The organism is Streptomyces sp. NPDC054794 (assembly GCF_053611585.1).
In genome coordinates, this window is sequence record NZ_JBSHAQ010000013.1 from 111780 (window position 1) to 204260 (window position 92481).

A 92481-nucleotide genomic window follows, 5' to 3' on the forward strand; every position below is an offset into this window, starting at 1 on the left:
TCCGGCCCAGACCGGTCGGCACTCCCTCGCCCACGATCGGGGTCGGCTCGACGAACAGCCAGTTGTCCGAGTCGATCTGCCGGACGGCGTGGGCAATCCGGTTGTACATGGGAGTGAGCTGTTGGGCTTCGATTCGCCCCGCGGCCGTCGGCAGATCCTCGCCCGCGTTGATGCGGCCCATCGGCTCGTTGATGAGGTCGTAGCCGAGAACGGCGGGGTGCCGGCCGAACCGTGCCGCAAGCAGTCGCCACATGCGCGCCTGCGCCCTTCGCAGGTCGGCGTCCTGGTAGAGGTGCTGGAACGCGGCCTGCACCGCCGGCTCGAAGTACTCGGAGAACCAGTCGTCCGGGTGAGGTGTGAACGGCAGCCCGTCCGTGCGCGTTGCCCACTCGGGGATTCCACGGTGTCCGAACCGGGGTCCGAATACGTCCTGGTGAGCATCGATCACCACATGGATGCGGTAGCGATGGGCCCAGTCCAGGATCCGCTCGATCTTGCCCAGATATCGTCGGCTGTAGTGGCCGGGTTGCGGTTCCAGGTCGTCCCAGAAGACCAGGAGCCGGGCGAAGTCGAAACCCTGGGCCGACATGTCACGGAAGTGCCGCTCCGTGATCGCGGACAGCGCGTCGGCACCGCGGTGCGCCTTGTCTCCCACGTTCCAGCCGCGCAGGGTGAGTGCCCGGCCCCGGTCATCGGTCACACGGTGCCCGGCAGCGGTCGGCGCGACGGCACCCGCGTACGCGGGACCGGGATGCAGTACGGCCGCGAGGATCGCCAAAGCGGCCATGGCGGCGACCGCGCACCTGCGCATCAACACCTCCGGGTCATGGCGCGAACTCGCGCCGAGTTCGCAACCACTCGACTGCGCAGCGAGCTAACCGGGTCGGTCGGTTCTCCACAAAGGCGAGAACCGGACGACGTCAGGTACGGGTCGGCGTCGGTCGGCTTCGGGCGGGCGCGTGCTCTGCGTACCCACCTGGGTCGACAGCTGGGCGGGCCGACGTCCTACGAGGGGCCGACCCGGGTGGTGCACGTGAACGGCTGGTCGATCCAGTAGGCGGCGTGCCGCTCGCCCCAAGTTCAGCGGTGGCTCAGAACGTTGACCACGCGGCCGTTGGGGTCGCGGACGAAGAACCGGCGTACGCCCCACTCCTCGTCCTGCAGGGGGTGAACGATCTCCGCGCCGCTGTCCCGCATGACCGCGTAAGCCGCATCCACGTCGTCGACTTCGATGCTCATGTCGGGGGTGATCGGAGCGGTTTTGTCGCTGGTCATCACACTCACCTGGGCCGACGGACTGGACGGTGAAGCAAGCGTCGTGATCCAGCCGAGGTTCATGACTTCTTCAAAGCCCAGCAGGCCGTAGAACTCCCGGCTCTCCTTCGCGGCCTCTGACTGGACGACGGGCATGACACGGCGAACGGCCATCGATGACTCCTCAAGAACACGAACGGATCCAGGACCGTCCAGGGGTACCACGGTCCGTCCGCCGCCACGGGCTGACGGCGTCCAGACTCAGTCCGCGCGCCTCACGGACAAACTCTCCATCCGACCCCTACTTTGGTCACTACGCGCAAATTGTCCGTATGTTCGAGCTCCATCTGTGTGTGCGTCCGGAGCTGCTACCCCTCCTCCACCGTTCCCCCTGGGAGTCGCCATGCCTCTGCTGCTGGTCCAAGGCACATTCCATCTGAAGAACACTCAGCCGGACGGCGATACCGTTCACTTCGTCGCGGACAACGCGAGTGACTGGAAGCTGGTCAAGGGCAGGAACCCGGTGCAACTCACCGGCACGGGTGAAGCCAAACTCCGGCTGGAGGGCATCGACGCGCTGGAGACGCACTACCACGACGAACACCAGCCGCTGCAGTTCGGCCATGCCGCTGCCGCTGAACTCCTGACCTGGCTCGGCTTCAACGACGTACAGCGACAACCGGACGAGACCGTCACCGCCTCGACCCCCGAGAGCACGCCCGGGTACGTCCTCACCGGAGGCGCCGACCTGTACGGCCGCGTCGTTTCCCTCGTCGGCCGGGGCACTCCGCCCGCGGCCAGCGGCGCGGCCGTCACCGTCGACGTGCCGTTGCTGCGGCAGACCGCCAACCATCACCTGGCCGCGCAGGGACTGGTCTATCCGACCTTCTACGCCAGCCTCTTCCGCGACCTGCGGGAGGAACTCACCACCGTCGCGCAGAGCGCCCGGGCGGAGGGTCAGGGGCTGTGGCCCCAGGACGTGACCACCACCGGATTCAAGGTCACCGGGCCGTCCACCATCACCGACGACGTCGTGATCCTGCCCAAGGTGTTCCGGCGGCTGATGGACCACTTCCATGCCGGCATGTCGATCTCCTGCTTCCCCGCCTACCTCGCGGGCAAGGAGGACAAGTTCACGGTCCTGTCCACCAACGAGCGCTTCGCGGGTCTGCAACACGTCGTCACCGTCACCAACAGCGGCACCGTCCGTGTAACCCACCCGGTCGACGATCTGATCTTCGACGAGGAGTGAGAAGCCGGCCCGCTTGTGCGTACTCCGTCCGCTCTATTTGATGATCCGTGCCGACCGGGTGGCCGTGTGGAGGAGTTGTTCCAGGGGGCCTCGCCGAAACAGTCGGGTCCAGACAGTCGCCAAGAGCATGGCTCCCGCGATGAAGGCGAGCAGCACCGGTAGAGCGGAGAGGCCGTCCCCGTCGACCGCGGCCACGTACCGGACATCGCTGAAGAACCACAGCGCCACGATGTGCAGGACGTACACGGTCAGCGCGGTCATGCCGACCGCGGCGACGGGTGTGGCCAGGCGCGTGAGGCGCGGCATCCGTTCGGCAACGGTCAGGCATGCGGCGACCACGGCAAGGGCAACTCCGGTGTTGCCGACGATCGAAAAGGTCGTCTGGCTGTGCGGTGCCGCCACCAGCAACCAGGCGAGCGGGGTTCGGTCCTCCGGCGTGCCGACGGTGTCGGACCACCAGGCGGACGATGCCGAGCCGGCGTCCGTGGCGGAGGCGACGGCGGACAGGGCGTGGGGGACCAGGTGCAGGGCCAGCCAGGAGCCGCCGTAGCCCAGCAGGGCGAGCCCCCCGCCGATGAGCGCGAGCCGGGATCTGACGCCTGGCCGAGTGAGGTCAAGCCGGGCCACTGCCATGCCCGCGATCAGGAAGGGGATCCAGGTGAGCACGGGATACTCGCCGGTGAACAAGAGTTCGATGATGCCGTCCGTGCCACTGATCAGCGCCAAAGGGTCATGGCTGGTGAGGGCGTCTGCCCAGCTCCCGTCCTCGATGGATCTTCTGATCACGTACAGGACCTGAGGCAGGACCAGTGCATTCGCCGCAGCAATGAGGGCGAGCGTCCCCGCCCGCAATCGGCGCAGTGGGAGGACGGTCAGGAAGAGCAGCCCGTAGAAGCTGAGGATCACGTCGACGTCGGTGTCCAGGGCGGTCAACGCGTAACCGAGCGCCAGCAGGACGACGGCACGGATCACTATCCTGACCGTCGCCTGACGGCCCGCGCGCCCGGTATGGGGGTACGGGCGCCCGGTGATGATCACCAGCGAGAAGCCGGCGAGCAGGGCGAAGAGGGCGGAGGAGCGACCACGCGCCGTCTCCAGCAGGAATCCCACCGGGCCGCCGACCGTCACATCGGGCCCGACGTGGGCGGAGTACATGCCGAGGACCGCGAGTCCGCGAGCCAGGTCGATACCGATCAGCCGCCCCGTCGAGCGCCGTTCGGCGGCGATGGGGGAACGGTCGCCCAAGAGCGAGGGTGACACGTCTGCCGACTCGATCGAGGCCGCATTGTGGGTCATACCTCAAGGATTCACCACCCAAGCGCCCGAGACACCCCGGCAGCCTTCCGGAAACACCCCGCCGACCGGCCGACGTCACGCCTCCGATCGGCGGGTGCTCCGTGCCCGTCGCCGGGAGGACGGCCTACCTCATCCGGTCACCGGCACCGGCACCGGTACGGGCGCGAGGTGCCCGGTGCGGTGCAGACGTGCCACCAGCCCGGCGCACAGGAGCCCGGTGGCGGCCAGCACCGCCCAGGGCAGCCAGCGCACGCCCGTGTCGAACAGCGCCCCGACCGCGAGGTTCCCGAGCGAGATCGTGATGCCGGAGACGGTGTTGTAGGCGCCGTAGTAGGTCGCGATGAGCCGGTCGCTGGAGAGGCGGACCACGGTGTCCATCTCGAAGGGGTAGAGCAGGGCCCCGCCCCAGGCCAGCAGCGCGGCGCAGAGCAGGAGCGCGAGGACGCCGGCCGCGAGGCCGACGGCTCCGTCGTAGGGGCCGGGCAGGGCCGGCAGGAAAGCGGCCCCCATCATCGCCAGCCCGTAGGCGATGGCCCGAGGTCCGGCCAGAGTCCGCTTCGCCCAGGCGGTCAGCTTCAGCTGTCCCGACAGTGCGGCGAGCGCGGAGACGGCGAAGACCGCCCCGGTCACCAGCCCTGTCCGGTCACCGAAGAGTTCCCGGGCGCGCAGGGGGAGGGCGAGATAGACCTGGAAACCCAGGACGTACGAGCCCGTCATGGCGGCGGTGAACAGCAGGAAGGGCCGGTTCGCGGCGACGGTGCGCCAGTCGGCGGCCACGGCGCGCCAAGCCGGTTCCGCGCTCCGGTCGGCCGGGGGGCGGGCCGGCAGGGCGCGGGTCTGGAGGACGGCAAGGACGGCGAAGATGAGTGCCGCGACGGTACACACCGCGCCGAAGTCCCAGGTCAGCAGGGCCAGTCCGGCCAGTGGCCCGATCAGGATTCCGGCCTGGTAGAAGACGTTGAAGGCGGCGAAGGCCTCGACGCGGCGTTCCTCGCCCGCGTCGGCGGCCAGATACGCCCGCACGGCCGGGTTGAACAGCGCACCCGCCAGCCCGGTCAGGGCAGAGGCCATCAGCAGCGCGGGCAGGGTGTCCGCCAGTGCGAGCAGTCCGAAGGCGATCGTCCGCAGCGTGCATCCGATGAGAATCATCGGCTTGCAGCCGTAGCGGTCGGCGAGGGTGCCGCCGACGAGGAACATGCCCTGCTGGGAGAGGTTGCGCACGCCGAGAACCAGGCCGACCGTCCAAGCCGCGAGGCCGAGACCGTGGGCGAGGTGATCGGCCAGGTAGGGCATGAGCATGTAGAAGCCGAGGTTGATGGCGAACTGGTTGACCATCAGCAGCCGCGCCGGCTGGTCGAAGGAGGCCACCTGGGCCCGCAGCCCCCTCATCGGGCGCCCGCCTCGGCGCGCTGCGCGGTCGTGCGGCCGAGCGGATCGCGGACCTTGCCGCACCTGGTCCAGCCGGTCACCTCACACTCGTCGGGCTCGGCGATCTCTTCGGGTTCCGGCGGCGGTTCCTGCACCAGCAGCTGCTGGTCGCGGCACCATGCGTCGTTGTAGACGGTGTCCAGGTAGCGGTGCGGGCCGTCGGGGAAGACCGCCGCGATGCGCGTGCCGGGGGGATACGTCCGGGCGACCCATCCCGCGACGAGCGCGACAGCCCCGACGCTCCAGCCACCTGTCGCGTAGTGGCGCCGGCCCAGCTGGCGGCAGGCCCAGACGGCCTCGGCCGGCGCCACCCAGTGCACCTCGGCGAAGGCCGCGTAGTCGACGTTGCCCGGGTGGATGCTGGAGCCCAGGCCGCGCATCAGTCTCGGCCGGACGGGCTGCCCGAAGATCGTGGAGCCGACCGAGTCCACGCCGATCGTGGTCAGCGTGGGGAAGGACTCGCGCAGTACGCGGGAGATGCCGGCGGAGTGACCTCCGGTGCCCACCGACACCACGAGGACGTCAATACGGCCGAGTTGCGAGATCAGCTCCATGGCCAACGGCCCATAGGCGGCCACGCTGTCGGGATTGTGGTACTGGTCAGGGCAGTACGCGCCCGGCGTGCGCGCCAGCAGTTCCGCGACGCGCTCGCGGCGGGCCCGCTGCCAGCCGCCGTCCGCATACGGGGCGGCGACCTGGTTGACGTGCGCGCCGAGTGTGGTCAACAGCCGCAGCACCGACGGCTCCATACCGGGGTCGGTCACGACGGTGACCGGATGCTCGAAGGTCAGCCCGGCCAGCGCGAGCCCCAGGGCGAAGGTGCCGCTGGAGGACTCGACGATGGGAGTACCCGGCGCGAGATCCCCGCGCCGACGGGCCTCATGGATCATGTGGAGACCGGGACGGTCCTTGATGCCGCCGGGGTTCGCGCCTTCGAGCTTGGCGTAGAAGCCGCGGCCGGGTGGGGCGAAGGGTTCGTCGATCCACAGGACCGGGGTGCTGCCGACCAGTTGCGAGGGGCGGCGGGCAACCAGGGGGAGCGGTGCGTGGGCTCCGAGGGCTTGAGGGAGGGGGAAGTTCATGCGCGTACGGCTCCTTGGCACCGCGCATGGCGGGGCGCGGTGCGGTCGTCATGGGTGATGGGCGCGCGGGCACGCCCCTGCCGCGGAATGCGGGCGGGGTCGGGGCGTGCGGGCGGCGCTCAAAGACGCCAGACGCAATGGAGCGCGAGGAGCCGGGGGCTGTCGGGGGTGGGAGCGGCGGTGTCGGACCGCCGGCACCGGACGGCGAGCAGGAGCGCGCCGCCGGCCGATCCGGACGAGCCGGCCGCCGGTTCGGCTTGGTCGGACTCGGTGACCGCTTCGTCCGCCGTGGTCCTGGGGCGGTCGGCCGCGTGATCGATGTGGCCCCCGGAACTGTGCCGGTGTTCGGGGGCAGGCTCGTGATCGTGCCCGGTCTCGGCCGGTGGGCGAGGAGCTGCGGCTGTCTCTACGGCCACATGCGGTCCGGTGAAGGAGGAGGCATGGACGGCACCGGCGAGGTGGGCGGCGATCAGGAGGACGAGGCCCAGGAAGAACCCCACGCGACCGGGCCGCATCGAGGCCCGCCGCATCATCCACACTCTGCTCACACACACAGCGTATTCGGCAGATTACGGACGGGGCGGGAAGTGGGGTGCCGGGGCGAGCCGCAGTGCCGGACAGGTCAGGGGAGGGGAATGGACTCGCCGGCCGCATGGGACCGTACGAGAACGGCGGCCCCTTCCGTGGGCTGTACGACATGGGCGCGCCCGAGCCCGGAGACCCGGGCGTGCCCGTCGTCCCCCAGCTCCACGAGGGTGTTCTCGTCGATGGCGATGCCGTACGGGACGTACCCGCGGGCGACGGCCGCGGCGAGCCGCGGGAGCGTGCCCCACTGCGCGGCGTGCACGTCCACCCCGAAGGGAACGAGCCCGAGCCCGGGCCGTACGTCGATCTCCGCCAGGTCCTCCGCGCTGTCCTGTGGACACACCGGGACGCCGTCCAGGAGCCATCCGCCGACCACGGCGTGCCGTGCGGCCACGGCGGCGCCCGCGGAGAACCCGGCATACGGGATCCCGCGTTCGGCGAGCAGACGCGGCAGCTCTTCGAGGCACTCCGTGAACGCCTCCTGGTACGCGGGCGTCAGCCCGCCGCACACCAGCACCCCGTCGACGTCCGCCGCCCGCTCCGCCTCGAACCGCGTGCCGAGCGGCACGAGCAGGGGTACGGGCACGCAGTCCCCGGCCTTGCGCAACGCCCTTTCGTACCGGGCGAATTGTTCCTCGCCGTCGCCCTCGTCCGCGATCACACATCCGATGCGCGGAGCGTCCCCGGCCGCCCTCAGAAACGGCTCGTAGACCTCGGCGGTGTCCCATCCTCCGCCGATCAGAAACGTACGGCTGCCCATCCTGGTCCCTCCCGTGCTGTGAAGGGCGAATGTAGGGGGTGGGCAGGGGAACCGTCGACTGGATTACCGTGCGGGCCCCGGCCCGGAGGCGACTCGACACGACGCCCGCCGTGGGCAGGCGCGCCGGCGGCGGCCTGCCCAGGGCGGGCGTGCTCTGGCTGTGCCAGGGGGAGATCAGTCGGGCAGGCGGTCCAGCAGCCAGCTGCCCAGTTCCTCCGTGATGGCGGTGTGCCCCGTCGTGGTGGAGGAGCAGACGAAGTCGTCGACGTCGCTCTCGGACGGGTCGAGTTCGTCGATGTTCACGTACAGGTCCTTCTGCGCGTCGATGTCGCGGATCGAGACGGCGCTGATCGAGGGGACGAAGCAGACCTCCTCGTGCCGCAAGTCGACCTGGGCGCCGAACTTCTTGAGCATGTCGGCGAGGATCCCGTAGGAGCGGAGGGTGCCGCCGGGGGCGCCGTCCAACTCCGGGAAGCCGGAGGTCTTGATGATCTTCTCGGCCTTGGGGAACCGGCGCTTCAGCTCGGCGACGATGACGTCCTTGCCCTGGGCCTGGGTGTAGAAGGTGGTGCCGGGGTAGATCCGGTCGACCTTCAGCGCGGTCTCGCCCGGCGTGATGGGCAGGCCGGTGCCGTCGCCGCGGCCGTTGGCGAGTGCGAGGATGCGGGGGATGCGCGGCCAGTTGCCGACGTCCGCCAGCCTCTGCAGGAACTCGGTGCGCTCCGGTGCGATCCCGATCTCGCCGCTCTTGGGGTCGTAGTGCCGCCAGAGCATCTGCCGGGCGGCCGGGCTGTTCATCTGCCGGGCGAAGTCGTTGGCGACCGGGATGAAGTGGGAGAACGCCTGCAGGCCGACGGGGATGACGGCGCCGCGGTGCGGGCTGTCGTAGGAGAAGTACAGGCGGGTGCGGTGGTCCATCCGCTGCGTCTCCATCTGGGCGAGGGCATAGCGGGTGACCATGCCGCCCATGCTGAAGCCGCCCACCGTCATCCCGGCGTCGCCGAGCTGCTCGGACAGCGTCCGCATGATGCACGCGTACGCCGCCTGGGCGTTGTCCAGGATGGAGGCGCTGCGCTCCTCGAACCCGAGCAGGATGACGTCACGGCCGCGGCGGCGCAGCTCGCTCAGGAAGGGGTAGTCACGGTCGAGGCCGGCGTAGAGCCACTTCAGGTCGCTCCTGCCGAGGTTGAAGCCGTCGGCCATGATCACCGGCCGGACGATGCCCTGGTTGCGTTCGCCGTAGTAGACGTGGGCGTAGCCGTTCGGCAGCTGCCACTGCTCGTCCGGCTCCGGCACGGGGTAGGGCAGTTGGACCGGGGGCGTGGAGCTCAACGGGGTGGGGAGAGTGAATTCTCCGACGCTCTGCTCGGCCTTCTCGTCCTGCTGTTCGGACACAGCCGGTCTCCTTCCGGATCCGCGCAGGGCGCAGCAGCCCGGTGGACCCGGGCTGGACGGCTACGGACGGCGCGAAGATCACGACCATCTTCAGCACACGCTTCCGTCGGCATCCTGGATGCCGCTCGCTGTGTCCTTCGTATTAATGCAAGGCGTGGAGCCTGTGTTTGAAGCGGACGTCTCACCCGTACGGCACAGGATCCTCATGGAGGCGGAGCAGAGCAGCCGGCTCACGCGAGAGCGGCGGCCGCTCGCTCTGCCTGCGTGCGGGGGTCTCTGACGCCGCGTTGGGATATCGGTGCTCGGTAGGTGCCGCTGGCGGGCGTCGCTGAGGGCAACGGGGCGAGCGGCTCCTCGGCCGTGAACCGACGCAGGCGTAAGCCGTCGGCGGTGAAGTCGTACAGCGCCTGAAGTGGGGGCGTGCGGACGGCGGGATGGTACGGCCGCCGCGGCCCGCGGAGCGGCGTCGACTTCACCGTGCGCGTCGTAACGGGACCACGCGCTCGCCCCTGCGCGGACACCACGGCCGTGATCGAGCGAAGCCAACGGGCGGAAGACCTGTGTTCGAGACGCCGCTCCGTACGCCGGCCGGTGTCACCGACCGCTGATCAATGCGATGCTGTCCAACCTCTTCCACCCCGACTTCCATCCCGACGCGCTTCGAAGGTGGAAGGCGACGATGTCGCGCCCCGGACCGTCCCCGAACCCCGACGTGGGCACCGAGTTTTGAGACACGCTTTACACGACACGTGCAACTGCGGCCCACGCCCCGACTGTCTGACAGGGAGTCGGGCCCGTCGGGGGGCCGAAGAGCGAGAGATCGGGGCACGTCGTGGGACGGCGCAAGGGCAGCATAGGGATCGCACTCGTCACGGGTGCCGTGCTGGTGGGTGTCAGTGCCTGCGGCGGGGGCGGCAGTGACAAGGCGAGCGGGGACGACGGAAAGGCGTCGGGCAAGCCGAATGCGAGCGCCTCGCCGTCGCCGACGAAGCCCGCGGGCCCGCCGATGCTGCTGGAGACGATCACCCCGCAGACGGGAACCACGGTCGGCGTGGCCATGCCGGTCTCGGTCGTCTTCACGAACCCGGTGGCGAAAAAGGCGCGGGCCGCGGTGGAGAAGCACATGAAGGTGAGCGCCTCGCAGCCGGTGGCCGGCGCCTGGCACTGGCTCACCGACAAGCGCGCCGACTGGCGACCGAAGGAGTACTGGCCCTCCGGTACGACGGTGAAGATCGACGCTGACATGAAGGGCATCAGCAACGGCAACGGACGTTACGGCGTGCGCAACTACACGCACACCTTCAAGATCGGCGACGACGTGCGCGCCGATGTCTCGGTGACCGGCCACACCATGAAGGTGACCCGGAACGGCAAGGCGGTGCGCACCCTGTCGATCAACGCCGGCAGCCCTCAGTATCCGACGTGGAACGGCACGCTGGCCGTCATCGACAAGCAGGAGAAGGTTCACATGAACTCCTGCACCGTCGGCATCAGCTGCGACAAGGGCAGCCCCAACTACTACGACCTGACGCTGCCGTGGGACGTCCACCTGACCCAGTCCGGCACGTACGTGCACTACTCGACCGGTGACCCGAATCCGGGCAGCGGCAGCGCCCGTGGCTCGCACGGCTGCGTCCATCTGTCCATGTCGGACGCCAAGTGGTTCTACAGCCAGGTCAAGCAGGGTGACCCCGTCACCATCACCGGTTCTACCCGTGCCAAGGCCTCGCCCGAGAACGGCTACGCCGACTTCAACGTGGGATGGGACGAATGGCTCGCGGGCAGTGCGTCCGGGGAGGGGACGACCACGACGCTGTGATGCACGGCGGTGGCGGCGCGAGTCAGCGCATCGATGACGCTGACCGCGAGGCCACCGCCCTACTCGCTCTCCGGGCTGACTGGAAACAGGCGGCCGGCACACGCCAAGTCCCAGCCGAGCGGCGGATGATGGCAGGCCACCACCACGATCAGGCGCCGGCCCCGACCCGGGCCAGCACGCGGTCGGCAAGCTCGCGCGGGGGCAACTCGCCGTCCAGGAAAACCGTGTCGCCAGGCAGGGCATCGGCCGCGGCCACGGACGCTTCGATCCTGTCCCTGCACCAGCGCCGCACACGGTCGTCCTGCTCGGGGTCGTCCGGTGTGAAGCTTCGCCCGTCGATCCGCTCCTCCAGGACCTCTCGGGAGACCTTGAGGAAGAAGTGGTGCACGTCGATGCCCGCGTCCTTCAACACGCCGAAGATCTCACCGACATACCTGGCGTTGACCAAGGTCATGGGGACCAGGACCGGGCGGCCGTACTCCTCGACCAGCCCCACCGCCAGGTCGGCGACCTGGCGACGCCACAGGCGAAGGTCCTGGAAGTCGCCGGTCGGCACCTCCACGATCTCCCGCAGCACATGGCCGACCATCTCCGGGTCATAGACCAGCTCCTCGGGCCAGCGCGGACGCAACTCGTCCACGAGCGTGCTCTTCCCGCTGCCGAACGCACCGTTCACCCAGACGACCAACGCATTCCTCTCCGGTCGCTGTCATGCCCGAGCATCGGGCGGGATCAGCATGTCACTGCGTGCGTACGCCCTCCTGATCGGCGCAAGTGCCGCGCGTTTCGCGCTCTCCGGCCCGCGCAGTGGCCAAATGGCGCCCAGGGTTGTCATGCTCAACGGGCCCTGTCGGCAGGAGTCTTGAGGCCGTGATGCAAGATCGCCCCATGAACAACACCAGCAGACGCACCGTCCTGGCCTCCGTCGCCGCCGTTGCCGCCGGCCTGCCCACCCTCAATGCCGTGATGGGTAACGGCGCCACACCGGCCGCGGCAGCAGACCAGTACGCATCCAACACCGAGCTGTACACCCGTACCGCCGCCAAAGAGGGCACCGACTGGATGCGCCGCTTCCGCATCGGCGCGCCGGCACAGGTCACGGACAACGCCCGCAGCACGAGCAGCCCCGTCAGCAGTACGGCGGTGATCGCGCCGCACGGCGGCGGGATCGAGGCGGGTACGAGCGAACTGTGCATGGCCGTCGCCGGTTACACGCCCTTCGACGCCAACACCGACCCGGCGACCGCGGCGGTGCCGGGAGAGCCGCAGCGGGACTACTGGATGTTCGAGGCTCTGGCCAACTCGGCCGCACAGCACGTCACTTCCACCCACTGCGACGACCCGGCCGCCCTCGCCGCCTGCGGCAACAACCTGTACGCCGTCTCCCTGCACGGCTTCGACGACACGTCCGTGAAGAAGATCATCATCGGCGGTCGGGACCAGCGGCTCAAGCGCAACCTCCTGGCGGCCTTCAGGAGGTACGATCTGACCTCCCCCGCGAGCAAGGCCGAATGGAACGTGACCGTGGTCCTCGCGGGCGCCGACGACCCCATCAACGGCGACGACCCGGCCAACATCGTCAACCGCACCCGCACCGGTGGCGGCGCCCAGATGGAGCTGTCCACGGCGCTGCGCGCGGCGATGTTCGGTGACTTCTCCGGCGCGGCCAAGCGCAGGACGACGGCCGGTGTGCCGAGCACCAGTAGCCCCGACGCCGACCACTTCTGGAACGGTTTCGTCAGCGCCGTCCGCGAGGCGATCAAGAACCAAGAACTCGGTCTCGACTCCCTTTAGGTCTGCTGCCGGGGTACGTCGGTGACAGCACTGTGCTCTCACCGTGCTCTGGCATGGGTGAGGGCCTTCTGGATCCGGTGGGGATTGCGATCTCTACCACCGGCCTCAGGAGGTCCTCATCCGACAGCCCGCACCCGCCGTCCAGGCCGTCGCCCGCACCCGCGATCTCGCCCCGACGCCGGCTTCAGGGGTGCAGTGCGCGGTGCAGTGCCTCGATGGCGAGTGTGCGGGCGACTGTTGTCGCCTTGGAGTCGCGGAGGCTGTCGAGCATCAGGAAGTCGTGGACCATTCCCAGGACTCGGACCGCGGTGACGTCCACTCCTGCCTCGCGGAGCTTGGAGGTGGTCGGACGGACTGTACGGCGGCCTGGAGCCCTGCCCGGACCCGAAGCTCCTCACCGGCTGACCTCCGCCCATGATCAGCCGGACAGGCCTTAGGCCTGCCCGGCGCGGGGATGCCTTCACGTCTCGGCGCGGCGGAACTTACGGTTTGTGGGTTACCCAGAGCAGTTCCGCCGGCCAGCGGTGTGCCCAGTCGGGTGGGTCGGTTTCGTTGTATCCGTTGGGTGTTCCGAGTTCGGGCCGCGGCTCGATGAGGTCGTCGATGATGAGACCCGCGCCGCGCAGGACCTTGACCCAGTCGCCGTAGGTGAGCTGATAGCTGGTCGCGCCGTCGTCTTCGGCGATGGTGTTCAGCCCGAAGTAGTCCTGCTGCAGCGTCCTGGTCACGCGGCTGGCGGCTTCGTCGTAGCAAGCTTCGAACCATGGGCTGGCGACGTTGAACACCAGGCGCCCGCCTCGGGCCAAGACGCGTGCGGCCTGCGGGACGGCCAGGTGCGGGGGTGCCCAGCTGAGCCCACCGAAGTCGCAGAACACCAGGTCGAAGCTGTCGGCGGCGAAGGGGAGTTGTTCGGCGGCGCCTTGCACCAGCGGGTAGCGGGCCGCTCCCATCGCGCGGTCCGCTGCGGCGAGTTGGGCTTCGGACAGGTCGAGCCCGACCACGTTGGCGCCCTCGGCGGCGAGCGCCCTGGACCACTGGCCGGCGCCGCAGCCGAGTTCGAGGACGCGCTTGCCGGTGACGTCGCCCAGGGCGTGCAGGTGCGCGTCGGGGATGGAGTACATGCCCCACAGCCGGGGTGTGGCGCCGATTTGCGGGTCGTGCTCGTGCTGGTAGGCGCTGCTGATCTGGTTCCAGAGCCGCCGGTTGGCGGGGATGCTGTCCACGTGCCGACTCCAGCACTGCCTGCCGGGGGCGGTCAACACGATTAGGACACTGTCCGGCCCTCGCCTCGGTCCGGCCCTGGCTCGGCCCGTGATCCGCCGGACGAGTCGGCTGGAGTGTCCGCTGCGGGAAGCGCGGGCCGTGGGGGCAGGCACCGCGGGACGGAACGTTGGGTGCCGCCACGCATCACGCGGTGGCCGCTCCACCATCGGCCAGATCACGGGTGCGGTGCGGTTAGGGCCGTCCTCGAACGGGCCGCTCGACAACAGCACCGCGGTGTGGTCGGGGAGTGGGTACATCTCGGGGAGAGGTTGACCACCCACCCGAAGCCGGAGGCACGCCGGGACGTGAAGGCTCCCTCCGGAGCGTTCAGCCAGGCCAGCGCGCCGTCGCCGAGGCCGGGGCGCTTGTGGCGCAGGCGCAGGAACCGAGGCGCCGTGGTGGTGCCCTCCGGGCCGGCAGGTCGAGTCAGCAGACCGCGGCTCTGACTTCGACAGGGCAGAAGTCAACACTGGGCCGCGCCGCAGTCCTCGGCGCCTCACCATGTCCGGAGTGGGTGGGCCGTCTCGTCGGCAAGGCTCTCATTACCTGGGCGGTAATCGCGCGGCTGGGCAGGGCGCGGCATGGTGAGGTCATCGGGTTTCGGGCCGGCGCGGTCCGACTCGGAGCCCGTACCAACTGACCTGAACAGCAGGCCACTTCACTGGATGGAGAGTCCGTCATGTCGATCTACGTTGCTGCTGTTGCCCGTTACTTCGAGGCGTGGAACGCCACCAGCGCCGACGCGCTCGCCAAGGCGGTTGCCGCGGCGTGGTCCGAGGACGGTACCTACACCGACCCGTTGGCCGACGTGCGTGGCCACGAGCAGATCGCCTCGGTCATCGCGGCCGCGCACGAGCAGTTCCCCGGCTTCGAGTTCAAGCTGGCTGGTGACGTGGATGGCAACCATCACATCGCCCGCTTCAGCTGGGAGCTGGTGTCCACCGCCGATGGCTCCGCGCCGGTCGCCGGCTCGGACGTGGTCACCCTTGCCGAGGACGGCCGGATCACCTCCGTCCTCGGCTTCCTCGACCGGCTCCCTGAGGCGTGAATCTTCGCCCAGGAGAAGATCGACAAGGGACCGCCCTCCGGTCGCCCAGGGCAGTCCCGGGACCGGGAGGACCGGCGCCTGATTGGCCAACAGCCACACATCGCGTAGGGCGGGCAACCGACCACCCGGCTGCCCGCCCCATGGCGTCTGGTCACGCTGCCCACTCCAACCCGAGGTCGGTGAGCTGCTGAAGCTTGTCGGCGGCGAACTCGCCACGGCTCTTGGCTTTCGGCAGGAACACCGGGGACCGCCTTCGCGGGCTCCGGCGGCCTTCACGGAAACTGTGCCGGACCCTGTGCACCGAGAGCTGTGCAGTCCAGGGGCGCCCGATTACGGTCTGTCGAAGGTGAGGCAGTTCAAGTGTTGCGCGGGTCGTCCAGGCAGATGTACAGGAAGTCCGCTCCGCCGACGACGTCTGCGGGGACGGCCACGGAGATGGCAATCGACTTGCCGCACACGGGCTTGGTAGTACGTTCGCTCAGCCGGGTGGTGTTGGGGCCGCCGTCGGATCGGTAGGCCACGGCATAGGTCAGGCGGCAGCTTGATGCACTGACCGACTTGTGTTCCTCGGTGAGCTGAACCGACCTGTTGTACCAGGTCAGGGTCCCCTTGGTGTAGGTCTGGCCGAAGGGAACGGCGTACTCACTCGTCGGGTAGGTGGCGGCATTCGAGTGCCCGACGGGCAACAAGGACAGGACCACGGTTGCCAGTCCCAGAGAGGCGACGCGTCTTGTGGCAGAAAAGGCCACGAGGACTCCGTGAGTCGAGAATGAGCCCGGCCGGGCTCGGACCCAGTGTTCCTGTTGCCGGACCTGTGTTGCGGGCGTCTGAGGGAAGACTTGCCACTCGTCGATGAACTCCTCATGCAGGGCGGGTAGTTCACTGGAGTGGAAGACCTGGCCGTGCGCCGGCGCCGCCGGTGCGGGTGCAAGGCGGCGGTCGGCGGCGGCCGACGGCGGTGTGGTGACCGCGCTGTGCCGTGCAGCGATCACCTTTGTCACCACGTCATACGCTGGAAGTACTCCGACTTCAGGTCGATGACGGGGGTCCCCGAGACGGCGTCGAGGCCCATCACCGTTTCAGTTCGCGGCCGTGGACGGATTCGATGGCGCAGGACGTCACCCCGATGCGGTTCGGCCTACGGGGGCCGCGGATTGCGAAGACGCCAACGGGCGGGAGGTCGGAGCGGCCGCGGTAGGGGCGGGGTTCGCGGTAGTCGTCGTGTTCCGGGAACTGGTCGAAGATGAAGAGGACCTCTACGTGGGAGAAGCCTTCCAGACCCTGGAGGCAGGCCTCGCCGAAGCGCTCGTCGATGGTGATCGTGTTGCGGACGGCACCCCAGTTATCGGTGCGATCTCGAACCTCGGCATGGCCAGAGGTTGTCCCCGCCGCACCCGTGTCGGCATCGAGACGATCGGCACCGCCGTGGACCAGGCCCTGACTCATGAGCGGGCCCGCGTCCAACAAGGGTGGTGTACCGGCGATCGCAGCCAAGGCTGATGGCGATGGCGATGGCGGCGACGATGAAGGCGAGGAAGCGCTCGCCCTTGCGCCCAAAGCGGCGGTGCAGTCGGCGGCAGCCGTTCAGTCTGGACATCATGCCCTCGACCACCCAGCGGTGTCGGCCCAGGCGGCCCGAGTTCTCCACGCCGCGCCCAGCGATGCGCGCAATGATCCGTCGTCGGCCTAGTCAGCCGGGCAGACAGTCGAAGCCGCAGCCCTTGCCCGCGTGCGGCTTGGACCGAGGGCGGTGGCCCGCTGCGGTCATGGAAGACGTGGATGTGGCCTCGGGCGTGGCGTGATCGGTCGGATTCGGGGCCCTCGGCCAGCCGGTGAAGCGCCGGTGCACCCTCTGCCAGGAGGCACCGAAGACCGGTGACAGCTGCCGCCAGGCACAGCCCGACGTGGCCACTAAGGTGATCGCTGCCGGCACAGCGCGGCCATCACACCGCGACCGGCCGCCACCGCCATCGCCACCTCGTGCTCGCCCCCTCGGGCGGCTTCGGCGCCGGTGCCACGTTCTGGAAGATCTCCCGCAACCCCTCCGGCACCAACCGCTCAACCAGTGCCGCATCGGATACGGCAACCATGGCCATCCACCTCGCGTGCTGTGCGGCCGCCGATACCGGCGGTCGAAACCCCGCCGAGATCCGCCGGCAGCCGTGCCGCGAGCTCGTCCGGGACGCTTCCGCACCGTCGGCCGTGAGAACTACCTCCCCGGTCCCTCGACGGACCCTTGGCCCGTGACGCATAGCTCGTTCCATGGCAGCCCTGGCTCCACGCATAGCGTGATCTGATGCGCGAGCCGTCGGGCGAGCTGCCCACCGACGCGGGCCGCCGATCCGGGCCGCCGATCCGGAGGGTTCGGAGGCGCGCACTCGACCCCACTTCGCACAGCGCCAGGAGCACGGCGTAGTCGTCCGGTCACACAATGAACCCTCCCTTAGTTGACACGTCAATCTCCTTAGCGTAACTATTTGACGCGTCAATCAAAATCCGGGCACGGTACCGGACGTCCCGGGTGCCAGAGGAGGAGTCCATGACGGCCACAACGTTCGAATTGGGGCTGAACTCGTTCGGAGAAGTCGCCACCGACGGCGGCCGGACGCTGAGCGATGCCGAGACCGTCCGTCTGTTGATAGAGGAAGCCAAGCTCGCCGAAGCCGTGGGGCTCGACACGTTCAGCGTCGGCGAGCACTACCGTGCGGGCCACAACGACAGCGCCACCCCCGTCCTGCTCGCCGCGATCGCCACCGCGACGGAACGCATCCGGCTCGGCACCTCGGTGACCGTACTGAGCACCAATGACCCCGTGCGGCTCTACCACGAGTTCTCCACGCTGGACGCCATCTCGAACGGCCGCGCCCAGCTCGTACTGGGGCGGGCATCGGCCACCGAGTCGTTCCCGCTGTTCGGCTATGAACTCGCCGACTACGACGAGCTGTTCGAGGAGAAGCTCGACCTGTTCATGCGCCTCCAGCGCGAGGAGACGGTGACCTGGTCCGGGCGCTTCCGGCCGCCGCTCGTCGAACAGCGGCTGCGTCCCCGGATGCCGGTCGGCGGCATACCCACCTGGATCGGCGTGGGCGGCAGCCCGAACTCCGTGGTCCGTGCGGCCCGCTACGGCCTGCCGCTCATGCTGGCCATCATCGGTGGACGCCCCCAGCGCTTCGCCGGCCACGTCGAGCTCTACCACCGGACGCTCGAACAGTTCGGGCATGCGCGGCAACCCGTCGCCCAGCACTCGCTGGGGCTCATCGCCGAAAGCGACGAGGAAGCGATCGAGACCTGGTGGCGGTACTGGCAACCGGTCGTCGCCGCTCTCGCGGAGGAGCGCGGGTTCTACAAGCCGAAGCGCGAGCGCTACCTGTCGGAAGTGGGCAAGGGCGCGCTGTTCGTCGGCTCCCCAGAGACCGTAGCGCGCAAGATCGCGACGATGGCCCGCGATCTGCGCCTCACTCGCTTCGACCTCAAGTACGACGTCATGAACCTCCCCCGCGACGCCCGGGCCCGCACGATCGAGCTGCTGGGCCGCGAAGTCGCCCCGCGGGTGCGGGAACTGCTCGCGAAGGAGCCGGCCCATGTCTGATCTCGTCTTCGGTCTGGACACGTTCGGTGATGTGCCGCAGGACGACGCGGGCAACCTGGTCTCCGACGCGCGGGCCATCCGGCAGGTGCTCGACGAGGCCGTTCTCGCGGAGCAGATCGGCGTCGACGTCCTTGCCCTCGGTGAACACCACCGCCCGGAGTTCGCGATCTCCAGTCCGGAGACCGTGCTCGCCGGCATCGCCACACGTACCAGCCGCATCCGGCTCTCGTCCGGTGTGACCGTGCTGAGCTCGGACGATCCGGTCCGCGTGTTCCAGCGGTTCTCGACCGTGGACGCGCTCTCGAACGGCCGGGCCGAGGTCATCCTCGGGCGCGGGTCCTTCACCGAGTCGTTCCCGCTCTTCGGATACGACCTGGCCGACTACGACGTGCTGTTCGAGGAGAAGATCGCGCTCTTCGCCAAGCTGCTGGCGGAGAAGCCCGTCACCTGGAGCGGCAGCAAGCGGGCGCCGCTCGACGACGCCGACGTCTTCCCCAAGACCGAGTCCGGGCACCTGAGCACCTGGGTCGGTGTGGGCGGCTCACCCCAGTCGGTCATCCGCACCGCGCACTACGGGTTCCCTCTCATGATCGCCATCATCGGCGGCAGCCCGGAGCGCTTCGCGCCCTACATCGACCTCTACCAGCGAGCCACCGACAAGTTCGGCACGACCGCCCACCCGGTCGGAATGCACTCGCCCGGCTTCATCGCCCCCACGGACGAGGAGGCCCGGGAACTGCACTGGCCGCACTACAAGGTCATCCGGGACCGCATCGGCGCGCTGCGGGGCTGGCCGCCGGTCAGTAAGGACGAGTATGTGGCCGAGATCGAGCACGGCTCGCTCTACATCGGCTCGCCCGAGACGGTCGCCCGCAAGATGGCCCGCGCCATCAAGGCGCTCGGAGTCGGCCGTTTCGACCTCATCTACACCGCGGGGGCACAGTCGATCAGCGCCCGCCTGCGCGCTGTCGAGCTGTACGGCACCAAGGTGCTCCCGATGGTCCGCGACATCCTCGCAGGCTGACGCCATGAACGGAGCAGAAATGGACATCACCGCCGCCGCTACCGTACGCACGGTCGGCATCCTGGGTGCGGGGAAGGTCGGCACCGTGCTGGCGCGTCTGGCCCTGGCGGCCGGCTATCGCGTGGTCATCGCCGGATCGGGCGACCCCGCCAAGATCGCACTCACCATCGAAGTCCTCACGCCCGGCGCCGTCCCGGTGACCGCGGCGGAGGCTGCGGAGGCCGATGTCGTCGTCCTGGCGCTTCCGCTCGGCAAGTACCGCACGATTCCGGCCGAGGCGCTACGGGGCAAGCTCGTCATCGACGCCATGAACTACTGGTGGGAGGTCGACGGCATCCGCGATGACCTGACCGACCCACTCACCTCTTCGAGCGAGGTCGTGCAGGCGTATCTGCCCGGAGCGCGGGTAGTCAAGGCGTTCAACCACATGGGCTACCACGATCTTGAGGACGGCGCCGAGGCCGCGGGGGCGTCGGGACGCAAGGCGATCGCGATCGCCGGTGACGACCCGGACGGCCGCGCCACCGTCGCGCGCCTCGTCAACGCGTTCGGCTTCGATCCCGTCATGGCGGGTCCCCTCGCCGAAGGAGTACGACTCGAACCGGGCACCGAGCCTTTCGGCGCCAACGTCAGCGCCGGGGAACTGCGCGCGATGCTCATCCGTTTCCCGGAATCGGAGCGTGGACGCGCCGTAATCAGCGCGAGGGCCGCCGCCTCGGGGCCTGGCGAGCAAGCAGCCTGACCGGCCAACCCTGCGTTTGGCTGTCGGTGTCTCCCCGCATCGCAGGGCTGTCGGCAGGCGGCCGAAGGCCCGCGGTCTCAGCCCGGCGAACGAGGCTGTCCAGCAAGCTTCGGCGCCGTGACCACACCAGCCATGAGCTGGATCAGGATCGTCCCACTACAAGTGACAACCGGAGGATGGGAGTTCAGGCGACCGATGCTCGGAAGGGATCGGTGGGGAGGATCTCCGCCTCACCGAAGAGCGGCTCCAGCGCCTCGTGTCAGTCGACGACGTCCATGGCATACCCCGTGAAGCATGCCCGAACGTGTGACTCAACGGCCTCTGCGGCCAGCAGCCTTGCATCACTAACCGCGCGATCATCCCAGACCGCGATCGTCCACCCCTACCGGGAAAGTGCGACGTCGCCGATGTGCAAGGCTCTTCGTCACCGTTGGGTCGAGATGGGGCCGCGGTGTGGCCTGCGAGCGGTCCTCGCGGGGGCTGGCCGCGCGCGAGCCGTGGTTGATCAGCAGTACACCGCTGATGATGACCGCGCCGCCCGTCACTTCGAGCAGATGGGGAACCTCGGACAGGCACACGAACGAGACGACGAGTGCGACCGGCGGCACCAGGTACAGCGCGGCGGTGGAGACGGGGAGCGGCAGCCGGGCCACGGCATAGCCCCAGATCACGAATCCCACGGCGGAGGGCAGCAGGCCGAGGTACGCCACTGAAACGAGCGCTTCCGACGGGGCACCGGCGACCGCCTCCAGCGCCGCCGGAAGCAGCGGCAGCCCGAAGACCATCCCTGCCACCATCGCGTACGTCGCGACCTCGACGCCGCTGTAACGGCGCAGGAGGGGCTTGGACACGCTGTGGTACACGCCCTGCACCACAGCGGCCGCCAGGACCACGAGCGCGCCGGGTGAGAATCCCGTGGAGCCGCCTCCGAGTGCGACGACCACACACCCTCCGAGGGCGACACCGCTGCCGATGATCACGGGGCGCGTCAGCGCTTCGGACAGGAACGCCCTGCCCAGCAGAAGGCTGAAGACGGGGGCGATGGCGATGAGCATGCTGGCGGTGCCGGCGGACACATGCACCTCGCCCCAGTTGAGCAGGACCTGGTAGGCGGTCATGCCGGTGGCCCCGGCGAGGGCGATCAACGGCAGGTCCCCGCGCCGCGGACGCCGGACGCCGAGGAAGGGCGCGACCGCTGTCAGAGCCACGGCGGCGATGCCCAACCTGAGGAAGGACAACCCGGCCACGCCCAGGCCCTCGTCCGCGACACGGATGGCCGGAAAGGCCGAGGCCCAGAGGACGACGACCCCTGCCAGGGCGAGGAAGCTGCGCGTGCCGGTGCCTGAGCTCATGACAATCACGATGCTCCGCAAGATGACAAAGGTCTAGTTAATTGTTCTTGCGAGAGGAGCAAGGAGTGCTTATGTATTCGGGAGGCAGTTCACCCTCCATCGACACGGGCTGACCGTCGAAGAGTGTTCGTCGGAGAGTGCCTATGCTTGAACTGTCCAGGGGAAATGCGTAAGGAATGTTCATGCTTGACGTGAGACGACTGCGAGTACTGCAGTACCTGGCCACCCACGGAACCGTCGCGGCCGCAGCGGAGGCGCTGTTTCTGACCGCACCCGCCATTTCCCAGCAGCTGGCTGCGCTGGAACGGGAAGTAGGGCTGCCCGTCGTGGAGCGGCGCGGGCGCACTCTGCATCTGACGCCTGTCGGTGAGTTGCTGGTGTCCCATGCCGAGATCGTGCTGAGCAACCTGGCAGCCGCGGAATCGGATCTGGAGGCCATTCGCGGGGGCGGCCGCGGCCTGGTACGCGTCACCGCCTTCGCTTCCGCGGCCCGTGCTCTGATCGCTCCGGTGTGGAAGCAGATCCTGGATGACGAGGGGGCGACCGGAAGCTCGTTGACGCTGGAATTCGTCGAGCAGGAGCCCGAGGCCGCCTTGGAGTCCCTGCGCCGGCGAGACGTCGATCTGGCCGTCGTCCACGGGTACACGGTCTTGCCGCGGGACTTTCCGGGTGGATGTGAGCAGACCAAGCTCCTTGAGGAACCTGTCCTGCTCGCGCTGCATCCCGAACACGCCTCGCGCATGGGGTTGAAGCCGGGCGAATCCGTGGACCTGGCGCGCCTTTTTGACAGTGTCTGGCTCACGCCCGGACCGGAGACGTCCTGCTACGAGATGATCCAGCGCGCTTGCGGCGCGGCCGGTTTCGTGCCGACCGTCCGCTCCCGCAGCAGCGACTTCTCCGTGCTGGCGTCGCTGGTTGCCGCGGGCGCCGGAGCGGCCCTCCTGCCCCGGATGACCCTCCCGGACACGCTGCCCGGGCCGATCAGCCTGCACCGCCTCCTTCACCCGGTGACCCGCACGGTCTACTCGGTCACCCCGAGCGGTACGTCCCGGCGACCCGACATCCGTCACCTCCTGGAGCTGCTGCACCAGGCTGCCGAGACGGCCGTACTGCGGAAGCAGCCGATCTGAGGGCGCCCGGCGAAGGACTCCACGCCGTAACGTGCGGCTCGGTCTCAGCAAGCCTTCGCGATGTTCCGCAGCGCGGCGGTGAGTTGGGTGAGGTCATGACCGGCGAGGTCGTCGAGCATGCGTCGCCGCACGCTGGCCAGGTGGGCGGGCCAGGCCTCGCGGAGGCGGGCGAGCCCGCTGTCGGTGAGGACCGCGTTCCAGCCGCGCAGATCCTCGGTGCACCGGACGCGCTCGACGTATCCCTGCTTCTCAAGGCGGATGACGACTCGAGTCATCCCGCTGAGCGTGAGGGTGCAGGCCTCGGCGAGTTCACTCATCCGCATCTGACGGTCCGGCGCCTCTGACAGGAACATCAGGGGGGTGTACTCGGAGAGCCGCAACCCTCCGTCACGGATCATGTCCGCGTCGACCGCGCGCGGCAGCGCCATCATGACTTCGCCCAGCGCACGCACGAGCGCCTCTTCGGTGGCGTCCAAGGGGCGTAGGCCCTGCTCTGGAGGGTGCATGCCTCACACTCTATCTCCTTGATGCGTCAATCAAATAGTCGTCCTCTTGAGGAGCGTTTGCGTCGACAAGGCGAGTCAGTGGGGGTGGCCGCTCCGGCCGAGGGTCTCCACTGGGGTCGCGCCAGGGCGGGTCCACTGCGGTACGGGGCGGCTGGTCGGGCCCCAGGTGGCGTTCCCGTCCGCGTCCGAGCGCCAGGACCAGCACGCGTTGCGGCCCTCGGGCCAGTCCTCGGGGCTGTCCTGCCACGTCTCGCCGCGGCCGTACGGCGTCATGTCGAGCAGGCCGAGGGATCCGTTGACTCGCTCATTGCCACGCCCTGTCGTGGAGTAGGTGAGGAACGCGCGGTCCCCGTCGCGCAGGAAGCAGGTGATGTGACCCATGTGCCCGCCGACCGGCGCGTCCACGTCGCGCACCGAGTACCAGGGCTGGGTGTAGCCCATGAACTCGACATGGGAGGCCACCTCGTCCCAAGGACCCGTGGTCAGGACGGCGAACGAGACGCCGCGGGCGTTGAGGTAGACCGCGTCCTTCAGGTGCCAGGCCGTGGTGGTGCAGCCCTCGCACTGCCCCTGGTGCGGCGCGGAGTCGTACCACATGTGCTTGTAGACCACGAGCTCGTCGCTGCCCTGGAACAGGTCCAGGAACGGGACCGGGCCGTCGGGCCCGACGACCTCGACCGTCCCGTCGAACTCCACCATCGGCAGCCGGCGGCGGGCCGCGGCGAGGGCGTCGCCCTCGCGGGTGTGCGCCTTCTCGCGGACCAGAAGCTCGTCACGGGCCGCCTGCCAGGTGGCCAGGTCGACGACGGGCGGGCGGCCGGGCAGCGCGGTGGTCGGATCGTGCGGCGTGGTCGTCATGGTGTCCTCCGTGATGTCTCGTGCCGGGCAGCGTCCTACGCCGTCTTACGGCGGTCACCAGAACAGACTCGCGACCCGCCCGGAACTCATCGCGGCACGGGGCGCTCCCGGCTGAGCCCGCACGGATCATGTCGGGCTGACGAGCTCACAGACGGCGCCCCGGCACTGGGGGGCACGACAAGTTCGGCGCGGTCCTGGTCTCCGTGGACCACCGGCTCGCACCGGAGGCCACCGGCACCACCCTCGTCGACGACTGCTACCAAGGTCTGCTCTGGACCGCCGAACACGCCGCCGAGCTGGGCATCGACCCCGCCCGGATCATCGTCGCCGGCGCCAGCGCGGGCGGCGGACTCGCCGCCGGCCTCACGCTGCTGGCACGCGAACTCGGCACCCCGGCGATCGCCGCGCAGGTGCTGATCTGTCCCATGCTCGACCACCGCAACACCAGCACCTCCAGCCGCCAGTACGCCGACGCGCCCGGCGTCTGGACCGGCGAGATGAACACGTTCGGATGGCGCGCCGTCCTCGGCGACCTCACCGACGAGCAGATACCCCCGTACGTCTCACCCGCACTGGCCGCCGACCTCTCGGGCCTGCCGACCACCTACATCGACACCGGCTCCGCCGAAGTCTTCCGCGACGAGGACACCGACTACGCCACCCGCATCTGGGCGGCCGGCGGCCAGGCCGAACTCCACGTCTGGGCAGGCGGCTTCCACGGCTTCGACGCCCTGTTCCCACAGGCGCCCATCTCAGCAACGGCCCGCCGAACCCGCACCGACTGGCTGGCCCGAGTTCTGTCGCCGAACCGCTTCGCGTAATGCGGGCGACTGCGCAGGCGGCGAGCACACTGACTCGCCGCCTTGCCGGCGACCGGAGACCTGGTGGCAGCGTCAGCGCAGCGGGGGCGGCCCGTCCTCGGCCCCTGTTCCCCATCCAGACGGATCGGTGCCCACCGTGAACGCGAGGGACCGCATGTGCCGCAGCGCATCCGTCGTCAGATACGTTCGGCCGGACGGCGCGTTGTCGACCCGCGCCGACTGGATGTAGCGGCGGGCGTCCGAGGTGCCGGGTGCCGTCACCGTGAGCGCCCCGCGGGGATAGTAGCGGCGGTCCAGCCGCAGGTCGACGCGTTCGAAGACGGGCGTGGACAGGCCCCAGGTGTCATAGCCGGGCTGCACCGGGAAGATGCCGATCGAGGACAGCACGTTCCAGGCGGACATGGTGCCCAGGTCGTCGTTGCCGGTCATGCCGGTCGGGGCGTCCGTGAAGAGGGTCAGCGCGGCGTGCACGACATCGGTGGTCTTCCACGGCTGGCCGGTCGAGAGGTAGGTGTACGGGGCGATGAGGTCGGGCTCGTTCTGCGGGTTGTACTTGTCCGCGTTGTAGTAGTCGTACGGGCCGTTCACCCACACCTCGCGAGCCGTCTTCGCGGGGTCCCGCACCAACTGGTCATAGGCGAAGAAGGAGTCCAGCCGGTCGTTGGCCGCCTGCTTGCCGCCGATCAAACCGACCATCCCCGGCAGGTCCTGCGGTACGAGCCACTGATACTGCCAGGCCGTGCCCTCATGGAATCCCTCGCTGCGCGCCGGGTCCGCCGGGCCCGTGAAGGCGCCGGAGGCGTCGCGGGCGCGGAAGAAGCCGGTCGAGGTGTCAAAGATCTTCCGGTAGTTGTGGGCCCGGGCGGCGTAGCGTGCGGCGTCGGCGTCGTGGCCGAGGTTGCGGGCCATCTGGGCGAGCATTGCGTCCGACAGCGCATACTCCAGCGTCGCGGACGCACCGTGGTCGTAGTCGGAGTCACCGGGCTTCACGTGCGGACGGCCCTTGATGTAGGGCGCGAAGCCTCCCGCGATGTATTCGTCGTTGGCCTCGCGGCCCACGGCCGGCGAGTCGGCGGGCGGCACTCCGTCGGCGTTCTTCTTCAGCGCGCGGTAGGCCCGTTCCTCGTAGCCCTTGAGCAGACCCTGCTGGTAGGCGTTGGTGAGGAACGGGGTCACCGGGTCGCCGGTCATGATGTTCGTCTCGACCGTGCCGTAGCCCCACTTCGGCAGCCAGCCGCTCTCCTCGTCGATCTTGATGACGGAGATCGCCATGTCCCGCGCCTCGCGCGGCGCGAGCAGGGACAGGAGCTGGGACTGGGTGCGGTAGGTGTCCCACAGGGACCAGTTCTGGTAGTACGTGAAGCCCCGGGCGCGGTGGATCCTCTGGTCCCAGCCGGTGTATCGGCCGTCGGCGTCGCTCCCGATGTTGGGTGCCAGGAACGACCGGTACAGGGACGAGTAGAAGGTGCGACGGAGCGTGTCGCTGCCGCCCTTCGCACGTGCGGTTTCGAGTCGGTCCTCCCAGGCGAGCCGCGCGGCGTCGCGAACCTGGTCGAAGGAACGGCCGCCCTCGGCGCGGAGGTTGACGGTCGCGCCGTGCGCGTCGACGTACGAGAGGGCCGTCGTCGCCTCGACGGTCCGGTCCTTGGTCGTGTCGAAGCGGACGTAGGCGCCGTCCCGGCCAGTGTCCGAGCCGTCGGTGACCGTGGAGCCGTTCCAGGTGCCGTGGGCGGTGAACGGACGGTCGAAGCGGGTGATGGTGTAGACGGTGTACGGCTTGGTGTCCTGGCAGAAGCCGCTGCCGGTGATCGTGGTGCGCACGGTCCGGTTGTCGAGCACCTCGACCTTGGTGGAGACGTTGCGATGCAGTGACTGGCCGGCGTTCAGCAGGACGTTGGCCTTGTCGGTGGCCGGGAAGGTGTAGCGCTGCACGCCGGTGCGCGCGGTGGCGGTCAGTTCCGCGTCGATGCCGGTCTTCAACCCGACCTTGTAGTAGCCGGGGCTTGCCTTCTCCGCGTCGTGACTGAACTCGGCCTGGTACTTGGCGTCATCCGTCTGCGTGACCTCGCCGGTGGTCGGCAGCACCGGCAGGTCGCCGCCCAGGCCGCAGCCGACACCGGAGAGATGGACGAGGGAGAAGCCGCGGATGTGGTTCTGGGAGTAGTCGTAGCCGGTGTTGTGTCCGGTGTCCGGCGAGAACTGCACCATCCCGAAGGGCACCGCCGCGCCGGGGTAGGTGTTCCCTTCGTTCTCGGTGCCGATGAACGGGTTGACGAGATCGGTGAGTTCACTGTCCTCGGCGGCAGCCGCCTGGGACGCCACGGGCGCGATGAGTGCGGCGCCGAGGACCGCGAATGTCGCGAGCGTACTGCGTATGCGCCGAGTCCATCTCATGAGCGTCAACTCCCTGTCCTGGACAACGTTGTCATGACGGTCGCTCATCCTTCAGGTCACATGAGTGGCCGTCAAGAGCGTCATTGCCGAGGGAAGTTGGCGGAGTCTCGTGGTCGCTGGGGCTCAGTCGGCCGAGGCCGTCTCCGCTTCGGCTGCCGGCGAAGTCGATTCAGAGGCACGGCCAGGGTTCTGCCCGATGGTGCGAGGAGTGGTGGGCGACTCGGGAGTCTGGCCGCGCGGCCGCCTGAATGCCCCGACGGCCACCAGTCCGAAGCCAAGGAGCGCCGCGATCAGGTGGCCGATCGTGGTGAAGTCCGGCAGGGGCCCGGGCCACTCGGTACCGCCGAGGGGCCAGGCGAGCGCGAAGGCCGCCCAGGGGAGGCGGGCCCACCGGGGCAGGGCGAGTGTGCCGACCGCCATCACGGCCTGGGCGCCGTAACTGATCCCGTAGTCCGAAGCCTGCCGGACGGCCGCCGGATACCAGCCGTGCTGAAGTGCGACGGTCACGACGACAGAGGTGAGCAGGGTGGCTGCGACATGCCCGCCGAGGAACACGGCCACGGCGCGCGGCTTGCCCCACCGGCTCTCCACCCAGGCCAGGAAGCAGCAGACGCCGAGGCCCAGGGTGATGAAGGTCCCTACGAATTCGATTGAGGCGACATCCGTGAGCGTACCGTCGAAGAACAGCACGCTGCCGAGCAGTGAGGCCACTGGATGGTCATGCAGGTTGTCCAGGTCGGTGCTGACGTAGTTCAAGAGGGTGGCCGCCCGTTCGGCCGACAGCCCGTAGCTGACCCAGGCGTGGCTGACGAGGAGTAGGCAGACATAGACGAGGGTCAGCGGCGCACGGCGCGGGTACGCGCGGGCGGTACGGAGCAGGCGGCCCAAGTGGTCCCGCGGGGAGTGAGAGTTCATGCTGTGAGATTGTCCCGGTCGACCGACGCTGAGGAGTGGCAGGGTGCCGGTGGTCCGGCGTGTCGGAGTCCGAGTCCAGCCCTCCCCGGTCCTGCGTTTGCGGGCGTATGCACACCTCGAAGCCCGAGGCGCCTCAGGACAGGTGATGTCTGGATCGTAGATTGTGACCATGATCGAGGAAACCTCGCACGAACGGTTAGCGCGGTCCAGGCGGAGGCACGCCGCCCCGAAGAGGGCGAAAGGCGGGGGGCTGCTGCGGTCGTCCGCGCTGATGGCGGCGGGCACCGTGGTCTCACGTGCCACCGGGCTGATACGGCAAGTGCTGCAGGCGGCCGCACTGGGCACCGGGCTGCTGGCCACCACCTACAACCAGGCCAACACGGTGCCGACCAGTTTGTACTTCCTGCTGATCGGCGGCGCACTGAACTCTGTCCTGGTTCCCCAACTGGTCCGGGCCCGCGCCGAAGATCCCGATGGCGGCGCCGCCTTTGAACAACGCCTGGTGACCCTGGTGTTGTGTGTCCTCGGCGTGGGTTCCGTGCTGGCCACGTGGGCCGCCCCCGAGATCATCAGCGTCTACCAGCGTGACACGCCCGCCACACACGACGCGTTCGAACTGACCGTGGTCTTCGCCCGCTTCCTGCTCCCGCAGATCTTCTTCTACGGCGTGTTCAGCATCTTCGGTCAAGTCCTCAATGCCCGGAACCGGTTCGGCGCGATGATGTGGACGCCGGTCCTCAACAACATCGTCCTGATCACCATGTTCGGCCTGTATCTCGGCCTGATGACCGCACCGGAACAGGTCTCGGACATCACTGACGCCCAGGTCAGGCTGCTTGGGATCGGGACCACACTCGCTCTGGCGCTGCAGGCACTCGCCTTGATTCCCTACGCCCGCGAGGCCGGTTTCCGGTTCCGGCCGCGCTTCGACTGGCGAGGAACCGGACTGCGCAAGAGTGTGAGCGCCGCACGTTGGACCCTGCTCTTCGTACTGGCCAACCTCGTGGCGAGCACGGTGGTCACCCGCCTCGCATCCGCCGCGGACGCAACCCTGCCTCGCGACGGAGTCGGCTACACCGCTTACAGCTACGCCCAGCAGATATGGATGCTGCCCCAGTCGATCGTCACCGTCTCCCTCGTGACAGCCCTGCTGCCGCGCATGAGCCGCGCGGTGGCCGAGCACCGTCTCGACGACCTGCGTGCCGACCTGTCCCGCGCGCTGCGGGTCAGCGGCGTCGTCATCGTCCCGGCCGCCGTCTTCTTCCTCGCGTTCGGCCCGCAGATCGCCCAGCTGCTGTTCGCGCACGGCGCCCCCGACGCCGCCGCCACCGTGCCCCTGGGCCACATGCTGCAAGCCTTCGGCCTGGGACTGATCCCGTTCTCCGCCCAGTACCTCCTGCTGCGCGGTTTCTACGCCTTCGACGACACCCGCACGCCGTTCCGAATGGCTCTGTGGATCAGCGGCATCAACATCGCCCTCGCCGCGGCCTGCCATCTCCTGCTCTCCCCGCGCTGGGCGGTCACGGGGATGGCCGCCGCCTACGCCCTGTCCTACGCGATCGGCCTGCTGCTGACCGCCCTGCGGCTGCGACGACGCACGGAGGGGCTGCTGGACGGCCGACGGATCTGTCGCACCTACGCCAAGTTGACCGCGGCCGCCACTGCTGCCGGAGCCGTCGGGTGGCTCATCACCCACTCCTGGGTCCAGAGCCTCGCATCAGCCTCTTGGGCGCCGGCGCTTTCGCTGGCTGCGGGCGGCATCGTCATGGTCTTTCTGTTCCTCCTCTTCGCACGGATCTTGCGGATCGGGGAACTGCGTAGCCTGCCAGGGATGGGTTGAACCCGGCGCCAGTGGTCACACTGGTGACCTGAGGCAGAGATGTGTTGTACGGGCGATCGCCCGTCGCTCAGCTCTACTGATGCATCAGTGGATCGATCACGTGGGTTTTGTGCATTGGACGGATTGGTTCCGGGGTTCGTACGTTCGGCCGCAAGCCGTCAACACCGCCCTGGAGGTCCGCCGTGAGCACCGACACCTCGCACCCTCATGGTCGCCCGCCGGAAGCCATGTCGGCCGCGGCGGCACCTGCTCCGCCCGTGCCGCTCCTCGCCTACGTCCCCCTTGGCGAGCGTCCGCTCAGACGCCTTCCCCAACTGATCGCCGGCCTCGCCCTCTACGGATTCAGTCTCTCGGTCATGGTTCGGGCCTCGTTGGGCGTCAACCCCTGGAGCGTCCTCAACGAGGGGGTGGAGAACCACACGCCCCTCAGCTTCGGCATGGTCAGCGCCGTCGTCGGAGTCTGCGTGCTTCTGCTGTGGATCCCACTTCGGCAGAGACCGACACTCGGCACCGTCGCCAACGTGATCGTTCTGGCCTGCGCGTCGGATCTCGGCCTCGCACTGATCCCTCAGCATCTCGGGCTCCCGGTCCGGGCGTGTCTTCTGGCCGGAGGCATTCTCCTCAACGGATTCTCCATCGCCGTCTACGTCGGCGCACGCTTCGGACCGGGCCCCCGCGACGGACTGATGACCGGAATGTCCAGCGTCACCAAGGGCTCCATACGTGTCATCCGCACCTTGATCGAGATCACCGTGCTCGTGGTGGGCTGGCTGCTCGGCGGAAGCGTGGGCGTGGGCACAGTGGTGTACGCACTGAGCGTCGGTGCCATCACCCAGTTCTTCCTGCCCCGGTTCGCCTACCGCGGCGACACCGACCCCCGGGCGCCCGGGGCGCGCCGCGCTCCGCGCACGGATCCCGCCCAGGGTCTGCTGTGAATGTGGATCGCGCTCGCCGGTTCTACGCGGCCTTCTCCGCGGCGAGAGCGAGCCGGCGGTGGGTGCGGGCCATCATGGCGCGGGCCATGAACGGGTGGATCCTTTTCACGACGCCCCAATAGAGCCTGGAGCGCAACGCGTTCGTCTGCACCGAGCTGCACAGGGTGACGTATTCGTCATCGACGACGATCGAGGCCCAGGCGTCGAGGCCGGCCGTGCTCACCTCCATGAGCGCCTCGCCGTCCTGCTGCGCCGCGATGGGAAAGGCGTCACGCAGGATGCCCGTCCAGGCCGCCGGATTGCGTGGCATTCCGGGCCGCAGCTTCATCGCGTACGCGTCCTGGTAGTCGGGCCGGTCCACGGCTGTCCTGATCAGCCGGGCGCCCTCGGGAAACCCCACTGCTACGGGCCAGTTCTTGCCCATCGCGCACCTCCATACGCTGGCGTATGGAAACCGTACGGTAGCGTATGGTCATGGCGCAACGGCAGCAGAACAAGAAGGCGAGGCTCAGTGCCCGCGACTGGGCGGACGCCGCGCTCGCCGCCATCCGCGAAGGAGGCCTCGCGGCGGTGGCGGTCGAGCCGCTCGCTGCCCGCCTCGGCACCACGAAGGGCAGCTTCTACTGGCACTTCGGCAACCGCGAAGCACTGATCGAGGCCGCGCTCGCCCGCTGGATCGAGGCGGACACCGAAGAGATCATCGCTGCCGTGGAGACCGAGCCGGACCCGCAGCAGCGACTGCGCAGACTGTTCACCAAGGTCACCAAGCCCGCGGTCGCCGATCCGACCGAGCTCTCGCTGCTGGCCAGCATCGACCATCCCCAGGTCGCCGCCGCGCTGCGACAGGTCACCGAACGCCGGATCGGCTACCTGGCCGGGCTGTTCACGGAACTCGGCTTCGCCGAGGACGAGGCACGGCGGCGCGGACTGATGGCGTACAGCTTCTATCTGGGACACACCCAGCTCGGCCACGCCGTTCCGTCCGTACTGCCGTCGACCGAGGGCTTCCTTACGTACCTGGAGGCGACGATGGACGCGCTGCTCCGCCCGAAGTCCTGAGCTGCCGGTGGGGGAGTGGTCCGTGCCGGAGGCGCACGCGGCGCGGACCACCCCCGGCACATCGTTCGGGCCGTCAGGGCGTCAGCGAGTTGGACGGCGGTCCCGACGGGATCCCGTCGTCCGGGGGCGGGGTGTACTGCCACATGTCCGTCGGTGTGCTCAGCGGCGCGGGAGTCGGATCTGTGGGGTGGGCGAACGGCCCGGCATGGTTGTACATGAGCAGGAGCATGACTCCGACGAAGACGATGGTGATGATGATCAGGGCGAATCCGATGGGGTTTTGCGGGTTGTACTGGTAGCGGTTCGTCCCCCACTTGCTTCGCTTGAATATCGGTTCGTTGTCATCGAAGCGCACACGCAGGACCCTATGTGCCGGCACGCGTGGTGCGAAGCGGTCGTCACCACCACCGCCCGCGGCCGTTCTCCGGGGTGCCGAAAACCGGCCGGCATCTCACCACGTTCGCGACGTACTCAGGTGTGCGGGCAGTCCCGCCAGTGCCGTGAGTACGGTGTCGTTGGCATTCCGGTTGCCGACGGTGAGGCGGAGTCCCTCGCCGGGGTAGTGGCGTGCCTGGACACCGGCGTTGGTGAGTGCGGCGGCGGCCTCGTCGATCGGATCGGGTGCGGCGAGCCAGACGGAATTGGCGTGGCCGGGGCGTACGTGCCAACCGAGGGACACGAGTTCACGCCGGAGGCGCTCGCGTTCGGCGACGACGGTGTCCACGCGTAGGCGCAGCTCCCTTTCGGCCTGTAGTGAGGCCTTCACCGCCGCTGTTGCCACGGTGTTGATCCCGAAGGGCAACTGTTGCCGACGGATCCGCTCCACCAGGTCGGGAGCGCCGAGTCCGTAGCCGACGCGCAGGGCGGCGAGGCCGTATGCCTTGGAGAAGGTACGCAGGACCAGCAGGTTGGGGTGTGCGTCCAGGAGCGCGGATGTATTTGGTAGGCGCGTGTCGCGGGCGAACTCCACGTACGCCTCGTCGAGGAGCACGGTGACGCGTCGGGGGACGTGACGCAGGAATAGCGACAGCGCGTCGGCGGTGACGAGGCTTCCGGTGGGGTTGTGCGGATTGCACAGCACCACGACGCGGGTGCGCTGGTCGAGCGCAGCGAGCAGGGCGTCCAGATCCTGGTGTCCGTCCGGCGACAGCGGGATGGGGACAGGTTGAGCGCCGACCATCGCGGCCAGGAGTGGGTACGCGTCGAAGGTGCGCCAGGCGTAGGCCACCGTGTCGCCGGGCTGGACCACCGCCCGGAGCAACTGCAGGGCCACGCCGACCGATCCGCTGCCGACCGCGACGCGGTCGGAGGTCACCCGGCACCACGCGGCGATCTGCTCGGTGAGGTCGTCGGGGTGGAACGGCGGGTACCGGTGGGCCTGTGCGACGGCCCGTTGCATCGCCTCGCGTACCGAGGGCAGTGGGGGATACGGGCTCTCGTTCAGGGCAAGTCGGTGCAGCACCGGGATGTCCATGACTCAGTCCCGTCCGCCGTGCCAGCGAACGGCCACGGCACCGGCGAAGTCGCCCGCGTGGGCGAAGCCCCCGAGGACCATGAGGTCGCCGTCCTCCACCTGCCGGGAGCCGATCGCGCGGTCCAAGGTGATCGGGATGGCGGCGCCGAACAGATTCCCGTACTCGTCGAAGGTGTTCAGGTGCCGTTCGGCCGGCAGTTGCAGCGCCTCGCGCCAGTTCCGCAGGAACGTACGGTTGGGCTGGTTGGTGATGAGGACGTCGATGTCGGTGCTCGCCACGCCGAGCCGCCGGCACAGGTCCATGACCACCTCGGGGACGAGGCGGTTCCCGCGTGCCAGGACCTTGGCGACGCTTGCGTCGGTGAACCCGATCCGCAGCTGGGACTCTCCCGGCTCCCAGTACTTGCGACCGTCCTCGACCGCCACGGTCATGTCGCCGGCGTACGCGCCGATGTGCCGGGTCTCCACGTCGAGGACCGGCGACTGTGCCGACGTCGTCACGAACGCCACACCGCACCCGTCGCCCGGGATCGCTGCCTGGGCGAGTTTGCGCACCTCGGACTGGGTGAAGCATTGCCCAGCGGCGCTTTGCGCGTTGCAGATCAGCGCGGTCTTCGCGTCAGTGGTGGTGAGGATCTGCCGGGCCATCTTCAACATGTACACAAAGGACGCGCAGCCCGCGTTGGCCACGTCGACGAGCCACTCCGGGTTCAGTCCCAACCGACGCGCCACCTCGGTTCCGGCGCCCACGAACGGCAGGTCCGGCAACTGGCTGTGCACCAACAGCACGTCGACGGCTTGGATCTCCGCCGCGCCGTGCCGTTCGATCAGGGGTTGTACGGCCCGTTCGATCATGTCCGCGTTCGTCTCGTCCGCGGCCACATGGTGCCGTGACGGTGGGACCTTGAACATGGGGTGGTTGCGGAGCTTGTCCTCGGCTCCGGGGTACTCGGTGTAGAACTCCGCGGGGACCGGCTTGCCGGGAAGATAGCTCGCCACGTCGGTGAGGCTGACCGTCGTCACCGGGCCACCGCCTTGGCCGGAGCCACGCTGACGGGCAGGCCGCCCCGGTGCCGGTGTTCCAGGATCGCCTTGAGATTGTTCATCTCCAAGGTGTGCCCCGCGTAGAAGAGGTCCCAGTAGTCGCCCACCCAGGGCCGGTCCGGGCGGGGCGCCTTCTCGGGATGCGGGTTGGTGTCGTAGTAGGGGTGCCGGCAGTTGGTCCAGGTGATCACCGAACCGGGCTTGTCGAGCACCAGGCGGGCCGGGACGACACGCATCAGGTAGATCATCCACAGCTTCTCGCCCTGGTCCCACGAGCAGTGGTAGTCCACGGTCATGGCCTCCGGGTTGGCGACCACCTCGCAGTAGATCCTGGTGTCGTCCTCCAGCCGGTCGTGACCGACCCACAACCCCGGGGTGCCGCTGGGCGTGAAGTCCCGCAGGCTGCAGGTCCACTCCTCCAGATGGTGCCCCTGGCGCAGGTAGTCGTAGGCCTGCTCAGGGGGGCAGTCGACGTACTCGTGGATGGTGCAGTACTGCCCGTAGACCTGGTGGTGGGGGTAGACCGCGTGGGTGAGCTCCATGCAGTGGGCGGTCAGTTCCTGCTTGTCGGCGTTCTCGATCCGGATCAGACCGGGGATGTCAGCCAACGTGGACGACTCCTCGCTCATCTGAACCCTCCTTGCTCTTGGTGGCTTCGGTGAAGGACTGGAAGGGAAGGAACGGGGGGATCTCCCGTGGGTCGCAGGCCACCGCGACGAACGCCGGGCCGCCGGCCGCGTTGCCGCGCAGCAGGGCCGTGCGCAACTGTGCCGCGTCGTCGGCTCCCGTGGCCCCCAACGACGGGAAAGCGGCGGCCACTCCGGCGGCGATGTCGGTCGGGGCGAACAGGTCGTCGCTGCGGACGCCGCCCTGGAGGAACTCCTCGCGCAGCGCGCACATGGCGTGGGCGTTGTTGTTGAAGATCACGAACGTGACGGGTGCGTCGTACTCCACGGCGGTGTGCACCTCCATCCCGTGCATGAAGAAAGCCCCGTCGCCGGCGAGGACGTAGGTGCGTCGGCCGGTGGCGAGCGCGGCGCCGATGCCGGCACCGAAGGTGTAGCCCATGCCGCCCATACCGAGCGCCACCACGAAGCGGCCGTGGCGCGGTGCCGGGAGGAGATGGATCGCGCTGGCGCCCGTGTTGCCGGCGTCCACGAAGACGTGGGCGTCCTGAGGGAGTGCCGCCTCCACCGCGGCGACCGCCTGGTCATGGGGGACGGTTCGTTCCCGGTCCCGAAAGAGCGGACCTGGCACGGGCGCGGGAAGGGGGCCGGCGTGCGGCGGGCAAGGACGTGGGTGCGGTGGCAGCCGTACGGTCACCGCGCGCAGCGCGTCGCGCAGATTGCCACCCAGTGCGATGCCTGCCACGAACGGTGGTTCGGGGCCGAGGCAGACGACGTCGGTGGCGGCCAGGGCCCGGTCGAGCCCTCCGCGTGCCAGGAGCGGCAGTCGGGTACCGACCAGCAGGCACAGGTCGGCCCGCCGCAGACAGTCTTCGACGTTGGCGTGGCCCATCACCCCGGCTACGCCGGCGAATCGGGGATCACGGTTGTCGAAGACGTCCTTGGCGTCCGGGGTGACCGCCACCCATGCCCCGAGGCACTGGGCCAGTTCGGCCAGTTCCCCACGCGCGTCGTCGGCGGCAACGCCCTCACCGGCGATGACGAGGACGCGACCGGCCCCGTGAAGGGCGTCCGACACGGCGCCTAGGGCAGCTGTGTCGAGCCGCGCCGCGGATGCCGTCGCGGGGCCGCCCGGTGTCGGGGCCGTGTCGTGGGCGGGCACCTGGATGCGCGCCTGCTGCACGTCCTTGGGCAGCAACAGCACGGCCGGCCCGCGCGGTTCGGCCTGCGCCGCCGCCACTGCCAGGGGCAGCAACTCCGTGAGCGAGGACGCGTCGTCGACCCGGGCGCAGAACCGGGAGACGGGTGCGAAGACCTCCCGTGCGTCGAAGGAGCCCGCCTTGCCGCTGGAGTCCTGGAACGCCCCGTGCCCTTCCTGGCCGGTCGGCGGCTGACCCACCAGGGCCAGCACGGGCACCCGGGAGGCGTACGCCTCCGCCAGCCCCGGAACGAGATTCATCGCCCCGCCCCCCGAGGTGGCGGCAACAACGCCGAGGCGCCCGGTGACACGTGCGTATCCGTCGGCCATGGTGACGGCGGAGAACTCGTGTTTGGCGACGACGCCGCGGACGGCCCCGCCGCGGTGCACCGCGTCATACAGGTCCTCGATGTTCGCGCCGCCCACGCCGAACATGTGGGTGACGCCGACCCTGGCGAGTTCCCCGGCCAGATAGTCGACCGCCCGTACCGTTCCTGCCTCGCGTAATTCCGAGGTCGCGCTGGTCATACGGGGCTCCCCTCCCTCTCGTGGTGCCGGTCGATGAGGCCGGACGGCGAGATGACCTGAAAGCGGTGCCGGTATTCCTTGGGGGTGAGTCCCAGGGTTCGTCCGAAGGAGCGGAAGAACGTCTCGGTGGCGGCGAAGCCGCAGCGGCCGGCTATCTGGCCGATCGTCAGGTCTGTCGTCTCCAGCAGCTCGCGAGCGCGGGCGATACGCGTCCGCTCGACGTACTGGCCGGGTGTCGTGCCCACCTCGCGCCGGAAGACCCGGGCGAAGTTGCGCTGACTCATGTTGGCCTGCCGCGCGATCTCGGCCACGGGCAAAGGGTTGTCCAGGTTGTCGAGAATCCACTCCTGTGCCGCCCGGATCGGCGGGTGGTCGGCCAACTGGGCGTCGAGGACTGCGCTGTACTGGGACTGCCCTCCGTGCCGCTTGAGGAACAGCACCAGAAAGCGTGCCGTCTCCAGCGCGAGCGCCGATCCGTGATCCGCCTCCACGAGGGCCAGCGCCATGTCGATGCCCGTCGACACGCCCGCCGAGGTCACGAAGGGACCGTCCCAGACGAAGATCGGCTCGGCGTCCACCGTCACATCCGGATAGCGGCACGCCAGCGCCTCGCTGTAAGCCCAGTGAGTGGTGGCGCGCCTGCCGTCCAGGAGGCCCGCCTCGGCCAGCAAGAAGGATCCGCCGCATACGGAGGCGACTCTGCGCGACCGGGCCGCTGCCTCGCCGATCCAGGATACGAGCGCCTGGTCCTGGAGCGCGTTGCCGACACTCCAGCCGCCCGGCACGAGAAGCGTATCGATCGGACCCTGCCCCGCTTCCAGCGGCGAGGCCCCGACCACCACCCCCGAACTCATGCGCACCAGCGGTGCGTCGGCGGACACGAAGTCGGTCCGGTAGGGCGTGCCCGAGGGCCCCAGGAGCCGGTTCGCGGTATCGAACACTTCAATCGGTCCGGTGACGTCCAGGGCCATCGCGCCCGTGTACACCACCACAACAACACGTCGCTCCAACACAGTCACAGCCTGTATCGAACGCCGCACTGGCTGCAATGACAGATTACTGACGTATCCGGCCAACAAGCGGCGCGGAACGCGTACGACCTGCGCTGGCAAGGCAGTTCGTACCCCGAGCAGGCAGCGCCGGGTGAGACAGTTCACAGGACGTCGGCGCGGGTGCGCGCCGCATCGGATCGGGCCGGAGCGTGCGTGAGGCTTGCGCGCCCATGAAGCCGGACGCCTGTGAGCCGGTCGGCACGAGGGGTGAGTGGCCCTGGGCGACCGAGGTCCTGGATTCCCCTGCGGCGTCGGACCGCATAGGTTTCGGGCATGCCCGAGACATACACGGATGCGCTGATCGGTCGTCAGGACGAGATACGGCGGCTCGACGCCCTGCTCCAAGCGGCGCGGGAGAGCCGGGGCGGCGCCCTGGTCCTGCGTGGTGAGCCGGGCATCGGCAAGAGCGCGCTGCTGCGGCACGTGGACGAGGCCGCCGCCGGATTCTTCGTCATACGGGCGTCCGGCGCGGAGTTCGAGATGGAGCTGCCGTTCGCCGCGCTGCACCAACTGCTCGCGCCCGTCACCGGCCGGCTCACGGCGTTGCCCGCGCCGCACCGCAAGGCGCTGGAGATCGCTTTCGGCCTCGACACCGGCACACCCGATCCGTTCCTGGTCGGTGCCGCGTCGCTGGGCCTGTTGGCGGAGACCGTGCAAGAACGCCCGCTCCTGTGCGTCGTCGACGACGCACAGTGGCTGGACCAGGCGTCGGCCAAGGCGCTGGCCTTCCTGGCCCGTCGCATCTCGGCCGAGTCGGTCGCCCTCGTGTTCGCGGCGCGCGAGCCGAGCCGCCTGCCCGAGCTGGACGAGCTGCCCGGCCTTCGGCTCCAGGGGCTCGGCGCGTCGGATGCTCGCGCACTGCTGGATGTGGCGAGCCGCGCCCCGCTGGACGAGCGGGTGCGCGATCGCATCCTGGCCGAGTCGCGCGGCAATCCCCTCGCGCTGGTGGAGCTTCCCAGGACCGCCGGACTCGCCGGAATGGCGGGCGGGTTCGCCCAGCCCGACTCGGTACCCGGCGTGATCGAGCGGAGCTTCAGGTCCCGGCTGGAGCTCCTGGCGCCGGAGGCCCGGCTGCTGGTGACCGTCGCCGCCGCCGACCCGACCGGCGACCCCGGCCTGCTGTGGCGTGCGGCCGAACTGCTGGGCATCGACGCGAGTGCCGCCGCCCAGTGTGCCCCGTTGGTCGAGTTCGGCACCCGGATCCGGTTCAGCCACCCCCTTGCCCGCTCGGCCGCCTATCGCGCGGCGACACCGCAGGAGCGGGCGAGGGCGCACGAGGCGCTGGCCGCGGTGACCGACCCGGTCGCCGACCCCGACCGGCGCGCCTGGCACCGGGCCCAGGCCAGTGCCGGCCCGGACGAGGAGGTCGCCGCCGAGCTCGAAGCCTCGGCCACGCGCGCCCGGGAACGTGGCGGTGTCGCGGCGGCGGCAGCCTTCCTCGAACGCTCGGCCGCGCTCACGATCAGCCCGGTCCGGCGCGCCGAGCGGGTTCTCGCCGCCGTCCGGGCCAAGCTCTCGGTGGGCGACTTCGACACGGCGGCCGAGCTGCTCACCACGGTCCCGGCCGACGATCCGGGCCAGGCCGCCAGGGCCGACCTGCTGCGCGGCAAGCTGTCGTTCGTCCGCCGCCGGGGAGACGAGGGCCCCACGGCGTATCTCCTGCGTGCCGCCGCCCGGCTGGCGGCCACCGACCCCGCCTGGTCGCGGGAGTGCTATCTGGACGCCGTCGAGATGGGCCTTCTGCTCGGCGGCCTCGACCACGTGGTGGAGGCCGCGAGGAAGGCCCCGCCGGCGGGCGAGCCGGTGTCCGGCGCCGCGGCGGTCCTGACCGGCCTGATCAACCTGGTCGGCGACGGGCATCCGGCGGCGGGGGAGATCCTCGGGCCGATCGTCGCCGACGCCGACGCCGAGGTGTGGGCCAGGCGGCCGTCACTGGGCTTCATGCTGGCCACAGAGCTGTGGAACATCGACGCCATGCACGGCATCGCCACCCGTGCCGTCGCGGCCGGCCGCGAGTCGGGCTCCTTCCACGCGCTGCCCATCGGGCTGGCCATGCAGGCCGCCGTGACCGCGCACACCGGCGACTTCGGTGCCGCGATGGAGCTGATCTCCGAGGAGGAGGCGATCGCCGATGCCACCGGCGCGGCGCCGCTCGTCTATCCGCGCCTCCACCTGGCCGCGCTGCGCGGGCGGCGCAAGGAGGCCGCCGAGTTGTTCGCATCGGTGGACCACCGGATGAGCCTGAGCGCCCAGTGGGCGACGGCCGTGCTCAGCAACGGCCTGGCCGACTACCCGGCGGCGCTGAAGGCGGCGAAGCAAGCGGTCGAGTACGGCGCCGTCGGCACGGCCGGCCTTGCCCTGCCCGAGCTGGTCGAGGCGGCCATGCGGTGCGGCGAGACCGAGGTCGCCGCAGCGGCACTCGCGTCCCTCCAAGAGCGCACCCAGGTGGTCCGACAGCCGTGGGGGCTTGGCGTCGAAGCCTACGCGCGGGCCCTGGTGACCGAGGACGAGTCCGCCTATCAGGAGGCGATCGCCCTGCTCGACGACAGCGCAGTGGTCGTCTACCGCGCCCGGGCACAACTGCTGTACGGAGAGTGGCTGCGCCGCCAGGGCCGACGCCGTGACGCGCGCTCCGCGCTGCGCCTGGCGCACGAGCCGCTGTCCGATCTCGGTGTGGAGGCGTTCGCCGAACGTGCCGCGGGCGAGTTGCGTGCCACCGGCGAACAGGCCCGCAGCCGCACGTCGAAGGCATCGGACCAGCTGACGATGCAGGAGGTGCACATCGCACGCCTGGTCGCCGACGGCGCCACCTCCAAGGAAGTGGCGGCGAAGCTGTTCCTCAGCCCGCGGACGGTCGACGCGCATCTGCGCAACATCTTCCGCAAACTCGGCCTCACTTCACGCAGACAACTGCGTGACCTGCCCGACGTCCGTTAGCCGCATGGTGGTGGCCGCGGCCTCGGGACCGTTCATCGACTCCACGGGGCCGGGCCAGTTCAACCCGTACTTGGCCCGGTAGGCACCGGAGACACGCTGGACCAGCTCGGGGTCCTCCACCGGCCGCAGAGCGACGGACAACCGGACCCCGGGCACCTCCACCTCCACCTCCGTGTCCGTATGCCGTAGAACCCGGCGGTACCAGGCACTGCGCCGGCCGAAGGCCGAGCGCACGTACGCCTCCCCGTCGAGCACCACCACCCAGACCGTCCTGGCCGACCACCGGCCGTCCGCACGCCGAACCCACAAGACGATCTCCGCACGATCCATGTCAGCGCTCATGGACCAACCTTCACCGCGGCGGCACTACGTACGCGTCGGCGGTCTTCACCTAGATAGGCGGGCTCCACCGACGCGAGAGCGGTGCTCTCGCAACGAAGCTGAATGCCATGACGAACATCGACATGAAGCCCGAAAACGCGAACGACACCGACACCGACATCGCCACCGAGACCGACACGTACACCGCGGAGGCGACCCCCGGCGCACAGGCGCCTCACCACAAGGACTCGAAGAAGAACAAGGGCACGAAGAAGAACAAGGCCCGGCGCCGCACCGCCAAGGCACTGGCGTACTTCGCCCTGATCTTCAGCGGACTCCTGGTCCTGGCCGAGCCGTGGCTGCTGCTCCCGGTCGCCGCCCTGCTCCTGGCGATCTCCCTCTGGGACTGACGGCGGCCGCCGAGATGACGCCGCGCCGCGATCCCCACGCTTCCGCTGCCAGGACGGCCCGCGACCGGGGCCTGTCGAACAGGTGTGGACAGGAGTGGACAGTCCGGGCTCCTGGCAGGCCTGGAATGTGCACACCGGCTCGTACGACGGTGTGCGCTGTGAACCTCAAGCGCACACCACCGGCTCCGGTAACGCCCGCCTCTCGTCCGGGAGCCGTGCTCGCGGCGCTCGCCGCAAGCCAGTTCATCATCATGGTCGCGACCTCGATCGTGAACGTGGCGCTGCCGCACATTCGTGCCGGCGTGGGTCTGTCGGACAGCGAAACCACCTGGGTGGTCAATGCCTACAGCCTCGTGTTCGGGGCGCTGCTGCTGGCGGGAGGCCGGGCGGCCGATCTGCTCGGCCGCCGCCGGGTGTTGATCGCCGGGCTCGCGCTCTTCGCGGTGGCTTCGCCGGCGGCAGGACTGGCCTCTTCCTCCAACGTGTTGATCGCCGCCCGAACTGTTCAAGGTGTCGGCGCCGCCGCCATCGCCCCGGCCGGGCTCGCCCTGGCCATGGAGCTGTTCCCGTCCGGTCCCGCACGGGGCAGAGCGCTGGCGGTGTGGGGAGCGGTCTCGGGCGCGGGAGGAGCGTCCGGTGTTCTGCTGGGCGGAGTCCTCACGCAGGCGTGGGGCTGGCCCTGGATCTTCTACTCCGTCGCGTTCGGGACGGCACTGGTGCTGGCCGCCGTGGCGCTCTTCGTCCCGCGCACGGCCGCGCGCAAGGCCGGGCGGTTCGATTGGCTGGGCACTGCCACGGTCAGCTTCGCCCTGACCTGCCTGGTCTGGGGCCTGATCACCGCACGCGCCACCGGTTGGACGGACCCCCGGGTGCAGGGCGCCCTCCTCGGCGCCGGCGCGTTGCTCGCGGCCTTCGTCGTGATCGAACGTCGCCGGCCGGACGTGCTGGTACCGCCGAGGCTGTTCACCACTGGGCGCGTGGCCGTGGGCAACCTGCTGATGGCGCTGCAGGGGTCGGTGTGGATCGCGCTGTTCTTCTTCCTGTCGCTCTACCAGCAACAGGTCCTGGGAATGCGGCCCCTGGCCACGGGTGCGGGCCAACTCCCCTTCGCCCTGGCCAATATGCTCGGCTCCACGCTGGCACCGCGCCTCTCCCGGCGGATCGGCGCCCGGGCGACCGTGACCGCGGCGCTGTGCACCGAGGCCGGCGGAATGCTGTGGCTGTCCGGGATCAGCGTCCACGGCAGTTACTTCGCGGATGTCCTCGGCCCCAGCATCCTGATCGGCCTGGGACTGAGCATCACTTTCGTCCAACTGACAGCACTGGCCGTGGACGGGGTCCCGGGACAGGAAGCGGGCCTCGCCGGTGGACTGGTCAACACCACCCGCCAGGTCGGCGGCGTGATCGGCCTCGCCGCTCTGACCACCCTGGCCGGCTCCGTCACCGCCGCCGGCCATCAGACCCACCTCGAAGCCCTCACCGCCGGCTACCGCACCGCGTTCGCCGCCTCCGCCGCGCTCCTCACGGCCACCGCGCTCCTCGCCATGGCGCTCACCCGCCGGACCCGCCGCAACGGCGGCGCCCTCGCACACACGACGACCACGCCCACAGCGCCCGCTCAACAGGAAGAGAACTCGCGCAGCGCACCCGCAACTTGACCGCCCGGCCGCTCCACCTGACAGCCAACTGCCGCAACACCGCCGCCCCGGCCGTCGCCCACTCCGGATCGACGGGCCTCACCGCACACCGGGCGTGGCGGGCTGCGCGGTTGCACTGCTGCTGGGGTGGTGGGCACGCCATACGAGGAAAGTCGACGTGGCGACCAGGCACCACACGGCGAGCACCGCATAGGGCTCGACATGCTGGTTGTGCGGGAAATAGATGGCATTGCGCTGGGCATTCACCGATGCGCCCGGCGGCAGGAACCGTCCCAATCGCCCCGACGGAAGAGAACTGCACCTACCCCGACAACGCGGACCGCACCTCCATGACGCTCGGCGACGGCAACGACACCATCACCTGCAACAACGCCACCGGCCAGGCCCACTACATAGCCGCGATCGACCTTGGCGACGGCAAGGACAGGTCGACCCACATCGGCAGCGTCGACGGCAACGAGGTCGAGGGCGGACCCGGCGACGACACCATCCGGCTGGGCACCTACGGGATGGCCTTCGCCGAAGCCGGCAACGACACGATCTACACCGCGGACAGGGCTGTCGCGACGGACCAGAGTGGCGTCGACACGATCTATGCCAACGGAGACGAGACCGACGCCGGCGGGGGCACGGGCAACGACTTCATCTACGGCGGCCCGGGCCGGCAGCGCCTGAACGGCGGAGACGGCAACGACACGGTGCGCGGCGGCACCGGCAACGACATCGTGTACGGCAGCCCGGGCGCCGACATCCTCTACGGCAACAGCGGCAACGACACGCTGTATGGGAACAGCGGCGACGACAGGCTGTACGGCGGTCCGGGCAAGGACACGCTCTCGGGCGGGCCCGGCGCGGACGTCCTGTGCCAGGACTGAGCTGCCTCGCTCGATGAGTTGCGCTTCCTCGTAGCCAAGATGAATCAGGGGTTCCGGATCACTGGGAGTGATTCGGAACCCCTGATCAAAGGCCGGAGCCTACGGAGTGGCTAGGCCACGTTGACCGCACTCCAGGCGGCCGCCACGGTCTTCGCCTCCGTGCCGTCCGCGCCGTACAGGTCGCCGGCCGCCTTCAGGGTCGCCTCACGAGCGGCCTTGTAGTCGGTCGTCGAGGTCATGTAGGTGGTGAGCGCCTTGTACCAGATCTTGTACGCCTTGTCCCGGCCGATCCCGGTGACCGTCGAACCGTCCGACGTCGGAGAGTCGTACTCGACACCGTTGATCGTCTTCTTGCCGCTGCCCTCGGACAGCAGGTAGAAGAAGTGGTTCGCGATGCCGGAGGAGTAGTGGACGTCGAGGTCCCCGGCGCCCTGCTTCCAGGCGTCCAGCGAGTTGCCGTCCTTGCTCGGCTTGTCCATGTAGCGCAGCGGCGTGCCGTTGCCGTTGATGTCGAGCTTCTCGCCGATGAGGTAGTCGCCGACGTCTTCCTTGTTGTTGGCGAAGAACTCGACCGAGGTACCGAGGATGTCGCTGGTCGCCTCGTTGAGCCCGCCCGACTCACCGCTGTACTCCAGCTTGGCGGTGCGCGAGGTCAGACCGTGGCTCATCTCGTGGCCGGCCACATCGAGAGAGGTCAGGGGCTTCTTGTTCCCCTCACCGTCGCCGTACGACATGCAGAAGCAGCTGTCGTCCCAGAACGCGTTGACGTACGCGTTGCCGTAGTGCACCCGGGAGTACGCGGCCTTGCCGTCGCCGCCGATGCCGTCGCGGCCGAGCTCCTTCTTGTAGAAGTCCCAGGTCATCGCGGCGCCGTAGGCGGCGTCCACGGCGGCGGTCTGCGGGTCGTCGCTCTTGCCGGTGCCCCACTTGTCGTCGTCGTCCTTGACGATGCCGCCGGTGCCACTCTCGCCCTGGTGCAGGTCGTAGGTCTTGTGGCCGCCGCGCTCGGCGTCGGTGAGCTCGAAGCCGGAATCCGTCTTGGTGCTGGAGATCGGGACCTCGCCGCTGTACTGGCTGGTGCCGGTGCCGGTCTCGATGGCCTCGTACTGGTACAGCTTCTTGCCCGTGGTGGCGTCGGTGACGACGTGCAGCCGACTGGGGGTGCCGTCCTTCTGGACGCCCGTCTTGACGGTCTCGAAGGCGAGCACGGGCTCGCCCTTGCCTCCGGCCCAGATCACCTTGCGGGCGCCGGCCGCCGCCTTGAGGGCGGCGGTGGTGGTCGCCACCGATATGCGGGCGTTGTTGGCCTTGGTGACGCCCTTGAGCTTGCCGTCCTTGGCGGTGTGGGTGATGAGGTCACCGCCGAGTACGGGCAGCCCGGCGTAGGTGCGGTCGTACCGTGTGTGCACCGTGCCGTCGGCGTCCTTGATGACGTCACGCACGATCAGCTCTTCCTTGGCGCCGAGCCCGAGAGTCCGGGCGGCCGACGCCGCTTCGGTCTGCGCCGCCTTGACGGCCGCGACGCGGTCGAACGTCCGGTGGCCCTGGGTGGTGGCCGCGGCTCGTTCGGGGGTGGCCTGCGCCGCACCGGTCTGTGCCGCGATCACAGCGGCGGCAGCCAGGGCTACAAGGGCGGCGGTAGGCCGGGTGTTTGCATGGAGGGTCATGCGGTCTCCATCGTTCGATCCTGTGGGGGGATGCGAAGAGCCTGTCACCTGGTGTGAGAAGTTGACAGGACACGGACACATGTCTCACAACTCCTCGACGTTTTCCGTCCGCTTATGATGGTGGAGTGTTCGATAGTCGGCGGAGCTTGACTGGGCATCAGCCGAGCCCAGGAGGGGTCAGGTTGGCGGAGCATGGACTCGGCCGGGTTTTTCCAGCTCCACAAGAACCCTTGGACATACGCGAGTTGACGCTGAGTCTCCCGTAGCGCCCGCCAACGCGGCGTCCAGACGCCGGACTTGCTCAGCGCTTGAGCGTGAAAGTGAAGTCGCCGGAGAGCTTGCCGCTCAGCCGGACTGCCGAGACGAGTTTCCCCTCCGTGATCAGCCGCTCGACCTCGGCCCGCGAAAGACCGCAACCTTCGGCGATCAGTCGCACCGGCCGGACGGGGATCCGCGCTGCGAAGCTGACCGATACGTCGATCACCCCGCGGTCCAGGTGATCCGATCCGCCGGTGTCGAGACGCCAGGCGTTGTCCCAGTCGAGGGCGATGCGATTACGGTGCCGCACGACCGGATCCTGGAGCAACTCGGCTGTCAGGCCAGGCTCGTTGTCATGCAGCCGGTCCAGCAGCTCAGGTCGTACGGAGCGCACGTTCACCCGCTCCAGGACCGTGAGCTTTGCGGTTTCACCGCAAGCGGTACAGAGCACGAGGAGCCAGGCGTCGATGAGCTTGTGGTTCGCGTTGACGCGAAACTTACCGCTCGCCCGGAAGCGCTCGGACGTGCACGCGTGGCAACGGCGGAGAACGAACGGCAGGCAGGTGGGCGCGACCACCCAGTTATTGAGCACAGAAGTACACCGGTTTCAGTGAGAAGTCCGCAGCAAGAAGCAGCGCGGCGCACATGCGCGACGCGCGACGAATCAGCTCTCGGGAGGTCTCACAGGGTGTACAACGGCACGTCCTTGCCTAGGCGACTTGGTGCGGCAGCACGGTAGTGGCGCACAGCGGCGCTGCTCCACTGGTTTTCGTGTTGGTCGGAGCGACGGGGAGCTTCGAGTATGTCGCGGGGCCGGTGGGTGCGTAGGTCAGCGGTCGGCCACGAGTAGCCGGTATCCGACGTCGATGGTGTCGAGCGTGAGCAGATTGGCGTGTTGTGCGTGCCAGTGGCCGGTTGCCAGATCGTCCGCGAGTCGGGCCAGGCCAGGCGCGATGACGTCTTCTCCGGGTTGGGCAAGCAGGGAGATCCCCGCGCGCACCTTGGGATCGAGGTACGCCCCGGGGCGGCGCCAGTATGCTGCGGCGAATCCGTCCGCGCAGTCGTGGGGGACCCGGACAGGTACCTGACGTGCTCCACCGAGCAGGTGGACCAACTGGTCTGTCGGGGTGGCGCGGGTGTCATCGAACGCGGCCGCCTCCGGGAGGTAGTCCCGGACGAGCCAGAACCGTTCACGGAAGATGTGCTGGTCCCACGTCAGGATGACGATGCGGCGGCGGGCGACCCTGCGCAGTTCGCGGATGCCGGCTGCGAGTTCGGCCCAGTGGTGGACGGTCAACAGGGCCATCACGGCGTCGGCGGCGTTGTCACGCAGCGGGAGGTGTTCCGCGACCGCCTGAACGGCGGGCGCGGATCCGGATGGGCGCTGGGCGATCATGACTTGGCTGGGTTCGACCGCGAGGGCCGCCTGTGGCGGTTCGTACGAGCCGGTACCCGCTCCGACGTTGATCACGTCGGTGACGTCCCCGAGTGCAGCGTTGATTTGTGCGGCGATCCGCGGATCAGGCTGTCGTGTCCGGGCGTACGTAGCGCCGATCGAGTCATAGGTGGCCATGCCGGTCAGTATGCGAAGCACGCACGGTTGCTTGCCCGCTCATGCCTGAAGTCGCCTTACGGGGGCCAACACCATGCGCTGAGTTGTCGGTGGGGACCAAGCAGCAAGCGAGTTTGGGGAAGGCCTCGTGGATGTCGGCTCGTCGCTCCCATGGGATGCGTAACCGGCGGAAGCCGGGCCCGTGTGGAGCCCCTTTCAGCGCCCTGACGTGGTGCCAGTCGACCACACACCGGGACCAGTTCAGCCGCGCCGCAGGGTTGAGCTCGGCAAGCAACACCTCGTGCAGCCGCGGCCACACATCGGCCTCGTTCCAGTCACGCAGGCGCCGCCAGCACGCCATTCCCGAGCCGCAGCCCAGCTCTTCCGGCAGGTGCTCCCATTGGATCCCCGTGTGCAGCACGTACAAGATCCCGCACAGCAACTCCCGGTCCGGCAGCGGCTTCCGCCTCGGGTACCCGAACCGGCGCTGCCGCTGGGGCAGCAGCGGTTCCAAGCGGTCCCACAACTCGTCCGGCACGATCCACGGCGACGCTCCCACGTCGTGCCGCACGCTCAACCCATGCCCAGGAAACGGCTGTCAGAGGCGACGAACCTCGTTGTGCCAGCCCCTGGAAGGCCGATCAGAAGCCGGATCACGCATCGCTGCTGATGGTCCATGCGTGGATGGGCCGTGCCTCAGGACCCCGCGGGCGTGTGGCCGATGGTGGTGAGCCACTGGGTGACGATCGTGTCGATGAACTCGTCGGTGGCTTCGGCCCGGTCGAAGAAGAGGCGGGCGAGGAGGGGGCCGTAGAGCAGGGTGTACTGCTCGGAGGTGATCTGCCGGCCGGAAGGCTCCAGGAGCTTGTTCAGTGCGGCGAGGCGGTCCTCCATGATCCGGGCCATGGCCTGGGCGCTGTCGGCGTCGTGGTCGGCTTCGGCGGCTATGGCCAGCGCGGCGGTGCGGGTGGCGGGGACGGTGATACCGGCGCGGAGGCTGATCATCCAGGCGGTGGCGACGGCGCGTACGTCGGTACCGGGTTCGGGGTAGCCGACGTCGGGGCCCTGCAGAGTGACGTCGGAGAGCAGGGCTGCGCGGTTGGGCCAGTGCCGGTACAGGGTCTGGCGGGTCACGCCGGCCCGTTCGGCCAGGAGCGCGGTACTCAGCCCGGTCAGCCCGACCTCGGGCAGCAGCTCGCGAGCGACGGCCAGGATGCGGGCGCGGGTGCGCTGCACGCGGGGGTTGCTCGGATTCGGCTGACGGCGATGGACGGGCGGCATGGACGGCATGGGACCCATCCTACCCAGAAATCACACATGGCGTGTGACGCATGTTACGTCGCATCGACTTCGTATTTCATACGAGCTGTGTGATACACCAGAGGGGCAATCACACGAGCTGAGTGATTCATCGTGTGCCCCTCTCCCTCTTTCCTGGAGTTCTCGATGTCCACCGCGATCACCTATTCCCGCTACGGCAGCCCGGACGTTCTCGCCCTGACCGAGGTCGACACCCCCGAGCCGGGTCCGGGCCAGGTCCGGATCAAGGTCCGGGCGGTCGCCGTCAACCTGATCGACCTGAAGATCCGCTCCGGGATGATGGACGGTGTCTTCCCGGTCGAGTTCCCGGTGCTGCCGGGCTGGGACGTCGCCGGCGTCGTGGACAAGGTCGGCGAGGGTGCCACCGCCTCGGTCGGCGACGAGGTCTTCGGCGCTGCCTCCGTCGGCGGCTACAGCGAATACGCCCTGCTGGACCAACCGCTCGCCAAGCCCGAGGAGATCTCCTTCGACATCGCCGCCGCCCTGGTCACTGTGGGGGAGACCGCCTACCGCGGCCTGCACCACCTGGGCGCCGGGGAAGGTGACACTTTGCTGATCCACGGTGCGGGCGGCAGTGTCGGCACCATCGCCGTCCAGCTGGCCGTCTCCCGGGGCATCACTGTGGTCGGCACCGCCGGCGAGGACGACATCGAGCGCGTCACCACGCTCGGCGCCACTGCCGTGGCGTATGGCGGGGGCTGGGCGGAGCGGGTCCGGGCCGCCGCCCCGCAGGGTGTGGACCACGTCTTCGACGCCTCCGGCGCCGGTGTGCTGCCGGACTCGATAGCTCTGGTCGGCGACGCGGTCCGGGTGATCACGATTGCCGACGCGTCCGCCGCGCAGCACGGGGTGCGTTTCACCGGCGCGGATCCGACCGACCGGTTCTGGCAGGCCCTGCCGCAGCTGGCCGATCTCATCGCCGTCGGCAGGCTCGATGTCCCCGTCTGGCGGACCTACCCGCTGGCCGAGGCGGCCCAGGCGCACGCCGACATCGAGGCCCGCCGCGCCCGGGGCAAGGTCATCCTCCTGCCCTGACGTCCGGACCGCCGCGGCCCTGCCCGGAAGTCTGCGACCACGCGTGCCCGTACCGGTACGTCACGAGACGGAGCCGGAACCGATGGCCCTCGTCACCATCCCCGCGCTGACGGCGGATGCGGACCTGGCCGCCGCGTTCGCGGTGCTGGGCCAGAAGTGGAACGGGATCATCCTGCACACCGTGGCCGCCTGCCCGGCCCGGTACGGCGAACTGCTCGCGGCCATCGGCTCCATCAGCACCAAGATGCTCAGCGACCGGCTGCGGGAGCTGGTCGACGCGGGCCTGGTCACCCACGCCCAGCTCCCGCCCGGCCCCGCCACCTACACCCTCACCGGCGACGGTCAGGCCCTCATGCCCGCGCTGGAACAGATACGCGCCTGGCAACAGCGGCGCAATCTGCCCAACGCGTCCCCACCCCAATTGATCACAACACTCGCGAAGGAATGACCCACTGATGTCCGCACACGCCCTGCCCGAAGCCACCTTCGCCCGCACCGTCGTGGGCTCCGGCCCCGGCCTCGCTCTCGCCCACGGCGCCGGCAGCAGCATCGACAACACCTACGGTCCGATCCTTCAGGGCCTGGCCGCCCAGCACACCGTGGTCGGCGTCGACTACCCCGGCAGCGGCGACACCCCCCGCTCCACCGCGCCGCTGTCGCTGGACGACCTGGCCGACCAGCTGGTCGCCGCCGCCGTCACCGAGGGCCTGGAGACCTTCGCGGTCTCCGGCTACTCCCTCGGCGGCCTCGTCGCCATGCGCGCCGCCGCCCGCCACCCCGAGCGCGTAACCGCCCTCGTCCTGACCGCGACCCTCCCGTACCGGGACAACCGGCTCGCTCTGGCCACGTCGATCTGGCGCAAGCTGGCCGAGTCGGGCGACCGTGAACTGCTGGCCGAGTTCATGGTGATGATGGCCTCGGGCGCCGACGCGCTGGAGGCCACGCCGGACGAGCAGCTCCAGCAGGCCATCGGCTTCACGGCCGCCACCGTCGCCGACGGCACGCCCGAGCACGCTGAACTCGCCGGCCGGACCGACGTCCGCGACGACCTGGCGCGCATCCAGGCGCCCACCCTGGTCATCTCCACCACCCAGGACTGGTTCACCTCCACCCGCCTGCACCACCAGATCGCCGAGGGCATCCCCGGAGCCCAGCTCGTGGAGATACCCACCGGTCACCTGCCCATGGTCGAGCGCCCCGAGGAATGGCAGAAGCTCATCACCACCTTCCTCGCTCAGCACCAGTAGGACGCATGGGCACCACACCGTCCTGATGCCCCATCCGCCTGGCCGCCCGGCCGGCCAGGCGGATAGCCCGGCAGACCGCACCCCAACCCTTCCGTTCCCTCGTCATCTGGGCATCTGGGTGTCCCTGCCCCTGCTGTTCGGCGCCAACATCGGCCCCCTGGAACGTCCCGGCGGCACCTGCGCGGCCGGCACAGCACATCGAAGATGCCGGGCTGTACCTGATCACCATTCAGGACCACCCCTACCAGAAGGCGTTCTACGACACCTGGGTACTCATCTCGTACCTGGCCGCCCAGACCCGCACCGTCACCTTCGTTCCCACCGTCGCCGGCTTCGACATCCTCACCAGCGGTCGCCTCCAACTCGGTCTGGGAGCAGGAGCCTTCTGGGAAGCGATCGAAGCCATGGGTGGACCACACCGCACCGAACGCGAAGCGGTCGGTGCCCTCGACGAGGCCATCACGGTCATTCGCGGCATGTGGAGGGCCCGCGGGCCGCACTCCGTTCCAAGGCGATGAAAGGGGCGTACGACTCGAATGCCGAACCGAACTCCAGGACGCCTTTGCCTCGTTGGCATGCGGCCTCATCTGCTGGAAGCGACTGTAGGAGCACCGATCAATGGTCGTATTACAAGCACTGAACGGAGAGCCGTCAAACCTGATCGCGAATATCCGGACCTTGATTATTCCGCACCGAGTCGCACGATAGGCTGAGCCGTCTGGTTCATCGTGCCAGCCCTTGATGGTTTAGCAGGATAGGAGTGATTGCGATGCCCATGCCGGCCCACCCGCCGAAAAACCCATCAAGCCCCTTTTCGTCCTTCAGTGGCCACCATGTTGGTATCCGCGTTCCCGACTACGACGCGGCGAAGGCTTGGTACACGGAGAAGCTGGACTTCCGAGTGCTCCAGGAGTGGCCCTACGGAGAGCTGAAGCTCGGGTACCTCTGCCCGCCCAACGATGACAACTTCCATGTGGAACTGTTGGCCGGACCGGTACCCTTCCCGAACGAGGTTCTCGACGACCTCGGAGTCAGCCTGCAGCACGGCGGCTACCAGCACATGTGCCTCCATGTCGACGATGTCGACGAAGCACGTGCGGAGCTCGCCCGCCGTGGTGTCGACCTTATCGGTGAACCTTTCGAGATCGAGGACATCAGCCGGCGACTGGCGTTCTTCCGTGACCCGTGGGGCAACATGATCGAACTGTCGCAGAAGCTGCCCGGCGCTGGTTCCTGATCAGCCTCACCACATCACCATGCGCGCACACGGCCCGAGCCCCTTCTTTCACGCCCAGCCAGATCGCTTCAACAAGACCGTGTTACGAGTAGCTTGGCGCGGGGGAGAATGCGCGCTTCTGCTGTGCCGGGCTAGACCCACGTGAAGGCGGCTGGGGAGTCGGCGGAACGCCGGTGGATGCGGCCGGCCGAGTTGGGGAACGCATGGTGCCGGATGGCCTCTGGGAGCTGCTGAAGGCGGCTTCTCTGTCATTCTCGTGATGTTGCCGAGGTGTGCTCGGTGATCGCCTCGAACAGGAGGAGGCCCTGATCCACCAGTTCCTCCCTTGAGAGCTCCAGCTCTCCGTTGAACCAGCTCAGTAGCAGCTCGCTGACCGCGCCCACGACGGCCACGGACAGGGCGGTGGGGTCGATCCGGGGATCATGCAGCCCTTCCCTCAGGAGGGAGTTCACGAGGCCGCTCATGCGCTGCAGGCCCAGACGCCGTTCGCGCGCTGTGAGAGGACCGGCCCCCAGGGATTCAGCGAGTTTGACGCGCCCTTTTCTCGGGTCTTCCAGGGAAAGCCCGACGATGGTGTCGATCACGTTTCGAGCCCGGTCGCGCAGCGGCTGGTCTGTGGCGATCGCGTCGGCGCACCGGGTGATCTGTTCCTCGTAGATGTCTCTCATGAGCGCTGCCATGAGATCGTCGAGGGACGTGAAGCTCTCCGCGAAGTACCTGTCCTTTATTCCGGCGTGGCGGAGTACCGCACGGATGGAGGTGTGGGCGTATCCCCGGCTGGAGAAGAGTTCAAGTCCGCTTTCCATGAGGCGCCGACGGCGGAGCGAAGCGCGCTCTTCCGCCGTGGCTCCGCCATATGTCCTCATGAGGTGTCACCTCTCCTTGAGGCGTCCTGCTCATGGTGCGGGGTCACGCACCAGGGCTCGGCCCGGCCTTCCCCCATCGGATGGCTGCCATGGCATTCTCACCCATATTCTGCCCATCTGGTGACAGATTACCCCAGATGGGTGTAATGTCGAATTCATTCAGTCGTGAACGGTGAAAGCGCCCCCCAGCGCCGGTACCAGGCGCAAGGGGCGTAGTAGATGTGGCCCACCCGCAGGTTCGACGCGCCGGGGCACTGCGCAGGAAAGCCATGACCGGCAGCGGTCTGCATGCCGCGCTGAGGTCCCCCGTGCCCGCTGGTCATCCACGTATCGAACACCACGGAGTGTCGTGGCCCCAAGGCCATGCCGTGGGGAGAGTTCACCATGGATCCCAACCATCTGTTCATCGGCGGACGCTGGGTGCACATGTCCGGCAACCGTGTCATCAACGTCGCATCCGCCAGTACCGGCGATCATCTCGGTACCGTGCCGGACGGTTCCCAGGGCGACATCGACCGGGCGGTCGGAGCCGCTCGTGCCGCATTCGACGCACCGACCGGCTGGGCCTCCTGGGGCCCTGACCATCGCGCGGCCGCCATGATCCGTCTCGCGGGTGCGCTCGACGCCAGGCAGGAGGCGACATCCGCGGCCGTCAGTGCGCAGAACGGCATGCCGATCACTGTCGCCCGGTCCTTCGAAGGTGTGGTGCCGTCAGCCCTGCTTCGCTACTACGCGGGTCTGGCCGACAGCATGACGTCCGAGGAACTGCGCACCGGACTGCCCCGTGGCACCACCCTGGTCCGGCGGGAACCCGCAGGCGTCGTAGCCGCCATCATGACCTGGAACTTCCCTCAGACCATCGCCTTCTTCAAGGTGGCCCCGGCTCTCGCAGCCGGTTGCACGGTCGTCCTCAAGCCGGCTCCGGAGACGGTCCTCGACTCGGTACTGCTGGCGGAGGCGGTCGAGGAAGCGGGCATCCCCGACGGTGTGATCAACATCGTTCCGGGCGGCCGCGACACCGGCGCGTATCTGGTCTCCCATCCTGGCGTCGACAAGGTGTCGTTCACCGGATCCACCAGAGCCGGGCGCCAAGTGGCTGCCGTGTGCGCCGAGTTGCTGCGGCCGGTGACCCTGGAACTGGGAGGCAAGTCCGCCGCCGTCGTTCTTGACGACGCCGACCTCGCCGCGAACGCAGAGCAGTTCTTCATGGCCAGTCTGCTGAACAACGGTCAGACCTGTTACGCGAGTACCAGGATCCTGGCCCCCCGCAGCAGGTATCGGGAAGTGGTCGAGTTCTGTACGGCGATGGCCCATGACGCCGTTGTCGGTGATGCGCTCGCCCCCGACACCCAGATCGGCCCGCTCGTCAGCCAGCGCCAGCGCGAACGGGTCCTGGGTTACATCAAGACCGGCCTCAACGAAGGGGCTCGGCTCACCACCGGAGGAGGTCGGCCACCCGGCCTCGATCGAGGCTGGTTCGTCGAACCCACCGTTTTCGCCGACGTCGGGAACACATCGACCATCGCGCAGGAAGAAATCTTCGGCCCGGTCCTCACGATCACGCCCTACGACGGCGAGGACGAGGCCGTGCGCCTGGCGAATGAGTCGGCCTACGGCCTCGCCGGGACCGTATGGGCCACGGACTTGGACCATGGCGCCCGGGTCGCCCGCCGTTTGCGGACCGGCACCGTCGGGCTCAACGGCTATCTTCCCGACATCACCTCCCCCTACGGGGGCAGGAAGGCCAGCGGACTCGGCAGCGAACTGGGGCCCGAGGGGCTTCACGCATACCAGCAACTCCAGTCGATCTACCACCCCTGACACGACAGCCGGCATCCGTCGCCCGGCTCGGGCGAGTCCGGTCGACGGATGCCCGCCGGGAGCGGGAACCAGCATGAATTCCACCGGAACCGAAGGATTCGACTACGTCATCGTGGGCGCGGGCAGCGCCGGTTGCGTACTCGCGGACCGTCTGAGCCGCGACGAACGTGTCCGCGTGCTGCTCCTCGAAGCGGGGGGCCCCGACACCGACGAACTCATCCACATCCCGGCCGCGCTCGGAATGCTCTTCGGATCGCCTACCGACTGGAGCTACCGGACGGTCGAGCAACCCCAGCCAGGGCGCACCTTCTCATGGCCCCGGGGCAGGACACTCGGCGGCTCATCATCCACCAATGTCATGATCTACGTCCGGGGCAACCGGCACGACTACGACAACTGGCGCGACGAGCACGGAGCGAAAGGCTGGGGCTACGACGACGTCCTGCCCTATTTCAAGAAGTCCGAGTCGAACGGCCGCCTAGGCGACCCCTATCACGGTTCGGACGGACCCCTGCACGTCGAGGACCGCGTCTACACCCACGAACTCTCACAATCCTGGCTGGACGCCGCCGTGGACTGGGGACTGGAGCGCAACGACGACTTCGCGGGTGCGTCTCCGGCCGGCGCCGGCCTGTACCAGGTGACATGCCATCAAGGGCGCCGGTGGTCCACGGCCGACGCCTATCTGCGCCCCGCCCTCGGCCGACCCAATCTCACAGTACGCACCAGCGCCCTGGCAACAATGATCACACTCGACGGATCACGCGCAACCGGCGTCACGTACGTCCGGGACGGACAGGAGCGGACGGCCCACGCCGACAGGGAGATCCTGCTCTGCGGCGGATCCATCAACTCGCCGCAGCTGCTGCTCCTGTCGGGCATGGGCGATCCCGAAGTGCTGCGCGATGTGGGGATAGACGTCCGAGTGCCCCTGCCCGGGGTCGGGCGTAACCTGCAGGACCATTTGATGACTCCCGTGGTGTGGGAGACCCGGAACTCCACTGACATCGTCCGGGATCTGCTCACCGAGGACAACCTGGAACGGTGGCGCGCCCACGGCGACGGGCCCTTCGCCTCCAACTACGGCGAGGTCGGCGCGTTCCTCAACGTCACGGACGGCCAAGGCGGTCCTGACGTCCAGCTGGTGGGCGGGGCCACGGCACTGATTCTCAGCGGTGAGGAAGCACCTGACCGGCCGGTGTTCACGATGAACTGCGTCCCGCTGCACCCGCAGACGCGCGGCACCGTCCGTCTCGCGTCGGCTGATCCTCAGACGCCACCGCTGATCGATCCCCGGTACTTCGACGTGCCCGCGGATGCGTCGGCCATGGTCGCCGGACTCAGAGCGGTCATGGCCATCGCCCACTGCGCACCGTTCGCCGAATACCTGGCGCGGTCCTACCTGCCGGCCGGTGACGACCTGGACTGTCCGGACGGCCTGGGCGACGCGGCTCTCGAAGAGCACGTCCGCAGATGGAGTGCCACGGCGTACCACCCAGTGGGCACCTGTGCCATGGGAACCGGCCACGACTCCGTCGTCAATTCGGATCTGGAGGTCTACGGAGTCGAGCGTCTCCGTGTCGTCGACGCCTCGGTCATGCCGACTGTCACCGGCGGAAACACCAACGCGCCCACGATCATGATCGCCGAAAAGGCTGCCGACATGATGGGGGAGCGGCCTTGCTGAACTCGACGTTACTGGAGCCTTGTCTCGCGGACTGAACGGGGACGCAGTCGGCCCGCTGATCCGGACTCCGGACAAAGCTCAGGTGGCCTGGTCTGAATCGTCGGTCAGAGCGGTTGCGGTCAGGGCGAGGTGCTGCGTCAGGAGCGCGGCTGCGGTGTCGGCGTCGCGGGCCAGCGCCGCCTCTTCCAGTTGGCGGTGTTCCTTTGCGTCGTCCCGGCCGGGGTTGCGGCGGGACGACCAGCGGCGGGCCAGCTCGCTCGCGGTCCACAACCGGTCGAAGGTCTCCAGCAGGGTGGGGTTGCCGCACCCCTCCAGCAGCGTGCGGTGGAAGTCCCTGTGGGCCTCGGACCAAGCGCCGCTGTAGTGCTCGCCCTCCTCCGGTACGTACGCCGGGGTGCGCATCAGGCGATGGTGGGCCGCCCGCACGCGGGCCTCCCAGTCGACGTTGCCGCGCTCGATTGACATGCGCAGTACGACCGGTTCGATGGTCCGGCGGGCCTCCGCGATCTCCTGCCAACGGCGGTCGGAGAAGGACGGGACCGCGAATCCGCGGTTGGGCAGCCGGTCGGCGAGCCCTTCGCCGACCAGCCGCACGAGTGCCTCACGCATGACGGCCAGGCTCACGCCCTGTTCCCTGGCGAGGTCCTGCGGTTTGAGGGCGTCGCCAGGGGCGTGGTCCCCGCGCATGATCGCGTCCCACAGGTGTGCGTAGACCTGCTCGGAAAGCATCTGCTTCCCGGAGGAGGCCGGGTTGTGAGGCGTGCCAGTCATGGTCCAAGCATAGACGATCTCTCAGGATAATCGATTATCTGTGTTACTGTCGATTAAGTGGTGGGTGAGAGTCGTGGACGCCGCTGTTCCGTCGACTCCGCGGCCCGATCACCGGCCGCACCACCGCCCCCGCCCCCTTGCGTGCAGCCCTGAGAGGAACATCGCCGTGAACGCGAACGACCCCTTCGCCCGCCTCCCCGAGGCGGCGTCCTTCACCGTCGTCAGCACCACCGTCACCGACGGAGCCGCCTGGCCGCCCGAGCAGCACGCCTCCGGCCTGCCCGGCGGGAAGGACATGTCCCCGCAGCTGTCCTGGAGCGGAGCCCCGGACGGCACCGAGAGCTACGCCGTCACCGTCTATGACGCCGACGCTCCCACCGGGTCCGGGTTCTGGCACTGGGCGGTCGCCGACATCCCGGCCACGGTCACCGAGCTGCCCGAGGGCGCCGGCGACGACACCGGCTCGGGACTGCCCGAGGGCGCCTATCAGTTGCCCAACGACGCCCGCGTAGCCCGCTACATCGGCGCCGCCCCGCCGTCCGGGCACGGACCGCACCGCTACTTCATCGTGGTGCACGCCCTCGACGTCGCCTCGGTCGGCGTCCCCGCCGACGCCACCCCGGCCGTCCTCGGCTTCGCCATGGCCGGTCACACCCTCGGCCGCGCGGTACTGATCGCCACCGCCGAAACCCCCGCCTGACAGCACTGCACAACTCCCGGGAGAAACCACCTCGATGCACCTCGACGAACTTCCCGACTCGGTCCGTCCCGGCGACGGCCCGATGGACCTGAATGCCGTCCGTGACATCAGTCGCGCCGTCAGCGCGGCCCACGTGTTCATCTACCTCGCCCCCGAGAGCGCCCAGGAGGCGGCCAAGCTCGGCGTGACCGACCGCGGACCGGCGTACCTCGCCTTCCGGTCGGCCGCGATGGGCGCGGTTCCGTGGCAGGTCACGCTCGCGGCCTTCTACAACTTCAGCCCGCGGGCGGTGCGGGCCATGGCGGGCGTGTGGGACGCCGCGCCGCCCGAGCAGTGGCAGGCCGCCCGCTTCCTGGCCGCCGGGCGCGCGATGCGGCGCGTCGGCCTGCACCTCACGGACGACCAACTGTCCGAGGCGCGATCGCTGCTCGACCCGGTCGTCGCCGGTGCCGACTACGCCGGCAAGGTGCTGGCCGCCGCGAACGCGTCGGTCGCGCTTCCGGCCGATCCACTCCTCGCGTTGTGGCAGCAGATCACGGTGGCGCGCGAGTGGCGCGGCGACGCGCATCTCGTCGTACTCGCCGACAACGGTCTCGGGCCGTGCGACTGCCTCGTTCTGCACACCGCGACGGGCCGCCTCCCGACGGCTCTCGCGCGGGCCACCCGCCAGTGGGACGACGAGGAGTGGACCGCGGCGACGGCGCGTCTCGCCGCGCGCGGCTGGCTCGACACCAACGCCACGGTCACCGACGCCGGCAGCGCGGCGCGCGAGCGGATCGAGGTGGAGACGGACGAGCACTGCGCTGCGCTCTGGGCGCCGATCGGCGCCGCGGGTGCCCGCCGTCTCGCCTCGCTCATCGCGCCGATCACTGACGCGTTCACCGCGGCGGGGACGTTCCAGGCCGTGCTTTCGGCCTAGAAATCCTCACGAGATGAGCTATACCCTGTGGTCACAACGGACCGAACGCTCAACTCCCTGCCCCGGACATGGCAACCATGTGTTGGACGAAATCGAGTGCCCCGCTGCGCAGTTGACAGCTCGAACACGGCACGTCAGAGTCCCGGCGTGAGCGAGATCAACGAGCTGTCGCCGGCGGAGCTGCGTGTGTGGCAGGCCTTTCCGCGAGGCGAGTCCGTGGACTTCCGCGCCGAGAACGAGGATCCGGCACCGGGCGACACCTGGGGCGCCGAGCGGACCGTACGGGCGAGTGTGCTGCGGGCGTTGCTGCTCAAGTCTCCGCACGAGGAGGGCGAGATAGCCGCGCTCAAGATCACCGGGGCGCGGATCACCGGTGTGCTGGACCTGAAGTACGCCACGATCGACGCCGCCGTCCGACTGAGTCACTGCCAGTTCGACAGCGTTCCCGACCTCTACGGTGCCGAGATGCGTCAGCTCAACCTGAGCAACTCCGAGTTGCCGGGCCTGGATTCGGCGACCCTGCGGGTCGAGCGGGTGCTGCGCATGACGGACTGCCGAATCCGGGGGCCGGTACGGCTCGGCGGGGCACAGATCTCCGGGGCGCTGTTCATGGAGCGCGCGGAGTTCACGGCGCCGGACGACTCCGAGCCGGTGCTGCAGCTCAACCAGGCGTCAATTGGAGACGACCTGTGGGCGCCGGAGATACGTGCGCACGGACAGGTACGCCTCACCGGCGCATCGGTCACCGGGCGCATCAACGTTCAGGACGCCGAGTTCGACAATCCGGGCGGCACCGCGCTGGATGCTCAGAACCTCAATGTGGGAGGCCACATACGGGCGAGGTGCATACGTGCGCAGGGGCGGGTCGAGTTCCGAGGCTCGCGCATATCGGGCCGTCTCGACCTGCTCCACGCTCACCTGTCGCACCGGGGCGACACGGCGCTGCGGGCGAGCAGTTGTGTCATCGGTGAACTCTGGCTGCGCGGCGGAGATCGGATCGAGGGCGCCCTGAATCTGCGGCGTTCTCAGATGGAAATCCTGACCCTCGAACCCGAGATGCTCCCGGAGCAGGTGCATCTCAGTAATCTCCGGTACACCGTACTCACCCCGCACGAGCCCGCCGAGCGCCGCCTTCCGATGCTGGAGCGAGACGGCGGCCGTTACGAACCCGATTCCTATGAGCAGTTGATGGCGGCGTATCGCCATGTCGGCGACGACGACGCGGCCCGGCTCGTTCAGCTCGCCAAACAACGTCGCCGACGCACCACGCTCGCCTGGTACGGACGGCTGTGGGGGTACGTTCAGGACGGCACCGTCGGATACGGCTTCCGCCCGGTGCGCGCGGCCGTTTGGCTGTTGTCCCTCATGGCCATCGGATCGATCGCGTACGGCCTGCACCACCCTCGCCCCGTCAAGGTGGGCGAGGCCCCGGACTTCAACCCCGTCTTCTACACCCTCGACCTGCTCCTGCCGATCATCGACTTCGGCCAGGAGTCGGCCTTCGCCCCTGCGGGCTGGTACCAGTGGTTGTCCTACGCCCTGATCATCACCGGCTGGATTCTGGCGACGACGATCGTCACGGGTGTGACCCGTACGGTCAGCCGCCAATGACTCAGGCCGCGCCGAAGTGCCGCTTCGTGCTGTTGACCAGCTGCTTCATGAAGGCCCTGCCCGGGAGGTCGGTCAGTGCCGCGGGGTGCGCGAACAATGGGCTCGGCTCGAAGGCGAAGGTCCAGGTGAAGCGGGTGCCGTTCGCGATGGGCTCGACGACGTAGTCCTCGCCGAAGCGCCGGAACAGGGGCAGGCTGGCCTGGGTGACGCAGAACGAGTGTCGCGTCCCCTCCTCCCACCGCACGAACTCCTCGCGCAGGTGCAGGAGACGGAGTGCGGTGATCTCACGTGTCGTTCCGACGCCGTGGGGCGAGGGTGAGGTGTAGCGGCCGGCGTTCAGTCCACGACACCAGGACAGCGGCGCATCGCCGGCGAGGCCCTCCCAGACGGCTTCCGGTGCCACGGGCAGGTCCATGGGGAACGAGTACCGGTGCGGAGCGGTGTCGAAGAAGGACACGTCGAACGGTTCGAGCGTGGACCAGGCCATCGGATTTCCTCCTGTGTCGGGCTCCGCGACCGTCCGGCCGCGCTGTGGTCGTTCGGGACTGCTGCGGGAGCCTGGTGAACGTATGCGGACGGATCTCGTTCAGGCGGGCTGCCAGGGGCTGTCGCCAAATTCCCGCCTGCCCCGCGACGCCTGGCACGCTCCCCCAAGCTCTTCGAGCAGGGGGACCCCCACTCGCCGCGCCGGGCGAAAGCCCAAGTACGTCCAGTACGAGGACTTCCGCCCGGCACACCGAGAGCACGCTCCCCCGAGTTCTCGGCTGCGCTCCAGCAGGGGGGACCCCCATGACGCCGCAGGGCCGCCCTTCGGGCGACGACGGGAATGTGACGACAGGCCCTAGCCACCGCCGCCCACGGCGCGCAGGGCGAAGGGCAGGAACCGGTCCGCCGCCTCCCGCGCGGCGGTCGCGTCGACCTGCTCCGGCAGTCGGGGGGTGAGGAAGAACCTGCTCATCACGGGGGGATGGCGCTTCAGGTTCGTTGCCGAGGCGGGTCATGGGGGAGCCGGGGCAGGCGGCGAGGCCTTGTCCGGTACGGGCTCAGGGCCGCAGGCCGGCCCGCTTGAGTGCGACGCTGGACAAGTCGGAGATGACCTGCTGGTCCCCGCGGCGCCAGGCGTCGGCGAGGCCGCCCACCGGGACGGGGACCGTGACGAGGTCGCGTTGCGGTCCGGTGAGGGTGCGCAGGGCGAGCAGGTCGGCGCCGCCGATGTCGTCGAAGAGGTGTCGGGTGGTGGCGCTGCGCCTGATCCAACGCAGGCGTGCGGGCAGCCACAACACCAGTACGAAGGCCACGGGCAGGACGATCAGGGCGAGTGCGGTCAGGGCGGCCACCTGTCCCACGACGTGCTGCAGCGACCGGCCGGCATCGGAGAGACCGGTGCCGGCGCCGGCGGCGGACTGGAGCGGCTTCTTGAGTGTGCCCCCGATGAACGGCACTTTCGAAGCGGCTTGGGCGGCGTCATCGAGCCCGGAGGCGAGGTCGTCACCCGCGCTCTGCGCCTGCCGTCCCGGCTCGGCCAGCCGCATGATCGCGTCGTGGACGGCCAGGGCGAACTTCACCGCGGCCGCGATCAGGGCCACGGCGATCAGATCCGCGCACACCTGACGGCTCCGACGTGCCGGTGTCTGGGCGTAAAGTCGCATGGGCGTGCTCCTGCTCCGGTGATGGCATCGGAGGTGGCCGGCTCCGGCCGGGTGAGGTGTGTCGGTCGTGGTGCGGGGCTTGGCCGGTCGTTCGACGGTATGTGGGACTCGACTCTTTCACCGGACTCCACCGGTGGATGTCCTCGACACGGTGCCGGGTCGGCGCAGTGGTGCGGTGTGTACGCGGAGATGCCGTCATGTGGGCCGCCGGGCGTCGGCCCGCTGTGCCGCGGTGCCAACTTTCCGACGGCGGCTCGCCGCGACCGCATTGTTGGTTAGGGTGGCCTTGTTTGATTCATGGCTGCCCACCGGTCGCATGAAGGGCCACACCCTCACCGTGCCTCAAGAAGTCAAGATCCGGAACGCCAGCCACCGATCACGGCACAGCACGGCACGCCGACCGGACGCGGTGGGCGTGTGACCGGCCGGTCGGAGCCCGCGGTGCTGCCCCCATCGCTGCGCATGCGGTTCGGGCTGATGGCGGCCCTCGCCGCGCTGGTGGTCGTCGTGCTCGGGGTCCTGTACGCCGACGACAGCAAGCCCGGCACGGTGGACGCGCGGATCGGGGCGGCGGTGGACGGTCCGGGGCCGCCGTGGCGGCACGTCGCTCTGGCCCTGGACTTCCTGGGGGAGCCCGTGGGATCGGCGGCACTGGTCGTGGCCATCGTGACGGGCTGCCTGCTGCTCGGGCGTCCTCGCGCGGCGGTACTCGTCGTTGCCGGCGCCGCTGTGACCGTGGGGACGGCGACACTGCTCAAGTCCCTGGTGGGACGCACCATCCACGGCGAGAACCTGTCCTACCCGAGCGGGCACACCGCCTTCGCCACCGCGCTCGCCCTCGTGGTGGCGCTGGCCGCGACCGGCCGGCTCGGCCTCGGCAGGACGGCCGGCATGTCACTCGTACTTGCCGCGGCACTGGTCGCCGGTGCCGCCATGGGCTGGGCGCAGGTCGCCCTCGGTGCGCACTACCCGACCGACGTCCTCGGCGGCTGGTGCACCGCGCTGGCGGTGATACCGGCGACCGCTTGGCTGGTCGACCGGATCGCCGACAGGACAGCCGACCGGTCGGCCGATCGGGCGGCCGACGCCGGTCGCCGACAGCGTCGCTGACGTCACCTCACGCCAAGCGGCGGAACACGGGTTTCACCGGCCGTCCGCCCAGCCAGGGGGTGGGGTCGCCGGCATCCAGTGCCTTCCGGTACACCGCACATGCCTGGGCCACCACGTCGACGGTGTGATCGATGTCCGCGTCGTCGAGCGCGCTGCTCACCACGAACGACGGGGCCAGCACCCCGCCCGCGAGGAGCCGGCGCAGGAACAGGGTGCGGTACTCCTGCGACGGCTGCCCGTTCTCGTCGAGGGTGGCGAAGACCAGGTTGCTGGCCCGGCCCCGGACGACGATGTGGTCGCCGACGCCCATGCCGGCCGCGGCGTCGCGGACACCGGCGGCCAACCGCTCGCCGAGGGCGTGCAGCCGCGCTGTGATGCCCTCTTCGACGTAGGTGGTCAGCACGGCCATCGCGGCTGCCAGGGAGTGCGTTTCCGCACCGTGCGTGGTGGACAGCAGGAACACCCGGTCGCCGGAGTGACGCAGCCCGCCCAGCTCCATCAGATCGCGGCGCCCGGCCAGCGCGGAGACGGCGAATCCGTTGCCCAGCGCCTTGCCGAACGTGGACAGGTCGGGGACGACGCCGTACAGGCCCTGGGCGCCCGCCTCGGACCAGCGGAAGCAGGTGATCATCTCGTCGAAGACCAGTACGCAGCCGTGCCGGTCGGCCAGCTCGCGCAGGCCGGCGAGGTACCCGGGCGGCGGCTCGGTGTGGGTGGCGGGTTCGAGGATCAGGCAGGCGACCTCGTCCTGGTACCGGGTGAGCAACTCCTCCGTGGCGGCCAGGTCCCCGTACGGGAACGTCACGGTGAGGTCGTTGGTCTCAGCCGGAATGCCGGCGGACATCGGCGTGGTACCGATGAACCAGTCGTCGACGGAGAAGAACGGATGGTCGGCGCAGATGGCGACCCGAGGGCGCCCGGTGGCGGCGCGGGCGAGGCGTACCGCGGCGGTGGTGGCGTCGGAGCCGTTCTTCGCGAACTTCACCATCTCGGCGGTCGGCACCGTGGCCAGGAAGCGCTCCGCGGCTTCGACCTCCAGGATGGACGGCCGGACGAAGTTGCTGCCGCGGTCGAGTTCCTGCCGCACCGCCTCGATCACGCGGGGGTGGGCGTGGCCGAGGCTGACCGACCGCAGGCCGGAGCCGTACTCGATGTAGCGGTTGCCGTCGATGTCCCACACGTGGGCACCACGGCCGTGGCTGATGACCGGGGCCAGGTTCTCGGGGTACTGGTCGTCGCCCTTGGCGTAGGTGTGCGCACCCCCCGGGATCATGGCGTGCAGCCGCTCGTTCGCCGTCCGCGACCGGGGCAGGAGGAGCTCTCGGGTGTGTTCGGTGTCCACGCCCACCTCAACTTTCTCTGTGCTTCAGGACCTCGGCGAGGCTCGGCGCCTCCCGGTCCCGCTGGGACATCGATGTGGCCGGCAGTGGCCAGGGAATGGCGAGCTCCGGGTCGTCGAAAGCGATCGTCACGTCCTCGGCCGGATCGTGCGGGCGGTCGATCCGGTACGAGGTGTCGGCGGTTTCGGTCAGCGCCTGGAAGCCGTGCGCGCACCCCGCCGGGATGTACAGGGTCACCTGCGTGTCGCCGGACAGCTCGAAGGAGGCCACGTTGCGGTAGGTCGGCGAGTCCGTCCGCAGGTCCACGACGACGTCGAAGATCCTGCCGTACGAGCACCGCACCAGCTTGGCCTCGCCGGCGCCGGAGCGCAGGTGCAGGCCGCGCAGCACCCCCTGGACCGAGCGGGACACGCTGTCCTGGACGAAGGCGTTCGGGTCGAGGCCCACCGAGCGGACCACGTCGGCGTCGAAGGTGCGGCAGAAGAAGCCGCGCTCGTCGGCGTACGGCGTCGGCTCGAAGAGGTACGCGCCGGTGATCTCAGGGACTTCGGTCGCCTTCATGGAGCCTTCCGCGAGGTGTGGGCTTGGTCGGTCGCCGGGAACAGGGCCGCGGTCAAGGAGTCGAACTGGTGCTTCAGTTGCCGGGCGGCGGCCAGGTTCCGCTCGGTGAGGGTCTGCCGCAGCTCGGCCGAACTCTTCTCCAACGCACGGAACTGCTGGAGCAGTCGGTCGGCGTCGACCTCGCGCGCCGGGTGGCAGTACGCGCCGAGGCCCATCTCCGTCATGAGCGCGTCGCTCTTCGCGGCGTAGCAGAGGGCGAGTACCGGCGTACCGGTCTTCAGCGCGCAGATCAGGTTGTGGTAGCGGATCGCCACCACGGTGTCGGCGGCCGCCATCTCCTTCATCAGGTCGGCCAGTGAGGACGGCTCGGCAGCGGTGACCAGCGGCGAGCCGACCGCGTCGAGGATCGCCGCGACCACCGACGCGTCGCACTCGTCACCGGTGAGCAGCCGGACGGCCCTGCCCTCCTCGACCAGCGCGCGGACGAACCGGATCGTCCCGTCGAGGTAGCGCCGGTGGATCTCCTCCGCCCGGGCACGATCGTCGTTGCCGCCGTGGAAGTCCATGACGCCGACGCAGACCGGGCCCGGCGGGGCCGACGGGTCCGAGGGCGCGCTCGCCGGCGGCGTCGGCAGGGCGAACGCGAGGTCCGGGTAGACCTCGTCGCGCGCGGTGTCCACGCCCATCGCCCGCATCGCGTCGCGGGACTGCGCGTCCCGGTACGACCGGTAGGCGGCCAGCCGCCCCGACCAGCGCACCAGGGCCCGGGTCGGCCGGTTGCCGATCGTCGCGGCGCCGACGCTGACCAGCGCCACCCGGGTGCGCAGCAGCCGGCCACTCGCGCAGAGCAGGAACAGCGCGTACGGGAAGCCCCACGGCCGCAGTGGCAGCGTGGCCTCCAGGACGCCCATGCCCGGGACGATCACCACGTCGTGCCGGCGCACCCAGGCGGCGGTGCGGAAGACGTCGACGAGTTTGCCCAGCCCCTTCCCCGCGATCGCGCCCGCACGCGACGCGGTCCGGTACTCCCCGCGGTACCAGTGCAGCCGCGTCGCGGGGATCCCGAACCGGGCCGTGACGGCCTCGGGTCCGCCGCACAGGGCGTCCACGTCCGCCTCCGGGTGCTCGGCGCGCAGGTACCCGAGCACCGCCTCCAGCGACCCGTCGTTGCCGAGGTTGCCGGAGCCGAGCAGGCCGAACACCCCGACACGCACCGGAGTCCCGTTCGCGGGCGTCATGCCTGCCTCCCCTCACGGCCGGCGACCAGGGCGTCGACGGAGACGCTGAGCCGGGCCGGGTCGACCGGCGCGCGGTCCTCGACCCGCTCGCCGGCACCCGGCCGGACCCGGCTGGTCATCCACGCGGCCAGGTGGCGGTAGCACGCGCGCCGGTCGGCCGGGGACAACGGCGCCCGCCGGATCGCCGCGACGAAGCCCCACATGTACTCGGCGAGCAGCCGGGGCGTCGGGTGCAGCGGGCCCGCCCGGCGCGGGTCCAGGTTGACGCACCGGGAGCGCTTGCTGGGGTTCGCCCGCTCGGCGCGGTTGGGGTGGTCGCGGCGGAAGTACAGGAGCTCCGGCACCTGGTGGAAGGGCCCGTGCAGGGTGATCTCGGCGACGAACGTGCGGTCCGCGTGGTGGTAGCTGTCGAGCGGCTTCACCCGGCGCAGCATGTCGGCCCGCATCACCCCGTAGAAGTCGTCGCCACCGGGCTCGAACAGCAGACTGCGGAAGCGCTCCGGCGCGTGCGGCGAGCCGGTGGCGAGCGTGTACTCGTACGGGACCTTCACCTGGCCGTCGCCGTCGATGACCGCCTGGTCGGTGTGCGCGAGGATCGCGTCCGGCCGCTCGTCCAGCGCCTCCACACAGCGCCGCAGCAGGTCCCGGCCGTACAGGTCGTCGTGCGAGGCCCACTTGAACAACTCCCCGTGGGACTCGGCGAACACATGGTTGTGGTTCGGTGTGGCGCCGATGTTCCGGGGCAGCCGGAGGTACCGGATCCGCGAGTCCCGCCCGACGTACTTGCGGCAGATGTCCTGGGTCCCGTCGGTCGAGGCGTTGTCGGAGATGACCAGCTCGAAGTCCTCGTAGGTCTGGCCGAGCAGGGCGTCGAGCGACTCGGCCAGGTACTCCTCGCCGTTGTACACGGGCAGGCCGATGCTCAGCCTGGGGTGGGCGGTCATGAGGTCCTCACTTCGGGAATGGGATCGCGGTGGCGCTCGCCCAGGGCGGAGCGCAGTTGCAGCCACCACACGGCCGAGCCGCTGACGGTCGCGGCGGCGACGCCCCAGGCCGAGCCGACCGTGCCGGCGGCGGCCGCCCCGCCGAGCCCGCCGCTGACGTAGCAGGCGGAGGCGAACAGCTGGCAGCGCAGGCTGCGCCGGGCCGCGCCGAGCGCGCGCAGCCCGGCCGCCGCGCCGGTGCCGAGGCCCGCGCCCGCGACGCCGAGGGTGATCGGCACGATGAGCACCGAGGCGGAGTGCCAGACGTCACCGAGCGCCAACTCGCCGAGCCGGTTCGGCACCAGCAGCAGCGCCGCGCCCCAGAACAACGCGCCGGCGGCCTGGCCCCCGCCCAGCATGAGGCAGAACCTGCCGAGCCGGTGCGGTGCCTGTCGCAGTACCCGCGCCGCCTCCGGGACGGTGACCAGGGACAGTCCCATGAGCACCGCCAGGAACGGGCCTTGCAGGAGCTCGGCGCCCCGCACCGCACCCACCGCGCCGACCCCGACGATCGCGCCGAGCCCGTACGCCCGCAGCTGGCTCGCGCCGCTGAGGCTGACGTTCTCGACCAGGTACCGGTAGCCGAGATCGCGCTGCTCGCGAAGCCACCCGCGTGCCTCGGTCGTCCGGGGCCGGATGCCGGACTGGATGTAGCCGTACCCCGCCGCCACCGTGGCGGACGCGCCCCAGGCGAGCACGAAAGCGGCGACGCTGCCCACACGGGCCGCCACCACCATGGCCGGGACGAGCGCGACACCCCACACGATGTCGTTCACGAACGCCTTGCGCCCGGCGCCGGCGGCGAAGAACGAGAACCGCCAGGCGTCCTGGAGCAGCAGCCCGGGCAACATGACACCGAGGGCCGCGAACGCGGGCCCAACGCGGCCGCCGAGGCCGAGCCCGGCCACCAGACACGCCACGCCGATGGCCGAACCGACGCCGAGTGCGGTACCCGTCGACCGGGCCACCGCCCCCCGCCAGGAGGCGTCCGGCACGCCGCTGAAGCGCACCACGAGCGGATCGGTGGCCAGCCCGCGGGAGACGTTGAGCACCACGCCGTACGTCACCCAGGCGAGGCTGAACACGCCGAACGCGGTCACCCCCAGTGAGCGGGCCACGTAGATGCCCACCACGAAGTTGCTCACGCTGGAGGCCGCCTGGTCGGCCAGTCCCCAGGACAGCCGACCGACGAGGGCCCGCCTGGCGGATCCGGCCGGTGGCGCCGTTGTCTGCGGATTCTCCTCCTCGGTGGTCATGGGCGTCACGCTTTGATCAGTTCGGCGCCGTGCAGGGCGTCGGCCGCGGCGGCGACGGTGTCGAACGGCAGCCCGGACCGCTCGGCGACGTCCAGCAGACCGTGCTCGCCGTCGGAGAGGCTGAGCACCCACAACATGGCCATCTGCGCCTGCTTCGCGTCGCTGCGGCCGCCGAGCGAGTCGTACAACCCACGCCGGCCCAGCTGGGGCTCGCCGTGGGGGCTGAGGTTGACGTACCGCCGGTTGCGGTCGAGCACGGCGAATGCCTCGCGGCAGACGGCGAGCGTGTCCGCCATCGCCTCCGGGGAGACGAAGTCCAGGTTGTCCGCCGAGGTGTGGTACTCGGGGTAGCCGGCGTACGGGGTCCGGCTGAGCGAGCCCACGCCGAGATCGAACCCGGGCGAGCAGTACTGCCGCTCGTCGTAGCCGTACGGAGTGAACTCGGCGACGTGGTGCGGGCGTTCGGAAGCGGCCAGCACATGCCGCAGCACCCGGTCGATCTCCGCGTCGCCGCGCCTGCTCTGTTTGTACGTCAGCCGGCCCGGATCGCCGGCGCAGGCCAGCACCAGTCCGTGCTTGACCTGTTCCACCCGCTCCGCGTTGCGGGCCAGCCAGGTGATGGCCCCGATGGTGCCGGGCGCGAAGATGAACCGGTAGGTGTAGTACGGCGTTTGTTCCGCCAACGCGCGCGCCAAGTACGTCGCCACCGCTATGCCGGCCAGGTTGTCGTTGGCCAGCGACGGGTGGCAGACGTGGCAGGAGACGATCACCTCGTCGGCGACCTGCCCGGGGACCACGTGCTCGGCGTAGGTGAGGTGGCCGTCGGCGAGTGTGGAGTCGATGCGCACCTCGTACTCGCCGTCCGGCAGCGCGTCCAAGGTCTCCTGGGCCAGGCAGAACCCCCATTCCGGCTTGTAGTAGCTGGTGCGGTACGGCACCCAGGACGGATGGTCCGGCAGGGTGTGCAGGTGTCCGCGCAGCTCGGCCAGCGGCATGGTCGCCGACACCGGCACGCTGTAGCCGAGCACATGCAGGCTGGACTCGGCGAAGTCGACGACCCGCTTGCCTGCGGAGTCGGCGATGTACGCCTCCCGGATGTTCCACTCCTGCGGCACCGTCCAGTCGAGGACCTGAGTCCCGGTCGGCACCTCGTGCACCTGCAATGGAACGTACTCGCCGACGATCTCCAGGGTGGCGCGCACACCGTCGCCGGTGATGCTCCGGCACAGCGGGTACAAGCGCTCCACCAGCGCGTACATCTCCTCGCCTGCCGTGGTCATGGGCGCCACCGCAGGGTGTCGTCGACGGTGCCGGCGTCGGACGCCGCGCGCAGCACGGCCAGCCGGGTGAAGCGCCGCTCGAAGTCCTCCCGGGTCAGCCCGTGTTTCCGGTAGGCGTCGGCGAGTTCGAGCGCGCCCTGCTTCACCGTCCACTCGCAGTCGAAGCCGGGTATCGCCGTGCGGAACCGGGAGAAGTCCACGCGGTACGACCGCGGATCGGCGCCGTTCTCCCCGGTGATCACCACGCGCGAGTCGCCCACAGCCTCGGCGACCTGCTCGGCGATCTCGGCGACCGTGACGTTGTTGATCTCGCTGCCGATGTTGAACGCCCGGTCGTGCACCGCTTCCCGCGGCGCGACCAGCGCGGCCGCGAAGGCCCGTGCGATGTCGGCGGCGTGCACCAGCGGGCGCCAGGGGGTGCCGTCGGAGAGCACCAGGACTTCGCCGGACAACAGGGCGTGCCCCACCAGGTTGTTCAGCACGATGTCGGCGCGCAGCCGGGGCGAGTAGCCGAAGGCCGTGGCGTTGCGCATGAACACCGGGCTGAAGTCGCCGTCGGCCAGCGCGTGCAGGTCGTCCTCCACCCGCACCTTGGACTCCGCGTACGGTGTCACCGGCCGCAGCGGGGCGTCCTCGGCCACCAAGTTCGACAAGTCGGGGTCGCCGGCGGCGCCGTAGACCGAGCAGGTCGACGCGTACAGGAAGCGCCGCACTCCGGCGTCGCGGCCCAGTTGGGCAAGGCGCACGGACGCGTGGTGGTTGATGTCGTAGGTGAGCTCCGGCGCGAGCGACCCCAGCGGGTCGTTGGACAGCGCGGCCAGGTGGATCACGGCGTCGACTCCGGCCACGTGTTCGGCCGTGACGTCGCGCAGGTCCACCCGGTGCCCCGACGGGTCCGCGGGCGTCGGGCCAAGGACGCAGTCGGCGAACAGTCCGGCGTCCAGGCCGACGACCTCGTGCCCGGCGGCCGCGAGGACGGGGGCCATCACGGTGCCCAGGTAGCCCTGGTGTCCGGTGAGCAGTACGCGCAAGGTTCATTCCCCCAGGTTGAGAGTGAGTTTGGTGACGGCGAACGCCTCGGCGTAGCGCGCGTTGCTTTCGATGCCGCGGATCCGGGCCAGCCCGAGGAAGGCCTCGCGGTCGTACCAGGGCCGGTGCCGCTGCGAGGGGTAGTGCTCCTGCAGCAGGCCCACCTTCCGTTCGGCGATCTCCTCCGACAGTGGCTGGTACACCGCCGGACGGCCGAGGTCGCCGTCCCACTTGACGATCTCGTAGCCGAGTACGAGGTGGTCGCGGAAGGCGGTGGTCATCAGCTTCGCCAGGCCGCGGTGGTCCTGGTGCGCGTCGTCGGTGCGCGGGGCCAGGACGAGGTCCGGCTCGGTCTGCGCGCGCAACTCCTCGACCGCGCCCTTGGCCTCGTCCCAGTGCGCGGGCAGCCGTCCGTCGGGCAGTTTGTGCACGGTGAGGCGCAGGTCGGCGCCCGGGCAGAAGGCGGCGAGCGCGGCCTGCTCCTCCTGCTCGCGCTCGCTGCCACCGCCGGAGAGCACCAGTGCGTCGACGCGCAGACCCGGCCGCGCGAGGCACATCGTCAGGAGTGTGCCGCCGGCGCCGATGGCGATGTCGTCGCAGTGCGCGCCCACCGCGACGATCCGGTCCAGGCGCTCGGCGCCGAGGCGTATCACGCCCTCGCTCCGAAGCCGCTGCCGGTCGCGCTCGCGCCGTCCCGTTCCCACACGGCCCACGGGCGGTCGCCCCGGGCGTACGCCTCGTCGAGCGCGGCGCGCTCCTTCACGGTGTCGGTCGGCTTCCAGAAGCCGCGGTGCTGGTGCGCCACCAGCCGTCCACGCTTGGCCAGTTGGGCGCATCCGTCGGCGACCAGGTCCCCGTTCTCCGGGATGTGGTCGAAGACCTCCTGGCGGAGCACGAAGTAGCCGCCGTTCTCCCACAGCGGCAGTTCGCTCACCGGGGTGATGCCTCCCACCAGGCCGTCCTCGCCCAGGTCCACGCAGTGGAACGAGGACTGCGGCGGCACCACCATCATCGAGGCACCGGCGTCGCGTTCGGTGAACCGGTCGATCATCTCCGGCAGCGGGGCGTCGGTCAGCACGTCGGCGTAGTTGGCGAGGAACATCTCGTCCCCGTCCAGGTGCTGCCGCACCCGGCGCAGCCGTTCCCCGATCGGTGACTCGATACCGGTCTGCGCGAACGTGATCGTCCAGTCCGAGATGTCGGTGGACAGCAGCTCGGTCCGACCGCCGCGCAGCACGAAGTCGTTGGACGTCGTCTCCTCGTAGCTGAGGAAGAAGTCCTTGATGTGGTGCGCGCCGTATCCGAGGCACAGGATGAACTCCGTGTGCCCGAAGTGCGCGTAGTAGCGCATGACATGCCAGATCAGCGGTCGCGGTCCGACCATCGCCATGGGCTTGGGGACGTCGTCGGAGGCACCGTTGCGCATCCGCATCCCGTAACCGCCGCAGAACAGAACGACCTTCATGACCCCACCTCGACGATGCTCAGTTCCGGGATGGGAAAGACCAGTCGGCCGCCCCAGTCGTGCACGAAGGACAACTGCTCGACCAGCTCGGCCCGGAGGTTCCACGGGAGGACGAGGACGTAGTCCGGCCGGTCGGCGGCTATCTGATCGGGCGGCAGGATCGGGATACGGGTGCCCGGGGTGAACCTGCCGTGCTTGTAGGGGTTGCGGTCGACCGTGTACGGGAGCAGGTCGGGCCGGATGCCGCAGTGGTTGAGCAGGGTGTTGCCCTTGCCCGGGGCGCCGTAGCCGACCACCGTCTCGCCGCGCTCGGCCGCCTCGATGAGGAACCGCAGAAGGTCCCGGCGCACCTTGGCCACCCGAGCGGAGAACTCGGTGTACCCGGACAGCTCCTGCAGCCCGGCCGCCTTCTCCCGGGCCAGCACGTCGGCCACGTGCTGCGTCGGCTCGCCGGCCACCTCGGCCGGCCGGGCCCACAGTCGGATCGAGCCGCCGTGCGTGGGCAGCAACTCGACGTCCACGAGCGCGAGTCCGCCGCTCGCCAGCGCCCGGATCGCGGACGCGACCGTGTAGTACTGGAAGTGCTCGTGGTAGATCGTGTCGTACTGGTTCTCCTCGATCAACGTCAGCAGGTGCTGCACCTCGATGGAGACCCAGCCGTCGTCGGCGACCAGGGCGCGCAGCCCCTGCGTGAACCCGACCACGTCGGGGATGTGCGCGTACACGTTGTTGGCCGCGACCAGGTCCGCCGGGCCGTGCTCGGCGCGGACGTCGGCGCCGGTGGCCGGGTCCAGGAACTTGGTGAGCGTGGGCACACCGGCGTCCCGCGCCGCGGCCCCCACGTTCACCGACGGCTCGATGCCGAGGCAGCGGATCCCCCGGTCCACCACGTGCCGCAGCAGGTACCCGTCGTTGCTCGCGACCTCGACCACGAAGGCCTCGGGGCCGAGACCCACCCGCTCCACGGCGTCGGCGACGAACGTGCGCGCGTGCTCCACCCAGGAGGTCGAGTAGGAGGAGAAGTACGCGTACTGCGTGAACGTCTCCTCCGGCGTGATCAGCGGAGGAATCTGCGCGAGCCAGCAGTCGGTGCAGACCCGCAGGTGCAGCGGGTACGCCGGCTCCGGCTGGTCCAGTTGGTCCGCGGCGAGAAAGCTCTCACACGGTGGCGTCGCCCCAAGGTCGACGACGCTCGCCATCGCTTCCGAGCCGCACAGTCGGCATCGTGTCATCTACTGTCCCCATCCCCCCTGCTCGCGCGGGTGTCCCCGCCACGAGCCAGTGCTGACCGACCCGCGATCGCGGTTCGGTACTCATCCACCAGGCGCTCAAGGCCGACGGCCGGGCTGAAACCCTGCTCGTACCGGCGCCGGGCCGCCTGGCCCATCTCCCGGTTGCGGACCGGCTCGCCCGCGATCCGGCGTATGCGGGACGCGAGCGAGGCGGGCTCGCCCGGCCGGTGCAGCAGTCCGGTCACCCCGTCCTCGACGAGTTCGACGAAGGCGCCGTGACCGGCGGCGACGACCGGGACCCCCGCCGCCATCGCCTCCACGACCACCAGACCGAACGCCTCCAGCCACGTCGAGGGAGCCACCACGGCGACCGACCGCGCGATGGCCTGCCGGCACTGAGCCGTGTCGCACAGGCCGACGTACCGCACGTCGTCCCGGCCCGCCGCCCAGGCGGTCACCTCTGGCTCCAGCGGTCCCGTGCCGGCGATCACCAGCGGCACACCCACACCGCCGCTCGCGGCGATCTCGTCCCACGCGGCCATGAGCAGCCGCACGCCCTTGGCCTCCGCGAGCCGGCCGAGATAGAGCAGATGCTCGCCGGCGCCCGACCGGCGGGCGTCCGGGTCGGGCACGAAGTTGTGCTTCACCGCCAGCCGTTCGGCCGGCATGCCGGCCCGCACGAGGACGTCGCGCTGCGCCGCGGAGATGCAGAAGAACCGCTCCACACCGGACCACCACCGCCGCCGGTTGACCGACATGCTGACCGCGAGCGGCACCGTCGCAAGCCGGGAGCTCCGGTAGCAGCCGTGCCGGACGGCGGGCAGCGGCGTGGACCCGACGCACTCGGTGCACGGCCGGCCGTCCCGTTGCAGCGTGCCGGGAGGGCAGATCTGGGTGTAGTTGTGCAGCGTGGCGACGGCGGGCACACCGGCGTCGGCGCAGGCGGCCAGCACCGCCGGCGACAGGAGCGGGAAGACGTTGTGGACATGCACCACGTCCGGCCGCTCGGCGCGCAGCCGGGCGGCGAGCTCCTTGCGGACCGCCGGGTTCCACGGCACCAGCAGCGGTAGCGCGACCTTGCCCGGCAGGGACCGGGCGGCGATGTCGTCGCTGCGCCGCTCGAACACCTCGACCCGGTGGCCGGCCCCGCGCAGCAGCGCCACCTCCTGGTCGACGACCTTGTTCTCCCCGCTCGGCTGCGCCGAGGCATAGCGGTTGTGCACCACGAGAACGTGCATGCTCAGCTCACCTCCGATCTCTGGGCCCATCGCGGTCTGCGTTGTCGAGGGACGTGGGGCGTCGGGAGGGGAGTGGCCGGGGCTGGTGTCGCCAGCAGCGAGGCGGCCACGGCCAGGTGCAGCAGATACGGCGAGGCGTCGCCCAGCCCGGCCTCGGTGTACGACGCGATCGCGCAGTAGCTGATCAGGAAGATCGCGCAGGCCCTCGACAGCGACGGTGGCCGCAGCAACGCGACACCGCCCAGCACGATGATGATCGCCGCCACCAGGCCGATGCCGATCATGCCCTGCTCGTTGTAGACGGCCAGCCAGCTGTTGTCGATCGGCAGCCCGCCGAACGACTTGTCGCCCAGGCCCACGCCGAACAGGTACTCCGAGGTCGTCCGAGGTGCTGTCAGCAGGGCGTGCCACACCTTGGCCCGACCGGTGAGGCTGGTGAAGTTCTCCTGGCTCTGTCCGCGCAGGAACCACGCCTGCAGCGCGGAGGCGAACCCCACCGCTGCCACCGTGGCGCACAGCACCGCCCAGACGAAGAACCGGCGGGCGGCGGCGCTGGTCAGGATGAGCGAGCCGATCGCCAGCGCCAGCCCGATGAGCAGGCCGAGCGTGGCCGTGCGGGTATGGGTCAACGCGAGCAGGACGAGTGACGGCACGATGACCACCACCGCGCTGGTCCTGTCGGTCCGGTGGTCCAGTACGAGCAGCGCGGTGAGCCCGATGATCACCGCGGCGTATTGTCCGATCTGCGGCGGGGTGAGCGGCCACAACGCGCCGACCAGCCGCCCGCCGTAGAGGTCGGGCATGGCCGCGCCCGGTGAGGCGACCGCGCCGGCGGCCACCGACCCGAGCACCAGGAAGTACATCCGGATGTGGTGCCGGACGAACGTCAGGCTGCCGTCCCACCAGCGGCTGAGCAGCCACAGCGTGCCGACGAAGAGAGCCAGTCGGAAGCAGCGGAACAACGCGCCGAACCCGGACTCCAGGTTCGCGCTGGAGATCACGCTCTCCACCAGCAGCATGGTGAGCAGGAAGACGTAGGCGCTGGCCCGGATGCGCAGCCGGAGGTTGACCATGAGCGCCAGCGCGAACGCGGCGACCAGCGCGCCCATGGTGACCATCTGGATGAGGGAGCGGGGCAGCGGGACGATGGTCTTCGCCCCGGCGGAGCCGAGCGTGTTGAGGACCAGCAGCCCCCAGACCGTCCCGACGATCTTCGGCGTGTGGGACGTGTGGGCCGTGTGGTCGGTGTTCATCTCAACCACCGTCCTGCGCGCGGAAGGTGCTGCCCGCGTCCTGCTGGTACGGCGTGCCCTGCCACTGCCCGGCGTCGACCATCCGGCTCGGGTCGTGGGCGACGAACACCCACGGTCCGACGTAGACGTTGTCGTGCCAGCGGTTGTGCTGCTTGAGGGTGATCGCCTCGGCCACCCGATCGCCCTGGTAGGGCGACCAGTCCGGATAGGTGCCGTAGTTGGCCAGCACCGCCATGCGGTCGCACTTCACCGTGCAGTCGACGACGGACTTGTCCAGCACGAAGCGGTTGTTGTGGATGTCCACCCGCTGGGTCTTCCACCGGCAGTCGCCGTAGAGCGGTGCGGTGGCGATCGCCGGCTGTGCGCAGCGCTTGGTGTTCTTCACCAGCAACGTGCAGTCACCGGACGAGGTGTTGGCCGGGCTGTTGCAGAACCGGTCGGCGTTCTCCCACAGGGTGATCCCGGACCAGTTGTCCTCCAGCACGTTCCGGTAGATCTCGATCTTGTTCGTGCGGGCGTGGATCCTCGGTTCGCCGCCGGACTCGGAAAGGTAGATGGTCGCGAACGGGAAGTTGTCGCCGCGGTCGGCGTACTTGCGGCCCTCGACCCAGTTGTTCCGCCGGATCGTGTTCTTCCGGATGACCGCGTTGTAGCTGGTCTCGTAGATCAGCGCGGCACCGTCGTTGGCCTCCAGTAGGTTGTCCTCGATGCGGAAGTCGTTGTTGTTGGTGTCCGCCCACAACCCGGTTCCGCGGTTGTCGTGCACCCAGTTGCCGCGTACGTCGGCGCCGTTGACGGCCCAGAACTTGACGCCTCCGGTGCAGCCGCAGCCCGGCCGCCGCCGCTCCCAGTCGTCCGTGTTGTTGCCCACGATCTCGTTGCCCTCGACCACCAGACCGCTGAGACGGCCGGAGGCCTTGTACGCGTTCATGCCGTACTGACCGTTGTCGCGCAGGCAACTGGCGCGGACCCGCTGGTGGGCGCCCGCCATCAGCCCGGCGCCGGAGTTGTGCTGGATCGTCGTGTGCTCGATCACCCACCCGTCGGCCGAGTCATGGTTGACCACGCCCTCGTTCTGCGGGGCGACGAAACGCTGCACGGTCAGGTAGCGGATGGTGACGTTGCGGGCCGTGCCGCCGAACGCGTACTGGTTGGTCTTCCGGCCGTCGAGCACCGCACCCGGCGCGCCGACGTAGCTGTCCCCCTCCTTGGGGATGACCTGGGCGTAGCGGTCCGCCTCAAGCCTGTGCTTGCCCGGTCGAAGCCAGAACGTGGTGTGCGGGGGACTGCTCTTGGTCTTCGCGGCCAGGTCACCGACGACCGCAGGGTCGACCGTCACCGCGCCCGCCGGCGCCTTCGCCGGCCCGGCCGCGTGCTCGGCGCACACCCGGGCCACGGACGTGGCCGGCGCGGCGGTCGGCTTCGGCCGCGCGCCCGCCGTGCCCTCACAGCCGGTCGCCGCCAGCAGGGCCAGCGCCAGCGGTGCCGCCGGCCACGCCCAGTGCCGCCACTTGATCCCCAAGAGTCCGCCCCTGGGCGGCTTCTGACGACTCTCCGCGGCGGCGCGACGCCCGGTGCGTTCTTCTACTGCCTCAAGGGCGTGGGAGGTACCCCGACTCGCCGCACCGGCCGAGAGCCCAAGTACGCCCCCGCCGCGGGCGCTCCTTCCTCCACGGAGATCCATCAGAGGCCCCCTAGCCGTGGAACCTGAGCACGGTGGTGAACCCCTCCGTGCCGTCGGCGAAGCCCGTGCCGACCAGCGTGGTGGCGGGTTCCTTGCGCCCGAAGCCGGCGGAGTACCAGCCCAGCGGCGGGTCACTCTCGCCGCGATGCGCCCGCCAGCTCAGTTGCCCGGGCAGGTCGAGCGCCGCGGAGCGGTCCTCGCCGTCCCGGGTCCAGGTGAGCTGTGCCCGGTTCCCCACCAGGCCCGCGGCGATCGCCGGACCGAGGTGGAACGCCAGCCGCACCGCCCGGCGGGGGCCGCGCACCTCGTCAACCACCGTCAGCTCCTGGCTCGCGGCCGTCAGCTCCACCCTGCGGCGGTGCACGGAGCCCTCGTAACCGTCGTGCTCGGCGCACCAGCGGGCCGTGACCCCGTCCGAGGCGCCGGAGGTGTCCGCGACCAGGACACGGCTGCGGGCATGCCGGGTCCACAGGAACGGTCCGCCGGAGACGGACTGGTCACCGCCGTCCAGCTGCAGGGTGTTGTGGCCGAGGGTCGACCGGAAGTACTGCCGCCACGCGGGCTGCCCGTGGTAGCAGAACGTCCCCGGGTCGGCGAGCACGTCGACCCCGTCGTGCCGGACCTCCACGGACAGCGCGTCCGCGTGCGCATGCGCGGCGATGGACAGGAATCCGTGCGGACCACCGTCGCAGCGGCACCAGATCTCTTCCGGACCGCGCAGGATCGTCATACCCGCGTCGGCGAAATGGGCCGGCCGGCTTACCGGACGCGTCACGGCCGGGGCGTTCTCGATTTTCGAGTACGGCCGGATGAGCGCGGCCAGCAGCGCGGTGCGCACATCGGTGCCGGTCACCGTCGGCCACCAGGCGAGCCGACCGAACACGGCGTCCCCGGTGGCCAGCAGCGAGGCCCAGCGGTCGGTGCCGGCGCCGTCCACGACCAGACCGTGCCCGTCGTCCGAGTCTCCTTGACGCGGCGGCCGTAGCCGGCCGTCCACGACGGCCGCGAGCGCGTCGGTCATCCGCAACAGCACCCGCCGGACCGACGCGGGGACCGGCACGTCGGCGGCATCCGCCTCGGCCACGGCGGCCAGGCCGAGCTCCAGCACCAGTCCGTGATACTCGGTGGCCAGCTCGCGGTTGAGGCCGGAGTCGAAGGTGTTGCTGCGCAGCTGCCGCTCCAGCGACCGCAGCGCGTCGGCCCGCCAACGCGCCGAGGAGGGGAACCATCCGAACGCGCAGGCCGCGGCGAACTGCCCGGCGGCCTCGGCGATGACGTGGTTGTTCGCGGAGGACCCCCGGCTGGGGAAGGCGGCCAGCCAGCGTTGGTGATGCCAGATCTGGTTCAGCGCCACCGGGTTGCCCTCGAACAGCCCGGCCACGCCCGGCCAGCCGTCGAGCAGCCGGCGGATCCACACCCAGGACAGCAGCCGGATCCCCAGCTCGATGCCGCTGGTCCAGTGCACTCCGCGCAGCGGCGCGTTGCCCGCCCACCACGACCGCAGGTGTTCGGCCACCCGCTCGGCGTAGCGCACGTCCCCGGTGATCGCGTAGGCGGCGGCGAGCACGGTGAGGTACTGATGCCGGGACAGCTCCCAGATCTGCTTGATGTCCCCGACCGCGTCCTCGTTCCGGTACGGCACGTCGAAGGCGTAGCCCCACGGAGCCCGGCGCCCGGTCTTCGGGTCGTACCACCAGTCCGGGTCGGCCAGGTCGTCGCGGTCCACCCCGAAGTACTCGGCGTGCCCGGCCATCAGCCGGTCCGCCTCGGCGATGAGACGCTTCGCGGCGTCCGGTGGTACCGCGGCGATCGTCCCCGCGGGCAGTACGGCGGTGAACCGGGCACCGGTCACGCTCGGGCAGTCCGGCCGCGCCGACCGCCACCGCCGCCTGCGCACCGTGTCGCCGACCCGGCCGCCGACTTCCCGCGGCCCCATCCGGGACAGCCGCCGCAGGTACCAGCCCGCACTCCCCGACTTCACAGTCATCGCGCGCCCGCCAACGTCACCGGCGCGCCGCCGGCCAGACCGGCCTGCACGGCGAGGGTGGCCGCCGTGGTGGCGACCAACGACTCCAGCGGCACCGGCATCGGACCACCGGTCCGCACGGCCTTGATGAACGCGGCCAGTTCGGCGGACTGGCCCTTGTCCCGGGCCTTGGGCAACCGCGAACTGACCCACCGCTTGCGGGCGTACACCGAGGCACGGACGAAGTCGTCGAGCCGCAGCACCTTGCCGTCCGCGACGAGGTCCAGCGTCTCCTTGGGGAAGCCGGGCGCGCCGGTGGTGACGTAGCTGAGGGTGGCGGTGGACCCGTCCGGGTAGCGCAGCACGACCTGCAGGTCCTCGTTGCCGGACGTGGCGACCGCGTACACCGAGACCGGATCGGCCCCGAGCAGCCAGCTCGCCGTGTCGATGAAGTGTCCGCCCTCGCCGGCGAACCGCGAGCCCTCGGTGCCCTGTTGGAGGTACCAGCTGCCGTGCGCCAGCCGGCCCGCGTTGACCAGGTAGCGCAGGCTCGCCGGACCGGTCCGGGCGCCGAACCGCTTCCTGGCCTCCTGCAGCAGCGGTGCGAACCGGCGGTTGAAGCCCACCTGCAGCCGGTCGTTGCCGGACTCCTCCACCGCCGCGAGTACTCCGGCCAGTTCGTCCTCGGTGAGTGCCAACGGCTTCTCCACGAAAACCGTCTTGCCGGCCAGCAGCGCCTTCCGGGTCAGTTCGGCGTGTGAGCTGTGCCGGGTGACCACGAACACCGCGTCGATGGACTTGTCGCCGAGCACGGCGTCGAGATCCGTGGTCGCCGCGGCGAAGCCGAACTTGCGCTGCGCGTTGGCCGCGGACAGCGCCGTCGTGGTGACGACGGTCGACAGCTCGACGCCCTCGCGCTGCGCCAGGTGCGGCAGCAGCATCGACGTCGCGTAGTTGCCCGCGCCGACGAACGCCAGCCGCACCGGCGTCTTGGCGGCCCGGACCGAGGTGGGCACCGCGCCGCCGCGTCGCACCGCGGGCACGGCCACCGCCGGGGCCTGGGCCTCGGCGGTGGCCTCGGCGGTTTCGGGGTACCGGAACAGCACGGCCACGGCCTTCAGGTCGCCGTCCTTCAGGCTCCGGTACGTCTCGACGGCGTCGTCGAAGTCGGCGATGTGGGAGACCAAGGGCTCCACGTCGACGCGGCCGCGGGCGACGAGGTCGAGGAAGCAGGCCAGATTGCGGCGCTCGGTCCAGCGGACGTAGCCGATCGGGTAGTCCCGTCCCTCCAGTTCGTACCCCGGGTCGTAGCGCCCGGGGCCGTAACTGCGGGAGAACCGGACGTCGAGCTCCTTCTCGTAGTACGCGTTCCACGGCAGGTCCAGGCGGCACTTGCCGATGTCGACGACCCGGCCGCGGTCCCGGCAGAGCCGGGCGGCCAGCTCGACGGGTTGGTTGCTGCCGCCGCCGGCGGCCAGGTACACCTGGTCCACGCCGTGACCGTCGGTGAGTTCGGCGATCGCGGTTTCGACGGCCGCGGACGCGGGATCGCCGCAGGCCGCGGCGCCCAGCCGCTCGGCCAGCTCGCAACGCGTCGGGTCGGGGTCGACCCCGACGACGCGGACTCCCGAGGCGGTCAGCAACTGCACCACCAGCTGCCCGATCAGCCCGAGGCCGATGACCAGCGCCACTTCGCCGAGCCGTGACTCGCCTTGGCGGACACCCTGCATGGCGATCGACCCGACGGTGCCGAAGGCCGCGTGCCGCGGCGCGAGGCCCTCCGGCACCCGGGCGTAGAGGTTCTTCGGCACCCAGTTCAGCTCGGCGTGCAGCGCGTGCTCGTTGCCGGCGCAGGCCACGAGGTCGCCGACCTTCACATCGTCGATCCCGGTACCGACCTGCTCGACGACCCCGCACAGCGAGTAGCCCAGCGGCGTGTAGGAGTCCAGCTTGCCCATCACCTTGCGGTAGGTGGCGGGCACCCCGTTGGTGGCCACGCTCTGCATGACCTTGGCCACCTGGTCCGGCCGGGAGCGGGCCTTGCCCACCATCGACATGCCGGCCTCGGACACCTTCATGAGCTCGGTCCCGGTGGAGATCAGCGAGTAGGCGCTCCGGACCAGCACACCGCCCGGCTTGCACCCCGGCACCGGCACGTCGAGCAGTGCCAGTTCGCCGCTCTTGTAGTTCTGTACGACCTGCTTCACCCGAAGTCCCCTTGTTTCTACGCCGTCTTCTATGCCGCCGAGCGAGCGTTCCGGCCGGACCCGGAGGTCGCGTCGCGGTACCAGTACTCGAGGGTCAGCACATGCCACAGATGCTTGGAGAAGTCCCGCTGCCCGGCGGCGTCCTCGGCGACCATGCGCGCCAAGGCGTCGCGGCGCAGCAGCCCTGAACCGACGAGCACGCCGTCGTGCACCACCTCGCGCACCAGCGGTGCCAGGTCCCGGCTCATCCAGGCGCGCAGCGGGGCGCTGAACAGGCCCTTCGGCCGATACACGATGTCCCGGGGCAGGATCGAGGTGGCCGCCTCCTTGAGGACGGCCTTGCCCTGCCGTCCGACGATCTTGCGATCGCCGGGCACGGCGAACGCCGCCTTGACCACCTCGACGTCCACGTACGGCACCCGCACCTCGGTCGAAGCGGCCATGCTCGACCGGTCGGTGTACGTGAGGTTCAGGCCCGGCAGGAACATCCGGGCGTCGCCCAGGCACATGCGGTTGACGAAGTCGTCGAGGTCGTTGTCCTGGTAGATGTCCGCATGCTCGGTCAGCACGTCCTCGACCGCCGGGGCCAGGTCCGGATCGACCAGAGCGAGCAGCTCGTCCTGGTCGTACATGGTGTAGCTGCGCCGGAACGCGGTCTCCTCCGGCAGGTCGGCGAAGGAGAGGAACCGCTTCGCGAAGCGCACCGACCGGTACCCCCGCCGGGCCGTGGCGACCGGCAGCCGGTCCACGGCCCTGGACACCCCGCGCCGCAGGGGCCGCGGGATGCGCTGGTAGCGCAGCGCGATCAGGTTGGCCAGGTGCTTGCGGTAGCCGGCGAACAGCTCGTCGGCACCCATCCCCGAGAGCATCACCTTGACCCCGGCCTCCCGGGCGGCCGAGCAGATCAGGAACGTGTTGATCGCGGCGGGGTCGCCGATCGGCTCGTCCAGGTGGTACGTCATCTGAGGCAGCAGGTCGAGCACGTTCGGAGCGATCTCGATCTCATGCAGGTCGACGCCGAACCGCTCGGCCACCTGCCGGGCGTAGCGAAGGTCGTCCGGCATCGCCTCGAACTTGGCGTCCTCGGCGCGGAACCCGATCGTGTAGGCGGAGATGCCGGGTTGGTCGCGGGCCGCCAGCGCGGTCAGGTAGCTGGAGTCCAGCCCGCCGGAGAGGAAGGTCGCCACCGGTACGTCGGAGAGCAGGTGACGCCGGGTCGACTCCTCGACGATGGCGGCGATGTCCGGCTGTTCGCCGCCCCGGGCCCGCTCCCGGGCCTCGGCGGCGACGTCCCGGAGGTTCCAGTACCGGCCCCGCTCCACTCGGCCGTCAGGCCGGCACCGGAGCCAGCTCCCCGGCGGGAGCTTCTCCGCTTCGCGGAACGCGCACCGTGAGTCCGGCACCCAGTAGTACAGCAGCGAGGCCACCAGCGCGGCGTGGTCCACCTGCAGCGACCCGCCGGTCACGGCGGCGAGCGCCTTGAGCTCGGAGGCGAACAGCAGGCCCTCGCCGCGCCGGAGCAGGAACAGCGGCTTGATGCCGAGCTGGTCGCGGGCGAGCACCAGTTCACCGGTTCGCTCGTCGAAGATCCCGAACGCGAACATGCCGCGCAGCCGGGGCAGACAGTCCGTGCCCCAGCGCCGCCAGGCCTCCAGCAGCACCTCGGTGTCGGAGGTACCGCGAAAGCGCACCCCGGCGGCCGACAACTCGGCGCGCAGCTCGGGGGCGTTGTACAGCTCGCCGTTGTACGTCAGGACGAGGCCGTCCGAGACCATCGGCTGGGCGCCGGTCTCGGACAGGTCGATGATGGCCAGCCGACGATGCCCGAGGTGTACCTCGCCGTCGCCGACGGGGTGGCTGTAGCGGCCCGCCCCGTCCGGACCGCGGTGGGCCAGGGTGTCGGTGAGCCGGTCGGTCACGACCTTCCCGTCCGGCCATCGGTAAGTGCCTGCGATGCCACACATGTCCTACCGCGCCTCCTGGTCGCTGTCCGGGACCCGCGCCGCCCACATCGGCAGCCGCTCCGCCCCTCGCCGGCCCGTCCCGTTCTGTCGGGCCGGCCGCTCGTTCTGACCGCGCAGCGCGGTGTGCAGCCCGTCCCACAGCGTGCCGTCGGTCCGGTCACGCGGATCGGGGTCGATCAGCACCACACCGATCACCGGAATGCGCTGGTCCGCGAGCTGACGCGCCACGGTGTGCAGCCATGCGGCGTTGCCGTGCCCGGCACGCACGACGAGCACTGTCTGAGTGCCGAGGTACTGGAGGTCGGTCCACGCCGTGCCGGGCGCCACCGAGCCGACGCCGAGCCGGCGCTCCTGATCCGACACGTCCGCGGCACGTTCGCCGCTGACCACGGTCGGGTCTCCTGGCTTCGGGCTGCGCTTGGCGAGCTGCAAGCCGGGCAGACCATCGATGACGACCACCGGCCCCTCCGCCGCCAGTGCTCTGCCGAGGTTCAGGGCGATCACGCTCGTGCTGCGCGCACAGCCCAGTTCCAGCAGCGACAACGGTTCCGCACAGTCGCGCACGGTGCGGGCCAGGGACGCGGTGAGCCGCTCGCGGGCCGCCCGGATCCGTCGGCGCTGCCACAGCCTGCCCGACCGGCGGGGCAGCTCCGCGATGACCGAGGCCCCGAGGTTCGCCGCGATCTCCCGGCGCAGCACGGGGCGGTCCGCCACCACCGCGCCGACCGCGGCCAGCGCGAGCCCGAGGACGAGCCCGAGGACGAGCCCGATCGCGGCGTTGGTGGCGGCGGACTTGGGCAGGGAGTGCGGCAGCGCGCGCGGGGCGTCCACGATCTGTGTGCCGGCGATGAGTTGGGGTGTGCCGATGCGCGCCTCCGCGGCGCGTTGGCTGAAGTCGGAGATCCGCGAGGTGAGCTCGGCCCGGCGGGCGAAGAGCGACTCCAGGTCCGCCGACGCGTTCGGCCCGCTCGCCGACGATCCGTCACCGATGGTCTTGTTGACCTTGGCGAGTTCGCCCCGCAGCCGGTCACGCTGGTCGAGCAGGGCCTTGGCCTCGGCGCTCGCGGCCTGCTGAATCCGCTTGACGTGGTCCGCGACGAACGCATCGGCCAGCGCCTTGGCGCGGGCCATCGCATGCGCGTCGCTGTCACCCGTCACAGTGATCTGCAGCAGGTTGTTGGTCAAGCCGATGCCCGAGTATTCCCCCATGAAGTCCTCCGGTTTTTCCGGGGACTTGAGGGACCGCAGGGCTTCGTCGGCGATCTGCGTGGTCTGCAGCAGCGCGGCGTCGGTGCGGATCAGCGTTCCGGGGTCGTTCGGCTGGTCCTCCCGATGCGCGACCAGCACCTTGGTCACCGCGGTCGGCGGCGGCGGCAGCAGGACCGCCATCGCCGCGCCGACGAGCAGCCCCAGCAGCGCCATGGAGCACCAGAGACGGCGCCGCCTGCGGACGGCCACCACCAGTGCCTGCAGGTCGAGCAGTGGAGCGGAGGTCGACGACTCCGAAGTCGTACTCGTCGTCACCCTGAACTTCCCTTCGCGTCGTCGCCAACCGCGAGCACCGGCATGGCGACATCGCGAGGACGGCCGACAGATCGCACCGGACGGGACCGGACCAGGCCGGCGAGGACGATGCCGACGACCTCGTGCTTGGCGTCCGCACACGCCTCGGCGATGCCGGCGAGCTCCCCTGCGGTCCAGTTGCCCGCGCTCAGCACGACCAGGGCGCCGGACTCCTTGTCGCGGTCCGGCACCAGCGGTTGGGACACCGAAACCTCCACCACCCGCAGCATGGGGTTTCCCTTGCCCGAAGAGCTTGCGGAAGGATCGCTCTCGGCCTCGGCGACGAGCTGCCCGGCGGCCCGGCGGGCGATCTCGTCGCCGTCCGGGACGACGACCAGCAGCCGCCGGGGGGCCGGCAGTTGGTCCCGGAGGCGGGCGCACACCCGCCGGTAGCGGATCTGCCTGTCGGCCTCGTCGCCGGACGCCTGCGGGGTCGGCATGTCCCACCGGATGTCGGTGCCCAGCAGACGACGGATCCGGGCCCGCGGCCCACGGCCCTGCGGCCGGTGCGTGGGCCGTTCACCGGGTACGTCGACGGTGCCCAGCAGCGTCGAACCCAGCGCCGCGGCGATCTCCGGTTGCGTGCGAAGTCGGCGGCTCATCCGGGCCGCGGTGAGATGGCCGATGACCCCGAACAGGAAGAACAGCAGCGCCCCGGCGACGATGAGCTGCATCCTCGTCGGCGGTGCCTCGCCGGCCGGCCGGGCCGCCGGCCCCATGACGACCATGTTGGCCTTGTTGGCGGCCGGGTCGGCCTGGTCCAGCTTGTTGACGGCCTCCTGCAGCGAGGTGCGCAGCTTCTCCAGCTCGGTTCGGGCCTGCACGCTCTCCACCGTCTGCCCCGGGTCGGCCGCGTCGGCCAGCTTGGTGATGCGGCGGCTGGTCTGCATCACCGTCTGCTGCAGTGCCTCGCGCTGCGCCGCCGCTTCGGGGTCGGAGTTGTCGTCCATGACCCGCGCGGCGAATGCGACGAACTGCTGGGCCACCTGGTCGGAGAGCTGCTGTGCGCGCTTCGGGGTCTCGGCCGTGCCCGAGATCTTGATGATGTTCCCGTCGGCGGCCGTGGCGCTCACCCGATCCCGCAGTTCGCTGCCGCTGACCCCGCTCCAGTCGAGCGTGGCGGCCGCGCGGTCGACCACCACCGAACTGGTCGCGATCTGCGCCTGGGTCAGCAGCTCGCGCTCCTCCCACGCTCCCGGCAGCAGTACCGAGGCCGACGTCGTGTAACGCGGCGGGAACAGCAAGGAGGTGCCGTAGCCGAGGAGCGCACCCACCAGGGCGAGGGTGGTGAGAAGCCGCCAGCGGCGACGGATAATCCGTCCGATCGTGACCAGGCGTATCGTGTCATCGTTCAACGGCGCGGCCTCCGCCCTGCCCGGTTCGAGTGGCCGGCCGACGCCGGGGCGTGGTCACGGCAGGCAGCGGCGTAGGCGGTGAGCAGCGATCGCTGGGAGTTCCGCCAGGCGAGCGGCCCGCTGATCCGCTCCTGGCCGATCTTGCCCATCAGGGCCCGCTTCTCCGGATCGTCCATCAGCAGCGAGATGAGCCGCGCGAACTCGGCCTCGTCGTTTGCGGGCGCGTAGACGGCGGCCTCACCGGCGGAGACTCGCGCCTCCCGGAGGTCGAACGAGACGACCGGCCGGCCCATCACCATGTACTCCAGGACCTTGTTCATGGTCGACACGTCGTTGAGCGGATTGTGCGGGTCGGGGGAGAGGCACACGTCCGCCGTGGACAGGTAGCGCACCAGATCGGCGTCCGGAATGCGTCCGGTGAACTGCACCTGCTCCGCGAGCCCGAGCCGCCGGGACAGCTCCACCATCGCGTCGAAGGTGTCACCGGCGCCCACGAACACCGCGTGCCAGTCGGTCCGCCCGAGTTCGTCGCGCAGCTTCGCGAGGGCCCGCAAGGCGTAGTCGACGCCGTCCTGCGGGCCCATGACGCCGAGGTAGCACAGCAGATGGGGCTTGCCGTGCTTCAGCTCCGGCTCGGGCGGTACGGGGTGGAACCGGTCGATGTCGGGCGCGCTGCGCACCACGAACACGTCCTCCGGCCGTCGGCCACCCCGCCGCACCGCGACGTCCCGGTAGCTCTCGTTCGTGGCGAGCACGATGTCCGCGGCCCGGTAGGTCCGCCGTTCCAACGCGCACACGGCGCGGTAGAGCAGATCCTCGCCGCGGCCGAACCGGGAGAGGTACAACTCGGGTACCAGGTCGTGCTGGTCGAAGACGAACCGCGCTCCGCGCCGCTTCATCCACAGGGCCGGCAGGAACAGCAGGTCGGGTGGGTTGCAGGCGTGCACCACGTCGACCGGGCCGACCTTCCGGGCCAGCCGGACCGTATGCCACAACGCCGATCCGTACTCCCGCAGGTAGCCGGCCGGCCCTCCGGTGGCCGCGCGCAACGGGTAGCGGTGGATCCGCACCCCGTCGATCACCGCCTCCGGCTCCGTGTCCCGCTTGCTTCCCTGCGGACAGATGACGTCCACCGTCCAGCCCGCGTCGCGCAGTGTCGTGCACTCCTGCCACACCCGCCGGTCGAACGGCACCGACAGGTTCTCCACCAGGATCAGCGCGCGCCGGCCCGGCCGGTCGCCGCTGGTCGTTTCACCAAGCAAGGCCCACGTATCCCGGTTCGGCCCGGCGCGCCTCGGCGTCGGGAAGGCGGATGAGATCGATGATCACCGGGCCGTCACCGTGGGGCAGCGCCGACAGCACGGCCGGATCCCTGGTTCCGACCAGGCACACCTCGGCGTGCTCAAGCACCTCGTCGACGGAATCCGCGAGCAGTTGCGCGAGGTGCGGCAGCCGGGTCTCGATGTACTCGCGGTTCGCGCCGAGCAGCCGGGAGAGGCTTACGTTGGCGTCGTGGATCCGCAGGTCGTACCCCTTGCCGAAGAGCCGCTCCGCCAGCTCGACGAGCGGGCTCTCGCGGAGGTCGTCGGTGCCGGGTTTGAAGGACAACCCGAACAGGCCCACCCGGCGCTTGCCGGTGCGCTCGACCAACTCCACCGCGCGCTGCAGATGATCGGAGTTGGAGGGCAGCACGTGCGAGAGGATGGGCACCGAGACGTCGGCCCGCTGCGCCGCGTGGACCAGGCTGCGCAGGTCCTTGGGCAGGCAGGAGCCACCGAAGGCGAAGCCGGGCCGCAGGTAGGCGGGGCTGATGTTCAGCTTGCGGTCGGCCAGGAACACGTCCATCACCTGGTGCGAGTCCACCCCGAGGGCCTGGCACACCGCGCCCAGCTCGTTCGCGAAACCGATCTTGAGGCCGTGGAACGCGTTGTCCGCGTACTTGATCGCCTCGGCCGTCGGGACCGGCACCCGGAACACCTCGCCGGGCAGGTCCTCATACAAGGCCGCCACCACATCGCCGCTCGCCGCGTCGAGTTCGCCGATGACGGTCTTCGGCGGGTCGAAGAAGTCCCGCACGCTCGTGCCCTCGCGCAGGAACTCCGGGTTGACCGCGACCCCGACGTCCACCCCGGCCGTACCACCGACGTACTTCTCCAGGATCGGCACCAGCAGGTTCAGGCAGGTGCCCGGGAGCATGGTGCTGCGGAACACGACCGTGTGCCGCCCGCCCCGCTCGGCCAGCGCGGCGCCGATCTCCTCGGTGACCCGCTCCAAGTACGTGGTGCACAGGCTGCCGTTGGGCTCCGACGGCGTGCCCACGCAGACCAGCGACACCTCGCTGTCCATGATCGCCTCGCGGACGTCGTCGGTGGCGCGTAGCGCTCCGGTCCGCACGACCTCGGCGACGAGCTCGCCGATCCCCTCCTCGACCACCGGGGCCTTGCCGTCGTTGACCAGGTCGACCTTCACCTGGTTCACGTCCACGCCGATGACCTCGTGACCCATGCTGGCCAGGCACGCGGCCGACACGCAGCCCACGTAGCCGAGCCCGAAAACGCTGACCCTCATGACCCGTTCCTCCCCCCCAGGCAGGCCGTTTTGGCCTGCGGTCCGCGCGCCGACCGGACGACGCCCCCCGCGCATCAGTAGGCCCCCTGCCCGTAGAGCACCGCACGCAGCGTCTTCCACAAGATCACTGTGTCCAGGGCGAGCGACCAGTCCTCCACGTACCGCAGGTCCAGCCGGACCGCCTCCTCCCACGACAGGTCGCTGCGTCCGCTGATCTGCCACAGGCCGGTGAGTCCGGGCTTGACCAGCAGCCGCCGCCGGATGTCCGGGCCGTAGGCAGCGGACTCCTCCGGCAGCGGAGGCCTCGGACCGACGAGCGACATCGATCCGGTGAGTACGTTGAAAAGCTGCGGCAGTTCGTCGATCGAGTACCGGCGCAGCACTGCTCCCACACGGGTCACCCGCGGATCCCGGCGGAGCTTGAACAGCGGGCCGGCGCCCTCGTTGAGGCCGGCCAGCCCGGCACGTGCCCGGTCAGCCCCGGCGACCATGGTGCGGAACTTGTAAATGGTGAACTCGCGGCCGCCCTTGCCGACCCTGCGCTGGCGGTAGAACACCCCACCGCGACTGTCCATCAGCACGAGCAGCCCGACGAACACCATCAGCGGCGCGAACAGCATCAGCAGGATCGCCGCGCCCAGCCGGTCGACGACCACCTTGACCGCCCGGCGGCCCCCGGTGAAGGTCGGCATGCTGACCCGCAGCAGCGGGATCCCGAGCACCGCGTCGACGTGCAGCCGCGGGCCGGCCACCTCCATCAGCACGGGCGCCACGACCATCTCGGCGTCGCTGCCTTCGAGGTTCCAGGCCAGCCGCTGCAGACGGTCCGGTGACCAGTGCGGGTCCGGTGTGACCGCGACGACACGGTAGCCGTCGCGGTGGACGTGGCCCGCGACGTCCGCCAGTCGGCCGACGACCGGCACTCCGTCCAGGAGGTCACCGTCGAGTCCGAAGCCGTCCGTCGTGCACACCGCATCCACCCGCCAACCGAGGTGCGGGAACTTGCGGGTACGGGTTATCAGGTCGCGCACGGTGTCCGGGCTGCCGGCCGCGAGCACCGGTCTCAGACAGCGCCCTTCCTTGCGCTGCTTGTGCAGCCCGAGGCGCAGCAGATACCGCACGGTCATGGTGACGAGCGCGATCGCGGGGATCGCGACGAAGATCCAGAGCTTGATGTTGCGCGAGGTGAGAGCGATCCCACCGAGCGCCAGTACGACGGTCGCCGCGAACAGCGAACGTCCGAGCCGACGGAATTCCTCGGCGCCCTGGCCGAGCACGGCCGGAGCCCACGCGCGGCTCACCGCGAGCGCCCCCAGCACCAGTAGCTCGGTGCCGAACGCGAGAATTCCCCACTTCTCATGCCAGTTGGCCGCGTCCCGGGCCCCGAAGAAGTTGCCGATCGCCGCCACCACGCAGGCGGTGGCCACGGTGTCGCTGGTGATCACGGTACGGCGGTACCGCTGCTCCCATTCGATCGCGGGCTGTCCCAATGCCCCGTTCGCCAGACGCCCGCGCGCCGACGGAAACGGGCTGACTAGTCCCCCTTGCCGCACAGAACCCCCCAGGTCCCCAGTGGTTCGACGTGTCCGCCGAACCCTGTTGCTCCCCCCGGGAGGCCCCCGCCCCCCGGCACTGCCTCCGCTCGGGAGGCCCCCACCCTCCGCGTCGCGCTGTTCTTCCTCGCGGGAGGCCCCCGCCCCCACGCATACATCCCTGCTGTTTCAGATCTACTTGAACGACCCACCCTGGCGGCAGCGGACTCGCAGGTCCTGCCATGCACCCCAGGTGCGCGGAAACCCGTCGAAACCTCGGGTGTTCCCTGCACCCAAGGCCCCGCTCGGACCTAAGAATTGATCACCCCCACGTCCGACGCCGGGGACGTGACTTCTGGCTTTCCTTGACGCCGGACCCATAGATCGTTAATTGGTCGTCTCGTGTTCGAGCAGCTGAAGCACGGTCAATCTAGACCATCGGGGCCAGTATGAAGAGGGGGATGTATGTAATTTGTGCTCAAGCTGTGAGGCTGGATCCATCGGTCGGCGTCGGCCGGCGGGTGCCCCGACGTCGCCGGGCGCTCCAACAGACCCTCCACGGCGCCCAGTTCGGCAACGACTTCCCGCTGCTCGTGCACTACAACGTGCCGCTGTGGGGGGCCCGACGTGGGCGGGGAGATCGACCCGGACGACGAGGCGCGCGACGTTCTTTTGACGCTCATCGACTCGTAGAACCTGGCTGAAAGACTCGAAAACATGGCCTGAACTGGGGGTTTACCCAGCAGAGACCACTTTCACAACTCCTCCATGGCGCATCGTACGGATGCGTGGCGAATTTGAAGCCGGCCGCGAAGAGCTCCTGACCTGCGACTTTGGTAGTGCACGCAATGTGTGGTGTGGGCGGGACAGGCGATATCCGGACGCTGAGATGACACGTGTGACGTCTATTTGGTGCTTGTTTCAACGGGGTGACAGAGGCTGACGATGTCGTCGACGTGATGGTGTCCCGCGTGATGGTGTAGCCGATCAACCTTGAGTAGTGCGCCGGTGTGCTCCGGCTGGTGGTGTCCGCTCCCTGCGCATGAGGCGGGC

The 92481-nt window shown here is 69.7% G+C and carries 83 protein-coding genes and 3 pseudogenes (1 of these 86 cut by a window edge); 28 read left to right on the plus strand and 58 right to left on the minus strand.

What is annotated here, in order from left to right:
• Both ACWGKT_RS16280 and ACWGKT_RS16285 read right to left on the minus strand, forming a co-directional pair.
• Window positions 1-811: the 5' portion of a cellulase family glycosylhydrolase gene (locus ACWGKT_RS16280; RefSeq protein ID WP_453274129.1), read on the minus strand. It extends 596 nt beyond the left edge of the window; only the first 811 of its 1407 coding nucleotides appear in the window; it begins with the start codon at window positions 809-811; its stop codon lies beyond the left edge, outside the window.
• A 269-nt stretch (window positions 812-1080) separates the two neighbouring features.
• Complete coding sequence (locus tag ACWGKT_RS16285) at window positions 1081-1428, minus strand: VOC family protein (protein WP_453274130.1); 348 nt, start codon at window positions 1426-1428, stop codon at window positions 1081-1083.
• Window positions 1429-1657: 229 nt separating this feature from the next.
• Here ACWGKT_RS16285 and ACWGKT_RS16290 point away from each other — a divergent pair, with 229 nt between their 5' ends.
• Window positions 1658-2506, plus strand: a complete 849-nt coding sequence (locus ACWGKT_RS16290) for a thermonuclease family protein (RefSeq protein WP_453274131.1) — start codon at window positions 1658-1660, stop codon at window positions 2504-2506.
• 33 nt (window positions 2507-2539) lie between these two features.
• Here the strand turns inward: ACWGKT_RS16290 and ACWGKT_RS16295 are convergent, their stop codons facing one another.
• From ACWGKT_RS16295 to ACWGKT_RS16320, 6 genes are all read right to left on the minus strand, one after another.
• Window positions 2540-3802, minus strand: a complete 1263-nt coding sequence (locus tag ACWGKT_RS16295) for a DUF418 domain-containing protein (protein ID WP_453274132.1) — start codon at window positions 3800-3802, stop codon at window positions 2540-2542.
• 129 nt (window positions 3803-3931) lie between these two features.
• The gene (locus ACWGKT_RS16300) at window positions 3932-5191 is read right to left on the minus strand and encodes an MFS transporter (RefSeq protein WP_453274133.1); all 1260 of its coding nucleotides are present in this window, start codon (window positions 5189-5191) and stop codon (window positions 3932-3934) included.
• A complete protein-coding gene (locus ACWGKT_RS16305; RefSeq protein ID WP_453274134.1) occupies window positions 5188-6312 on the minus strand; it encodes a PLP-dependent cysteine synthase family protein in 1125 nt (374 codons plus the stop codon). Before ACWGKT_RS16305 ends, ACWGKT_RS16300 begins: the two co-directional genes overlap by 4 nt.
• A 119-nt stretch (window positions 6313-6431) precedes the next feature.
• On the minus strand, window positions 6432-6860 hold the full coding sequence (locus tag ACWGKT_RS16310) for a hypothetical protein (protein WP_453274135.1): 429 nt from the start codon (window positions 6858-6860) through the stop codon (window positions 6432-6434).
• Window positions 6861-6934: 74 nt separating this feature from the next.
• A complete protein-coding gene (locus ACWGKT_RS16315) occupies window positions 6935-7657 on the minus strand; it encodes a hypothetical protein (RefSeq protein WP_453274136.1) in 723 nt (240 codons plus the stop codon).
• A gap of 174 nt (window positions 7658-7831) precedes the next feature.
• Entirely contained in the window at window positions 7832-9052 is a 1221-nt protein-coding gene (locus ACWGKT_RS16320) for an esterase/lipase family protein (RefSeq protein WP_453274137.1), read from the minus strand.
• Window positions 9053-9884: 832 nt separating this feature from the next.
• On the opposite strand from ACWGKT_RS16320, the gene ACWGKT_RS16325 reads away from it, so the two are divergent.
• Window positions 9885-10871, plus strand: coding sequence for a L,D-transpeptidase (locus tag ACWGKT_RS16325; RefSeq protein ID WP_453274138.1), 987 nt, complete (start codon window positions 9885-9887; stop codon window positions 10869-10871).
• Between the two features lie 148 nt (window positions 10872-11019).
• Here ACWGKT_RS16325 and ACWGKT_RS16330 read toward each other — a convergent pair whose 3' ends face one another.
• Window positions 11020-11559: an AAA family ATPase gene (locus ACWGKT_RS16330; protein ID WP_453274139.1), complete on the minus strand. Its 540-nt coding sequence runs from the start codon at window positions 11557-11559 to the stop codon at window positions 11020-11022.
• A 200-nt stretch (window positions 11560-11759) separates the two neighbouring features.
• Between ACWGKT_RS16330 and ACWGKT_RS16335 the strand changes: the two genes are divergently transcribed.
• Window positions 11760-12665 carry a poly-gamma-glutamate hydrolase family protein gene (locus ACWGKT_RS16335; RefSeq protein ID WP_453274140.1) on the plus strand — a complete coding sequence of 302 codons (906 nt, stop codon included), beginning with the start codon at window positions 11760-11762 and terminating at the stop codon, window positions 12663-12665.
• Window positions 12666-12849: 184 nt separating this feature from the next.
• On the opposite strand, the pseudogene ACWGKT_RS16340 reads toward ACWGKT_RS16335, so the two are convergent.
• Both ACWGKT_RS16340 and ACWGKT_RS16345 read right to left on the minus strand, forming a co-directional pair.
• A pseudogene (locus ACWGKT_RS16340) lies at window positions 12850-13005 on the minus strand (esterase); the annotation flags it as partial.
• A gap of 142 nt (window positions 13006-13147) precedes the next feature.
• The gene (locus ACWGKT_RS16345; RefSeq protein ID WP_453274141.1) at window positions 13148-13888 is read right to left on the minus strand and encodes a class I SAM-dependent methyltransferase; all 741 of its coding nucleotides are present in this window, start codon (window positions 13886-13888) and stop codon (window positions 13148-13150) included.
• Window positions 13889-14607: 719 nt separating this feature from the next.
• Between ACWGKT_RS16345 and ACWGKT_RS16350 the strand changes: the two genes are divergently transcribed.
• The gene (locus tag ACWGKT_RS16350; protein WP_453274142.1) at window positions 14608-14976 is read left to right on the plus strand and encodes a nuclear transport factor 2 family protein; all 369 of its coding nucleotides are present in this window, start codon (window positions 14608-14610) and stop codon (window positions 14974-14976) included.
• 356 nt (window positions 14977-15332) lie between these two features.
• Here ACWGKT_RS16350 and ACWGKT_RS16355 read toward each other — a convergent pair whose 3' ends face one another.
• Together ACWGKT_RS16355 and ACWGKT_RS16360 are read right to left on the minus strand one after the other, a co-directional pair.
• Entirely contained in the window at window positions 15333-15977 is a 645-nt protein-coding gene (locus ACWGKT_RS16355; RefSeq protein ID WP_453274143.1) for a hypothetical protein, read from the minus strand.
• Between the two features lie 70 nt (window positions 15978-16047).
• The gene (locus tag ACWGKT_RS16360) at window positions 16048-16422 is read right to left on the minus strand and encodes a TrmO family methyltransferase domain-containing protein (RefSeq protein ID WP_453274144.1); all 375 of its coding nucleotides are present in this window, start codon (window positions 16420-16422) and stop codon (window positions 16048-16050) included.
• Here ACWGKT_RS16360 and ACWGKT_RS16365 point away from each other — a divergent pair.
• Entirely contained in the window at window positions 16421-16666 is a 246-nt protein-coding gene (locus tag ACWGKT_RS16365; RefSeq protein ID WP_453274145.1) for a hypothetical protein, read from the plus strand. The genes ACWGKT_RS16360 and ACWGKT_RS16365 overlap by 2 nt on opposite strands.
• On the opposite strand, the gene ACWGKT_RS16370 is transcribed toward ACWGKT_RS16365, so the two are convergent.
• Window positions 16667-17050: a transposase gene (locus tag ACWGKT_RS16370; protein WP_453274205.1), complete on the minus strand. Its 384-nt coding sequence runs from the start codon at window positions 17048-17050 to the stop codon at window positions 16667-16669.
• 465 nt (window positions 17051-17515) lie between these two features.
• Between ACWGKT_RS16370 and ACWGKT_RS16375 the strand changes: the two genes are divergently transcribed.
• The 3 genes from ACWGKT_RS16375 to ACWGKT_RS16385 are packed head-to-tail and all read left to right on the plus strand — an operon-like array spanning window position 17516 to window position 20331.
• Window positions 17516-18565: an LLM class flavin-dependent oxidoreductase gene (locus tag ACWGKT_RS16375; RefSeq protein WP_453274146.1), complete on the plus strand. Its 1050-nt coding sequence runs from the start codon at window positions 17516-17518 to the stop codon at window positions 18563-18565.
• Entirely contained in the window at window positions 18558-19589 is a 1032-nt protein-coding gene (locus ACWGKT_RS16380; protein ID WP_453274147.1) for an LLM class flavin-dependent oxidoreductase, read from the plus strand. Before ACWGKT_RS16375 ends, ACWGKT_RS16380 begins: the two co-directional genes overlap by 8 nt.
• 4 nt (window positions 19590-19593) lie before the next feature.
• Window positions 19594-20331, plus strand: a complete 738-nt coding sequence (locus ACWGKT_RS16385) for an NADPH-dependent F420 reductase (protein WP_453274148.1) — start codon at window positions 19594-19596, stop codon at window positions 20329-20331.
• 356 nt (window positions 20332-20687) lie between these two features.
• Here ACWGKT_RS16385 and ACWGKT_RS16390 read toward each other — a convergent pair whose 3' ends face one another.
• The gene (locus ACWGKT_RS16390) at window positions 20688-21683 is read right to left on the minus strand and encodes a DMT family transporter (RefSeq protein WP_453274149.1); all 996 of its coding nucleotides are present in this window, start codon (window positions 21681-21683) and stop codon (window positions 20688-20690) included.
• Window positions 21684-21865: 182 nt separating this feature from the next.
• Here ACWGKT_RS16390 and ACWGKT_RS16395 point away from each other — a divergent pair, with 182 nt between their 5' ends.
• Window positions 21866-22813, plus strand: a complete 948-nt coding sequence (locus ACWGKT_RS16395) for a LysR family transcriptional regulator (protein ID WP_453274150.1) — start codon at window positions 21866-21868, stop codon at window positions 22811-22813.
• Window positions 22814-22857: 44 nt separating this feature from the next.
• On the opposite strand, the gene ACWGKT_RS16400 is transcribed toward ACWGKT_RS16395, so the two are convergent.
• On the minus strand, window positions 22858-23319 hold the full coding sequence (locus ACWGKT_RS16400) for a MarR family winged helix-turn-helix transcriptional regulator (protein WP_356154635.1): 462 nt from the start codon (window positions 23317-23319) through the stop codon (window positions 22858-22860).
• A gap of 75 nt (window positions 23320-23394) precedes the next feature.
• Complete coding sequence (locus ACWGKT_RS16405; protein ID WP_453274151.1) at window positions 23395-24177, minus strand: DUF899 family protein; 783 nt, start codon at window positions 24175-24177, stop codon at window positions 23395-23397.
• 176 nt (window positions 24178-24353) lie between these two features.
• On the opposite strand from ACWGKT_RS16405, the pseudogene ACWGKT_RS16410 reads away from it, so the two are divergent.
• Window positions 24354-24998 (plus strand): annotated as a pseudogene (locus ACWGKT_RS16410) (alpha/beta hydrolase fold domain-containing protein); the annotation flags it as partial.
• Window positions 24999-25070: 72 nt separating this feature from the next.
• Here the strand turns inward: ACWGKT_RS16410 and ACWGKT_RS16415 are convergent.
• Together ACWGKT_RS16415 and ACWGKT_RS16420 are read right to left on the minus strand one after the other, a co-directional pair.
• Complete coding sequence (locus tag ACWGKT_RS16415; protein ID WP_453274152.1) at window positions 25071-27392, minus strand: GH92 family glycosyl hydrolase; 2322 nt, start codon at window positions 27390-27392, stop codon at window positions 25071-25073.
• A 123-nt stretch (window positions 27393-27515) separates the two neighbouring features.
• A complete protein-coding gene (locus tag ACWGKT_RS16420) occupies window positions 27516-28307 on the minus strand; it encodes a rhomboid-like protein (RefSeq protein ID WP_453274153.1) in 792 nt (263 codons plus the stop codon).
• 169 nt (window positions 28308-28476) lie between these two features.
• Between ACWGKT_RS16420 and murJ the strand changes: the two genes are divergently transcribed.
• Together murJ and yczE are read left to right on the plus strand one after the other, a co-directional pair.
• Window positions 28477-30147, plus strand: a complete 1671-nt coding sequence (murJ, locus tag ACWGKT_RS16425) for a murein biosynthesis integral membrane protein MurJ (RefSeq protein WP_453274154.1) — start codon at window positions 28477-28479, stop codon at window positions 30145-30147.
• 227 nt (window positions 30148-30374) lie between these two features.
• Window positions 30375-31082 carry a membrane protein YczE gene (gene yczE, locus ACWGKT_RS16430; RefSeq protein WP_453274206.1) on the plus strand — a complete coding sequence of 236 codons (708 nt, stop codon included), beginning with the start codon at window positions 30375-30377 and terminating at the stop codon, window positions 31080-31082.
• A 22-nt stretch (window positions 31083-31104) separates the two neighbouring features.
• Here yczE and ACWGKT_RS16435 read toward each other — a convergent pair whose 3' ends face one another.
• Window positions 31105-31506 carry a hypothetical protein gene (locus ACWGKT_RS16435; protein WP_453274155.1) on the minus strand — a complete coding sequence of 134 codons (402 nt, stop codon included), beginning with the start codon at window positions 31504-31506 and terminating at the stop codon, window positions 31105-31107.
• Window positions 31507-31556: 50 nt separating this feature from the next.
• Between ACWGKT_RS16435 and ACWGKT_RS16440 the strand changes: the two genes are divergently transcribed.
• Window positions 31557-32141 (plus strand): TetR/AcrR family transcriptional regulator, encoded by a 585-nt coding sequence (locus ACWGKT_RS16440; protein ID WP_453274156.1) that lies wholly within the window; start codon window positions 31557-31559, stop codon window positions 32139-32141.
• A 73-nt stretch (window positions 32142-32214) separates the two neighbouring features.
• Here ACWGKT_RS16440 and ACWGKT_RS16445 read toward each other — a convergent pair whose 3' ends face one another.
• The 6 genes from ACWGKT_RS16445 to ACWGKT_RS16470 form a co-directional block, all read right to left on the minus strand.
• Window positions 32215-32496 carry a hypothetical protein gene (locus ACWGKT_RS16445; RefSeq protein WP_453274157.1) on the minus strand — a complete coding sequence of 94 codons (282 nt, stop codon included), beginning with the start codon at window positions 32494-32496 and terminating at the stop codon, window positions 32215-32217.
• Between the two features lie 96 nt (window positions 32497-32592).
• Window positions 32593-33615 carry a histidinol-phosphate transaminase gene (locus tag ACWGKT_RS16450; protein ID WP_453274158.1) on the minus strand — a complete coding sequence of 341 codons (1023 nt, stop codon included), beginning with the start codon at window positions 33613-33615 and terminating at the stop codon, window positions 32593-32595.
• Window positions 33616-33618: 3 nt separating this feature from the next.
• Window positions 33619-34638 carry a 3-oxoacyl-ACP synthase III family protein gene (locus tag ACWGKT_RS16455; RefSeq protein ID WP_356154603.1) on the minus strand — a complete coding sequence of 340 codons (1020 nt, stop codon included), beginning with the start codon at window positions 34636-34638 and terminating at the stop codon, window positions 33619-33621.
• Window positions 34635-35288 carry an SRPBCC family protein gene (locus ACWGKT_RS16460; RefSeq protein ID WP_453274159.1) on the minus strand — a complete coding sequence of 218 codons (654 nt, stop codon included), beginning with the start codon at window positions 35286-35288 and terminating at the stop codon, window positions 34635-34637. The genes ACWGKT_RS16455 and ACWGKT_RS16460 overlap by 4 nt, the downstream gene beginning before the upstream one ends.
• Entirely contained in the window at window positions 35260-37011 is a 1752-nt protein-coding gene (locus ACWGKT_RS16465; RefSeq protein WP_453274160.1) for a thiamine pyrophosphate-binding protein, read from the minus strand. Before ACWGKT_RS16465 ends, ACWGKT_RS16460 begins: the two co-directional genes overlap by 29 nt.
• Window positions 37008-38024 (minus strand): GlxA family transcriptional regulator, encoded by a 1017-nt coding sequence (locus ACWGKT_RS16470; protein WP_453274207.1) that lies wholly within the window; start codon window positions 38022-38024, stop codon window positions 37008-37010. Before ACWGKT_RS16470 ends, ACWGKT_RS16465 begins: the two co-directional genes overlap by 4 nt.
• A gap of 312 nt (window positions 38025-38336) precedes the next feature.
• Between ACWGKT_RS16470 and ACWGKT_RS16475 the strand changes: the two genes are divergently transcribed.
• Window positions 38337-41000, plus strand: a complete 2664-nt coding sequence (locus tag ACWGKT_RS16475) for an ATP-binding protein (RefSeq protein ID WP_453274161.1) — start codon at window positions 38337-38339, stop codon at window positions 40998-41000.
• On the opposite strand, the gene ACWGKT_RS16480 is transcribed toward ACWGKT_RS16475, so the two are convergent.
• Window positions 40962-41342 (minus strand): DUF2255 family protein, encoded by a 381-nt coding sequence (locus ACWGKT_RS16480; RefSeq protein WP_453274162.1) that lies wholly within the window; start codon window positions 41340-41342, stop codon window positions 40962-40964. The genes ACWGKT_RS16475 and ACWGKT_RS16480 overlap by 39 nt on opposite strands.
• A gap of 107 nt (window positions 41343-41449) precedes the next feature.
• Between ACWGKT_RS16480 and ACWGKT_RS16485 the strand changes: the two genes are divergently transcribed.
• A complete protein-coding gene (locus ACWGKT_RS16485) occupies window positions 41450-41731 on the plus strand; it encodes a hypothetical protein (RefSeq protein WP_453274163.1) in 282 nt (93 codons plus the stop codon).
• 158 nt (window positions 41732-41889) lie between these two features.
• Entirely contained in the window at window positions 41890-43389 is a 1500-nt protein-coding gene (locus tag ACWGKT_RS16490; protein ID WP_453274164.1) for an MFS transporter, read from the plus strand.
• Between the two features lie 78 nt (window positions 43390-43467).
• On the opposite strand, the gene ACWGKT_RS16495 is transcribed toward ACWGKT_RS16490, so the two are convergent.
• Window positions 43468-43665 (minus strand): hypothetical protein, encoded by a 198-nt coding sequence (locus tag ACWGKT_RS16495; protein WP_453274165.1) that lies wholly within the window; start codon window positions 43663-43665, stop codon window positions 43468-43470.
• 53 nt (window positions 43666-43718) lie between these two features.
• Here ACWGKT_RS16495 and ACWGKT_RS16500 point away from each other — a divergent pair, with 53 nt between their 5' ends.
• Window positions 43719-44264: a calcium-binding protein gene (locus ACWGKT_RS16500; protein ID WP_453274166.1), complete on the plus strand. Its 546-nt coding sequence runs from the start codon at window positions 43719-43721 to the stop codon at window positions 44262-44264.
• A gap of 110 nt (window positions 44265-44374) precedes the next feature.
• On the opposite strand, the gene ACWGKT_RS16505 is transcribed toward ACWGKT_RS16500, so the two are convergent.
• The 5 genes and pseudogenes from ACWGKT_RS16505 to ACWGKT_RS16525 all read right to left on the minus strand — a co-directional run bounded on the left by ACWGKT_RS16505 (window position 44375) and on the right by ACWGKT_RS16525 (window position 49031).
• Entirely contained in the window at window positions 44375-45931 is a 1557-nt protein-coding gene (locus ACWGKT_RS16505) for a M4 family metallopeptidase (RefSeq protein ID WP_453274167.1), read from the minus strand.
• A gap of 301 nt (window positions 45932-46232) precedes the next feature.
• Window positions 46233-46781, minus strand: coding sequence for a DUF1062 domain-containing protein (locus tag ACWGKT_RS16510; RefSeq protein ID WP_453274168.1), 549 nt, complete (start codon window positions 46779-46781; stop codon window positions 46233-46235).
• A 237-nt stretch (window positions 46782-47018) separates the two neighbouring features.
• The gene (locus ACWGKT_RS16515) at window positions 47019-47762 is read right to left on the minus strand and encodes a methyltransferase domain-containing protein (RefSeq protein WP_453274169.1); all 744 of its coding nucleotides are present in this window, start codon (window positions 47760-47762) and stop codon (window positions 47019-47021) included.
• A gap of 144 nt (window positions 47763-47906) precedes the next feature.
• A pseudogene (locus tag ACWGKT_RS16520) lies at window positions 47907-48318 on the minus strand (transposase); the annotation flags it as partial.
• Window positions 48319-48437: 119 nt separating this feature from the next.
• Window positions 48438-49031, minus strand: a complete 594-nt coding sequence (locus ACWGKT_RS16525; RefSeq protein ID WP_235453475.1) for a TetR/AcrR family transcriptional regulator — start codon at window positions 49029-49031, stop codon at window positions 48438-48440.
• A 156-nt stretch (window positions 49032-49187) separates the two neighbouring features.
• Between ACWGKT_RS16525 and ACWGKT_RS16530 the strand changes: the two genes are divergently transcribed.
• The 5 genes from ACWGKT_RS16530 to ACWGKT_RS16550 all read left to right on the plus strand — a co-directional run bounded on the left by ACWGKT_RS16530 (window position 49188) and on the right by ACWGKT_RS16550 (window position 52580).
• On the plus strand, window positions 49188-50096 hold the full coding sequence (locus tag ACWGKT_RS16530; protein WP_453274170.1) for an NADP-dependent oxidoreductase: 909 nt from the start codon (window positions 49188-49190) through the stop codon (window positions 50094-50096).
• Window positions 50097-50178: 82 nt separating this feature from the next.
• A complete protein-coding gene (locus tag ACWGKT_RS16535) occupies window positions 50179-50544 on the plus strand; it encodes a winged helix-turn-helix transcriptional regulator (protein ID WP_453274171.1) in 366 nt (121 codons plus the stop codon).
• Window positions 50545-50551: 7 nt separating this feature from the next.
• Complete coding sequence (locus tag ACWGKT_RS16540; protein ID WP_453274172.1) at window positions 50552-51343, plus strand: alpha/beta fold hydrolase; 792 nt, start codon at window positions 50552-50554, stop codon at window positions 51341-51343.
• 368 nt (window positions 51344-51711) lie between these two features.
• A complete protein-coding gene (locus tag ACWGKT_RS16545) occupies window positions 51712-51861 on the plus strand; it encodes a hypothetical protein (RefSeq protein WP_453274208.1) in 150 nt (49 codons plus the stop codon).
• Between the two features lie 251 nt (window positions 51862-52112).
• Window positions 52113-52580, plus strand: a complete 468-nt coding sequence (locus ACWGKT_RS16550; protein ID WP_453274173.1) for a VOC family protein — start codon at window positions 52113-52115, stop codon at window positions 52578-52580.
• Between the two features lie 248 nt (window positions 52581-52828).
• Here the strand turns inward: ACWGKT_RS16550 and ACWGKT_RS16555 are convergent, their stop codons facing one another.
• On the minus strand, window positions 52829-53446 hold the full coding sequence (locus ACWGKT_RS16555; RefSeq protein WP_453274174.1) for a TetR/AcrR family transcriptional regulator: 618 nt from the start codon (window positions 53444-53446) through the stop codon (window positions 52829-52831).
• Between the two features lie 384 nt (window positions 53447-53830).
• Between ACWGKT_RS16555 and ACWGKT_RS16560 the strand changes: the two genes are divergently transcribed.
• Both ACWGKT_RS16560 and ACWGKT_RS16565 read left to right on the plus strand, forming a co-directional pair.
• Window positions 53831-55267 (plus strand): aldehyde dehydrogenase, encoded by a 1437-nt coding sequence (locus tag ACWGKT_RS16560; protein ID WP_453274175.1) that lies wholly within the window; start codon window positions 53831-53833, stop codon window positions 55265-55267.
• 73 nt (window positions 55268-55340) lie between these two features.
• Window positions 55341-56954, plus strand: a complete 1614-nt coding sequence (locus tag ACWGKT_RS16565; protein WP_453274176.1) for a GMC family oxidoreductase — start codon at window positions 55341-55343, stop codon at window positions 56952-56954.
• 78 nt (window positions 56955-57032) lie between these two features.
• Here ACWGKT_RS16565 and ACWGKT_RS16570 read toward each other — a convergent pair whose 3' ends face one another.
• Window positions 57033-57725 (minus strand): GntR family transcriptional regulator, encoded by a 693-nt coding sequence (locus tag ACWGKT_RS16570; protein WP_453274177.1) that lies wholly within the window; start codon window positions 57723-57725, stop codon window positions 57033-57035.
• 166 nt (window positions 57726-57891) lie between these two features.
• On the opposite strand from ACWGKT_RS16570, the gene ACWGKT_RS16575 reads away from it, so the two are divergent.
• From ACWGKT_RS16575 to ACWGKT_RS16585, 3 genes are all read left to right on the plus strand, one after another.
• The gene (locus ACWGKT_RS16575) at window positions 57892-58425 is read left to right on the plus strand and encodes a YbhB/YbcL family Raf kinase inhibitor-like protein (protein ID WP_453274178.1); all 534 of its coding nucleotides are present in this window, start codon (window positions 57892-57894) and stop codon (window positions 58423-58425) included.
• A gap of 34 nt (window positions 58426-58459) precedes the next feature.
• The gene (locus ACWGKT_RS16580; RefSeq protein WP_453274179.1) at window positions 58460-59344 is read left to right on the plus strand and encodes an SCO6745 family protein; all 885 of its coding nucleotides are present in this window, start codon (window positions 58460-58462) and stop codon (window positions 59342-59344) included.
• A 147-nt stretch (window positions 59345-59491) separates the two neighbouring features.
• On the plus strand, window positions 59492-60955 hold the full coding sequence (locus ACWGKT_RS16585; RefSeq protein WP_453274180.1) for a membrane-associated oxidoreductase: 1464 nt from the start codon (window positions 59492-59494) through the stop codon (window positions 60953-60955).
• Between the two features lies 1 nt (window position 60956).
• Here ACWGKT_RS16585 and ACWGKT_RS16590 read toward each other — a convergent pair whose 3' ends face one another.
• Window positions 60957-61442 carry an SRPBCC family protein gene (locus ACWGKT_RS16590; RefSeq protein WP_453274181.1) on the minus strand — a complete coding sequence of 162 codons (486 nt, stop codon included), beginning with the start codon at window positions 61440-61442 and terminating at the stop codon, window positions 60957-60959.
• 556 nt (window positions 61443-61998) lie between these two features.
• Complete coding sequence (locus tag ACWGKT_RS16595; protein ID WP_453274182.1) at window positions 61999-62604, minus strand: hypothetical protein; 606 nt, start codon at window positions 62602-62604, stop codon at window positions 61999-62001.
• Window positions 62605-63021: 417 nt separating this feature from the next.
• Here ACWGKT_RS16595 and ACWGKT_RS16600 point away from each other — a divergent pair, with 417 nt between their 5' ends.
• A complete protein-coding gene (locus ACWGKT_RS16600) occupies window positions 63022-63714 on the plus strand; it encodes a phosphatase PAP2 family protein (RefSeq protein ID WP_453274183.1) in 693 nt (230 codons plus the stop codon).
• Window positions 63715-63721: 7 nt separating this feature from the next.
• Here ACWGKT_RS16600 and ACWGKT_RS16605 read toward each other — a convergent pair whose 3' ends face one another.
• The 21 genes from ACWGKT_RS16605 to ACWGKT_RS16705 form a co-directional block, all read right to left on the minus strand.
• The gene (locus tag ACWGKT_RS16605; protein ID WP_453274184.1) at window positions 63722-65056 is read right to left on the minus strand and encodes a glutamate-1-semialdehyde 2,1-aminomutase; all 1335 of its coding nucleotides are present in this window, start codon (window positions 65054-65056) and stop codon (window positions 63722-63724) included.
• 7 nt (window positions 65057-65063) lie between these two features.
• The gene (gene rfbC / locus ACWGKT_RS16610; RefSeq protein ID WP_453274185.1) at window positions 65064-65615 is read right to left on the minus strand and encodes a dTDP-4-dehydrorhamnose 3,5-epimerase; all 552 of its coding nucleotides are present in this window, start codon (window positions 65613-65615) and stop codon (window positions 65064-65066) included.
• The gene (locus tag ACWGKT_RS16615; protein WP_453274186.1) at window positions 65612-66853 is read right to left on the minus strand and encodes a polysaccharide pyruvyl transferase family protein; all 1242 of its coding nucleotides are present in this window, start codon (window positions 66851-66853) and stop codon (window positions 65612-65614) included. Before ACWGKT_RS16615 ends, rfbC begins: the two co-directional genes overlap by 4 nt.
• Window positions 66850-67797: a glycosyltransferase family 2 protein gene (locus tag ACWGKT_RS16620; protein ID WP_453274187.1), complete on the minus strand. Its 948-nt coding sequence runs from the start codon at window positions 67795-67797 to the stop codon at window positions 66850-66852. The genes ACWGKT_RS16615 and ACWGKT_RS16620 overlap by 4 nt, the downstream gene beginning before the upstream one ends.
• A complete protein-coding gene (locus ACWGKT_RS16625; protein ID WP_453274188.1) occupies window positions 67794-69092 on the minus strand; it encodes a hypothetical protein in 1299 nt (432 codons plus the stop codon). Before ACWGKT_RS16625 ends, ACWGKT_RS16620 begins: the two co-directional genes overlap by 4 nt.
• Window positions 69093-69097: 5 nt before the next feature.
• Complete coding sequence (locus tag ACWGKT_RS16630) at window positions 69098-70381, minus strand: DUF4910 domain-containing protein (protein ID WP_453274189.1); 1284 nt, start codon at window positions 70379-70381, stop codon at window positions 69098-69100.
• The gene (locus ACWGKT_RS16635) at window positions 70369-71403 is read right to left on the minus strand and encodes an NAD-dependent epimerase/dehydratase family protein (RefSeq protein WP_453274190.1); all 1035 of its coding nucleotides are present in this window, start codon (window positions 71401-71403) and stop codon (window positions 70369-70371) included. The genes ACWGKT_RS16630 and ACWGKT_RS16635 overlap by 13 nt, the downstream gene beginning before the upstream one ends.
• 3 nt (window positions 71404-71406) lie before the next feature.
• Window positions 71407-72054, minus strand: a complete 648-nt coding sequence (locus ACWGKT_RS16640; RefSeq protein WP_453274191.1) for a PIG-L deacetylase family protein — start codon at window positions 72052-72054, stop codon at window positions 71407-71409.
• Window positions 72051-72866 carry a glycosyltransferase family protein gene (locus ACWGKT_RS16645; protein WP_356155801.1) on the minus strand — a complete coding sequence of 272 codons (816 nt, stop codon included), beginning with the start codon at window positions 72864-72866 and terminating at the stop codon, window positions 72051-72053. The genes ACWGKT_RS16640 and ACWGKT_RS16645 overlap by 4 nt, the downstream gene beginning before the upstream one ends.
• Window positions 72863-74098 (minus strand): class I SAM-dependent methyltransferase, encoded by a 1236-nt coding sequence (locus ACWGKT_RS16650; RefSeq protein WP_453274192.1) that lies wholly within the window; start codon window positions 74096-74098, stop codon window positions 72863-72865. The genes ACWGKT_RS16645 and ACWGKT_RS16650 overlap by 4 nt, the downstream gene beginning before the upstream one ends.
• Window positions 74095-75336, minus strand: coding sequence for a glycosyltransferase (locus tag ACWGKT_RS16655; protein WP_453274193.1), 1242 nt, complete (start codon window positions 75334-75336; stop codon window positions 74095-74097). The genes ACWGKT_RS16650 and ACWGKT_RS16655 overlap by 4 nt, the downstream gene beginning before the upstream one ends.
• A gap of 2 nt (window positions 75337-75338) precedes the next feature.
• Window positions 75339-76589: an O-antigen ligase domain-containing protein gene (locus ACWGKT_RS16660; RefSeq protein WP_453274194.1), complete on the minus strand. Its 1251-nt coding sequence runs from the start codon at window positions 76587-76589 to the stop codon at window positions 75339-75341.
• Window position 76590: 1 nt separating this feature from the next.
• On the minus strand, window positions 76591-78111 hold the full coding sequence (locus tag ACWGKT_RS16665) for a right-handed parallel beta-helix repeat-containing protein (RefSeq protein ID WP_453274195.1): 1521 nt from the start codon (window positions 78109-78111) through the stop codon (window positions 76591-76593).
• A 172-nt stretch (window positions 78112-78283) separates the two neighbouring features.
• A complete protein-coding gene (locus ACWGKT_RS16670) occupies window positions 78284-80260 on the minus strand; it encodes an alginate lyase family protein (protein WP_453274196.1) in 1977 nt (658 codons plus the stop codon).
• Entirely contained in the window at window positions 80257-82446 is a 2190-nt protein-coding gene (locus ACWGKT_RS16675) for a bi-domain-containing oxidoreductase (protein WP_453274197.1), read from the minus strand. The genes ACWGKT_RS16670 and ACWGKT_RS16675 overlap by 4 nt, the downstream gene beginning before the upstream one ends.
• A gap of 29 nt (window positions 82447-82475) precedes the next feature.
• On the minus strand, window positions 82476-84410 hold the full coding sequence (gene asnB, locus ACWGKT_RS16680; RefSeq protein WP_453274198.1) for an asparagine synthase (glutamine-hydrolyzing): 1935 nt from the start codon (window positions 84408-84410) through the stop codon (window positions 82476-82478).
• A gap of 3 nt (window positions 84411-84413) precedes the next feature.
• On the minus strand, window positions 84414-85934 hold the full coding sequence (locus ACWGKT_RS16685) for a Wzz/FepE/Etk N-terminal domain-containing protein (RefSeq protein ID WP_453274199.1): 1521 nt from the start codon (window positions 85932-85934) through the stop codon (window positions 84414-84416).
• Complete coding sequence (locus ACWGKT_RS16690) at window positions 85931-87328, minus strand: Wzz/FepE/Etk N-terminal domain-containing protein (RefSeq protein ID WP_453274200.1); 1398 nt, start codon at window positions 87326-87328, stop codon at window positions 85931-85933. The genes ACWGKT_RS16685 and ACWGKT_RS16690 overlap by 4 nt, the downstream gene beginning before the upstream one ends.
• Window positions 87325-88590 (minus strand): glycosyltransferase family 4 protein, encoded by a 1266-nt coding sequence (locus tag ACWGKT_RS16695; protein WP_453274201.1) that lies wholly within the window; start codon window positions 88588-88590, stop codon window positions 87325-87327. The genes ACWGKT_RS16690 and ACWGKT_RS16695 overlap by 4 nt, the downstream gene beginning before the upstream one ends.
• Window positions 88580-89896, minus strand: a complete 1317-nt coding sequence (locus ACWGKT_RS16700; RefSeq protein WP_453274202.1) for a nucleotide sugar dehydrogenase — start codon at window positions 89894-89896, stop codon at window positions 88580-88582. The genes ACWGKT_RS16695 and ACWGKT_RS16700 overlap by 11 nt, the downstream gene beginning before the upstream one ends.
• Window positions 89897-89970: 74 nt before the next feature.
• Window positions 89971-91449, minus strand: a complete 1479-nt coding sequence (locus ACWGKT_RS16705; RefSeq protein WP_356155769.1) for a sugar transferase — start codon at window positions 91447-91449, stop codon at window positions 89971-89973.
• Window positions 91450-92481: the final 1032 nt, after the last annotated feature.

What these genes read in the sequence shown, in the direction of transcription:
- ACWGKT_RS16285 (WP_453274130.1), bottom strand. Translation starts at nt 1,428, where the DNA reads ATGGCCGTTCGCCGTGTCATGCCCGTCGTCCAGTCAGAGGCCGCGAAG.
- ACWGKT_RS16290 (WP_453274131.1), top strand. Translation starts at nt 1,658, where the DNA reads ATGCCTCTGCTGCTGGTCCAAGGCACATTCCATCTGAAGAACACTCAG.
- ACWGKT_RS16295 (WP_453274132.1), bottom strand. Translation starts at nt 3,802, where the DNA reads ATGACCCACAATGCGGCCTCGATCGAGTCGGCAGACGTGTCACCCTCG.
- ACWGKT_RS16300 (WP_453274133.1), bottom strand. Translation starts at nt 5,191, where the DNA reads ATGAGGGGGCTGCGGGCCCAGGTGGCCTCCTTCGACCAGCCGGCGCGG.
- ACWGKT_RS16305 (WP_453274134.1), bottom strand. Translation starts at nt 6,312, where the DNA reads ATGAACTTCCCCCTCCCTCAAGCCCTCGGAGCCCACGCACCGCTCCCC.
- ACWGKT_RS16315 (WP_453274136.1), bottom strand. Translation starts at nt 7,657, where the DNA reads ATGGGCAGCCGTACGTTTCTGATCGGCGGAGGATGGGACACCGCCGAG.
- ACWGKT_RS16335 (WP_453274140.1), top strand. Translation starts at nt 11,760, where the DNA reads ATGAACAACACCAGCAGACGCACCGTCCTGGCCTCCGTCGCCGCCGTT.
- ACWGKT_RS16350 (WP_453274142.1), top strand. Translation starts at nt 14,608, where the DNA reads ATGTCGATCTACGTTGCTGCTGTTGCCCGTTACTTCGAGGCGTGGAAC.
- ACWGKT_RS16365 (WP_453274145.1), top strand. Translation starts at nt 16,421, where the DNA reads ATGAGCGGGCCCGCGTCCAACAAGGGTGGTGTACCGGCGATCGCAGCC.
- ACWGKT_RS16360 (WP_453274144.1), bottom strand. Translation starts at nt 16,422, where the DNA reads ATGAGTCAGGGCCTGGTCCACGGCGGTGCCGATCGTCTCGATGCCGAC.
- ACWGKT_RS16370 (WP_453274205.1), bottom strand. Translation starts at nt 17,050, where the DNA reads ATGCGGCACTGGTTGAGCGGTTGGTGCCGGAGGGGTTGCGGGAGATCT.
- ACWGKT_RS16375 (WP_453274146.1), top strand. Translation starts at nt 17,516, where the DNA reads ATGACGGCCACAACGTTCGAATTGGGGCTGAACTCGTTCGGAGAAGTC.
- ACWGKT_RS16380 (WP_453274147.1), top strand. Translation starts at nt 18,558, where the DNA reads ATGTCTGATCTCGTCTTCGGTCTGGACACGTTCGGTGATGTGCCGCAG.
- ACWGKT_RS16385 (WP_453274148.1), top strand. Translation starts at nt 19,594, where the DNA reads ATGAACGGAGCAGAAATGGACATCACCGCCGCCGCTACCGTACGCACG.
- ACWGKT_RS16390 (WP_453274149.1), bottom strand. Translation starts at nt 21,683, where the DNA reads ATGAGCTCAGGCACCGGCACGCGCAGCTTCCTCGCCCTGGCAGGGGTC.
- ACWGKT_RS16395 (WP_453274150.1), top strand. Translation starts at nt 21,866, where the DNA reads ATGCTTGACGTGAGACGACTGCGAGTACTGCAGTACCTGGCCACCCAC.
- ACWGKT_RS16400 (WP_356154635.1), bottom strand. Translation starts at nt 23,319, where the DNA reads ATGCACCCTCCAGAGCAGGGCCTACGCCCCTTGGACGCCACCGAAGAG.
- ACWGKT_RS16405 (WP_453274151.1), bottom strand. Translation starts at nt 24,177, where the DNA reads ATGACGACCACGCCGCACGATCCGACCACCGCGCTGCCCGGCCGCCCG.
- ACWGKT_RS16415 (WP_453274152.1), bottom strand. Translation starts at nt 27,392, where the DNA reads ATGAGATGGACTCGGCGCATACGCAGTACGCTCGCGACATTCGCGGTC.
- ACWGKT_RS16420 (WP_453274153.1), bottom strand. Translation starts at nt 28,307, where the DNA reads ATGAACTCTCACTCCCCGCGGGACCACTTGGGCCGCCTGCTCCGTACC.
- murJ (WP_453274154.1), top strand. Translation starts at nt 28,477, where the DNA reads ATGATCGAGGAAACCTCGCACGAACGGTTAGCGCGGTCCAGGCGGAGG.
- yczE (WP_453274206.1), top strand. Translation starts at nt 30,375, where the DNA reads ATGTCGGCCGCGGCGGCACCTGCTCCGCCCGTGCCGCTCCTCGCCTAC.
- ACWGKT_RS16435 (WP_453274155.1), bottom strand. Translation starts at nt 31,506, where the DNA reads ATGGGCAAGAACTGGCCCGTAGCAGTGGGGTTTCCCGAGGGCGCCCGG.
- ACWGKT_RS16440 (WP_453274156.1), top strand. Translation starts at nt 31,557, where the DNA reads ATGGCGCAACGGCAGCAGAACAAGAAGGCGAGGCTCAGTGCCCGCGAC.
- ACWGKT_RS16450 (WP_453274158.1), bottom strand. Translation starts at nt 33,615, where the DNA reads ATGGACATCCCGGTGCTGCACCGACTTGCCCTGAACGAGAGCCCGTAT.
- ACWGKT_RS16460 (WP_453274159.1), bottom strand. Translation starts at nt 35,288, where the DNA reads ATGAGCGAGGAGTCGTCCACGTTGGCTGACATCCCCGGTCTGATCCGG.
- ACWGKT_RS16465 (WP_453274160.1), bottom strand. Translation starts at nt 37,011, where the DNA reads ATGACCAGCGCGACCTCGGAATTACGCGAGGCAGGAACGGTACGGGCG.
- ACWGKT_RS16475 (WP_453274161.1), top strand. Translation starts at nt 38,337, where the DNA reads ATGCCCGAGACATACACGGATGCGCTGATCGGTCGTCAGGACGAGATA.
- ACWGKT_RS16480 (WP_453274162.1), bottom strand. Translation starts at nt 41,342, where the DNA reads ATGAGCGCTGACATGGATCGTGCGGAGATCGTCTTGTGGGTTCGGCGT.
- ACWGKT_RS16485 (WP_453274163.1), top strand. Translation starts at nt 41,450, where the DNA reads ATGACGAACATCGACATGAAGCCCGAAAACGCGAACGACACCGACACC.
- ACWGKT_RS16500 (WP_453274166.1), top strand. Translation starts at nt 43,719, where the DNA reads ATGACGCTCGGCGACGGCAACGACACCATCACCTGCAACAACGCCACC.
- ACWGKT_RS16505 (WP_453274167.1), bottom strand. Translation starts at nt 45,931, where the DNA reads ATGACCCTCCATGCAAACACCCGGCCTACCGCCGCCCTTGTAGCCCTG.
- ACWGKT_RS16515 (WP_453274169.1), bottom strand. Translation starts at nt 47,762, where the DNA reads ATGGCCACCTATGACTCGATCGGCGCTACGTACGCCCGGACACGACAG.
- ACWGKT_RS16525 (WP_235453475.1), bottom strand. Translation starts at nt 49,031, where the DNA reads ATGCCGTCCATGCCGCCCGTCCATCGCCGTCAGCCGAATCCGAGCAAC.
- ACWGKT_RS16530 (WP_453274170.1), top strand. Translation starts at nt 49,188, where the DNA reads ATGTCCACCGCGATCACCTATTCCCGCTACGGCAGCCCGGACGTTCTC.
- ACWGKT_RS16535 (WP_453274171.1), top strand. Translation starts at nt 50,179, where the DNA reads ATGGCCCTCGTCACCATCCCCGCGCTGACGGCGGATGCGGACCTGGCC.
- ACWGKT_RS16540 (WP_453274172.1), top strand. Translation starts at nt 50,552, where the DNA reads ATGTCCGCACACGCCCTGCCCGAAGCCACCTTCGCCCGCACCGTCGTG.
- ACWGKT_RS16550 (WP_453274173.1), top strand. Translation starts at nt 52,113, where the DNA reads ATGCCCATGCCGGCCCACCCGCCGAAAAACCCATCAAGCCCCTTTTCG.
- ACWGKT_RS16555 (WP_453274174.1), bottom strand. Translation starts at nt 53,446, where the DNA reads ATGAGGACATATGGCGGAGCCACGGCGGAAGAGCGCGCTTCGCTCCGC.
- ACWGKT_RS16560 (WP_453274175.1), top strand. Translation starts at nt 53,831, where the DNA reads ATGGATCCCAACCATCTGTTCATCGGCGGACGCTGGGTGCACATGTCC.
- ACWGKT_RS16565 (WP_453274176.1), top strand. Translation starts at nt 55,341, where the DNA reads ATGAATTCCACCGGAACCGAAGGATTCGACTACGTCATCGTGGGCGCG.
- ACWGKT_RS16570 (WP_453274177.1), bottom strand. Translation starts at nt 57,725, where the DNA reads ATGACTGGCACGCCTCACAACCCGGCCTCCTCCGGGAAGCAGATGCTT.
- ACWGKT_RS16580 (WP_453274179.1), top strand. Translation starts at nt 58,460, where the DNA reads ATGCACCTCGACGAACTTCCCGACTCGGTCCGTCCCGGCGACGGCCCG.
- ACWGKT_RS16590 (WP_453274181.1), bottom strand. Translation starts at nt 61,442, where the DNA reads ATGGCCTGGTCCACGCTCGAACCGTTCGACGTGTCCTTCTTCGACACC.
- ACWGKT_RS16595 (WP_453274182.1), bottom strand. Translation starts at nt 62,604, where the DNA reads ATGCGACTTTACGCCCAGACACCGGCACGTCGGAGCCGTCAGGTGTGC.
- rfbC (WP_453274185.1), bottom strand. Translation starts at nt 65,615, where the DNA reads ATGAAGGCGACCGAAGTCCCTGAGATCACCGGCGCGTACCTCTTCGAG.
- ACWGKT_RS16615 (WP_453274186.1), bottom strand. Translation starts at nt 66,853, where the DNA reads ATGACGCCCGCGAACGGGACTCCGGTGCGTGTCGGGGTGTTCGGCCTG.
- ACWGKT_RS16620 (WP_453274187.1), bottom strand. Translation starts at nt 67,797, where the DNA reads ATGACCGCCCACCCCAGGCTGAGCATCGGCCTGCCCGTGTACAACGGC.
- ACWGKT_RS16625 (WP_453274188.1), bottom strand. Translation starts at nt 69,092, where the DNA reads ATGACCACCGAGGAGGAGAATCCGCAGACAACGGCGCCACCGGCCGGA.
- ACWGKT_RS16645 (WP_356155801.1), bottom strand. Translation starts at nt 72,866, where the DNA reads ATGAAGGTCGTTCTGTTCTGCGGCGGTTACGGGATGCGGATGCGCAAC.
- ACWGKT_RS16650 (WP_453274192.1), bottom strand. Translation starts at nt 74,098, where the DNA reads ATGACACGATGCCGACTGTGCGGCTCGGAAGCGATGGCGAGCGTCGTC.
- ACWGKT_RS16655 (WP_453274193.1), bottom strand. Translation starts at nt 75,336, where the DNA reads ATGCACGTTCTCGTGGTGCACAACCGCTATGCCTCGGCGCAGCCGAGC.
- ACWGKT_RS16660 (WP_453274194.1), bottom strand. Translation starts at nt 76,589, where the DNA reads ATGAACACCGACCACACGGCCCACACGTCCCACACGCCGAAGATCGTC.
- ACWGKT_RS16670 (WP_453274196.1), bottom strand. Translation starts at nt 80,260, where the DNA reads ATGACTGTGAAGTCGGGGAGTGCGGGCTGGTACCTGCGGCGGCTGTCC.
- asnB (WP_453274198.1), bottom strand. Translation starts at nt 84,410, where the DNA reads ATGTGTGGCATCGCAGGCACTTACCGATGGCCGGACGGGAAGGTCGTG.
- ACWGKT_RS16700 (WP_453274202.1), bottom strand. Translation starts at nt 89,896, where the DNA reads ATGAGGGTCAGCGTTTTCGGGCTCGGCTACGTGGGCTGCGTGTCGGCC.